Raw genomic sequence first — 83524 nt, 5'->3', positions numbered from 1 at the left:
GAAGCTGTTATTGATATTTATATTGGGGTTAATCCTAATATAATTTAGTTAATAATACTGGTAAAATCTTTTGGCCAAGGGTTTACATATAGTTTTGAATAATTTACAATATAAAGAAGTGGTATCGAATTTTTCATCTAACTTCTGGAGGTTAATTATGTCAAGTAAAAAAATCAACTTTTTTATGATAATATTATTAGTTGTATTAAATATGCTATGGTTATGTTCTTTTGTCTATTTTATCATCTTTAATAATATGTATAATATAATTATTATTTATATTATGGGTTTTGTAGTTATCTTAAAAAATAATATACGTGCATATAATAATTTTCTGAATGAAAAATGAGTTACTACAATAGCAACTCATTTTTTTAATATCCTGTTTTATAAATATTCAAAATTTCTTCTCTAGAAATTTCTCTATAGTTATTAGATAGCAATCTCTGTTGATTTTCTATAACACTATCCGTAAAATCTACAATATCACTTTCTTTCATTCCATATTCTCGTAGTGATTTTTTGTGGAATATCTCTTCTAAAAGCTTTCCTAATGCTTCTATAGCAGCTTCATCTTTTACCTTCAAGATATCACCAATAATTTTATTTAAGTCTAATATTTTTCCTAAAGAAGAATTTTCATTATATAACTTCAATACTCCAACCAAAAACTGATAATTTGCTTCTCCATGAGCAACATGATACATACCACCTAATGGATAAGCTAGTGCATGAACTGCTGCAACTCCGGTATTTCCAAAAGCAATACCTGCAAAATTACTTGCAATCACAAAATTATCCATAACCTTTGCTATATTTTCTTTTCCACTGTCCAATAAATTAACATACCCTTTTAATATTAATTTTATCGCCTCTATAGCAAACATATCAGTATACATATTTGATTTAGGTGATAAAAATGATTCTATTGCATGGACTAGAGCATCGATTGAGCTAAAAGCAAAAACTTTATAAGGAAGTTTTTCTAGTAATTCTGGAATTAAAACTGCTTTGTCTGGAAAAATTTCATCAATTCCTACACCCATTTTTGTGTTTTTAGATTTTATCTCTGCTACTGAAAAATTAGTTACCTCACTACCCGTTCCACATGTTGTTGGAATCATTACTAATTCTTTTTCTTTCACAAAGTCTATATTTTTTTCAAATATATCCACAGTATTTGAAATGTTTTTTAGCACTAATAACTTAGCTATATCTAGAATTGCTCCCCCACCAATAGCAATAATTCTGCTATAATCGTACTTTTTGCTTTCTTCAATAACTTTATCTATTACAGAATCACTAGGTTCACCATCACCGTATCTTTTAGGGAATATTACATTCAGCTCTAAATTTAAAGGACTAACATAAGCATTATATATTGATTCACTAACAACTAATAAATCATCTTTGTTTAAAATAAATTCTTCTGTGAAATCCTTAAACTTATTGAATTTATGAATTTCAGGCATTAATCTAAATAATCTCATAGCACTCGACTCCAATTTAATTTAAAATTATTTTGCTACACTCAATATAGCTTCTTCTAATACTGATAATCCATATTCTAGTTGTTCATCTGTCATAACTAAAGGTGGTAAGAATCTAACTACATTTGAAAAAATACCTGCACTAATAAATACTACGCCCTTTTGCAAACAATAATCGCAGATTTTTCCTACAATTTCTTTGTATGGTTCTTTAGACTCTTTGTCTTTAACAAATTCTACTCCAACCATAGCACCTATTCCTCTAACATCTCCTATATAAGCACATTTTTCCATTAATTCATTCATTCTACCTTTAATAATTTCTCCAATTTCATTGGCTCTTTGGCAAAGGTTATCTCTTTCAATTTTTTCTAGAACTTTTAAACCAGCAACACAAGCAACCGGATTACCACTATAAGTTCCTCCTATAGATCCTGGTATAGGTGCTTCCATTATCTCTTCTTTACCAACTACAGCACTTAAAGGCAATCCCGCTGCAATAGATTTTGAAAGAGTTATTATATCTGGTTCTATATCAAAATTTTCACTGGCAAATAACTTCCCTGTTCTTGCAAAACCAGCTTGTATTTCATCCACAATAAATACAATATTATTTTCATTACATATCTTTTGCAGTTCTTGTAAGTATTCTTTTGGAGGAACAATAAAACCGCCTTCTCCTTGTACAGGTTCTACTATCATAGCCGAAACTGTATCTGGGCTTAATTCTCCTTTTAATAAAGTTCTTACCCTTTTAGCACATTTCAAACCACATTCAGGATACTTAGCATCACTAAATTCACATCTATAACAGTTTGCTGAAGGAATTTTAAAAGTATCTGTATTAAATGGAGCAAATCCATCTTTGTATGGTTTAACTTTACTTGTCAAAGTCATAGCCATATAAGTTCTTCCATGAAAAGCATTTTCTAAAGATAATACTATTGGTTTTCCATTATACTTTCTTGCTATTTTAACTGCATTTTCTACAGCTTCTGCTCCACTATTTGCAAAAATTAATTTTTTAGCATAATCTCCCGGAGTTTTTTCAACCAACTTTTCAGCAAGTTCTACATATGGTTCGTACATACAAACATTAAAGGATGGATGAATTAATTTTTCCACTTGTTCCTTAACAGCTGCAACCACTTCATCATCACAATGTCCAACATTTTGAACCCCTATGCCTGCTGCAAAATCAATAAATACATTACCATCAACATCTTTTAATAAGGCTCCCTTTGATTCTTCCACAAATAATTTGCTACTAACACCTATTCCTCTTGCTACATACTTTTGTTTTTTTTCAAATAATTCTAAAGATTTTGGTCCCGGAATTGTTTCTGTAATTATTTTTGCACTTTTCTCATTTATCATAATATATTCCCCCTAATTATTCTGCATCTAAATTAAATTCATGTACTCCAAAATCACTATATGATACTTTTGCCCAAGCATAAAATATTGCCCCCAAAATGCTCCACCCAATAATTATTACCCATTCATATGGCCATACTAAAGCTGCTGGTGCTCCTGGTAAGTATAATATAATTATTAATCCACTTAAGATGACTGCCATAGTACCAACCGCTTTCCCACGCTTTACTTTATATGGTCTTGGCATATTAGGCTCTTTCTTTCTTAAAACTAAGAATGATATAGAAACTATTAAATAAGCTACAACTATTGTAAGTCCGCCTGCATCAACAAGCCAAACTAGCATTTTTCTACCAAATAAAGGTGCTACCATAGATAATACCCCTATTAATAATATTGCATTAGTTGGAGTTTTGTACTTTGGATGTAACTTTGCTAAAAATGATGGTAGCATTTTAGATTCTGCCATACTATAAATAGCTCTACTTCCTCCTACAAAGAAAGAATTCCAACTTGTTATAATTCCACCTATACCACCAATTATAAGTATTTTAGAAGCTAATCCACTACCATTAAATACTGCCTTCATAGCATCAGCAGTTACTAATGATGATGCCTCCATAGCTGCTTTATCTAAAGCTAGTGAAACTCCAATAATTATCATAATGTACCATACAATAGCCATAACTACTGATAAAACAAGAAGTTTTCCTATTTTATTAAATGGCATATTTATTTCTTCTGCTGCTTGTGGGATTACATCAAATCCAACATACATAAATGGAGTCATTACTGCAACTCCCAATATTCCTTTCATTCCATCAGTAAACAAAGGTTTCATATTCGCTACCTCTCCATTTACTAAAGCTCCACTAAAGAAAGAAATTCCAATCAATGCAATCAATATTGTTAAAACCCCTTGTAAAAAAGCTGCAGGTTTTACTCCTAAATAATTAATAACTGTAATAGCTATTGAACTTATTACTCCTACTAAAACCCAAGTAAAATAAACATCATATCCTGCTACAGTATACATTTTTAATTGAATGTAGTTAGGAAATAAATATTCAACTACTGTTGGAAATGCCACTGCTTCAAAAGCAACAACTGAAACATATCCTAATATAATAGCCCATGTGCACACAAAAGACATATTGGCTCCCAATGCTCTATGACTAAATACATGCTCTCCACCACATTCTGGCATTGCTGAAGTTAATTCTGCATAAGTAAGACCTACAAATAAAACCATAATTCCACCAAATAAAAAAGCAACTATTGAACCTAATGTTCCAGCCATATTTACCCAACTTCCTGCTAGAACTACCCATCCCCAACCAATCATAGCCCCAAAAGCTAAAGCAAAAACATCTTTTCTAGACAATACTCTTTCAAAATTACCTTTTGACATAACATCACCCCTTATATGAATTTCTACCCCTTACACTGCATTTTTTTATTAATATATAAGCTATATCTGTATATATTTATTGATTTAATAAAAAATGCACTGTTTTCTTATTGATTTAAAGTTTAGCATACAGTTTCTACTTTTGTATATGGACATATGTACAAATAAAATTGTTTTCTTGTACAACCCCTTTATTTTCTATATAAAATAAATTTTTTTTGTAAAACAAAAAGGAGTTTATAGAAAACCCCTTTTACTTTGTATAATTTATTATTGCTATAATAAATTTCTCACTTTAAAAGCCATATTTAATTTCACACGATGATCCATATTCCCAAAATCACAATGTAGTATTTCTTCAATTTTTTGTAGCCTATATCTAAGAGTGTTTTTGTGTATAAAAAGTTTATTTGAAGCTAAATTTATATTACAATTCATATTGATAAAACATTCTAATGTATCTACTAAATTAAGTTCATTAGATTTATCACTTTCGATTAATGGTCCAATAGTACTGCATAAATACTCTTCCAAGATTTTATTATTGTTTATCCCTAGTAATAAATTATATAAACCTTGTTCTTCATAGAATAATATATTTGAATTATTTTTTTCATATTTTATAATTTGGATTGATTCTTCTGCTTCCCGATAACTATTCCTCATATCTTTTAAATCACTATAAGCTTTTCCTATTCCAGTACTAAAAGAAAGATCCTTAATTTTTTTATTTAATTTTATATTTATTTTATCAATAATTAATTTTATCCAATCTATACTGCCATCCTTTGCTTTAAACATAAATATAATTGAATCATTTTTTTGCATAGTAACAATACTTATACTATTTTCTAAGAAACTATCATATATAATTCTTTGTAACTTGTTTTTTATATCAGTTATTATATTTTCATTCTTAATATTTTTTTCTTTAATATACTCTGCAAAATTATCTATATCTATAATTCCAACTCGATTCTTACCTGATAAATCATGTCCATATTGATTTGCCCTTTCTAATAAGTTATCTTCAGCTTTAATATCACTAAATAAAATATTTTCCAGTAAATTATTTAAAGATTGTCCTTCTATTTTTTTCATTATTATAGAACTGCAAATTTCTCTAGAAATATCTAATAGCTTGACTTTCCAAGGTAGTTCAAATAAAGGTAATTGCAATTTATTTGCAATATCAATAGAGCTCTGGGGAATTGTAGGAATATATTTACCTACATTTATAATAAGTCCTGATATATTTTTTTTATTTATTTTTAATATAAATTCATTTAATAATTCTTCACTACCTTTTAAACCAACACCAGTAATAAAAACAAGTTCTCCTCCATAAAGCCAGTTTGCTGCTTCTCTTGAATCTTCAAAGCATTCAGCTACATACACCCAAGTCATAGTTCTGTCCAGTCCTTCTTCTCCAGCAACTACTTTAAGAACTTTTAATGATGGTAAAGATATAATATCCTTGCATCTTACAAACATAAGTCACCCCACTTTATTCCTTACTTATTAATGCATTATTCATATATTTTTAAAATCAAAAACAAGATGGTATAATTATTATTTCAATAATAATTATACCATCTTGTTGTCAAATTATCAATTTTTAAATGTTTTATTGATGTTTTCTATTATTATACATGCTTATTTTAATAATTAAAGAATTTCATATGATTTTAATACAACTGATATAACAGTATATCTTTCTAAAATTATTAGAAAATCAATAATAATTTTATATTCTCTATATTATAGCTTTTTAACCCTTAACCGCTCCAATCATAGCACCTTTAGCAAAATACTTTTGAATAGAAGGATATACAAGAATTATTGGTATAATAGATACTATGATAGTGGCATAAACCACTGTTTCAACCGAATAACCTTGAGATGTCATCTCAACAGCATTATTAAATTCTTCAACAGCATTCATTTCAACAATCATTTTTCTTAATAAAACCTGTAGTGGTATCTTATTTTCATCTTTTAGAAGAATCATTGACCAAAAGTATCCATTCCATTTACTAACAGCATAAAATAATGATACCGTTGCAATGCCCGGCTTAGCTAGTGGAAGATATATTGACCATAAAATTCTAAAATCGCTACCACCGTCAATTTGTGCTGACTCTTCCAAAGAGTCAGGAATTGATTCAAAATAAGTTTTTAAAAGAATAACATTAAAAGCTACAATTGCAAAACCTATAATAGGCACTGCTCGAGTATTATATAAACCAAGAGATCTAAAATTTAAAAACTCTGGAATTGTTCCTGCCTTAAACCACATTGTTAATGTAACTAAAATAGTAAAGAATTTGCGGCCTACTAGCCTTTTTTTACTAAGCGCATAAGCTCCTGTAATTGAGAAAAACATGCAGGTAGCAGTTCCCACAACAGTATAGTAAATTGTATTAGCATAAGCTATCCACAAATTAGGGAAAGTAAGTACCTTTTTAAATGAATTGAAGTGTATTCCTTTAGGAAATAATACTACTTGCCCTGCGGACACTGCATTTCCTTGACTTAGTGATGCTGATAATACATAAACGAATGGATATAAAGCTATTAATGATATTAATGATAAAACTAGAATATTTATTGTATTAAATATTCTTTCCCCTTTACTACTCTTCATATTACCCCTCCTACCATAATGAATTTTGTGTAAACTTTTTGCTCAATCGATTCGCCCCATATACTAAAACAAAAGCAATTAAAGCTTCAAATAAACCAACTGCTGCTGCAAGATCATATTGAGCATTAACTAAGCCTGTCCTATAGACAAATGTACTAAGAACATCTGCGGTTTCAAATGTTGATGGATTATATAACAAAATAATTTTTTCAAATGAGAGATTCAATAAATTCCCTATAGCAATAATAAGCATAATCATTATTGTTGGAAGAATACCTGGTAATGTAACATGTATCATTTGTTTAAACTTATTACCTCCATCAATTTTTACTGCTTCATATAATTGCGGATCAATAGCAGATAATGCCGCTAAAAATACTATTGAATTAAATCCTGCATCTTGCCAAACATTCATAGAAACAAATACTCCTCTAAAATATTCAGGCTTAATAAGAAAATACACCCTATCGAGTCCAATTTTCTCCATCAAAATGTTTATAATACCTGTGGATGGAGACAAAAAATTAACTACAATACCTGCAATGATAACTGAGGATATGAAATGTGGTAGATAAATTGATGTTTGTATAAATTTCTTAAACCTCATTATTCTTATCTCATTAATTAACAAAGCTAGGATAATTGGAATCGGAAAACTCACTAATAACATAACTCCATTTAATATAACGGTATTACCAAAAGTTCTAAGGAAATAAGGTCCATTAAAAAATGTAATAAAATGTTCGAATCCTACCCACTTACTTGCTTCAATTCCCTTAAAAATATTATAATCCTTAAAAGCAATTTGCAATCCATATAGTGGTTTATATTTAAATAATATAAGCCATATAATCATAGGTGCTAACAAAACATATAATGCCTTATCTTTCTTAACTTGAGTCCAACTTTCATTAAATTTAATCATAACCTTTTCATTCTTAGCTTTAATCTTTCTCATAAATATTGTATCTTTCAAGCATATCAACCTCCTTATAGTTTTCTTTACACCCAAACTATAACACCATAAATACCTATAGTAAATCTACACTATTTTATATTATCTTCAAAAATTAATAAGATTGCTTATACTGTATACTTTATTTAATATAACTATATATTTTTTAAATTTTTGTATATTAATCTCTTAATATCAATAGCTATTAAGTTCTTTTGTAATACTGACGTGCATACTCTCCTGGCGATATTCCCTCATACTTCTTAAACATTCTAATAAATGAATTTGCATTATTAAATCCTAATTCACTGGTTAAATCTTTAATCTTAATATCTGGATCTAACTCTAATCTATACTTAGCTTTTTTTACTCTATATTGATTTAAAAAATTCTTGAAATTTGTGCCTGTAACTTTTTTAAAAATAGTACAAAAATAACCCGAAGAAATATTGAGATAATTAGCTACATGTTCCAATGACAAATCTTCTTGATAATGATTTTCTATATAAGATGTCATCATTACCAAAATTTCTTTATCTTTAGATACTGTTTTTTCATTTGCTAGTTTACCATAACTAATAAAAATATCTCTAACTTCACAAATATGGTCTCTACTAATATCTTTGTTATATAAAAGTAACTTGTTTATATCCACCTTTTCTTTAAACTTATCCTTTAATGTTATCTTTTGTTCTACTCTCCTCAAAGTATTTACTAAACTAATTAATAAACTTGCTTTCTCTCGAACCTCTAAGTTACGTTCATTAAAGTTAACAACAATAATCTCATTAAATAATAGATTTATTTTTTCTAAAACACCGTTAATAGTGGCATTAAATAATTCTTTTTCCATATCTAAAGTATAATAGAATAATTCATGAATATTATTACTAACAACATCCTTTATTGAGAAAATAGCTCTTTTATCATAACTTTGTCTATACTCAAATACAGATTTAATATTTTGATAAGATACTTGTAGTTTATAAATTGTTTCTACCTGTTCACCAATACCCATAACAAGATTAGCTCTTTCATCCAATTCAATAGCATTAAGTATTTTTACTAAATATGCCCTAACTTGATTTTCATCAAGTTCTCCCAATATCATTGCATAAGCGTTAGAATTCAATTCAATGAGTTCAAAAGATAACCCTTCTATAGTCATTAAGTTTTTAATGATATCCTTGACTTTGGCTCGGACATTAGCTCTTGCATCGCTTAAGAAAGTTGCTTTATAATCTTCCATTTCTTCAATAACTATATATACAACCCTGCAAGGTTTCAAAAATGTTTCTAGATTATATTCATCTATCTTAACTTGTATCTGTTTTTTACTAATTATACCCGAAAGACATTCCCTAAAAAATTTAGTTTTTAAGTCCACTTTATTGTTTTTAATCATATCTTTTAGTTCTTTATTTGCTTTAATCATATCATTGGTCATATTCTGTATAAACTTAAATTCATCCATTGATTCTTCTTCGCCTTCACTAAAATTTGATATAACTGCACCAATTGGTTTATATATTGATTTAGTTATAATAATAGCAATTAAAAAACCAACTACTGTGCTAGCTAGAAATATTAATGATGCTAATAAATACTTACTATTTAAAGAAGAATTTTGAATATATGGACTTGTTATTATATACTTAAGATCAGGATATACACTTGAAGTACGTAGCAAATAGAACACATCATCCAATATTACATACTCTTTTTTGGAATCACTTATTTGTTTTGCTATAACTCCAACCTGGTCATTTCTTCCTTCCATATAAAAATTAAAGGATGTGAAATCATCATCAGTTTTGAGCATTTGCGCATTAACACAAGAGAATATAATTAATTTTTGTTCTTTATTCATACGATTTTTCTTTAAAATATGGATTTCTTCGTAGGACTCATTAGCTATAATTATAGTTTCATTAATATTATCTTTTTTATCATAAAATTCGTAAACCTTTGCAATCATTTCTTGTGTAAATCCAATTTCATCAAAATAAGCATCTGTTTTTCTAGTACTTTGATTACTAATAACAAAATCGTCTACTAATTTAGTTATTGCAATTCTTCCACCCATATCACTAAATACAGACATGTCTGTCTGAAGTTTATTATAGACTTTAGTAATGGTATAATAATCTTCATTTGTAACAATATAATCTTTTATATATTCATTAAGAAATAGTGTATCTGTATATTTATTAAGACTCCAAAGTCTTTGGTCTAGATTTTTCACGATTTGATCGGCTTGATTTACTATATAATTGACTTGTTGAGTTTTTAAACTCTTTTTATTTTCATATACAAAATAGCTAGTCATTGTCATGCCATAAACCAGTGTAAATGTAAAAAATATTATAAATAATTTTTTAAAATACTTTCGTTTTATCATAATTTTCACCTACTATTGAAATTGAAATAAGGAGACTAAGTCTCCTTATAAACATTTCATACTTGAATAATAAACATTTTAAATGTATATATTTATTATATCATTTTATTATAATCTATCATATGCAGCTTGATATATTTGTAATAAATCTTGAAAACCAAGATCATCTAGAGTTTTAATATATTTATCCCATCCTTCATCAACAGATTCTGCACCAAGAACCCATTTCTGATGTGCCTCCATCATATATGTTGTAATATTTGTATAAATTTCATCAAATTTCTTTTGTTCTTCTTCATTAAAAGATATATAAGGGAATGGTTCAATAAGATAATCTCCATCCGTATACATATTAACACCTTTTTGAGCTACTTCATTATATGTTTGAAGCTCATATGAAAAATCTTGATAAAATCCTATTGGTACTTGAGCTCCAATTTCCCATAATTGATTTTGAACACTTGACTCACCATTAATAATTTCATCTTTAAATATTGGCTTACCATCTACCATGTCATATTGAACACCTTCGATACCAAAATTCATTAACCTACGGCCTTCTTCACTAAACCAAAAATCAAAATATTTTATAGTTTCAACTTGATGTTCATTTGATGAAGTAATTGCCCATCCATCAGGTTTAACTAAGTCACGGTTAAATTCTTCCCATGATTTTCCATTTATATCAGCTGGTGGTGCAATAGGTTGGAAACTAAACCCTTCAATTTCTGATGCTAAATTATCATTGTATGCTGCTGTTGAACCAAACCAGTCATGAGTAAATCCACCAATATTATTACCTAAAGCTATATCTCTAGCTTTTCCACCACGAGTGTAAATTTCTGGATCAATAAGTCCTTCATCATACCATTTAGCTACATTAGAAATACCTTCTTTAAACTCTTTTGAAACAAGTCCATGCTGTACTTTTCCATTTTCATCAACATAGAAATCTGTTTTTGCACCCCAAAAATGTGCTAATCTTGTTGCTTCATTATCTTTAAAATTTTCACCAACGTGACGTGTAAAATATGGGATCTCGTCTTTAACTCCATTACCATTTGGGTCATTGTTAGCAAATGCAGTTAATACATCATGTAATTCATCTACATTAGTAGGTTGTTGAAGTCCAAGTTTATCCAACCAATCTTGACGAATATAATATCCTTTACTTACTCCTCCATCTGGAATATATGGTACAAAATACATGTGCCCATCCGGACCAGAACAAAACGTTTTCACATATGGGTGCTCATCTAAAAATGCTTGAAGATTTGGTGCATGTTCAGCAATTAAATCTTCTAATGGTACAAAAGCTCCTTCTAATCCGTATTTAATGAAGTTATCTCTAAGATCATTTCCTTCAACAATATCAGGTAAGTCACCAGAAACCATAAGTAAATTAAATACCTCTTTAGTGTCAGTAGCTGATGATGGTGCAACACCTTTTAAAGTAATATTTGTTGCTTTAGCTGCTTCTTTGAATACTGGCCAATCTTCACTATAAACATAAGCATTTCTAAAATGCATATGCATTGTAAGTTCTAATGGTTCTTGCACAGTAGTGGTATCCCCATCTGATTTTGCACCTTCATTAACATTAGCATTGTTTTTAGTTCCACAAGCTGCCAAAAGAAATGTTGTAGCTAGTAATAATGATAAAATTTTCTTTTTCATTGTATTACCCCCTATGTTAAATTTTATTATAAAAAAAATATAATACATTTATGGATACTATAATCAAGTATTTAAAATGATTGCTTGTTATGTGTTGTCCACAAATTAACCTTATCACTCTAACTTAAGATTTTCAATCTTCATAATTTCATCTTAATATGCTTAAATTCATTTCTTACTTTTCATATACATAATTTAATATTATTTTGTAATGTTAAAATAAGTATATAAAGCTTCAACGTAATAGTAATCTCCCCAACTAGTATATTCTCTAGCTCCTTCATCTCTATGATACATACCTTCTCTAAGAATACCCATTCCAACTTTAGGGATATTATTTTGATATCTATTAGCTAGTATTTGTAATAATTTAATTGCACTATTTTTAAATTTAATACTCAATTCTTCACTTACTACATTTGAAAGTTTCAATAAACCAGATGCTGCTGTACTAGCTGCTGAACTATCTCTTATATCTGGATTATCATCTGTAAAGTTGAAATCCCAATAACAAATATCATTTTCAGGCAAATTTTCTATAAATACATTAGCAGATTTAATTGCTGCTTCTAAAAATTTTTCATCCTTTGTATAGTAATAAGATTTATAAAACCCGTATAGACTCCATGCTTGTCCTCTAGCCCATGTAGATTCGTCACTAAATCCTTGATGTGTTGCACCATAAAGAGGTTTTCCTGTTGCTTTATCCATATAATAAGTATGGTAGCTACTTCCATTTTCTCGTAGAAGTGTCTTACTGCTAATTAATGCATGGTTATAAGCTGCATTATAATACTCATCATCGCCTGTTAACTCTGTAGCAAGATACAATAAAGGTAAATTCATCATACAATCTATGATTATTCGAGTGGAAGGTTCATCAGATTCCATTGGCCCCCAAGCTTGTATGTATCCACCGTTTTTACGATATCTTTTCATTAATTTTTTTGCAGCATCTAAAAATAATTTTTTGCTATCTTCATTGTGAGTATATTTATAGTCATAATATGCTGTTAATTCAAACAAAAAACCAATATCATGGGTAGCCATGTGTCCTTCATAGCATCTTTTAGAAAATGAATCTAAAACCCACTTTTTATTTTTAATAAAATATTCATCACCAGTTAATTCATAAGCCAAATATTGTTGTCCCGGATAAAAGCTTGCTGTCCAAAGTTTATTTTCCACTTTTGGATATATTCCATTATCACTAACATGTTGAAATCTATCTTTATAAAACTCAACATTTTCACGTATAACTTTTAGACTATCTTCAAGTGCTATCTTTAAAACACTATCATCATCATATTGATACTTTCCTGCTAAAAATTCATCTCTTTTTTTAGTTTCAAATAGCTTCCAACAGTTTTCTTCATTTCCATATCTAATTTGGTAATAATGTACTCCTATAGATTTAGCTGCATGGTAATCACCAAATGCATCCCCAATCATTAATATTTTATTAGGATCATAACCTTTCTGCATAATCAAACTCAAGCAATGGCTTTTTGAACCAAGCTCTTGACTGGCAATAAATTGAATATTTTCTAATAAAGAAACTTCCTTCCACTCTCTATAAATAGCATTATAATTGGCAGATGATACAACTACTATGTCAGCATAGCTTTTAGCATTCATAATGGCTTCTATTGATTCATTAAATACTTTGTCTGAAATATACTCATCCTTTAGTTTAGCATTTACAGCATTTGACCATTCTAATACTTTTATCATCATTGGATCATGGCTTTCTGTTATAAACTCTAATAAACTTTCGTTTTTATGAATATCTGTTTCAGCTAACCATTTATTAAATAATTTAGTGTCATATCCACAATCAATTGATTCAAAAAGTCTCCCTAATCCTAAGAATCGATTAATCCCTCTACTTGGGTACTCAAGATTAATTTCTTCCCATAGTTTTAGTATTTTTCCATCTTTATTCTCTATTTCAAACACCTTTAATATCAATGGGAAAAAGTAGTGTCTGTGTTTTATTTTCATATTATTAAAAACACAACCATCTGAATCAATTGCAATTAAAAATTCTTTATTTTTTTTATAATCTGATAAATTTTTATACATATTCATTCTCCTTCGTATTTGTTAATGGCCATTGACCTAATGGCTTTTCTCCTTCAATTAAGATTTTTGCAAGAGCATCTAAATTTCGAGGTGTTGTGGCTAATGTTACTATTAAATTTTCACATCCATCATAGCTAGATAATTTATATGGTGTATTTGATACCACAATTATTGGTGTTGACTTTCCTTGCAACTCTTTAACTAAGTTATTATTAGATGTTCTAGATCTAACATAAAAGTTTGTCATAACAACAATGTCATACTCTTCTACTTTGCTCATAACATTTAGTCTATCTTCCTCATTTGCCATATATTCAATTTCTATACAATCAACATTTGCACCTAACTTTAAAAATCTGTTATATAAATAACCATAATGCCAATACTTATCATTAGGTACATTTTTATTTAATTGCTCAACAATAAGTATTTTATCTTTTTTATCTATAGGCAAGGTAATATTAGTTGAATTATAGATCGGAAGGATAGACCTATAAGCAACTTCACTTCCAATATTTGTTTTCTTAACTTTTTCAATAACACTTTCAACGCATATATTATTATTCAACTTCCCATTAAAAAAACCATACTCTTTTTTCATTTTTAATATACGCATTACTTTTTTATCAAGCTCATCTAAAGTAATTCTATTTGTCAATACAAACTGTTTAATCATATCAATAGTATCTTTTACCATTTCATTCTCAGCTTTCATTAGAACCAAATCACAACCGGCCTCAAGTGCCATAGCACATGCATTAGCTACACCATACTTTGTTGCTAGCGCACCCATAGTCATACTATCCGTTGTTATAACTCCTTCATATCCTAGTTCTTCTCTTAATAATCCAGTAACAATTTTTTTAGATACAGTAGCTACATTATCTGGATCTATTGCGGGATATATACTATGAGCAATCATAATTGATGGTAATAAGTCTTCCTTAATTAATTCCACGTATGGTAACAGTTCTCTATTCATAAGAGTTTCCTTATCTACATCAATAACTGGCAATTGATAATGAGCATCTACATCAGAAGCTCCTCTACCTGGAAAATGCTTACCTGTAGCAATCATTCCAACTTCTTTAAGCCCTTTACAAGTTGCTTTTGCATACTCTGTAACTACAGATGCATCGTCTGAATAAGCTCTTGTGTAAATTTCGGGATTTTTAGGTTCTACATTAATATCTAACACTGGTGAATGTACGAAGTTAAATCCAACTGCCATACTTTGTTCTGCCATTGCTTTAGCTACTTCATATGCATATTTCGGGTTGCCTGTTGCACATAATCCCATTGGTTTTGGAAATAACTCAACCCCACCAAAATTGAAATCCGCACTTGTACCACCTTCTTGATCAAAAGAGAAATGTAGTGGTATACCTAAAGGTCTATCTAACGCAATTTGTTGAAGTTCATCTAAAACTTCTTTATAGTCATTTGCATTTAGATAAGCTGGGGAGACATTTTTTATTTTATCTTTACATTCTACATTTACAATAACTTCCCCTGTTATAGGATCTACATAATTACCGAACTTCCTAAAAACTGGAGATAATCTAAGCCCTCCACAATGATATTTTTTTATATAATCATATATATGTTTTCTTGGCAATGTCCCAGCAAATCCAAGAGTTAGTAAGCTACCTACTTTTTGTTCTAAACTCATTTTTTCTATTAACCTTTCTAAATTAAGTTCCATTTTCAATCCTCCTCAAATATTATATTTAAACTATATCAATAAATTTGCCCTATTGAAATCTACAAAAATTTAAATAGATATCCATTTTTTTAAAACTTATTATTCAATTTCAAATGTTGTATAATGTATATATGTTTTCCCTTTGCCAAGATAAAATAATTATTATCATTATCTATAATTAGTATGAGGAGGTCATACAATGAAACCACTTATAAAGTATTTCAAAAAATTTATTTGGCTATTTGTCATAGCTATTTTATTTTTAGGTATTGAAACAATTTCAGATCTGATGCAGCCACTTTTATTATCAAAATTAGTAGATGAGGCAATCTCAACTATGGATATGAATCTAGTCCGTTATTACGGCTTACTCATGTTATTGGCTACAGCCATAGGCCTTATTGGAGCTCTTATGAGAAATTGGATATCTACCTATGTATCTTATTTGTTTGCCAAAGAATTAAGAGAAACTTTATTTGAGAAATTACTCTCCTTATCTATAACTCAAGTTGAAGAAATTGACCGTGGTTCATTAGTAACTAGACTTACCAGTGATATCAACTTTGTTCAGCAGTTCGTAAATGGAACTATGAGAATATTGATGAAAGCCCCTTTGTTGGCTATTGGATCTTTTTTTATGGTGCTGAAACTTGACTCTCGTTTTCTAAAAGTTTACCTTGTAATGGTTCCCATAATCTTTTGTATAACCTTTATTCAAATTAGACTTGGTTTCCCACTTTATTCAAAAATACAAAAATCAGTAGACCAAATTAACCAAAAAACCATGGAGTTTTTAGGTGGAATTACAGCAGTAAGAGCTTTTGATAGATTTGATTATGAACAAGAAACTTTTATCGAACTTAGTGATGATCTAAGAGATGTAAATACTAAAACCTTGCGTATTATGGCTATTTTTAGTCCAATCATTATGCTCATTATTAATATGTCAATTGTGTATGTCATATATTTAGGCAAAGATTGGGTCTTCTCTGGTGAAATTGGAGCTGGACAAATTATAGCTTTTACCAACTATATGACACAATTCTTTTTTGCAATGTCAATGATTTCTAGGGTATTCAATATTTTTGTTCGTGCTAAATCCTCTGCTGAAAGAATAAATGAGATATTTGATATGAAAGCTGATGTACAACTTGGAGAAATCTTAGAAAAAAATATAGCTTTAAAAAGTAGCTTGAGATTTGAAAAAGTTAGTTTTCAATATGGTAATGGACGACCTACGCTATCTAATTTAAATTTTAATATAACAGAAGGTGAGTCTATTGGTATACTAGGTGCTACCGGTGCTGGTAAAACCACATTGATTCAGTTAATGAATAGAATCTTGTTACCAACAAAAGGTGAAATTTATATTGGTGATACACCTATTAAGGACATACAAAAAAAATCTTTAAGTGATTTGATGGGTTATGTACCACAGAAAACTGTTTTGTTTACTGGTAGCATTTTAGAAAATTTGGAGTGGGGAAAAAGAGGTTTGTCGATAGATAATTATAAAAATGCGCTTAATGAAGCAAGTGCTCTTGATTTTGTTGAAGCAATGCCACATAAATTAAATACCAAGCTAGGTAAAAATGGTGTCAATGTATCCGGAGGTCAAAAGCAAAGGCTATCTATAGCACGAGCCTTGGTTCATGAACCTAAAATTTTACTATTAGATCATAGTACTAGTGCTGTGGATGTAATTACAGAAAGATATATCAAAGACCAACTTAAAAAACGAAAAAATATGACATTATTATTAATTGCCCAAAAAGCATCTTCTGTAAGAGACCTAGATAGAATTATGATTCTTGAAAATGGACAAATTACAGCCTTTGATACCCACCAACAATTACTTTCATCATCTGAAATATATAAAGATTTATATGAAGCAGAGATGGGGAAGGAGAAACCTTATGCCTCAACAATATAAACAAAAGAATGATGAAAAAAATATAGGAATCAATAGGGCTGCTGCACGATTTGGTTCCAAAATAAAACCTAGAAATTTAAAGGAAACGGTACTAAGATTATTAAAAACCTTTGGTAACCAAAAATTATTGCTATGTATTGTAATTATTAGTGTTTTTATATCAACAGGTGCTTCTTTATTTGTACCTTTAACCATAGGTAAGCTTATTGATTTTATTTCCTACAAATTGTTAGATAAAATCAATTTATATATATTAATATTATTAGGATTATATATTTTATCAGCATTTTTCAATTGGTTTTCTGAATTCCTTGTGGCAAAAATATCTCAAAATATTGTTAGTAAGTTAAGGCGCGAGCTATTTTACCAACTGGAAAAATTGCCTTTGAAATATTTTGAAGAAAACCCCCATGGCGATATTATGAGCCGTTTCACTAACGATTTAGAAGCTGTGAGTAGTGTGGTAAGTCAATCCACAATTACATTATTTAGCAGCGTTATAACTGTTATTGGATCAATTGTTATAATGATAAATTTAAACTTTATCTTAACAATAGTTGTTATGTTTAGTGTACCTTGTATTGTCCTTTTATCAAAAATCATTGCAAAAAAAACAGTTTCCTTATTTAAAGGTCAGCAAAAATCAATTGGAGCCATAAACAGTATGGTTGAAGAATCTGTTAATGGACTGGATATTATTCAAAGTTATAATCAAGAAGAACATATATTACAACAATTTAAAAAAGCTAATGAAGATGCTTTTATTTATGGAAAGTCAGCTCAAATATGGAGCGGTTTACTTATGCCTTTAATGAATGTAATTAATAATTTTACCTTTGCTATTATTGCATTCTTAGGTGGATACTTAGCCATACAGGGCATTATTACCATAGGTATTATTGCAAGCTTTATTGCTTATTCAAGGCAATTTATTCGTCCATTAAATGAATTAGCCTTTACTTATAATAGCTTGATGGCCGCTATAGCTGGCGCTGAACGTGTATTTGAAATCTTAGATGAAGCTATTGAAAAAAGGAATACTGATGGTTTGGTAAAGCCCTTAAAAGGGTCTGTGTCCTTTGAAAAAGTTTCCTTCGGTTATGATAGTAAACAAAAGGTATTAAAAGATATTTCTTTTAATATATCCAAAGGGCAAAAGATTGCTATAGTAGGGCCTACTGGTGCTGGTAAAACCACCATGGTGAATATTTTGACCAAATTCTATTCACATAATGAAGGTAATATTATTGTGGATGATGTAGATATTAAAGATTATGAATATTCTTCATATCTAAAACAGTTTGGAATTGTACTACAAGATTCATATCTTTTTAGTGGTACTATTTTAGAGAATATCCGTTATGGTCAACCTAAAGCAACAAAAGAAGAAGTATATGAAGCCGCTAAATTTGCTATGGTCCATGAAATTATTATGAAATTGCCAAAGCAATATGATACTAAATTAACTTATGGAGGGCTAAACCTTAGTCATGGTGAACGACAATTAATAACAATTGCCAGAGCTGTTCTAGCAAATCCCTCTATACTCATACTAGATGAAGCAACTAGTAGTGTTGACTTAAAAACTGAAAAACAAATTACTCAAGCTATGCGTAGAATAATGGAAGAACGTACAAGCTTCGTTATTGCCCACAGACTCAGTACTATAAAAGACGCCGATTTGATACTTGTCCTTCAAGATGGACAGATTACAGAACAAGGCAACCACGAAAATCTTATGAAGAAAAATGGTTTTTATGCAAAAATGATTTTATATCAATAGAATAACTAATCAAAAGACCATTTATTCATTTTACTGAATAAGTGGTCTAATTTTAATAATGATTAAATAATCACATCTTATACTTCATATTTTATTGTTTGAATTGTACCATCATCATTATACTTTAATTCCGTGTATTTTACGCTACGTTTGTTGTCAGCGCCACCAGATAATGAACTATCATGATAAAATAAATACCATTTTTCTTCATGTTTAACAATTGAATGATGCGTAGTCCAACCTATTACAGGATTTAATATTCTACCCTTAAATACATAAGGTCCTTTTGGATTTTTACTCATAGCATATACAATATAATGGGTAGATCCAGTAGAATAAGAAAGATAATAATATTCATTATGTTTGTGTACCCACGGCCCTTCAAAATATCTTCTTTCTTCATCCCCAGCAAGTAAAGAATTTCCCTCTTCATCAACAATTACAATTTCTTCAGGTGTTTCTTTAAAAGTAAGCATATCATCACTTAATTCAGCCACTCTTGGGCCTATAGCTGGAGCTGATTCATCTGGACCAATTCCATCAGCATTAAAAGCTCCTGTCTGCCATTTTTCTAATTGTCCTCCCCAAAGCCCTCCAAAGTAAATATATGTCTTATCATCATCATCTACTAGAACAGCAGGATCAATACTATAACTACCTGGAATATAATTTTCTTCAGGTTTGAACGGTCCTGAAGGCGTAGTGCTAGTAGCTACTCCAATTCTAAAAATACCCTCTTTATCTCTTGCTGGAAAATAGAAATAATACATATTATTTTTATAAGCAGCATCAGGTGCCCATAGCTGTTCACTTGCCCATGGAATATCCCTTAGGTTAAGTACTTCGCCATTATCTACACATGGTGAGTTAAAATCATCCATTGATAAAACGTGATAATCCTTCATATTGTATTGGTCTCCATCGTCATTTGAATCTCTTTCTTCATTCAAATCATGAGATGGATATATATAAATTTTGCCCTCAAATACATGTGCTGAAGGATCTGCAGTGTAAATATGGGTTACTAAAGGTTCATTTGGTTTTGCAATATTTTGCATAAAATTTTTCTCCTCAATAAACTTCTATTTTGTGCACTTAATATGTAATTACCATATAAATTATTTTAATTTTTAATACTCTATTTTCTAATTTTACATCATTTTTGAAACCGATACCACTATAATATAATAGTAAAATTAGAGAAAATTAAAGTTATTTATGGGATTAGAGAAAGGGCCCTTAAACTTGTTTTTATCTTGATAGTTTATAATTACTGAGTGTTTTTTACTTTATTTTTCAATTACCCTTTAAATCTATACCCTACCCCCCAAATTGTTTCAATAAACTCTGGATTTGATGGATCACTTTCTATTTTTTCTCTAATCTTTCTTATATGCACAGTTACCGTTGCTATTTCCCCAAGGGAATCATATCCCCATATACTTTCAAATATTCTATCCTTACTAAATACTTTATTAGGATTTGTAGCTAAATGATACAGTATATCAAATTCTTTTGAAGTTAGAATTATTTCATTTTCATTAACAAAAATTCTTCTAGCTTCAACTTCAATTCTCAAACCTTTTATCTCAATCACATTTTCACTTTGAGTATTTTTTTGGGTAAGTCTATTGTATCTTGAAATATGTGCCTTTGCTCTAGCCACCAATTCACTCGGACTAAAAGGTTTGGTAATATAATCATCTGCTCCTAATCCTAAGCCTCTAATTTTATCAATATCTTCTTTCTTAGCAGATACCAATAGAATAGGTATGTCTTTAACTTTTCTAATTTCCTTGCATATTTCAAAACCATCCATACCAGGCAACATTAAATCCAAGATAACTAAATTGTAATCATTTTCTAAGGCCTTTTTAAGTCCCATAAGTCCTGATAATTCCACATGAACCTCATAACCACTAATTTCTAAATAATCACGCTCTAGTTCCCCTATACTAACATCATCCTCAACTATCAATATTTTATCCAAATTTCACCTCACCCTTCCAACTTTCCAACTTTCCAACCTTAAACTTTTTATCTAAGAAACTCCCCAACTACCTTAGGCAAAGTAAACCTTATACAAGTTCCTTCTCCTAATTCACTTTCTGCCCATATTATTCCACCATGTTCTTCTATTATACTTCTACATATTGCAAGTCCAAGGCCACTTCCACCAGTAGTTGTATTTCTAGCTGAATCACCTCTATAAAATCTATCAAAGATATTAGGTAATATTTCTGAGGACATACCTATACCATTATCTGAAATACTTATCTCTACATTATCTTTTTTATCTACTAAAGTAATAACTATTTTAGGCCCTTTATCATTATAGAAATATTTGCTAGCATTAGTTATTATATTCAAAATTACTCTTTTTAACTGCTGTACATCTGCTGAACAAAAAAGTTTTTTTTCTGTGTATTCAAAATCTAAATTTATATTATTTTTATTCAAATCAAAACTAAGTTCCTCTACACAATCCTTTAAGTATTCTGTAACATCTATTTTCTGATAGTTAAAAGGAAACTTTTTTAAATCTAATTTTGAAAATAAAAATAATTCTTCAATTAATTTATCCATATCATCCGCTTTTCCTGCGATTGTATTTATATATTTCTCCATTTTTTCTGGTGAATCTGCTATTCCATCCTTTATTCCTTGAATATAGCCTTTTATTGAAGTAATGGGTGTTCTTAAGTCATGAGATATATTGGAAATTAATTCTTTTCTATTTTCTTCATATTGATTTTGTTGCACAAGAGACTCTTTTAATCTCTTCCTCATTTCTTCAAAAGATTGATATAATTCTCCTACTTCATCTTTACAATTTACGCTTACTTCATAATCTAAATTTCCTTTTCTTATTTCATTAGCAGCATAACTCAATTTATTTAAAGGATTTACAATACTCTTTGATACAATATAAGTTATTACTGCAAGAGTAGTCAATAAAACTACAACTATAAAAATCATTATAAATAGCATCAGTTTATTAATTATACTTATGGCTTCTCTTGTTCTAAAATAAATAAATATACTTCCTTCACTACCATCTTCAAAGTAAAAATCCTTTTGATTTAATTTTACAATTGATTCATCTAAATAAGTTTTATCTACTGCTGAATTATTTTTATCTGGTAGAAAGCCAAAAGGTTCTAATCCATTTTCTATCTGTAAAGTTTTTATTATAGGCGATTTATATGCTATTGTATCATTTTTTCTAATAACAATAGCATAACCATTTTTTTCTATTTCTTCATTGAATTCACTTATAAATTTTGAGTCTTCAAATTTATTTGGTTCTGTTAATGCAGTTACATCTATCTGTCTAACTATATAATTATAATAATTTTCAAATCCATCTGTAATTTTTTCAAAAGCATTAACATTATTAGAATTGTTATATTTCTCAAAAAAGTAAAATCTTAAAGTTAACATAATCATAGCTACTAAAATTATGGGCACTAACATCATAAAAATATGTGAGTGCCTTAATCTAGATTTTATTGTCATAAAATCACTTCCTATTCATATCTAAGTGCATCTATAGGTTTTAAATTAGCTGCTTTTCTAGCTGGATAAATTCCGAAAAATATTCCAATAGCCGAAGAAAATAATATTGTACCTATAACAACTGTAGCAGAAACTTCTGGAACAATATCTACAAATCCTCCAATTATATTTGCCCCACCTATTCCAATAATCATTCCAATAATACCACCAATCAAAGATATTATAGCTGATTCTGTTAAAAATTGAAAAAGAATATTATTTGTTGTGGCTCCTATAGCTTTTCTAATACCTATTTCCCTTGTTCTTTCTGTAACTGATACAAGCATTATGTTCATTACTCCTATCCCACCAACAAGAAGTGAAATAGCCGCTACCGCAGTTATAAAAGTAGTGAAAATACCTAGCACATTATTAATCTGATCTAGAATATCTAACATACTTTGGATACTGTATATTTCTTTGCCTCTATTATTATGTCTAGCTTCTAATATAGATACTGCAGAATTACCCATATCCTCTGCTTGGTCCTTTTCTTTTGATACCAAGGTCATAGTTGCAATATTACTATCCTCTGGATATAAATATTCTATAGTTGTAATAGGGATATATATACTTGCTCTGTCTTCATTGGGAGGACCAAATTGTTGAGATGCTTCTTGTACTCCAATTATTCTAAACTTTTTTTCATTTCCATTGCTACCTATTTTAACATATTCATCTACAATATCTGTTCTACCAAATAAATTATTAGCTGTGGTTTCATCTACTACCGCTACATATTTAATGCTTAAAACATCATTTGCATTAAAAAATCTTCCGTCTACCATAGTAACATTATTTATATCATCATAGAATTCATTTCCTGCTGTAATAGATGCACTAAGCTTAGTTGTATCAGTAACTGCCGTTCCTTGCTTTCCAATTATTGGTGTAGCATATTTCAAGTCTTCTAATTGCTCATTTAATATGTCAATATCCTTTAAGGATATATAATCAGCTTCACTGGCATTAGTTGTATCCACCATAACACTAACTGATGATGCTCCTATTTTTTCAAATTCACCAGTTATTGAAGCTTGACCTCCTGTTCCAAGAGATACAATAGCGATTACTGAACTTATCCCTATGATTATACCTAACATAGTTAAAAAAGATCTCATTTTATTGGCTAATATACTGCTTAAAGCCATTTTTAAACTTTCTAATATTTTCATATAATCACCTTTATTCCATTATTAGTCTATTTTCTACTTCACCATCTTTAACAATTACACCATCTTTAAAAGTCACAATTCTTTTAGTATATTTAGCAACATCTGGCTCATGAGTTACCATAACAATAGTAGCCCCTTCATCATTTAGTTTTTGAAATATACTAATTATATCATTAGTAGATTTACTATCCAAATTACCTGTTGGTTCATCTGCCATAATTACGTTTGGGTTATTTACAATGGCTCTAGCTATAGCTACTCTTTGTTTCTGACCTCCTGATATTTCGTTGGGTCTATGCTGAATTCTATCTAAAAGTCCTACTTTTTCTAATGCTGATAAAGCTTTTTCTCTTCTTTCTTTCATGGATACTCCAGCATAAACCATGGGTAATTCAACATTTTCTAACACTGATATTCTTGGCAATAAATTAAAGGATTGAAAAACAAAACCTATTTCCTTATTTCTAATAGCCGCAAGTTCATTATCATTTAAAGTAGATATATTTTGATTATTTAAGATATATTCGCCACTATCTAATCTATCTAAGCATCCTAGAATATTCATAAAAGTAGATTTACCTGAACCTGAAGGGCCCATAATTGATGTAAATTCTCCTTTTTCTATTTTAAGAGAAACACTATTTAAGGCAGTAAAATCTATTGTTCCTGTTATATATCTTTTTACAATGTTTTTTACTTCGATCATATTACGCCCTCCTAATTAGTAGTATTTTCTGTTTCACTATTTCTAGACTTTCTCATATTAGAAAAAAAAGATCCTTTTTTTACTGTTTCATCTGTAGAAACCATAGTTCCATCTATAATTTCTGAACTTGGATTTAAAATAACCTCTTCTTTATCTAACACTCCAGCTACTATTTCTGCTGTTGTATCTGATTGTATTCCTAAAGTTATATCTTTTTCTACAGCCTTATTATTCTCTATTACATAAAGATAATTTCTACCATCCTTATCTGTTTTAATAGCTTCTACTGGAACTGTTACAACTGCTTGTGTACTCGCAGTAAGTATATCTATATCTGATTCAAAGTTGATTTTCAAATTCTCATCCCCATTTAAAATCTTAACTTCTACTTTTAGTGATGCAGTGCTTCCTGTAGCTCCCTGTGTTTTTTCTGCATTGGGTGCTACAAAACTAACTTCACCTTCGTATTCATTGCTTCCACTAAGAATTATGGCTTTATCTCCTATTTTTACACTATCCGCTTCATATTTATTTACATATACTATAGCCTTTAAATCCTTAGTATCCATAACTTCTACTGCAGCTTTACTGACGTTATCTTGAGCTCCTACAACAGAGTATAATGAAGTAACAACTCCATCTTGTTCTGCAATTATAGAGCTTTCAGATGTATCTCTTCTTTCCTTAGCACTATCCAAATTTATTTTTGCTGAAGAAATAGAATTATCTGCTTGTTTTAGTTTTGAATCAGACACAAAATATATAGCATCTCTTTGCTTTTCCAAAGAATCTTGTGACGTTTCTAACCCAGTTATTTGCTGATCTTTAGCAGTTATCATTGCATCTTTTGAATGGTCCTCATTGGTATTACCTAACTCTTCAATTTCTAAATTCAAATTTTTTATTTGTCTTTTTATATCTTCAATATCTGTATTATAATCATCAACTTTAGCTTGTGCATCTTTATTTTGATCAACTAAGTCTTGTTTAGCTAAAACTGCATTATCATATTGAATTTGATTTAAAGCAACAGTTGATTCTAAATCATCCATATCATATTTTATTAAAACTTGACCTGCTTTTACTTCATCTCCAACTTTAACAGAAATTTCAATTACCTTCCCATTTACAGGTGGGTAGTACGTTTTAGAATAATTTGATTGAATATCAGCTGTGGTTGATAAATAAGAATTTATATCACTAACTTCTGCCTTTGAACTTTTTACTAAAATAATACTTCCATCTTCTGTATTAGCTTTATTATTTATGACAATAGCTCCTAAAACCACTAAAATTATCACAGCGCAAACTATTCTTCTTGCTACTTTTTTATTTCTTTTTTTATTTAACCCCTTGCTTTGAATATTGTTACTATTAATTTCTTGAGTTAAATTTTCTTCTTTTTTAGTTATAATTTCCTTGTCCTTCAATTTTATTTCCTCCCCTAATGTTATTTACTATATAATCTATAATACACTATTAATATAAATTTTTTCTCTTGGAATTATTAAGTTTTTATAAAGAAAAAGACCATTTTATGGTCTTTTTCTTTATAAAGCATACAAATATAGTTTATACATTTTGTAAATTTTTAATTCTATCTAAAAAACTTATAAATCTGTTTAATTCATTTAAATTTTCTAATTCTTTATCTAATAAAATATAATCAACAAAGTCTTCATTCATTTCATATGCTTTTTCTAAGTCTTCCATAGCTTCATCTAGCCTTTTATCAATTGAATAAAAACATGCCCTATTATAGTATAAATAGGATGTATCCGAATTATTATTTATCCCCTCACTGATTATTTTTATAGCCTTTTCCATATCATCATTTTCTTTATAAATAATTGCTAAATTTAAATAACTAAAAGGGTAATCTGATTTTTCATTTATAGCTTTGTTGTAAAATTCTTCTGCTGTATTTTTTCTTCCTAGTTTGTTATAAATAACACCCAAATTAAAAAGTACCATATGATTGTTTGGTTGTATATTCAAAGCTTTTTCAGTTACTTCAACAGCATTTTTGTACATTTTAAACTCTTCATATATAGAACCCAAGTTAAGATAAGCCCAAAAATCATTAACATTCAATTCTATAGCCTTTTTATAACATTCAATAGCTTTTTCTTTTTCTCCCAATGCATCATGAGCGCCTGCTTTAAAAAAGTAAGCCCTTTGATAATACGGATTTAACTCAATAGCTTTATCGTAATATTCTATTGCCTTGTTAAATTCACATAAACTATCTAAAGCAATTGCTATACCATAAAAAGCACGTTCTTCTTCATTATCTATTTTTATAACTTTATCAAAAGTTTCTATTGCTAATTCATATTGCCCCATTTCATCATAAATTAAAGCCATATCTAATATTATTTCTATATTACTGTCCCCTTTAGTAAGTTTCTCAGCCTTTTCTAAAAATTGAATAGCTTTTATGTAATTTTTCTCTTCTTTAAATTTCTGTGCTAAATTTTTATAATTGCTTATCATATAATAGTCTTTCATCATCTTCATCCTATACTTTATTTTATAGTAGTTTTGTTTTTACTATAATATTCTTCTTTAGATTTTTTAAATTAATTAGCGCCATATTCATTATATATGCTACAAAAAAAAATTTAAAGTGAAAAACTCTCAAATAGATAAAAAAAATTCTTGCAAAGCAAGAATTTTAATTAGCTAATATTTCAGTCCATATTTTATCATATAATTTTATTGAATCCCCAATGTCAATTAAAACTTCACAGTTTTCTAAAGTTTTTTCTAAAGGATATGCAGTCTCGTCATTTTTAATTTCATCATCTAACATATCAAAAGTCTTTGTATTTGGAGTTGAATATCCAATATAATCTACATTTTTTAAAGATGTTTCTGCTTTTGTCATAAAATCAATAAACTTTTCTGCTTCTTCTTTATGCTCACTAATTTTAGGAATCACCATATTATCAAACCACTTGTTTGAGCCCTCTTTTGGTACTACATATTTTAAATTTGGATTTTGCTCCATCATAGTAACAGCATCACCAGACCAAACAACAGCTATAGCCGCTTCTTCTGCTACCATCATATCCTTAACTTCATCACCTACGTAAGCTAAAACTAAAGGTTTTTGCTTTAATAACTCTTCTTTTGCCATATTTAATTCGTTCTCATCAGTGCTATTAATAGAATATCCTAATTTTTTCAAAGTAATACCTATAGAATCTCTTTGACTATTAACCATTAAAATCTCATCAGCATATTTTTCATCCCATAAAATATTCCAGCTATCAACTTTTTCATCCACCATAGTTGTATTGTATATAACCCCTAAAGTTCCCCACATATAAGGCACAGAATATTTATTGTCAGCATCGAAATCTAAATTTTTATATTCATCTCCAATTAAATTAAAATTAGTAATATTATTCAAATCTATAGGTTGAAGTAAATCTTCTTTAATCATTTTTGAAATCATATAGTCAGAAGGTATTGCTACATCATAATTTGTACCTCCACTTTTAATTTTTACATACATATCCTCATTTGTAGCAAAGGTTTCATAATTAACTTTTATTCCAGTTTCCTTTTCAAAATCATCTAAAACGGACTCATCAATATAATCTCCCCAATTGTATACATTTAAAACCATCTTATTACTTCCACATCCAACTAAAGTTACTGTCATAATACATACCATTAAAACTAATGAAAATATTTTCTTAATTTTTACCATAAATTTTTGACCTCCTTATTATTTCTATTATTTATTATTAATAATAAAATCAAAACTACCCCAAACATAATTGTAGATAAAGCGTTTATTGTTGGGTTAATTCCGCGTCTAGCCATTGAATATATTACAATAGACAAGTTAGTAACCCCAGACCCAGTTGTGAAAAAGCTAATAACAAAATCATCTATAGACAAAGTAAACGCAATCATAGCTCCTGTTACTATTCCTGGTTTTATTTGTGGAATAATTATTTTTCTCAAAGCATACATAGGTGTGGCTCCTAAGTCCATAGCTGCCTCTGTAATATTATCTGGTAATTGTTTTAATTTAGGTAGTACGGATAATATTACATAAGGTATATTAAAAGTGATATGGGATAAAAGCATGGTTCCATATCCTAATTTAGCTTTTAAAAATATAAATAAACTCATAAAAGCGATTCCTGTAACAATATCTGGATTAAGTACTGGTAAATAATTTATATTTAATATTAATTTTTTTCTAAATCCCTTCATTTTAAAAATACCTATAGCTGCCGCTGTGCCTATAATAGTTGCTATAATAGAAGATAAAAAAGCAATTGTTAGAGTATTATATAAAGCCCCCATTATTTGCCTATCTTTAAAAAGTAATGCATACCACTTTAATGTAAATCCATTCCAACTTCCTCTAAGTTTTGAATCATTAAATGAAAAAACTATTAAAGTGATTATAGGAATATATAAAAACAAAAAAATCAAAAATAAATAAAACCTTTTTAAAAATTTACTTACCATATTGTAACCTCACTTTCTTTTTCATCAACTTTATTCATCAAAGCCATAGATAATAAAATAATTATCATCATGAATATAGAAAGTGCCGAACCAAAACGCCAATCTCCAACAACTAGAAATTGCTGTTCAATCAAATTACCAATTAGCATATATTGTCCACCTCCTAGAAGTCTTGAAATAACAAAGGTACTTACAGCTGGCATAAATACCATGGTAATCCCTGATAAAACTCCTGGAATACTCATTGGAAATATTATTTTCAAAAAAACCTTAGCCTTATTAGCTCCTAAATCTTGTGCTGCCTCTAATAGATTTTTATCCATCTTAGTTAAAACTGTATATATTGGCAAAACCATAAAAGGTAAGAAATTGTACACCATTCCTAAAATTACAGCACTATTATTATATAAAAGTGATAAAGAGCTGAATCCAAAAAAATTTAATATGGAATTTATCAAGCCATTTTTACCAAGAATCCACATCCAAGCATAAGTTCTAAGCAAGAAATTCATCCACATAGGCACTATAAATAATAATATAAGTGTATTTCTTCGTTTTGCTTGTACATTTGCTAAAATCATAGCTACAGGGTAACCCAAGATTAAACATATTAATGTTGAAATAAAAGCTAAAGAAATTGATCTTCCTATAACTTTCAAATAAATTGGTTCTATAGCTCTCTTATAATTTTCTAAAGAAAAGGAAAAAAATCCATTCCCAACACTCAAACTAAAATATAGCACTAACAAAAGAGGAAAAACTATAAAAATTATACTCCAAAAAATATAAGGATATGCAATTGATTTCTTCATATTACACCCCCGATTTTTTCATAATATGAATATTTTCAGGTGAAATGTTTATACCTACAACATTCCCTACTTCAATCCATTTAGTACTGTGAATCTTCCAATGAAAATTATGTTCTTCTACCATAATTTCATAGTGAACCCCCTTAAATACAATGGATTTAACTTCCCCTTTTATCATAAAGTTATCATTTAAACTTATTTCAATATCTTCCGGTCTAACAACTATGTCTACCTCTTCATTCTCATCAAAACCTTTATCCACACATTTAAAATCTTTTTCAGAAAAATTAACCAAAAAATCTTTTTTCATTATTCCTTGAATAATATTACTATCACCTATAAAATTGGCAACAAATCTATTTTGAGGCTCATTATATATTTCTACAGGGGTACCCACTTGTTGAATATATCCTTTATCCATTACAACAATAGTGTCTGACATAGTAAGAGCTTCTTCTTGATCATGTGTAACATATATAAAGGTAATACCTAGTTTTTGTTGCATATTTTTTAACTCTACTTGCATCTCTTTTCTTAATTTTAAGTCAAGTGCTCCTAAAGGTTCATCTAAAAGCAAAACCTTAGGTTCATTTACTAAAGCTCTCGCTATAGCTATTCTTTGTTGCTGTCCACCACTTAAAGAATCTATCTTTCTTCCACCAAAATTACTTAAAGAAACTAAATCCAACATTTTATTAACTTTTAATGTAATCTCATCTTTAGATAATTTTTTAATTTTAAGTCCAAAAGCTATATTATCGAAAACATTCATATGAGGAAATAAAGCATATTTTTGAAATACCGTATTGATATGTCTTTTGTATGCTGGCAAATCATTTATTACTTTTCCTTCAAAATATACTTCTCCTGATGTAGGTGCTTCAAATCCACCTATCATTCTAAGCGTAGTTGTTTTTCCACATCCACTGGGGCCTAATAAGGTTATAAACTCATTCTTTTTTATATTTAAATTCAGATTTTCAATAACACTTTCTCCGTTGTACTCCTTACAAATATACTTTAAATTAATGATTTCATTTGACATTATCATCGCCCCTTAATATTAAAAACTAGGAGGGGTACTTACCCACAACACCTTAGCTTTAGATTTACTTGAATTTTCAATATAATGATTACTTTTAGCTTTAAAATAAAAACATTCACCTTTTTTTGCTTTATACTTTTTATTTGCAACATATAAATTTATATTTCCAGATAAAACGTACCCAAACTCTTCACCTTCATGTGGTTCATGTAAATCATATTTTCCATCTTCCTCTAATGTAACCAAAATAGGCTCCATCATATTTTTTTGAGCATTAGGAATAACCCATTCTAAAACATACTTAAGATTTTCATTTTCTACTTCAAAAATATCTTCTTTAGAAAATAAAATTTTTTCTTCCTCCGGTTCACTAAAAAACTCTTTCAGATTTGTTCCTAAGCTCTCAAGCATATCTGATAAAGTGGCAATAGACGGAGAAGTTAAATTTCTTTCCACTTGAGATATAAATCCTTTTGATAGCTCACACCTATCTGCAAGCTCTTCTTGAGTTAATGCTTTTTCTACTCTTAGTAATTTTATTTTTTCACCTATATTCATATTTCACACCTTCAAATAGTTATATATTAATTTATTTGTTTACAAATACTAAACATTTCATAAATTATTATATATTTCTTTTATCCAAAAATCAATATTCCTTTGTAGAAAATTTTCAAAAATAAAAAAGAAATGGGCATCCCCATTTCTTTTTTATCTTCTATTCTTTTTTATCATTTATTTTTTCTATTTTTTTGTTTGTAATTTTTTTTCTTACCTTAAGCCCTATTATTACTAAAATAGAAATCACAACTAAGTATGGTAATAAAACAACTAAAGTTATTATTAAATATTTACCTAGATTATATAAGGATTTTATTGAATTCTTAAATCCATCTTTTACTTGTTCCAAAAATTTCGTTGATGTTTCTGGTGATAGTTCTTGAACTTCAATTACATCTATATTTATGGTGCTATAATCAACCAAATTATCTAATTTTCTTAGAGTACCCGTCATACTTTCTATTTGATACCTAACATCAGATAATTCTCTTTCTATTTCAATTATATCCTTCAATTCCCCACTTTTCTTTAACAATTCTAAAAGCCTTTCTTCTTGAATTTGTAAAGATTTCAGATGAGCTTCTGTATCAAAATATTGATCTGTAACCTCCTCTGAACTAGTAGTTGATGTTGTAACATTACCTATATCTCCTAAAGTTTTAACAAAAGCATCACTTTTTTCTTTGGGAACTCTTAAAGTATAATATCCACTTCTTTTTTCACTCTCATAATTATAAGATAAAGCCTTCCCATTAATTTGAGAATTTTGAACAAATCCTCCTACCTCAGCAACTCTCTCTAATATTTTTGCATTAGTTTCATCAAACATCTTTGTTTCTAAACTAACATAATAATTCATTATAATTTTTCTATTTGAATTAATTAAAGCATCTGCCTCAGGACTTTCAGTTCCTGCCGTTTCTTCCGTAGAAATTTCATTTGTGAACTCTTTACCAAAGCCTGATCCATCCATCTTTGCTTTATTGTTTGTTTCATAATCCATAGAATTCTGTGTTCCAAAGTTATTTTTAGCCCCACATGCCGATAATATTAAAATTATACTAATTAAAGTAGCAATTATGATAATAATTTTTTTATTGTTTTTCATTTTACTTTCACTCCCTTATAATTTTATATTCATTGTATTGAATTATTACTTTATATACGAAACAAATAAAAGAAAAGTTATAAGTAATAAAAAAAATCAGCAGTTTTATTTCTGCTGATTTCTTTTGAATTGATTCTATTGTTAATTATTTATTACAGACAAATTTCTTAAAACTTCATTTATTATCTGAACCTATATTGATTTTAAATATCTGAACAAAAACTCCCTTTAAAGAAAACTTTCTCCTCCAAATTTTGGGAACATCTGTAAATGAATAATCAAAAGGAATCAATTAAAGTTTAACAATATTAGCAGCTTGAGGTCCTCTAGCTCCATCAGTAATTTCAAATTCAACTTCTTGTCCTTCTTCTAAAGATTTGAATCCTTCTCCAGTGATAGCACTGTAGTGTGCGAATACATCTCCTTCACCTTCAGTTGAAATGAAACCATACCCTTTTTCTGCATTAAACCATTTTACTATTCCTTTTTTCATTTAAAAATCCTCCTAAATAAATATAATAATTAAAAATTAGATTTATTCAATAAAATTACCAAACAAATCTAATAATTCACATTATTTAATAAACTTTATATTATACTTATATTACCATAACTTTGGTTTTATGTCAATTATGTGGTAAATTTTATTTGCTGGTTTTTATTAAGGTTTCTATCCCTTAAACAACTCCATGAGCAATCATTGCTTCTGCAACTTTCATAAATCCTGCTATGTTTGATCCCACTACTAGATTATTCTCAAATCCATATTCCTGTGCAGCATTTTTACTATTTAAGTAAATATTCTGCATAATGCTCTTTAATTTCATATCAACTTCTTCAAAAGACCATGAATATCTCATACTATTTTGAGACATTTCTAGAGCCGAAACTGCTACCCCTCCAGCATTAGCAGCTTTTGCAGGAGCAAATAAAATCCCATTTTCTAAATATACATCAATAGCTTCTAAAGTTGAAGGCATATTGGCACCCTCACCTACTGCAATACATCCATTTTTCACTAAAATTTCTGCTTGCTCTTTATTTATCTCATTTTGAGTTGCACATGGAAGTGCTATATCACATGGAACTTCCCATACACTTTTGCTCTCATGATAAACTGCATTAGGTTTAGCATCTATGTATTCCTTTATTCTTGCTCTTTTTACTTCTTTTATTTCTTGTACCATTGAGTAATCAATACCATCTTCATCATATACATAACCTGAAGAATCACTACAAGCCACAACTTTTCCACCAAGCTCATTTATTTTCTGAATTGCATAAATTGCAACATTTCCTGAACCTGACACAACAACTTTTCTATCTTTAAAACTTAATCCTCTGTCTTTTAACATTTCATCAACAAAGTATACCAAACCATAGCCTGTAGCTTCTGTTCTTGCTAAACTCCCACCATAATTTAAACCTTTACCTGTTAACACACCAGCTGTAGACATTGTTTTAATTCTCTTATATTGTCCAAATAAAAATCCAATTTCTCTAGCTCCTACTCCAATATCTCCTGCCGGAACGTCAATATCATCTCCTATATGCTTACAAAGTTCTGTCATAAAACTTTGACAAAATCTCATAACCTCAGAGTCCGATTTACCTTTAGGGTCAAAATCAGAGCCACCTTTTCCTCCTCCAATAGGAAGTCCAGTTAAAGAATTCTTTAATATTTGTTCGAAACCTAAAAATTTAATAATACTCAAATTAACACTTGGATGAAGTCTCAAACCACCTTTATATGGTCCTATAGAGTTATTAAACTGTACTCTATATCCTCTGTTAACTTTAACAACTCCATTGTCATCAACCCAAGGAACTCTAAACATAATCATTCTATCTGGTTCAATGATTCTTTCTAATATGCCAGCTTTTATAAATTCTGGATGTTTTTCAAATACTGGTTTTAATGAGAATAACACCTCTTTTGCCGCTTGTTGAAATTCTGATTCATTTTGATTTCTGTCTACTAATTCTTGATACACTCTTTCTACGTAACTCATTGTCATAAAATTGTCCCCTTTTTATACATTTATTTGTAAAATTGTATTTCTGTATTTATATTACTACTTTTAAAGGTATTTGTGAATATTTATACGCTAAATTATTTCTTTTAATGCTTGCAACCCCAATTTATATCCATGAAATCCAAATCCACTTATTTGTCCCACACATGCTTCCGCTGTTACTGATTTCTTTCTGTATTCTTCTCTTTTATGAATATTACTAATATGTACTTCTACCGTTGGTAAGTTAATCCCTTTTAATGCATCATAAATTGCTATACTATAATGTGTATAGGCTGCTGGATTAATAAGAATTCCATTAAAATTATTATATGCATTATGTATAAAATCTATTATTCCACCTTCATAATTACTTTGAACAACTTCTATCTCTAAATTTAACTCTTTTGCAGATTCTTTAATATAATCACATAAATCCTCATAATCTTTATCTCCATAAATACCTTTTTCTCTTGTTCCTAACAAATTAAGATTAGGTCCATTAATAACTAATATTTTCATCTACCTCTCCCCTTTCCAAAACTTCTACTTTCCACTTTCCAACTCTTCCAACTCTTCCAACTCTTCCAACTCTTCCAACTCTTCCAACTCTTCCACCTTCCTCAACCTTCTACTTTCCAACCAACTCCAAAATCCCCTCCACTACACCTTCTAAAGAAGATATATTCTTTATTTCATAATCACAATACATTTTATATAAATGGTATCGCTGCTCATAAAGTTTCTCTAAGGCACCAGATTGTTCTTTCAATAGTGGTCTATCTTCTGTATTTATATCACTAATTATTAACTCTAATGGTCTATTTATAAATATTATAATACCATTTTTCTTAAGTTGATTTATATTATCTTCATCCTTAATAACCCCACCCCCAGTTGAAATAACCATTGGTGTCTTTAAGCTTACTTCTTTAACCGCTTGCTTTTCTATTTTACGGAAAATAGCTTCCCCATCTTTAAATATATCTTTTATTTTCTTTTTTTCTTTATTTTCAATATATTGATCAATATCGCAAAAGGGTAAATCTAATTTTTCTGATAATAAATGTCCTATTGTGCTTTTCCCGCAACCTGGCATTCCGATTAATACTAAGTTCTTATTTTCTATCATAAAAATTTTAGCTCCTTTTTCCGTATAAAGATTCTTTTATTTCCTTATAAATTTTATCCACAATTATTTCATCAACTCTTATATTATTCCACAATTCTTCCGCTTTTATAGCCTGACTTACTAACATGTATAATCCATTCACAGCTTTTAAACCTAAAGTTTCAGCTTCTAGTAAAAACTTTGTTTTCTCTGGATTATAAATCAAGTCCACTGCTACTTTAAAATTCTTTAAAAGTTCTTTTTCAATAGGACTTTCATCAACCTTAGGATACATACCTACAGGCGTACAATTAATAACTATATCCCTGTCTTTTAATTCCTTTAGTCCATCATAGTCTATAATCTGCGCATTATTATAATACTCTTCATTCTTACTTTTATTTCTAGACACAATAATTATTTCTTTTGAGCCATGATTTAACAAATAATGATATACTGCTTTAGTTGCTCCCCCTGCCCCAAGAAGAACAGCTGCTTTGCCCTCCAACTCTATATTAAATTTATTAAGCATATGCCCAAAGCCAAAATAATCTGTATTATAGCCAATAGTTTTACCATCTTCTATTGCAATGGTATTAACAGCTCCAATGGCTTCTGCTTCTTCAGATATACGATCTAAATAGTTCATCACATCTAATTTATAAGGTATAGTAACATTTAACCCCTTGATTTTTAAAACTTTCATAGATTTAACAACTTGCCCTAGGTCTTTTTTATCCACTTCAAATAAATGATAATGAGCATCCATATTTATTTTATCAAACAATGAAGAATGAATTTCAGGAGAATAGCTATGTTTTAAAGATTCTCCCAGTAATCCTGATAATGTTTTCATTAAAAATAACCTCCTTTAATTTTAGGCCTTTTAGCTGTTAATGTAGCTTTAATTCCATAATTCTGCTTCTAGTCTTCATATTTTTATTTTCATAGAATTCTAGCTCCATTTTATTAAATTCCCACACCATCAACTCTAAACTATCTACATTAATTTGCAAAGCACGTTTTTTTCCTTCATAAAACAATTCTTTTCCTATGCCTTGTTTTCTATAAGATTCAAGAACACATAAATCCTCCATATAAGCAATATTCCTTGGTATACTCACATTATTATCCGGTATATTTTTAATTGAAATAATACATAAACCTACAACAACAGAATCAATTTGAGCTAAAATTGAAATTATTTTTTCATCATTAACAATTTTGATAAAGTCTTCTTTAGAGATTACTTCATCGGTATCTTTATAAATATCTGGTCTATTTTCTACATGTAAATCATGTACCTCATTCATCAAAATGCTAAAATCAGTAAAGTCATTAATATTAAAATCTCTAATTATTAACTTTGACATATAGCATATCTCCCTTAACTAAATAAATTTTTGATTTCCTATAATATAAATAATCACTTTGCTTTACAAAAGGTTTTTTAAATATTTTACTTCAATTAAAGCTTTCGCATAAGCGAAAGCTATCCTTAACTGTTCACTGTTAACTATTCACTAAGAATGTGCCTCATAGTTTCCCAACACCTTAAAATAACTACTTTCATTTCTCATTTCTTCAACAGCATTTTTCACCAAATTGTCCTTAATATTTCCCTGGAAATCTATATAGAAAAAGTATTCCCATGGCGTATCTTCTATGGGTCTTGATTCTATTTTTAGCATATTTAATTTATGTTTCCAGAATACTTTAAGTACATTATAAAGCGCTCCACTTTCATGCTGTACTGATAAAACAACACTTACTTTATCTGCTTTATTTGAAAGTTCCATATCTTTACTAATAACTACAAACCTAGTATAGTTATTTTCATTATAATTTATATTTGAAGAAAGTATATCTAAATCATAAATTTCTTTAGCATCTATACTTGCTATGGCCGCTTTTTTTATATCATTGCTTTCTTTGATATATTTTGCACTAGCTGCTGTATTTGTATAAGGTATCAATTTTAAATGGGGATAATTATCAAAATATTTTTTACATTGTTGTATTCCTTGTGGATGAGAATATACTTCTTCGATATCTTCAATCTTAGAGCCTTTAATCCCTAAAAGATTATGCTCTACTTTTATTTTTCTTTCACCTATAATGAAAAAGTTATGATTTCTAATCAAATCATATACATCAGAAATTCCTCCAGTAGATGAGTTTTCTAAGGGTAATATTCCATATTTTACTTTTTCGCTTTTTAACGTAACAAATACATCTTCAAAATTTTCCACATTTATTTTATTAATATCTTCTAAATTATATCTTAGAGAAAAAAATTTTCTTAAAGCGTTATAACTATATGAGCCTGGTACCCCCTGATAAACAACACTAGTCTTATTTTGTAACATATCATTGCTTTCAGTTGCTGGTAAGGTATTTTCAACTTGATTTTCTTTTTTCCATGAATTAATCTTTTCACTTTGATAATTCCTACTTATCTTCATAAAGCTTTTATAAAATTCTTCTAAGGAATTATTAAGTTCCTTATTTTCTAATCTATCCTGATTTTTCTTAATAACTTCATTTTCTCTACCTTCATTAAGAATAGGAATTTCATTTTGGATTTTATACTCAGCAATTCCCACAACAACTTTCATTCTTTCCTCAAAAAGCTTTACTATTTCTTCATCTATTTCATCAATTTTATTTCTATAATCATTAAGATCCTTCAAAATTATCCCCCCTATATATGCTCTAAAATCCCCATAGCAGTTACAGCTTCAACAACTGGAATAGCTCTTTGAACAATACATGGGTCGTGTCTACCATGTACTTCAATATTAGCATTTTCTCTTTTAACCATATCCACTGTTCTTTGGGATTTCGCAATAGAAGGTGTTGGTTTTATGGCAACTCTGAATACTAAAGGCATTCCATTAGTTATTCCCCCTAAAACCCCTCCATTATTATTTGTATAAGTATTTATAACATCATCTTCTATATAATACTCATCATTAGCCTTTGAGCCAAATAATTCTGTTATTTCAAAGCCTAATCCAAATTCAACACCCTTTACAGCAGGTATAGAAAATAGAAGATGCGATAATGAACTTTCTATGGAATCAAAATAAGGAGAGCCAATTCCACAAGGTAAATTAATGGCTGCACATTCAATAATTCCACCCACAGAATCCTGTTCTTCTCTTGCCTTTAAAATTTCATCCTTCATATCTGAACTTTTTTCACTACGGATAACTGGAAAATCCATTTGAGTAAGTTCTTTTAAAGAATCTTCCTTTATACTAGCAAGATCAAATTTATCATCTTTTATATTCTTTATACTATAGATATGACTTCCAATGATTATTCCCTTTTTCAATAATGCTTGCTTTGCTACAGCACCTGCGAATACAAGTGGAGCAGTAATTCGTCCAGAAAAATGTCCTCCACCTCTATAATCATTAAAATCATTATACTTTATTCTTCCTGTATAATCTGCATGCCCAGGTCTAATTAAATCTTTTGTCTTACTATAATCCTTAGAATGTTGATTACTATTTCTTATTATGGCACAAAGAGGAGCTCCTGTTGTTTTATCTTGAAAAACTCCACTTAATATTTCAAATTGGTCTTTTTCATTTCTGCTAGTAGATAATTTGTTTTTACCTGGTGCTCGTCTTTCCATCTCTTTTGAGATTGCATCTAAGTCTAGTTCAATTCCAGGTTCTAATCCATCAATTACAATACCTATACCATTTCCGTGAGATTCCCCAAAAATAGAATATTTGATTTTATTCCCCCATACTCCACTCAACTGCTTTTCCCCCTAACATGCTGAAGTCTTCCCAAAAATTTGGGTAAGATTTATTAACGGAACTACTGTCCTCAATAATTACTGGGCCTTCACATCTAATTGATGCAACAGCTAAGGCCATAGCTATTCTATGATCATTCCAACTATTAACTATACCGCCCTTTAAACTGTCACTGCCATGAATAACCAAACCATCTCCTAGTTCTTCAATGTTTGCTCCTAATTTTTTAAGTTCTGTAGTAATAGCTTTCAATCTGTCACTTTCTTTTATTCTAACCCTAGCACCATTTATAATCTCAGTTTTACCTTGACTAAAGCAAGCTAAAACAGCAAGTATTGGTACTAAATCTGGACATTGTGATACGTCAATAACAGTTCCTTTTGTTATAGATGATTTTACCACAACTATTCCATCTTTTATTTCTAAATTCCCCTGCATCTCTTTAATTATATCTATAATAACCTTATCCCCTTGAAGAGATTCTAAATTAAGATCTCCACAATAAATCTCATCACCTATTATTCCAGCTGTAAGCCAAAATGCTGCTTGGGAGAAATCCCCTTCTACTCTATGGTTATTAGCTTTATATTTTTGATTTCCTTTTATAGAAAAACTCTCATAATTATTATTTATAATTTCAATTCCAAACTTTCTTAAAACATCTAAAGTTAAATCTATATATCCAATAGACTCTAGTTTTGTTGTGATCTTTATTTCAGAATTCCCATCTAATAAAGGAAGAGTAAAAAGTAATCCAGTAATAAACTGTGAACTAACATTACCTTTAACATTAAAAATTCCTGGAGAAAGTTTCCCTTTAATTTTTAATGGAAGATTTCCATTATCAGTAGTAAACTCAATGTTTTTTTCATCAAACATACTATAATATACATCTTGTGGCCTAGAAATAAGCTTGCCTTTTCCTATAAACTCCACATCATTGTCAACCGCTAAAGAAAGAGGAATCAAAAATCTAATTGTAGACCCTGATTCTTCACAATCAAAAATCTGTCCAACTTTTTTAACTTCTCCATTACTTTCAATGATAACACTATCATCTTTTTGTATTATTTTAGCACCCAAATTTTCCATGCCTTTTAAAGTTGCAGTAATATCCTTAGAGTAAACTAAGTTAGTTACTTCACTAACTCCATCCGCTAGTGCAGCTGCTATTACCGCTCTATGTGCTAAACTTTTAGATGGAGGTATGTTTATTTTTCCCCTTAAACTTCTTGGTTCAATCTTCATACTTTTCATAACTACAGCCCCTTTATATTGATATTACTTCTTTTAAATAAGCTTTATCAATTTTTTCTATAAATACTTCCCCAATATTTTTTATCATAATTAAGTTTAAAAAGTTTCCCGAACTTTTTTTGTCTAAAGCAATAGTATCAAATATCTCTTCAATGTTATCCACTTTCGCATTATATGGTAATTTATATTTTACTAGCATTGTTTTAAGCTTTTCTAAAGTACCTTTTGAAGTGAGCTCTTTCTCTTCGCTAATCTTTGTTATAGCATACATTCCTATTGCTACCGCTTCTCCATGACTATATTTTTCAAAGTCAAAGTATTTTTCTATAGCGTGACCAATAGTATGACCAAAGTTTAGTATCATTCTTTCCCCAGTATCTTTTTCATCAGCCTCTACAACTTTTCTTTTAATATCACAACATCTATAAATTATTTCTTCAAAATTATCAAATAGTTCCTCTTTTGAATTTAGTTCTAAAAGATAGTCAAATAATCCTTTATCTTTGATACATGCAGTTTTTATAACTTCTGCCATTCCATCATAAAGGAATCTTTCTTCTAATGTTTTTAGCACCTGTGGATCAATAAAAACAGCTTTTGGATGATAAAAGCTACCCACCAAATTTTTCCCTCTTGGCAAATCAACTGCAACTTTACCTCCAATACTACTATCTATTTGTGCTAATAATGAAGTAGGTATTTGCACAAAAGGAATACCTCTAAGAAGAGTGGAAGCAACGAATCCAGTTAAGTCTCCGATTACTCCCCCTCCTAAAGCTATAATTAAATCTCCTCTTGACATTGTAAAATCTAACAACTCATCATAAAGAAAAGTTAGATTTTCTATAGATTTAGTTTTTTCTCCTGGTGGTAAAACAATTTTTTTTACGTTAAATCCTTTATTTTGTAAAGATGCAACTACTGATTCTCCGTAAAAGTTATCCACATTACTATCAGTAATTAAAGAAATTTTTTCTCCAGAGTAAATATTTTTTATCTTATCTCCAATGTTTAATATAAGTCCACTTTCAATAATAATTGGGTAATTATTTTCAGAAATATTTACATTTAAGCTTTTCATGATTTCTCCCTCCAATAACAGATTAAATTTCTCTTTCTTCTACTTCTGCTATTTTCTTTAATTTTGTCATTAAAGCATCAAATTTAGCTGGCTTTATAGACTGTTGTCCATCACATTTCGCATTAGCTGGGTCATTGTGAACTTCTATCATAAGTCCATCTGCTCCTGCTGCTATAGCTGCTTTTGCTAATGGTTCTACCATCCACCACATTCCTGCTGCATGGCTTGGGTCAACAATTATAGGTAAGTGACTTAATTTTTTTATTGCTGGTACAATACTTAAATCAAGAGTATTTCTAGTATAAGTTTCAAAAGTTCTTATACCTCTTTCACATAAAATTACATTTTCATTTCCTTCAGACATTATGTATTCCGCACTCATCAAGAATTCTTCTATTGTTGATGACATACCTCTTTTTAATAAAATAGGAGTCTTACTTTTACCAACTTCTTTTAATAAATCAAAGTTAGACATATTTCTCGCACCTATTTGAATTATATCCACATCTTCAACAAATTTATCTAACCATTCTAAAGACATAAGTTCTGTAACTATAGGTAATCCAGTTTCTTTTCTAACTTGCTTTAATATTTCAAGCCCTTCACTACCCATTCCTTGAAAGCTATATGGAGATGTTCTAGGTTTGAAAGCTCCACCTCTTAGAACTCCTGCTCCTGATGCTTTTATAGATTTTGCAATCTCCAATACTTGTTCATAACTTTCAACAGAACATGGGCCTGCCATTACTGAAAGAGCTTTTCCTCCAATTAAATGATCTTTTACAGAAATAACTGAATTCTCAGGATGGAAAACCTTGTTTGCTTTTTTGAATGGTTCTTGAACATACATTACTTTTTCTACAATTCTATGAGATTGAATCATACTTGGATCTAGTTTAGAAGTATCTCCTACTAAACCTAATATACTTTGAGTATTTCCGATTATAGGATGAACCTCTACCCCTAAGCCTGTTAAATGTGCTATTAATCCTTGAATTTCCTCTTGTTTAACATTATTTTTTAAGATTACTACCATGATTTAGTCCCCCTGTTTTTTAGTTTTTATGTTATTTTTTCTCTTCTTTTTGTAGATTCTCTAAATAATTCTTTAAGCTTTTCTTCATCCCCATTAATTAAATAATCCTTTAATTCTCGAATTTTATTTTCAAATAACTCTATCTGTGGGATCAAATTTTCTTTATTACCCATAAATAATTCACACCATAAATCTTCATTAATTCTTGCAATTCTTGTTAACTCTCTATAACTATCTCCAATGAACAAATCTATTTCCGGTGCCCATTCATCACTATTAATTAATGATACTGCTATAGCATGAGGTAATTGACTTGTATAAGAAATAATTTCATCATGTTTATCTACATCTACCCTAGAAACTCTTTTAAATCCCATAGCTAACACTAATTCTTCAATTAATTTAATGTTTTCTTCTTCATTCCTTTTATTGGGAGTAATTAAGTAATTTGCACCTTGGAACACTTCCCTTGAAGAAAAATCAATTCCTTTTTTCTCTCTACCTGCCATTGGGTGTCCAAAAACAAAATCCACAGATTCAGGTAATATAGGATTGATTGCCTTAATATATCCATTTTTTATACCAGTTACATCTGTTATTATTGAATTATTTTTAAATTTGTTTTTATACATTTGTATAAATTCAATAATTTGCTTAGGATATATACACAATATAATCAAATCAGATTTTTGAATAGGTTCACTTGCATCTTTATATCCCTTATCTATAATTCCCAGTTCTTCTGCTTTTACTAGAGTTTTATCATCAAGGTCTACTGCCCAAACTTTATCCACATTCAATGCTTTTAAAGATTTTGCAAAAGACCCTCCAATAACTCCAAGTCCAACTATGGTTATTTTTAAGTTGGTAAACTTTTCTTTAATCAAGAAAATCCCCCCAGTTATATTTCTCTTCCAACAGCCCCTGCTATTATTTTTAATGATTCCATCATAGTCTCAAATTTTTTAGGTTTTATAGATTGTTGCCCATCACTTAAAGCATTTACTGGATCATTATGAACTTCAATCATAAGACCATCTGCCCCAACTGCTACTGCAGCCTTTGATAAAGAATCTACCATCCACCACATACCTGCCGCATGGGAAGGATCTATAATAACTGGCAAATGACTTAATTTTTTTATTGCTGGAACAACACTTAAATCAAGTGTATTTCTTGTGTAAGTTTCAAAAGTTCTTATACCTCTTTCACATAAAATTACATTTTCATTTCCTTCAGACATTATATACTCTGCACTCATCAAAAATTCTTCTATTGTTGATGATAATCCTCTTTTCAACAAAATAGGTTTTCTTGTTTTTCCGATTTCTTTTAAAAGATGGAAGTTTTGCATATTTCTTGCCCCTATTTGTATTATATCTACATCTTCAACAAACTGCTCAATCATATCAACTGACATAAGCTCACTTACTATAGGAAGTCCAGTTTCTTGTTTTGCTATTTTTAATAAATCTAATCCCTCTGTTCCTAATCCTTGAAAGCTATATGGAGAAGTTCTTGGTTTAAAAGCTCCACCTCTTATAAAAGTAGCTCCTGATTTTTTAATAGATCTAGCAATTTCAAGTATTTGTTCTTCGCTTTCTACTGAACATGGACCCGCCATTACTGCTAATTTCTTACCTCCGATTATATTTCCTAAAACATCAATTTCAGAATTCAATGGATGAAACATTCTATTTGCTTTTTTATATGGTTCTTGAACATGCATTACTTTTTCTACAAACTCATAAGCTTCTACCTGTCTTGGATCAACTTTACTAGTATCTCCTACAAGTCCAATTATTAAATATTCTGTTCCTTGCGATATATGAAGATTTACCCCCTTTTCTTCTAACACTTTAGAAAACTTTGCAATATCCTCTGCTCTAGTACCTGGTTTAACTACAATTATCATATTATTCCCTCCACCTTATTTATAATATTTTTTTTAATATTCTATAAAATAAAAATAGCACTCATCTAATGAGTGCTATTAATCTCTATAACCGAAATTAACTATAAAAATCTATATTGCTCCACAAATCTCATTAGGGTAAAATCTATTAGTTTTTTTGCAGCAAAAATATCCAGCGCTAAAATAAAAGCCCCAGCTAAAATAAAAATAAAAATAATTTTTGCTATATTCTTTACTAATAAATTTTTCCATTTTAATTTCCTCCAATAAGATATTCTTTGTATATATTTACTTTATTTTAAACATATTAGTTTTTATTGTCAACCTATTTTTTTGCTGATTCATAGCTTAATAATTGAATTTTAATTCAGAAACCTTTTATTTGTCACCGCTATTTTAAGAATACCAATGCATTTATATACTTTTTATAGTTTAATTACACATATTATATAGCTAAAATTGAGACAGGAATATCTTCCTGCCTCAATTTTTAAACAATTCCTTCATATCTGAATTTATTGCTTTTTATATTTGTTTTTTTGTATTCTTCATATATTCTATCGTCTATATAACTCTGGGAAACATATTTATTAGAATCAATAATATGCATTATGTGTATGCCCTGTTCACTTAAGGATCTGCCCAGCAACAAACCACGTAAACATATAGATGGATCCTTTTCAAAACTTAAAATTCCAATTTTATGTTTTCTTTTTATTCCATCTACTATCATGTTTATACCTTCATTATATTTTTCACTTTCTAGAAGGAACTCTATATTTTTTTTCTCTTCAATAATTTCATTAATATCTATCCAATTTATGCCTTCCATATTTAATCTTAATTTTAAGTTATGCTTAAAATATTGACATAATTCAGGTTTCAATATCAAAGAATCACTTCTAATATCCATAATACAATCAATATTTAAGCTTTTTATTATCTTTATAAACTCCGTAAAATTTCTATCTGAATGTCCAATTGTGTAACAAATCATTCTCGTCCTCCAAGTTTTATTACTATGCAATTCCTTTATTTATTACATACGTCCCTTTTACTTGAAAAATTTCCTTCAAGGCTTCGTTGGGATTATTGTAAAATTCACTTCCACGTACTAAAATTGTATTCCACCCTAGGCTTTTAAAATATTTTTTAGCTTTGTACCTTTCATTCCATAAATCATTGTAAAAATTTCCATTTCCATCTAATTGTATTATGAATTTTTGTTTATTTTTCTCCACAAAAAAATCAATACAAAAATTATTATCTTCATTTATTTTTACGGAAAACCCATTTTCAATTAATAATTCATATACATCTTTTCTAAAAATAGATGTGTTAATATTCAAATCTTGATTTTGATGTAAAGATTCCCATTTGAACTTAATATAATTGTATTTATCCTCTATTTCTATAAAAGGAAAAATTCTTCTTGAAAAATCGAAGACATTATTATTCATTTTTCTATCATAAATATTTTTTATATCTTCATTATTATTATCACTATTATTAACTATAAGTCCTTTATTTGAATTTAATAGAATTTTAATATCTTTCAAACATATATATTCTGCATCTAGTAATATTACTAAATCAAACTGCATTTTTTCTTCATATTTATAATTACACAGTTCATTAATTGGTACTATACATAAAGGATTTGTATCTTTAAAATTTTTATTATAAATCAATTGACTTTTTATTGCAGTAATTTTTTCTTGATATTTCTCTAATTCACGTTCTAAACTATTTAAATTTTCTTTATCACATTCCGTAATGTATTCATAAAATTTTCTCCAAGTCCATGCTTTACTAAAATTTTTATATCTCTCTAGCATATTTATTCTATCCTCTTCCCACAATATTTTCTTCATCAAAAGTGGACACTTATCTTTAATAGGAATTGTTAATTTTCTGATATCTTTTATTGTATTTTCAATTGCTTTTAGTCTTTCTATTTTTTTATATTCTTCTTTAAAAGCTTCAATATGGTCATTCTTTAGTAGTTCTGCTAGTCTTCTTAAAGAATTATATCTAGACATTATATTAATCAAATTTTCCCTATATATCTTCAAATCTTCAAATTCCCTTATTTCAGTTAAAACTTTATAACTAAGAGATAACTTACTGTAGTATTTATGATTTGTCCAGTTAATTTTTTCTTCACATTTACTTCCTTCTATGTATGGTTTTATATTGTTAATCAGTTTAGTAACCTCTAAAATATCAGACAATTTACTTATATTTTCTTTAATTTTATTCAATGTATCATTATCTAATTCTTTAAACTTTTCATAAGCAAATTCAATTGAATTATTATTCCAAAGTAATAATAATTCATTTTTTAAACATTGATTTTCTAAATATAAATTTAATAATTCAAAATCCTTTTCTTTTTCTATCTTTTTACCATCTACTTCACATTTTTCATCAATATAGCTATATTTAGAATGAGTTATTCTATATAGCTTGTTTATTTTGCCTTTAACTTTAAACTCCCTTAAAACTTTAACAACTTCCTTCAATAAAATTTCTTCTTCAATATTTTTAGGTGTATCAAAAATATGTCCTTTAATTTCTCTTTCTAACTTATTATTTTTAATAGTCAAATAATTTATACTTAAAATAAATTGATTTATTGACTCTCTTATTTTTTCCTTCTCTAAAGTTAATTTTAATAAATTTAGAACCCATTCTTCATTAATATTACTTAAATACTCTCTTATATTTTTTAAGTCATAATTTATTTTTTTATAATCATATGTGATATTTAAATTAATATTCCATTCATTAAAATATAAATCCAAATCTTCAGATGAAGTTTTTAATTCTTCATATCTTTCAATTTTTGTTACTATTTCTTCTTGCCGTGGAAGAACGCCAAGAATTTCTTCACTGTCATAAAAATCAAAATAGTCTTCTCTACTTATATTACTTAACAAATAAATAAGTTTTGAAAATTTAGCATCTGTCAATGGTTGTTCATCCTTCATTCCCACAAAATCTTCAATCCATCCATATTGATTTTTATTATTATTTACCCATTTAGATAATTGCCAAGTCCTTAATTTTTTTCCGTTATATTCAAAAACAGCATTCTCTTTTTTTTCTGTATTAATTATCTTTTCACTAACTTGATAATATTGTCTAAAAGTTTTGCTTAATTCTAACTCTTTAAGATATATATCATTTTCCATAAATTTTTCTTTATTGATAAATAATTTAGGCAAATAGTTTCTAATTTCATTTAAAGTTATTAAATTATTTGATGTTATTAAAATCTTTTTACCTTTCCATAAATATTCAAAAATAATGTTAGTTAAAATTTTATATTTTTCGTCCTTATTATTCCCTTTTAAAGTGAGTATGGATCTTTTATCTAGTACTGCTAGCATATTCAAAATATTACTGCTAATATTACTTACAAATGAATTTTTTCCATTACTCAGCAACTCTTTATTATTAAACCCGCAACTACTTTTTTGAATTAAATTTAAAATCGATTTATAAATATCCATCCCCGCTTCTGGATTTAATATAAATTGCTTGTATTCTAAATCCACTACTTCAATATCTTCCTTATGCATAACCTCCCCCCTAAAGTGTTTGATATAATCCATAATCTATTATACCACATTTTGTAAATAAAGGTAAATATAAAGTTGTTTGTACTTAATTGTATTTTGCTAGAATTGCATTAAATTTTTCATGTAATAAAAAAAGAACTATATTTTTCAATATAATTCTTTTGCTTTAATTATTTCTTTACAGAATTACGCTCAATCATTCTATAATTTAAAACATAATTTTGTTTTTCAAGTTCCTCTTTATTAATAATTTTGATAAGCATTCTTGTTCCAACAGAACCCATATCATATAAAGGTTGTGCAATTGTAGTCAATTTAGGATAAAACACAGAAGAGGCATAAATATTGTCAAAGCCCATAACATCTATTTGTTCTGGAACACTAATTTCTTTTTCTCTAAGTGCATTTATTGCTCCCATAGCTAATTCGTCATTGCTACAAAATAAAGCATCAAAATCTTCACCTTTTTCTAGCATATCATTCATAGCTGCATATCCATTATTAGCTCTAATTCCACCTTCTGTAAATTTAACAATATTTGAATTAAATGAAATATTGTTTTGCTCTAAAGCTTGTTTGTATCCTTCAAACCTCATAGAAGATGCATTTATCTTTTCACTAGAAGTACCAATAAAAGCAATTTTTTTATTTCCTTTTTCAATAAGAAAACTTACTGCTTTATTTGCCGCTTCAATATTATCTATAGTTACACTTGCAAAAGTATTTTCATTATCTGATGTTTCTACTAATACTGTTGGCATTTGCAGTTCATGAATAGTATCTATAACTTCTTTTTCCAAAGAACTACTTATGTATACAACCCCATCCACCATTTTTTCTTTTAAAACATTTAAATATTCCTTTTCTTTTTGAATGTTTAAGTCAGTATTACATAAAATAATATTATAATCATAGATATTAGCTATATCTTCTACTCCTCTAACTACCTCTGGATAAATTTGACTTGCTATATCTGGAATTATTATGCCTAAAGTTTTTGTTCTTTGAGTTTTTAAGCTTCTTGCAACAATATTTGGTCTATAACTTAATTTCTTTATTGCATCTTCAACTTTCTTTTTAGTATCCTCATTAACAACATCTATATTATTTAAAACTCTTGAAACCGTAGCAATTGAAACTCCTGCTTCTCTTGCAACATCTTTAATTGAAGCTGCCATTTTACTCACTCCTATAACCTTATTTTGAACCATTATACTATATTAAACTAATTAATTACAACATAAATAATTATTTTCATTATTTTTACCATAAATACAATAGTTATTTCATCAAATTCTCTATGAAATAATTATTATTACTACTATTATACCACATTTAACAAAAAACTCTGCATATACAGAGTTTTTTGTTAATAAAATTATTTTAAAACTTCAACAGCCATTTTTAAAATTTCACCATTAATTTTATACTCATTATATTCCATAGACTCATTATACTTAATTTCTACAGTTAGTGTTTCTTTCTTAATATGTTCTTCAAATTTTATAATGATATTTAATAGCATTTCATTATCTGCCACAAATAATCTAATTTTATCTGCTACTTCAAAACCACTTTCTTTTCTCAAATTTTGAACCTTACTTAAAATTTCTCTAACATAACCTTCTTCTTTTAATTCTTCACTTATTGTTGTATCAAGAACTACACCTACATCGCCCTCACCAGCAAAAGCAAAGCCTTCTAATCCTTGCATAGTAACTAATAAATTTTCGCTATTAAGTTCTATTTCATTCCCATCCACATTTATATTTTCAGATAAACCATTATTAATCTTTTGAGCTAAACTCATTTGGTTTATTTCACTTATAGCTTTTCTTATTTTTGGTATGATTTTTCCATACTGTTTTCCTAGCACAGGTAAATTAGGTTTGATTTCAAAATTAACATATTGAGATAAATCTGCTCCTGCTTTTACAATCTTAATATTTAATTCTTCTTTAATAATATCTCCATAATAATCAGGTAAAGTTTTAGTACTAACTAACATTTCACTTAGCGGCTGTCTATTTTTTACATTTGCTCCATTTCTAGCACTTCTTCCCAATTTAACTATTTTGTAAGCTAGATCCATTTCTGATTCTAATTCACTATTAATTAATTCTTTATTGTACTCTGGCCAGCTACATAAATGTATACTTTCAACAGCATCTTTATTTAAATTATAAACTAAATTTTGATAGATTTGTTCTGTCATAAAAGGAACAAATGGTGCCGCAACTTTTATTAAAGTAGTTAGTACATTATAAAGTGTAGTATAAGCTCCTATTTTGTCATCTGTTAATTCAGTTGTCCAGAACCTTGATCTATTTCTTCTAACATACCAATTTGATAATTCATCAACGAAATCTTGTAACTCAAGTGCTGATTGAGTTATTCTATAATTGTCTATATGATTTTCTACATTCATTATCAATGTATTAAGTTTTGATAAAATCCATTTATCCATTATATTATCAGAAACAAAATCTGGATATTCCATTGGATTAAATTTATCTAAATCTGCATAAAGCACATAAAATGAATATACGTTCCATAATGTACTTAAGAATTTTCTTTGAGTTTCTGTTACATCTTTTTCTGAGAATCTAGTTGGAAGCCATGGTGCACTAGCTGTATAGAAATGCCATCTAGTAGCGTCAGCTCCTTCATGCTCAAGCACCTCAAAAGGATCTACTACATTTCCTTTATGCTTAGACATTTTTTGTCCTTTACCGTCCAATACATGCCCTAAGACCACACAATTTTCAAAAGAACTTACTCCAAATATTGCTGTAGATATTGCTAAAAGAGTATAGAACCATCCTCTAGTTTGGTCCACTGCCTCAGAAATAAATTGAGCTGGGAAAGTTTTTTCAAAAACTTCTTTGTTTTCAAATGGGTAATGATGTTGCGCAAATGGCATTGATCCTGAATCAAACCAACAATCAATAACTTCTGAAGTTCTTGTCATTTCACCTGAACATTTTGGACAAGTTAGTTTAACTCTATCAATATAAGGTTTATGAAGTTCTAAATTTTCTGGAACATCTAATCCTTTTTCCTTTAATTCTTCTCTGCTTCCAATACATTCTCTGTGTCCACATTCACATTCCCATATTGGAAGTGGTGTACCCCAATATCTGTCTCTACTTATACCCCAATCAATAACGTTTTCCAAGAATTTACCAAATCTTCCTGTTCTCACATTATCAGGGTACCAGTTAACTTTATTATTATTCTCTAATAATTGATCTCTTAGTGTTGTCATTGCAACAAACCAACTATCTTTTGGATAATAAAGCAATGGAGTATCACATCTCCAGCAATGAGGATATGAGTGAGTAAATTTTACTGATTTATACAAAGAACCATTTTCAGCCATAGCTTCTAAAATTTTAGGATCAGCTTTTTTTACAAAAAGTCCTGCCCAAGGCTCTACAGCATCTACAAATTTTCCTTCTAAATCAACCAAATTGATTGATGGAAGATTATATTTTTTACCGATAAGATTATCATCTTCTCCATAAGCAGGAGCGATATGAACTATACCAGTACCATCAGAAAGCGTTACAAAATCACCATGAACAACATAAAATCCTTTTTTATCTGTTTCATGGAATTTAAACAATTGCTCATATTCAAGACCCAATATTTCCTCACCCTTGAATTTCTTAACAATTTCATATTCATCCATAATAACGCTTAAAAGTTGTTCAGCAAGAATTAAATTTTGACCATTAGTTGTTATTTCAACATAATCATAAGTTTTATTAACTGCTAATGCCACATTAGATGGTAATGTCCAAGGAGTAGTGGTCCAAGCTAAAATAAATCTATTTTCTTCTCCTTTAACTTTAAATTTAACCATAGCTGTAGCTTCTTTTACATCCATATATCCTTGAGCAACCTCATGGGAAGATAAAGATGTTCCACATCTTGCGCAATAAGGCATTACTTTATGTCCTTTATAAAGCAATCCTTTATCCCACATTTGTTTTAAAGCCCACCACTCTGATTCTATATAATTGTCATGATAAGTTACATATGGATCATCCATATCAACCCAGAAACCTAATTTTTCCGACATATCTTTCCACATTTTTGAATATGTAAATACACTATCTTTACATTCTTTTATAAATGCTTCTACACCATAATCTTCTATTTGAGGTTTACCCGATATTTTTAATTTTTTCTCCACTTCTAATTCAACAGGAAGACCATGAGTATCCCATCCAGCTTTTCTCAAAACTTTATAGCCTTTCATAACTTTATATCTAGGAATAAAATCTTTCATAACTCTTGTTAACACATGCCCTACATGAGGTTTTCCATTAGCAGTTGGAGGACCATCATAAAAGGTAAAGTATTCACCATCTTCATTTAAATTAAAACTTTTCTTTACGATATCTTTTTCTCCCCATAGCTTTGCTATGTCTTTTTCCATATCTACAAAACTTTTAGTACTATCGATTTTTTTATACATATTTCATTCCCCTTTCTCGTAATTACATTAAATATACTTTTAATTCTTACCTTCTAAGAATTTTTTACTCAAAATGATAATATTTTCTGATTTTATTTGCACAAAAAGGCTGCATCCCTTATAGGACGCAGCCGCATAAACCACCTATTAAAATAATTTCAAGTACAAAAATACTCTATTCTTTAACGCAGAACTACGGAAAAACTTACTGAAAATTTCAGTTTACAGCTCCATGGTGATTTTCTTCTACTCTATGTTATGAGTTTTCACCATCCCTCACTCTCTAAAAACATTCAAATAGAATACTTTTCCATATCTAAGCTTTTATTAATTTTATTTATCAAATTATATTATAATATATCCTTTTTTTGTTGTCAAATTTTAATGCACATTTACTATCTATCGGTGAAACTTTCTTTATATATATTACCAAAATAATCTTCCACAATAACTTCAATAGTCCCTGCTACATTAACATCATTCTCTAATTCAATATTTTCACTATAATCTATTATTTCAAGACCATGATTATTCTCTATTTTAACCCCTTCGATTTCCTCTATACCTTCTTTTAACAATATTTTTTCCAAAACAATCTCATTATTTATATATACTCTATACTTTATATTTTTTATTTTAAATAATTCCTTTGTTTGTTCATTTATTAATAAATCTTTTGATGTAATAGTTCTTAAGTTACTATCATTAACAACATTTAAGTAGACTTCAATAGATTTATCTGTTCTACTTTTAAAATATGTTTGAGTTTCTATTCTTTCTTTAAACATACTTGTAAGTTCTATGCTAGTCAAATTTTCAATTATAGTTTTGGATTTATTTATTACCTCAACCTTAAAATAATAATTTTTATCTGTCTCTAAGGTTAAGGTTTCCTCATAACTGAGAACATCCTTTTGTTCAACTTCAACTAATTCCCATTTATTTATTTCATCTATATTTTCTTTATAACTTCCATAAATCAAATAAACTTTATCACCGGAATTAAGCTCTCTCAAACCCCATTTTAGTTGAATTGTTGCTTGTTTAAGATCATCTGAAATACTCATTATATTTTGTGACTCTATTTTTAACCATTTTTGTTCATCACTAAGCTCTTTAACTGAATCATTAACACTTTTTGATATGGAATCTATATCCTGTCTTAGTTGACCACTTTGTTCTTGCACTGTCATCATTTTGTTATCAACTTGATTCAAAATCTTAAACATTAACATATTTGAAATCAGTAGAATTATAATTAGAACAATAGCAAATTTTTCTTTTTTCTCCATATTGCAATATCTCCCATCTATTCTTATTCCATATTTATATTATCCTAAAATCAAATCCGCCGCAATAGAAATAATAAATAGAATCAATAAAATTATCATATATCTATCAAAAACTTTAACTTTCTTAGTTTCATTTATTCCTTTTTCATTAAATGAGTGAGTTTTCTTTAATGATCTTAATAAAAGGTATATACCGCCTCCACCTAAGCACGCAAGCATACTATAGCTTATGATTGCTAGAAGTATAGTATTTAAAGGAAGGCTATTTAAACCCAGTTCTCCCATTTGTGGAACCTGTTGTCCTGAAGTTTCTCCAAACTTCACAGATAATTCACTTACTTTCACTGCAATTTCAGCCATAGATACTTGAATTCCATTTACAGTAAAGTGAGCTATCATAGATGTAAATATGGAACCAGTAACACGCACCATATAAGCAAATAAAGTTCCTAAAACAAAAGCATATAAAAACTGCTGTCCATTAAGGTGCATTATTCCAAAAATCAATCCATTCATAAGTGATGCCTTCACAATATGTACATCATCGTAACCTTTTAAAGCTACTCCTCTAGCAAAAATCTCCTCACACAAAGCTGGAACTCCTGCTATAATTATCAATTTGTATATAAATGGAATTTCATTCATCATTTTCAATAATTGAGTCACATTATTTGGAAATATTAATTGAGAAAGTAAAGATAGTAATATAGCTATAGGTTGGCTACATATACCTATGCCTACAGCAATCAGAATAGTTTTAAACGGAATTTTTTTTAATCTTAAAGTTGGTAAAATCGGTTCCTTAGTTATTAAAAAATATATAATTGCTGAAACTAAAAATAAAAGAATTTCTGGAAAAACCAAAAGAAATTGTAACGATAAATTTAATCCAGCCATTTGTGGAGCTATAAAATATTTTAGTAATAATGAAGATATTATAACTATTAACACATAAATATTGGACTTTCGAACATTATAATCTAACATTTTTTACTTCCTTTCTCTATATCACTATTTTCTATAACCCATAATATTTATTTTGTTTATAAAAAGGATATGTAAACATTATATAATTTACATATCCTTCAAGTCAATTGTTATTTATATTAGCTAATTAATAGTTTTCATTATACCCGACGCTAAAGATTCTGCACATAATCCTTGAAATATCGAATCTTTAAGCATTAATTCTTTTGTTGGGTTACTTAAAAACTCTAATTCTGTCAAAATAGCTGGCGCATCAGTATATTTATTTACATATAAACTACTACTTTTAACCCCTCTATTTGAAGAATTTATTCCTTTATATAATTCTGTATTAACATTATTTGCAAAAGTTTGTGATCCCGCTTTTGCACTATAATAATAAGTTTCTACCCCTGTAACAGTACTGGAGCTTGTATAACTATTACAATGAATAGATATAAAGTAATTAGCTTTTGCATTATTAGAAATATCACATCTCATCTGTAGCTCAGCGGATTTAGTGCTTGGCCAAGGTACATTATCACTAATTCTAGTAAATACAACATCTACTCCATTTTTAACTAGAATATCTGCTAATTTTAAGCTAACTTCTAACGTAACATTTTTTTCTTGATTTCCTGCATTTCCTATGGCACCTGGATCATATCCTCCATGTCCTGCATCAATAGCAATTAAATAAGGCTTTGTTATACTTGGCCTCACTATTAAAGCCATTGAAAGAGTTTTATTGCTAACCTTAGTTTTTCCCGTTATTATCTTAACACCAGCTATAGAAGTACTTACACTAGAATTATTCCAAATAACACTAGTTCTAACAATATTCCCTTTCGAATTAGTAGCTAGTACATATTTAGGCAATGTAAAACTTGTCCCTACACTAGTTCGAACTGTAAAATCATCTACTTTACTTAAAGAGGTTATATCATCTATAGGTATGTTTGAGTCTGGTTCTCCATTACTTATTTGTTCATTAACTGATAATTTTAAAGTAATTTTCTCACTATACCCACTAATAGTTCCTATGTAGGTATAATTTCCACTTTTACTTGTATCAACACTACTCTTATCCCAAGTAACAGATACAGTTGATTTCGAATTATCACTCATAAGAGTTTCTACCACAGTTGGTAATGAATAATTCTCACCTTTCTCAACAATTACATTTATGTTATCTACTGACTTTATAGTTAATTTACTTCCTTCGCTATAATATTTTGATACAGCCGATGCTATAGACTCTGCTGTTGACTGTTGAAATTCAGATGTAGCCATTGTTTTTTCTTCTATAGGATTAGATATAAATCCAATATTAGTATAAACAGCTACTGCATTCACAGATTTAAGAGTATTTAATTCATTTGCTGAAATACCTCTATTAGTTGAATCACTTCTCAAACTCATTTCATTTTGAATTTGAGTAGCTAATTCTTTTCCTGACGTACTAGAACTCAAGTAATAAGTTTCATATCCTTTAGCTGTAGATGACCAACTATTTGTATGTATGCTAATAAACAAATCTGCATTAGCATCATTTGCTATTTTACTTCTTTCGCTTATACTTGATGAAGAACTCCATGCTACAGAATCTGTAGTTCTTGTATATACAACTTTAAATCCTTGAGCCTCTAATAATTTTCCTGCCTTTAATGCAACAGCTAAGTTTATATCTTTTCCTAAAACCCCTGATTGTCCTACTTCATTTCCTATATCATTAGCTGCTCTTCCAGGATCTAGACAAATTGTATATTTACTCGCGCTACTACTTGTCCCGTTATTAGCTGAAGAATTACTTGAGTTAGATGTCCCACTTGTAGTAAAATTCATTCTTATTTCATTTGAAAGATTAATTCCTGTTGAAGACTTAACTGTATTTCTAACAATCAAAGTATATGTTTTCCCACTTTCATAACCATAAGTGGGTGATATTTCCACAGTTGTACTATTAATTAATTTTCTTTGAATACTTATATATGTGTTATTTTGATCTAAAACCAAAATATCACTATTATTATTAATTACAGCTGGATCTATATCAAAACTAAATGTAATATTCCATTTTTTATTTATATCCACGTTACTTTTTGCCGGCATTTCTGTATAAGAAGTTGCTGCATAGCTTTTATTAACTGTGAATACTACAAACATATACATAATTATGATTGCAAATACAAATACTCTTTTTTTATTCAAAATATCCCCCCTCTAATTTTGCATACTTATATTCTATTTTAATTCTTCTTTTTTTTCAACCTTTATAAAACAATTCCCCTATTAATTTTTAGTTTAATCTTTAATATAAATAAATTTTTACTTATACCTTGCTTATTATTAAGATTTTCCTCCTTTTATTTGATAATCAATGAAATATATGGATATATTTCTTATAGTGAGTTAAAATATTACTATTGTGAATTTTTAATAAAAAAATTATTTAGGAGGGTTTTTTATGAAAATAACTTTAATTGCTCATTCTTGCTTTTTACTTGAAGATTCAAAAAATAGGAAAGTAATTACTGATCCTTACGATAACACCATTGGCCATAAAGTATATAATCAAGATGCTAACTCAATTACCATCAGCCATAATCATTTCGATCACTGTTATACAAAACAAATACAAAATTCTCCCAAAATTTTAAATAAGGTAGGATTATTTAATTTGTGTGATATAGATATAGAAGGACTACCCTCTTTTCACGATAATGATAATGGTGCAAAAAGAGGTACTAATGTAATATATATAATAAATATGGATGGCTATAGAATTTGTCATCTTGGCGATTTAGGTCATTCTCTATCCACTGAAATAATAGAAAAAATCGGTGCTATAGATGTGCTTTTAATTCCAGTTGGAGGGAACTTTACAATAGATGCAAAAGAAGCTGCCACTCTCTGCAAAAAGATAAAAAGTCACATAGTCATTCCCATGCACTATAAAACTCCTAAAATAGATTTTCCCATAGACGGTGTAGAAAATTTTATAATTGAAATGAAAAATGCTAAGAAAATAGATTCCTGTACACTTGAGCTTAAAGAATCATTATATGGAGAAAACAATGTTATTATTTTAAACTATAGAAACTAAGTTAAGTAAATGATAAATAACTGGTTAAATCTTCATATTAAATTAAGCTGGGTATCTTAACCCCAGCTTTCATGTAGTATATTTTTTTCTATAATCTCCGGGTGTTATATTCTCCCATTGCTTAAATCGTCGTATAAAGCTAGTTACATTACTATATCCAACCGCTTCTGATAATTCGCTTAAAGGTATATCAGTTGTTATTAGTAGTTCCTTAGCTTTTTCCATTTTCATTTCTGTAATATAGCTTAATATTGTTTTATCTGTTTTATCCTTAAAATACATACTTAGACTTGATTGAGACATATTAAAAAAATCTGCCATACCAAGTAGCGAAAAATTGCATTCTGTGTAATTATTTTTTATATATGCAATCATCTCATGAATTATTGATAACTCTTCTTTTTCTTTTTGTTTTATAATCTGACTACATAAATCCCGGCTTAAATCTTTCACTATTCCTACTAATTCATCCACTGTATCAAACTGTGCTAAAGTAAAAACATCTGGAATTTCCAAATCATTATTATGAAACTCGCTAACCATCCCTTTACTTGTTTGAAAAATCAAATTAATGATATCAAAACAAAGTCCTCTTGCAATAAAAATTGGCGTATTATTATTTTTAATATAGTTGCTTATATTATCAAGTTCCTCTTCAATTGCTTTCATAGAACCATTCTTTAATAACATTGCAATATTCATAAGATTATTTTGAGGATAGTTCTCTAACACTCCCTGCTGTTCAATAATCTTACTAAACGAGATAACGCATCCATGTCCTTTAACAAGACGATAATCCACTGCCGTAGAAGCTTCAATGTAAGCCTTAGGCACAAATTGTTTATCATGATAGCAATTTCCAATACCAATTACTGTTGATACGTTCCATTTCTCTCTAATAGATTTTTGAACAAATTTAAATTTGTCTTGTAATGTTACATATTGTTGTTCTTTAAATGATAAAATCATAATAATTTTTCTATAATCAACATTCTCGCAGGTATAAATCGTAATTCCATCTAAAAAATCTTTTTTCAACTCATCTATAATTTCTTTACGTGTTAGAGCATACTCTATTTTACTATCAATATATATAATGGCTACAGTACAACTTGCTTCTATATATACGCCATATTTTCGGGCCTTCTCTTCTAATTTCTTATCAGTCGTCATTGAACCTCTTAGAAATTGCATAGTAATATATTGCTTATTTGCTTCATTGGAGTGTTCAACTTCATCTGAAAGCAATGCATTCTGATGAGATAAAAAGTCAATAGTTTTTTTAACCAAATCCAACTCTCCAGTAGATTCCTTAAAATCACTAATAATACTTTGAGAATACTTTTTTAATTGCTTAATTGGATTATAGTTAATATGCATAGATATAAATATCGCTAAAAATCCAATAAAAATCACTAGTATTATTCCTATAAAAAAACCTATTCTTACTTCTTTTATTTTTTCTGAAATATTTATTTTTGGTGTTAAAGTTATATATTTCCAACCAGTATCTTCAGATTGAACGTATGCAGCTATATACTTCTCATTGTCAAGTTCAACAACTTTTCTATTTAAAGAATGCGGTGACTCAACTAACTTTAAAAAATCATTTGTTTTGAGAAATGTTTCATCTCTAGAGGATACAATTATTTCATTATTATCATTAATAATTATAGTGATTTTAGAATGGTTATCGATTACAGTATTTATCTTTGAATCAAAAAAATCTTTTGAAATAACAAAAAGAAGCATTGCATATGGCTCCCTAGAATTACTACTCAATGGATAAATTATTGTGGAATATTGATTTTTACTACCATCTCCTAGAGTAACTGACTCCACAGGACGAACCATAGTTATCTGATTATTATTTATAGTATCCAAAAAATCTTCATTATCCCACTTTTCATAGTTAAAAAGTCCATCCATAAACATTTTAATAGGAGCGGTTCCTGTTGAAGTTACTATATATTCATCTCCACAATAATATAAAAAAATATCCTTTAAATATGGATTTGTTGTTTTATAATTTTTTAATTCCCTTATGCGCTCCACTATTTCAAGTGGATCATCTTTAAAATAACCATGTTTTTTTATTTGTATTTAAATAAACTTCTTCTTTTATTCTCTTCATCTGAATAAGATATGATTCTATTCCATTTTTAACTTGATATAAAGAATTAACTTCGTTTGTAATAACCTCTTGTTCTAAAGTTTTGAAAATACTCATATTAACATAAGAGGCTATAAAAAATATAGGAATTATAAATATAATAATATATGAAATCAAATATTTGTAGTAATAACTTACGTTTTTTCTTTTCATATCCAAGCTCTCTCCCCTATTATTTGTTATTAAACATCTTATAATTGCTAATTAAGTATTTCAAATTCAATTAACTTCTCTAGATACTATATTTTATCATGATTTATTAACTTTAAAAAGAAAATGAAAAAAATCCAAATACACTAAAATACTATTCTGTAAAGTATTTTAGTGTATTGTTTTTTTATTCTAAAAATTTCTTATTGTTTTTACTTAAAATCATCATATCTAGCTTGATAAATTCCTATTAATTCTTCTACGTTCATTTGTTTTAATTTTTCAACATATGAATCCCACTCTTCATCTATACCACCTTTTAAAAGCCATTTTGATGTGTTTTCATCAACGAATGAAGTAATGTCTGCTCTTATCTCTGAAATCCTTGTTGAATCTTCTGGACTCATTGAAAATGGTGGTAGCGGACTATTAGTTGCAAATTTTTCATAAACTTTTTCATAACTTTGTTTTTCTGCAATAGACGTACTAGGAATTACATTTTCTAAATATTTAGCTGTTATCATATGGAAACTATTTGCTCCTGCAGCATCTTGATGCCTAAATTCAGCTTGATTCATTCCTTCTGGAATTGGAAGTGCTTCTAATTTTCCATCTGCATTTTTTTGGTATGTACCACCGATCATACCTTGTGATGCTTGGAAACTTACGTCAGGGTCACACATGTAATCAGCTAATCTCATAGCCACTTCTGGATTCTCACACTTGCTTGTTATTAAAAATGATCCTTTACCACTTAAAGTTGCAGATGATCTATAAAAATAACTTTGATCTCCATTAGGTCCTTTTAATGGTGGCATAAATACATATCCTGAATCTTGATAGTTTTCACCAAACCATGATGAAAGAGACCATCCGTTTACAACCCCTACATCTCCCTTAGAAACTTTTGCATTATATACTTCTCTTGTTTGTGAGAATGATTCTAAATCAATAAGACCTTCATTAAATAGTTTATTAAAATACTTAACTGCTTCCTTATATTCAGGTTGCATTGCAGTAAATACAACTTTATCATCTACAACAGTTATTTTTGAATTGTCGTCTGCTAATCCAAATGAACCAAACATTCCACCTATTCCGTAAGTGTTATTTCCATACATAAAACTAAATGGTGTTTGACCATCTTTAGCATTTGCTTTAAAAGCTTTCAATACTTCATAAAACTCATCAGTTGTTGTTGGTATTTCTAGTCCTAACTCATCTAACCATTTTTTATTAATAAATTGAGCACTTGGTGCTGGACTTTGATATGCATTAATAGTTGGTAATGAATAAATATGTCCATCTGGTGCTGTTATATAATCTTTAAAATCTGGATACTCTTCAAATACTTTTTGAACATTTGGAGCATATTTTTCAATTAAATCTTCTAATGGAATAAATATACCATCAGCAGCAAGTTTAACTACTTCTTCATCTTCAAGAATATAATTACCATAAAACACATCTGGCCAATCTCCACTAGCAATAATTAAATTTTTCTTCTCCGGCCATGTTTCTTGTGGAGTTTCTTCCCACTCAATATTTACATTGGTAGCTTCTTTTATTTGTTTCATTGTTTCTAATTCTTCAAAAGGTTTCTTAATATTAGCTACTTTTTTAACTGCCACCTTTAAAGTAATTGGTTCAGTTACAATTGGTAATCCTGTGCTATTAAACCCTTCTATCTTTGTTTTTCTGCTACATTTGATTCATTATTCTTATTCTTACCACATCCACTTAAAGCTGCTGTGAACAATAAAACAAATGCTAACAATAACAAGGCTACTTTTTTCTTTTTCATTTTCTTATTCTCCCTTTTTATTATAATTTATTGTTTTTATGTAATTAAGAACTATCAATTTTTATTATCCTTTGACAGACCCTATCATTACCCCTTGAACAAAGTACTTTTGTAAAAATGGATATACCATTAAAACAGGCAAACTTGAAACGATTATAACTCCATATTTTATTAATTCTCCTATATTTTGTTCTTTAAGAGCGTTAACGTCATTTACCATATTACTTTCCATTTGATTCTGTATTAAGATTGATCTTAAAATCAATTGAAGGGGGTATAATTTTTCATTTCTCAAATATATCAATCCTGTAAAGAAATCATTCCAGTTTGCAACTCCATAATAAAGTAATAAAACCGCAACAATTGGTTTTGATAAAGGTAACACAATCCTCCATAAAAAAGTTATATGCGAACATCCGTCAAGAGTAGCTGCCTCATAAAGTTCCTCTGGTATATTACCTCTTAAGAATGATACTGCAATAATAACATTAAACACACTTACTGCGTTAACTATAACCATAACCCACCAGTTATCTATTAAGTTTAATTGCTTAACTATTAAATACCTAGGAATAAGTCCACCATTAAAATACATAGTGATTAGTAAGAATATCATAATAAATTTCCCAAACTTAAAATCTTTTCTTGCAAGTGGATAAGCAAGAGTTATTGTTAAAAATAAATTAATAGCTGTTCCTACTACTGTATATAAAATAGTATTCCTGTACCCAATCCAAATCGTACTATCTTGTAGAATTCTTTTATATCCTTCTAAAGTAAAACCTATTGGCTTAAACCATACTTGTCCTGTATTAATTGCATCTGGACTAGATATAGAAGCTATTATAACAAACCATAAAGGATACATTACTAATAATAAAGCAATTGTTAATACCACATATTTTATAATATCAAATATCATATCCTCTTTTGAATTTTTTATTTTTTTCATTACTTTACATCCCCTCCTTTACCACAAGCTATTCTCAGTAAATTTCTTGGATAATCGATTTGCTGATACCAATAATATTATGTTAATAAGTGTATTAAATAAACTTATTGCCGTAGAATATTCAAACTGCATTTGTAACAAACCTATTTTATACATATATGTTTGTATGATTTCAGAAGCTCCCGCATTTAATGAATTCTGCAATAAAAATGCCTTTTGAAATCCTAGATTCATAATTTGCCCTAAATTCATAATTAACAATATAATAATAGTAGGCATAATACTAGGTATATCCACATTTTTAATAATCTGAAGTTTTGTTGCTCCATCAACTTTTGCCGCTTCGTATAACTCTGGACTAACACCCGCTAATGCTGCTAAATAAATAATAGATCCCCAACCTGCATTTTGCCAAACACCTGAAAATACAAATATACTCTTAAAATATTCAGGTACTCCTAAAAAATAAATTGGATCTTTGCCCAAAAGATGAAGTAAATTATTTACTAAACCTGTGGTTGGTGATAAGAAAACATTTAACATTCCAACTAATACAACCACAGATATGAAATGTGGAATATATGTAACTGTTTGTACCAACTTTTTGAAATGCTTTTGTTTTACTTGATTCAATAACAAAGCAAGTATAATTGGAATTGGAAACCCTGCTACTAATTGAAATACGCTAATTCCTAAAGTATTTTTTAAAAGTATCCAAAATTGATATGAATTAAAAAATCTTTCGAAATATTTAAATCCTACCCATGGACTTCCTGTTATTCCTTTTACCGGAGAAAAATCTTTAAATGCAATCTGAATTCCATACATTGGTGCATAATGAAATATGAGAAAATAAATAACCGCCGGTAAAATAAGTAAATATAATTGATAATCTTTTTTTAGTGCCTTTAAAAATTTATTGTTTTCATATTTAAGTGCCATTCCCCTAGACTCTTTCATCTTTATTATCCTATCCTTTCTTTTTTTTATATTCATGCTACTTTTTGATTCTTGTCTTTTAAATCACTCATTAATAAAGTTTTTTAAAATAGATTTTCCCGTACCTATTTTTTATTGCTATGCTTATATACGTTTACAAAAACAATAAATTAGCATATATTCATGATACATATTATTTAGTTATAAAGTAAATATACATTTTTTTTAATGAGCTTACATTTTTTCAATCTCTATTAGCCCTTTATCCATGGTCTTTTATAGCTTTTTTTAATCTTAATTATTTATTTATACTTGATTTTATAGTATTATTTTAAAATTGTATCTTGTTTTTTATATGATATCGCATATCTTTTATATATTATTTTTTATAAAATACTTACTTTTTTATTAATTAAGATTAAAAAACATAAAAAAAATCACCAAGTAAATTATTATTTACTGGTGATTTTCTTTACGGTTGATGATTTTCTTCTACTATTTATAGATTTGCAAATGAATTTATACCACAAATACTTTCTGCATTCTTAATAGCATTAACAACTGCTTTTTCCATTATATTAGCAGATATCATACCAATAGTATTTACATCTACTATAATTTTTCCTGAGGCCATTGTAAAAATTGTATCTCCATCAAACATCGTATGAACAGGACGTATACTTCTTGCAAAACCATTATGAGCCATTGAAGCTACTTTATTAGCTTCTGATTTAGTTAATTTGCCATTAGTTATTATAGCCCCTATTGTTGTGTTTCCATTAAAAAGATTTGTTTTATCATCATATTTTGAAACCATTATGCTTTCTGTATTTAGTAGATTTTTCTTTTCACTATCTAAAACTCCAGCTATTATTTTATTTTCTTCGCTATCGAATACATCTCCTAAAGCATTAACGGCAACTACAGCTCCTATCATTAGTTCCCCAATTTTAACAGCATAAGTTCCAAGCCCACCTTTCATAGAATTTTGTGGTCCTAAAATTTTGCCAATAGTTGCTCCTAATCCCGCTCCATAATTTCCTTCTTTTATATTTCTTTTTTCTGAATCAACACATGCTTCATATCCAAGTTTTTTATCAGGTCTAATCTTGTAATTACCAATAGCTAAATCAAATAAAGCCGCTGCACAAACTATAGGTACTTTAGTAACCCCAACATCAAAACCTATTTCTCTTTCTTCTAAATACTCCATAACTCCCGAAGCTGCATCCAATCCAAAAGCACTACCTCCAGTAAGTAAAATTCCATGTATTTTATCTACCATATTTACAGGATTTAATAAATCTGTTTCTCTGGTTCCAGGCGCTCCTCCTTTTACCTCAATACCTGCGGTAGCTCCTTCTTCACAAATAATAACTGTGCATCCTGTAACCCCTTCATTATACTCTGAATTTCCAATTCTAAAATCTTTTATTTCCTCTATATTGATTTTTTCCATAATTTAACCTTCTTTTTTGTATATAATTAAAGTAGTAAAAACAAACTGTTTTTACTACTTTTATATTTTTTTATTTTCTAACTTTTTTAACTGCTACCACAATTGAAACAGTAATTATTACTGATACAATAGCCTCTGGTATTCCATTAGTAAGTGCTAATCCATAAATAAATTTTCCTGCTGATGAAGGTTCAATATTTATAGCTTTTGCAAATCTAGCTGCATATAATACATAAATCATTGTTAAAACACCAAAAGTATTTATTAGTGATCCTATTGCTGCTGCAAAGCCTATTTTAATACTTTCTTTTTTAGTTGGTATTAACCTATAAACATAATAACTTCCAATTCCAATAAGTATTCTTGGAAGTACCGCTACCAATGGATTTAAAAATAAAAATGATGTTGGTGTTGGAGTAACAATAGCTTGGTACATACTAAACATTCCAAAAATCAATCCAATTATGGCTCCTACCAATGGCCCCTCTATTATTGCCCCAATGATAACCGGAACGTGTAATATAGTAGCTTTAACTAGTGGCAATGGAATAAATCCCAATCCTGTAAGACCTAGAAAAATTGAAATTGCAGACAACATACCTATAACAGTAATTTGTCTAGTCCCAAGTTTTCTTCCTGCTTTTACATTAATTTCTCTTTGCATTTTACCTACCTCCGTTCTTATTCCTTTAAGGATATAAGTCGAATGAGCAAATTTGCCCTATTCTCTTTTTAAAGTTCGGTTTCTTAATTTAGATAAACACCTTCTAATATTAAATTTAAATAATGTTTAATCTATTGAATACCGACTAAAATCATTTTAGCACAACTTAGTATTTTTTTAAAGTCACTTTTAATATGTTATATTCAAATATTTGTAAAATACTATTTAGCTAATCTGTATATTGCCTCAGCATATATTTTTGCATTTAAAACTAAATCATCTATAAAAATATATTCATCTACTTGATGTGCCAATTCTTCTCTTCCTGGAAATAAAGGTCCAAAAGCAACTGTATTAGGCATTTCTTTAGCATAAGTACCTCCCCCTATAGAAAAAGGTTTAGCTTCTACTCCTGTAGCTTCTGAATAAATTTTTGATAAAGTTTCAACAAGAGGGTGATCTTCTGGAAAATAAAGAGGTTCCTGATGTATCATATTTTGTATTCTCATTCCCGTTCCATCTAATGTTTTGTCAATTCCCTCCATCATTTCCTCAAAAGTATGAGTAACTGGATATCTTAAATTTAGCTCTAGTTTTACAGTTTCTTCATTCATATCTATTAGTCCTACATTAAAAGAAAGTTCTCCGGACACTTCATCTTTCATATAAACACCAAAAGATTCTCCATCTGTTTCAAGTCCAATATGTATATTCATAAATTCAATAAATCTTGTAGCATCACATTTGTCTAGCTCTAATTCCCCAGCAAAAGCAAGAAGTTGCATAATTGCATTTACTCCAACTTCTGGAGTACTCCCGTGTGCTGACTTACCTTTGGATACAACAATAACCAAATCACCTTTAATTTCAGCTTCAATATCAAAACCAATCATTTCTTTAAAAGTATTTGCATATTCTACTATAATATCTTCTCTATCCGTTTTTATTGCCATTTCACAGTAGTCAGGAACCATATTAGCTTTACTTCCGCCTTTTATATAAATAATCTTTTCCTTATTACTTTTCACTTCAAAATCTTTGTGAAGTTGAAAAAATGTTATCCCTTTTTCTCCATTAATAACTGGATAATCTGCATCTGGGGTAAATGCTGCTACTGGAGCTTTTTCTTTATCTAAATAGTATTGAATTTCACCACAACCACTTTCTTCGTTTGTTCCGAAAATAATTCTAATTTTCTTTGATATCTTTATTCCAGAGTCTTTAATAGCTTTTAATCCATATAATGCTGCCATTATAGGCCCTTTATCATCAATAGTTCCTCTTCCATAAATTTTATCATCATGTATTTCAGCTCCATAAGGATTATACTTCCATCCACTTCCCTCTGGAACTACATCTACGTGCCCAAGTACAGCAATATACTCTTCACCTTGCCCATACTCAACAAAACCTACATAATTATCCATGTTAACAGTTTTAAATCCCATACTATCTGCCGTATTTAGTGCATATTGAAGTGCTAGTGCAGGTCCTTCTCCAAAAGGCATTCCATCTTTTTCTTCTTCTTCTATACTTTTAATTCTAACTAATCCTTTAGTTGATTCTATTAAATCTTCTTTGTAATCGTCAATATACTCATTAAATTGCATAATACACCATCCTTTTTTATCAAATCATATTAAAATTCACGCTATCTTAAAGATAATTATTGGTTCTTGACCCTACATTTTATATTAATACACTCTTTAGATTAGTGCAATACTTTCCATTTCAAACTCAATAAGCTTATCCTTTTTCCTTTTTAGTTCTTATCCTCCATAAGTATACCCAATATTGTTTTTAATATTTGTTCTTTAACTGTTTTTGATAAAATACTATTTTTTCTTATAAAGTTGGGAATCTTATTTTTTAGATTTAAATCAGATTCTTTGTATTTATTTATAATTTCCTTTAAAAAATCATTGACTTGATAAACTTGAAATCTATTCATTTCTAATTCCATGGCAATTATTTCACATAATTCTATACATATATCTTCATAATCTTTTTCCTTTGAAATATTCATTAATTCAACTATCCTAGGAATTATAAATTCGAAAAGCATTCTTTTATGAGGAATTCCTTCAAATCCCATTAAAATACCAATATTTTCACATTTTTCTTTTGATAAATTCATTAAAATATTATGAAATAATTCTTCATTCCCTTTAATATTGATATAATACTTATTTCCTCTTAAATTATCTAAAACCTTTAAAGTATCATAATATCCTAGAAGTAGATTTTTTCTAGCAGTTTCTAAATTAAAATCCAATGTTGACCCTAAATCTTCAGTTGGATTTATATAAATAATATCAATATCCTCAACTTCCACTTTTCGTTGTCTTCCAATTCCAAAAGTTCTAACCGCAATAATATTTTTATATCCCTTAGATAGCATTAATTTCACAGGAAAATTATCATATACACCTCCATCTATGAAAACTTTACCATCTAATTTTTCTATTTTAAAGGCCGGAAAATTTGCACTAGCCATTACGTAATCATTTAGTTTTCCTTCTGGTATTTCATCTATAAAAATCTCCAACGGTTTCATATCTGTCAATGACACAGTTACAATACCAAAATCTATTTCAGATTTTCTTATTTTTTCTTCATCAATATTATTTGCTATTATACTTCTTATGGTTTTGGTATCTAATCCCTTATTTCTAATTATTTGTTTAGATTTTCTAAAAAGATATGCTATATTTGATTGATTTAATTCATACTTTCTAATTTGACCTAGCATTTCATCATCTACATCAAATATTTGTGAATTACTTATGTTATACCATAAATCATATACTCTTTCAAAATCGCCTTGACATAACATAGCTCCATTTAATGCTCCTATAGATGTTCCTGTTATAGCACTTACTTTAATATTTTTTTCTATCAAAGCTTTATATGCCCCTATATGGTAAGATCCTTTTGCTCCGCCACCTTCTAATACTAGTCCGTACATAACACCCCTCCATTCTGCTATATTATGTTAATTATACATCATTTTCGAATTAAAATATTATTATTGAATATAATTTTATTTTAAAGGATATAATTTTAATTAATAATGAATATACCAGGAGGTGTGCTTATGAACAAATCAAAAACACAAGACTTTGATGTAGATAATATAGTTAATTCTTACTTAAGCGAAGGTCAAAGTTATTTAGAGAAAGGTCATATTGAATTCGCTTTTAATTTTTTTAACAAAGCTTTATTATTAGCTCCCTATAACTCTAAAATTTATTTGGTTATAGGTGAATCATATATGGCTTTATTCGATTTTGGAAATGCAATAGAATATTTAAGTAAATACATAAGTTTTAATCCAAAGGATATCCGTCCTTACATAGATTTAGTTGAAGTGTTTTCTTTGAATGGTGATTATAAGAAAGCCTTTGATTGTTGCAATTCTGCAATTATTATAGAAAGTAAAAACTTTGCTTTGTATTATAAAAAAGCAAGAATTCAACATAAACTTAATAGAAATATAGATGCAATTCGCTCTTACAAAAAATGTATTAGTTTAAAAAAAGATCACTATGATGCTTATTTGGAAATGGCTGATTTACTAATTTATGAAATGAAATATATTGATTCAATAAAAAACTACAAAATTGCTATTAGCATCAATTCAAATAGAGTAGAAGCATATTTAGGTTGTTCTCTAGCTTACATAAAATTAGCAAAATATTCAGAAGCTTACCTTTATTCAAAAAAAGCTTATAGATTAGATCCCTATGATAATAAAAATAAATATAATTATCTTTTATTAAAAGGTATGATTAAAGATAGTTATAAAAACAACAAACTTTTTATTTTAGATGAAAATTCGTAAAAAAAACCCTTTTAAAAGGGTTTTTTTATTGGTTCTTACTTCTTACTTTGTTTTCTCTCTCTTTATCTTTTCCAAGCTTTCTAGCCTCACTAGAATAACCTATTTCGTTAGAAGTTTCAAATTTCATTTTATTCAATTCTTTTTTAGTTTTCTGCCCTGATTTTTTGTTGTCTTTGCTATTTTTATTATCCTTATGTGACATAAGAACACCTCCACCAATAGTTAATATAAACCTTAATTAAATTAGTTTACTTAATATAGTGTTCCTAATCATTATAATTTTATTAATATTTTAATTTTCTAAAAATTCTTTCTACTTAATCTTTTCTTAACAATTTAGTTATTGTAATTTTATTACAATAATGATATAATTTCTTTAAACTTATTTTTAAAGTTTGTATCTTAATTGTTAAAAGGAGGTGTTAAAATGAAAGTACTTAAAAATAAAACAAAATCTGACTGTGATAAATCCGTTTCTACTCAAAAAACTACTGATAGTAAAACGAAAAAAATCAACAAACATGAAATTCCTAAATCTGTAATAGAAGAATGTTTATCAACTATAGGGTAAATGAAAATCCCCCTCATCAAAGGAAGGCTCCATATTTGTTAATATTGAGAAATTTTTTATAGTTTTTCAATTTCCTTTCTTTCTGCTTTCTTATTACCCAATTTCTTTCTTCTTTCTGATAGTTCGCTAAATACCATTTCCATGGTAACATTATTTTCAGCCATTAGAACCAAAAGATGATACATTAGATCACAGATTTCACTAGTCACTTCTTCTGGATTAGAGTCTTTTGCAGCAATAATCACTTCAATACTCTCTTCCCCAAATTTTTTGAGGATTTTATCTAATCCTTTTTCAAATAAGTAATTAGTATAAGATCCCTCTATAGGGTTTATTTTTCTGTCAAGAATTACATCATATAAATCAAAAAGTACACCTTCATTATTCATTTGAATTCTCCTCAAAATTTATTTTTCTATAAAAACAAGTTATATTTCCTGTGTGACAAGCTGGTCCTTTAGGAACAACTTCAACAAGCAAAGTATCTCCATCACAATCTACGGAAATATTCTTTACTATTTGAACATTTCCTGAAGTAGCCCCTTTGTTCCAAAATTCATTCCTAGATCTACTCCAAAACCATGTTGTTCCATCTTGAAGAGTCTTTTTTAAAGATTCTTCATTCATATATGCCATCATCAATACTTCTTTACTATTAAAATCTTGTATAATGGTAGGCACTAAGCCTCCACCTTTTTTAAAATCAACAGTTTTTATAAGTTCTTCATTATTCATAAAACCACTCCATAAATTTTCTATTAACTATTTTTAAGTCTTACATCAATGTTATTTTTACTTAAATATTCCTTAACCTGATCAATACTTAATTCTCTAAAGTGAAATAAAGAGGCAGCTAATGCCGCATCAGCACCTGTTTCTTCAAAAACCTCACAAAAATCTTCTAGTTTTCCACATCCACCTGATGCAATTACAGGGATATTAACAGTTTTAGTAACAGCATCTGTTAATTCAATATCAAATCCTTGTTTAGTACCATCAGCATCCATACTAGTAAGTAAAATTTCTCCGGCTCCTAAATCTTCCACTTTTTTTGCCCATTCTAAAGCATCTAATCCAGTATCTATTCTTCCACCATTTATAACTACATTCCAGCCGGTATTATCTTCTCTTTTTCTCCCATCAATAGCTACAACAACGCATTGGCTTCCAAATCTATCTGCTGCTTGTGATATTAATTCTGGATTTCTTATAGCCGCTGAATTCACAGAAATCTTGTCAGCTCCTGCTCTTAGAATTTCTTTAAAATCTTCTACAGTTCTTATTCCTCCCCCTACTGTTAAAGGAATAAACACTTTTTCTGCTGTTCTTTTAACCACGTCAATCATGGTACTTCTTCCTTCATGGGTTGCAGTTATATCTAAAAAAACTAATTCATCCGCACCTTCTGCATTATAAAATTCTGCAATTTTAACTGGATCCCCTACATCCTGTAAATCAACAAAATTTACTCCTTTAACTACTCTTCCCATATCTACATCTAAACAAGGAATTATTCTTTTAGTTAACATAATTCTCCCCCTAACTAAATTTTACTCAATTCAACAGCTTCCTCTAAATCTAAAGTTCCACTATAAATTGATTTTCCAGCAATTACCCCATATAAATCCATATCTTTTACATCTTTAATATGCCCTATATCTCTAATTCCACCTGAAGCAATAATATTACAAGATACATTTTGTTTCAACGCTTGAAGTTGTTCTAAATTTGGTCCTTGTAACGTTCCATCCTTACTAATATCAGTAAAAATAATTGTCTTAACTCCTATTTTCTCCATTTGTTTTGCAAAATCTATATAATCTACCTTACTTACATCCATCCAACCTTCTATAGCTACAAATCCATCCTTTGCATCAATACCTACTGCAATTTTTTCACCGTATTTATTTACGGCTTCTTCCACAAGCTCTGGATTTTTTAATGCCGCTGTGCCCAAAATCACTCTGCTTATACCTTTTTCAATTAATAAATCTATTTTACCCATATCTCTAATACCCCCACCTAACTCGATAGGAATATCTACTTCTTTAATTACTTGGGAAACTACATCAATGTTTTTTAAACTTCCTTCAAGTGCTCCGTCTAAATCAACCATATGAAGATATTCTGCACCCTGTTCTTTAAAGGATGTTGCTACTTCTACTGCACTTTCTGCTACTACTTCTGTTTTATCAAAATTTCCTTGATATAATCTAACACATATACCATCCTTTAAATCTATAGCTGGTAATATAATCATTTAATCATCTCCCCAAAATTCTTTAACATTTGTAATCCTATATCGCCACTTTTTTCTGGATGAAATTGAAGCCCAAATACATTTCCTTTACTAACAATACCAGGCACTTTAACTTCATAATCCGCATAAGCATTTAATATGCCTTCTTCTTCTATTTCAGCATAATATGAATGAACAAAATAAACAAAAGAACCTTCTTTTACATCTTTAAGTATAGGAGATTTTTTATCATAGTTAAGACTATTCCACCCCATATGAGGAACTTTATAATCAATATCTAATTTAACTATTTTACCCTTTAAAAATCCTAGTCCATCACATTCTTTTACTTCATATCCTTTTTCAAATAATAACTGCATACCTAAACAAATTCCTAATAGTGGTTTCCCTTCATCTACAGCTTTTCTTAAAACTTTATCCATCCCAATAGATTTAATATGTTCTATAGCATCTGGAAATGCTCCTACACCAGGAAGGATAATTCCATCACTATTTAATATCACATCTTCATCATTAGTAATTACAGATTCTATTTTCAAAAAATCAAGTGCATTTTGCACACTCATCAAATTACCCATTCCATAATCAATTATTGCAATCATTTATTAGTCCCCCTTTATTTATAAAGAGCCTTTTGTAGACATAACCCCTTTAATCCTACTATCTTTTTCAAAAGCTTCTCTTAATGCTCTTCCTAATGCTTTAAATATAGCTTCTATTTTATGGTGATCATTTTTCCCGTGAAGAATTTTTACATGTAAAGTTATCCCTGCATTAAAAGCCACTGCTCTTAAGAATTCTTCTACCATTTGAGTATCCATTGTTCCTACTTGATCACTACTAAACTCAGCATCAAATACCAAGAAAGGCCTTCCGCTTATATCTAATGATACCAATGCTAAGGTTTCATCCATTGGAACATAGGAGGTTCCATATCTTTTTATTGAAGCTTTATCCCCTAAAGCTTCTTTTATGCAACTTCCTAAGGCTATTCCCACATCTTCTATGGTATGGTGACAATCAATATAAAGATCTCCAACCGCTTTAATATCCAAGTTTATAAGACCATGTTTTGTCATAAGTATTAGCATGTGATCAAAGAATCCTATTCCTGTATCGATATTTGAAGTTCCATTTCCATCTAAATCTATAGAAACCACTATATCTGTTTCACTTGTTTTTCTTTTTACACTAGCATTTCTATTATCCATCAAATTCACACCCTTTACTCATATCTAACTTTTATAGAATTTGCATGAGCTGTAAGACCCTCTGTTTCTGCCAAAACAACTATATCGTCTTTTATTTCCTTTAGAGCTTCATCAGTATAATAAATATAACTTGATTTCTTTATATAATCATCTACTGAAAGAGGTGAATAAAATTTTGCAGTTCCATTAGTAGGTAATACGTGATTAGGTCCTGCTGCATAATCCCCTAATGGTTCTGGAGCATATTTTCCTAAGAAAATAGAGCCTGCATTTTTAATATTTCCAAGATATAAGAAAGGATCTTTAACCATAACCTCTAAATGTTCTGGTGCTAATTCATTTGACATTTCAATAGCAGTTTTCATATCCTCTACCACAATTATTGCACCATAATCTTTTAATGACTGAGCTATAATATCTTTTCTAGATAAGTATTGTATTTGTCTTTCTAATTCCTCATCAACTTTTTTGGCAATTTCCATAGAAGTTGTTATAAGAATTGATGAAGCAAGCACATCATGTTCAGCTTGAGACATTAAATCCGCTGCTATAAATTTAGCATCTGCTGTTTCATCAGCTAAAATTAAGATTTCTGAAGGACCTGCTATCATATCTATATCCACATTTCCATAAACGCTTTTTTTAGCCATAGCCACATATATATTTCCTGGTCCTGCTATCTTATCTACCTTTGGAATACTTTCAGTTCCATAAGCTAAAGCCGCCACAGCTTGTGCTCCACCAACCTTATATATTTCATCCACTTGTGATATATGTGCCGCTACTAAAATATTAGGATTTATAGTTCCATCTTTAGAAGGAGGAGTAACCATTATAATTTTTTCAACCCCCGCAACTTTTGCTGGTATAGTATTCATTAATACAGAGGAAGGATAAGATGCTGTTCCCCCTGGTACATAAATACCAACTTTTTCTAAAGGTACAACTTTTTGACCAAGTATTACTCCCTTATCCTTATTAGTCATCCAAGAATTTTGTTTTTGTTTTTCATGAAAAAATTCAATATTACTTTTAGCAAGTTTCAATGCTTTTATAAATTTTTTATCTACTAATTCATAAGCATTAGAAATTTCTTCTTCACTAACTTTAATATTATCTTTATTTATTTTGTCACTATCAAATTTATTAGTATATTTAATAACAGCTTCATCGCCTATTGATTTGACTTGCTCTAATATTTCATCAACTGCTAAAATAACACTGTCCTGAACGGTTTCTGATCTTTCCTTAAGACTTTTCAAATACAAATCTTTAGTATTTATATTTAGTTTTTCAATATTAATCATTGTTTTACCCTCCTTCTAATAATTATTTTTTATCTACCACTTCACTTATAGCATTAATTAATTTTAAAATTTCGTCTTTTTTCGTCTTCATACTAGCACGATTTACAATCATTCTAGCACTTATATCACAAATTGTATCCACTATAACAAGCCCATTTTCCTTTAAAGTTGTTCCCGTTTCCACTATATCAACAATTGCATCTGCAAGACCTAAAATAGGTGCTAACTCAACAGATCCTTCGATTTTAATTATTTCAACATCCTGCCCTTGTTTCCTAAAGTACTCTTTTGCTACGTTTGGATATTTCGTTGCTATTAATTTTCTATTAAACCCTTTATCAACTTTAAATTCTGGTAAAGCTGCTAAAGCAAAAGTACATTTTCCTACGTTTAAGTCTAGTACTTCGTAATAACTTCTTCCTTTTTCCATCATAGTATCTTTACCTACTATCCCTATGTCAGCTGCCCCATACTCTACATAAGTTGTTACATCCGGAGATTTTACTAAAAAGAATTCTAAATTGTAATTTTCATTTTTCCCTTTAAATACAAGCTTTCTGCCTTTATCTTCAAGTTCACTAACATCAGCACCTATTTGTCTCAAAATTTCAACTGCTTTTTTTTCAAGTCTACCTTTAGTTAAAGCTATCTTAATTTTTTTCACCGAATTCACCCCATTTTATATTCAATTTTCTTTACATTTCCTTTAAAATATCATTTGATTGTAGAATTTTCTTTTCTCTATTAAATACATTGTATATTTCAATTTTATCATCATTCTTTAAAGTTATAATTTTGCTAGCAGAAATTTTTTCTGCATATTTAATAGTTTTCTCTTCTTCATCGAATAAGCTAAGTTGACACACAATTCCTTTTTCTTGAATCTGATTTAATAAATCCATAGCTTTTCCAAATAACCCATCTTCATAATTAATTATTATTTTTTCATAATTTGTCTCATAATCGTAATTTAAATTCTTTAAAGCTAAAATTACATTATCAACATTTATTGCAAACCCTGTAGCCGGATAATCTTTTCCAAAGTGTTTAATTAAATTATCGTATCTTCCTCCGCTTACAATATATTCACCAACATTTTCAGCATATCCCCTAAATATAATTCCAGTATAATAATTTATGTGGTGAACCATACCTAAGTCTACATTTATATATTCTTCCAGACCTGCTTCTTTTACCAAATCATAAACTCTTTGAATATTATTTAAAGCCTCTAAAGCTTTATTATTTGTAGTCATTTCTTTTGCTTGCTCTAGAATTTCTATTGCTCCAAATAATTGAGGCAATTTTTCAATTAACTTAATTTTATCATATTGATCATTATCTTTCATACAATTCACAAAATCGCTAAGAGCTGAAAAATTTTTATTCTCAATATAATTTCTTATGTCTTCTATGACATCTTCATCTATGTTTAGTTCTTCAATTAAAGCCTTGAAAAAATTTGCTTGCCCTAATTCAATTTTAAAGTTTTTCAAACCTAAGTCTATCAAGGCTTTTATAACTGTTATTATTATCTCAACATCTGCTTTATAATCGCTGATACCTATAATTTCACCACCACTTTGAGTGATTTCACTGGTTTTTCCACCATAATCTTCATTTATTCTAAATATATTAGAGGTATAACATAATTTTATTGGCAATACCCCATTATTTATTTTAGTTGAAGCAATTCTTGCTATTGGAGTAGTCACGTCTGGTTTTAAAACTAAAATTCTTCCTTTATTATCAAATAATTTATACATTTTTTGTTGTTCGATAGGCTGATTCTCTATATTAAATACATCATAAAATTCTAAAGTAGGTGAAATAACTTCAGAAAATCCATTCATCTGGTATACTTTTCTTAACTTTTCTTCTACTTTTAATTTCATTTCACATTCTGTAAATATTGTATCCTTCATACCATCTGGAATATATCTTCTTAAATTTTTCAATTGGCACCTCCACTTTATCGCTTTATCGCATTAAATTAATAAAACATTTATTATATATTATCATTTTTATATCAATATTGTCAAATATTTATTTTCATTACAATTATATATCGAAATTAATTGGTACTTAAATTTATTTATCTTTAATAATACAGCTATTTATAAGCAATTACCATAACTATATTTTTAATAAAAAGCCTAAGTTTGAAAGAATACTTTTCTTAAACTTAGGCTTAAATATTATGTTTTATTCACTTTCTGTAATTGCTAAAGCTGCCGCACCTATCATCCCTGCATCAGTTCCAAGTCCTGCTGGAACAATTCTACATCCTGCTGCCATTTCCTTAAAACATCTTTCTTTAACTACTTCATTTATTTTATTAAAAACAATCTCTCCTGCCATAGAAACTCCACCACCTATAACGATCATCTCTGGGTCGAATGTTACTATAAGGTTAGAAATACAAATACCTAAATAATTTAAGCTAAAATCCAATACTTCATTTGCTACGTTGTCTCCTGATTTTGCTTCAATAAATACTTCTTTAGCTGTTACTGTTTTATACTTAGTTAAGGATGTTTCTTTACCTTCTAATATAGCTTCGTTTGCTATTCTACCAATAGCTGTCCCAGATGAGTAAACTTCTACACATCCTCTATTTCCACACTTACACATTGGACCATCTTTATCTACCGATGCATGACCAACTTCCAATGCATTAAAAGTATTTCCTCTAAATATTTTGCCATTAATTATTGCCCCTGCGCCAACACCAGTACTAACAGTAACAAAAATCATGTTCTTTGTTCCTATACCTGCTCCAAACAAATGCTCCCCAATTGTTGCAACGTTTGCATCGTTATCTAAGAAAGTTGGTATATCAAATTTTTCTTGTATAGGTTTTATTAATTGAAAATTTTCAAACGGTAGATTTGGTGTTTGTAATATTTCACCCTTTTTAGGATCAAGTGGTCCTGGAGAACCAACCCCTATAGCTTTTACATCTTCTATACTATGTCCGCTTTCTTTAATTACTTCTTTAATAACAGTTATAATCCTATCAAGTACAGCTTTTTCTCCTTCAAATGCATTAGTAGGTATAGTATGCTTGTACAACACGTTACCTTCTAAATCTGTAAAAGCTCCACTTATTTTCGTTCCCCCTAAGTCTATACCCACCACAAAATTTTTAGTCATTTAATTCACTCCTAACCTTATGTTCTTTAAAATGATCAATGAAATAATAAAAAAGCACTCTCATTTAACACTAATCATTAACTTAATGTTTATTTTAGCATACTTCCTTAAAATTTAATATTGATAATTAATCTTTTATAACAAAATCAGTAATTTTCCCAAAAAATCTATTAACTATTGCTAATAGTTAATAGATTACAAGTACTAAAACAAATTTTCACTTTTTAAAATATCTTTAATTTTTTCATTTTTATCATATCCATCAGCTACTGAATGAAGATTAGGTATATAACCTGTGTATCCTGAAAGATTATTTAGTTCATAATTTAATCCTGTAGCTGAAGTATTATCAATTTCATGATAGTGAGGTACACTTACTGAATTAGTGTTTATTTTTTGATGCTTTGATGAATATTCTGTCATCATAATTTCCTCCCTTCTCTTTAATATGGAAATCACTATTTTGCAACATATTACAAATAATATCTAAATCTTCTTTACTTTCTTTATTTAAGTTAATAGTAAAGGTGTCAGAATCATTTACTATGGCAAAATAATCATTTATTGTACTATATTCGCTTAATCCTATATGCCCTTTTATATCTAGTCTATAAACTGACATCTTCTTCTCTCCTTAAGTTATTTAATATTATTTTTTGTATTTTTCGAAAAATTATACATCTTGATTAAAAGAAGTTACTTATTACTTTAAATTTTAATATTATTTGTATTGCGAATCTTTATTATATAAAAATTTATAAATAAATCTGGAGGTCATATAGTGACATTATTTAATCAATATAGTAAACTAAATTAGTCACATATCCATAATTCATAATAAAAATTTACTTTTTAAAAATGTTTTATAGTTTAATTGGAGGAATACTAATGAAAAATAATGCTTATTTGCCTTATATATCGGCTGCTACAACATCTTTAATTTTTGGTTTAAGTTTTTTATTTTCAAAATTAGCATTAGAGATTGTAGACCCTATTACCTTAATTAGTTTTAGATTCTTAACAGCTTTTTTAGTAATGACCTTTTTAATAATAACTAAAGTTATCAAAGTTAATTATAGAAATAAACCACTTCGTCTTCTATTTTTATTAGCTTTATCACAACCCGTAACTTATTTCCTTTTTGAAACCTATGGAATTAAATTATCCTCTTCCTCAGAAGCTGGGTTAATGATTTCCTTAATTCCTATAGTAGTAACACTTTTTGCCGCAGTTTTTTTAAAAGAAAAACCTAGTTTATATCAAGGTCTTTCTATTTTGATTTCTATATGCGGAGTTTTTATTATTATATTAATGAATAATGTTTCATCTGAAACCTCATCATTTTGGGGAACCATACTTCTTTTCGGCGCTGTTATTTCTGCAAGTGTTTTTAACATTCTATCAAGAAAGCTTTCATATAAATTTACTCCCTTAGAGTTAACTTATTTTATGATGTTCATGGGAGCCTTATTTTTTAATGTTATATCAATATTTAATCATGTTATAAATAATACATTGGACACTTACTTTCAACCTTTAAAGAATATTAACTTTATAACTTCAATATTATATTTAGGAATACTCTCCTCTATAATTGCATTTTTTCTTATAAATTTTACTTTATCTAAAATAGAAGCTTCTAAATCAGCAATTTTTGCTAATTTATCCACAATTGTATCTGTTTTTGCTGGCGTCCTTATATTAAAAGAAAACTTTTATTTTTACCACTTAATAGGTTCTTTTTTAATATTAGCTGGTGTCTGGGGTACAAATTTTTTCGGAAGAAAAAAAATAAAACTTACTTAAATATTAATTTTCTTAAAATAAAAAAGAGTAATGTTTATTCAAACATTACTCTTTTTGTTATTAAAATTGTCTATCTTTACTCTTCAACGTTACTTTCTTCAATAATTTTATCCAAAATATTTTGTGGTACTTCTTCATATCGTGCAAATTCCATGTCAAAATTTCCTCTAGCACCAGTCATTGATTTCAAATCTGTAGCATACTTAAACATTTCTGCCATTGGTACTTCAGCAATTATCATCTGTGTTCCCTTTGTAGCTTCCATTCCAAGTACACGACCTCTTTTTTTATTGATATCACCCATAATATCACCCATATAACTATCAGGAACTATTACCTCAACGTGCATTATTGGTTCTAAAATGATTGGCTGTGCTAATTTAACTCCTTTTTTATAAGCTAATGATGCTGCCACTTTAAATGCCATTTCAGAAGAATCTACCGGATGATAAGATCCATCATGTAAAGTTGCTTTTATTCCTATAATAGGATATCCTGCTAAAACTCCTTTTTTCATGGACTCTCTCAATCCTTTTTCAACAGCTGGTATATACTGTCTTGGTACTACACCACCTACAACTTTATCTACAAATAATAAATCTTCTTCTCCATCATCTCTTGGTTCAAAAGTAATCACAACATCCCCATATTGTCCATGTCCGCCTGATTGCTTTTTGTGTTTTCCTTGAACATCTGCAGATTTCTTTATAGTTTCTCTATAAGGTATTCTAGGGAAATCTAATTTAACTTCCGCACCAAACTTATTTTTTAATTTGCTAGCTAAAACATCCAAATGAGTAGCTCCAACTCCTGAAATTATGGTATCTGCATTTTCTACATCTCTACTAATAGTAAATGTGGGATCTTCATCTAGCAATTTGTGTAGCCCTGAAGATATCTTATCTTCATCACCTTTTGATAATGGTTTTACTGCCATTGACATTTTAGGTTTCGGAAAAACTATATTATTATAAACTATATTGCAAGTTTCATCTGCCAAAGTATCTCCAGTCATAGTATATTGTAGTTTTGCAACTGCACCTATATCACCTGCAACTATTTTGTCTGTTTTAATTTGGTTTTTACCTTTTAAAAAGTACAGCGTCCCAACCTTCTCTTGTTTATCTTTATTTACATTATGAACAATAGAATCTGATTTTGCTGAACCAGTCATAACTCTAAACATTGATAATTTACCTACAAAAGGATCTGCAATTGTTTTAAAAACAAAAGCGGAAAAAGGTTTTTCTTCATCAATATTTACTTTAATTTCTTTATCGCTAATCGTATCTTTTGCATTTATAGGTGTAGAATCTTTAGGTGAAGGAAAACACTCAACTATATCTTCTAATAAAGTGTTTATACCAATACCATTCAATGCCGATCCACAAGTAACAGGTGCTACCTCACCTTTTGCTGCTCCAGCAATTAAACCATGATAAATTTCTTCATCACTTAATTCTCCTTCTTCAAAATATTTATCTAAAAGAACTTCATCTGTTTCTGCAACTGCTTCCATAATCATAACTCTACATTCTTCAACTTTACTCATCAATTCTTCTGGTATATCATTATCTTCCATTTCACCAGTTTTAGGATTAAAAATTCTAGCTCTCTTTGAAATCACATTTACAACACCTTTAAATTCATTTTCTTTACCAATAGGATATTGAATTGGTACAACTGATATTCCAAAAGCTTCCTTTAACTGAGTCAATACTTTTTCAAAATTACTGTTTTCTCTATCTAATTTATTTATAAAAAACGCTCGCGGCATATTGTTTTCGTTTACATATTCCCATGACTTTTCAGTCCCTACTTTTATTCCTGAAACTCCTGACACTGTGATTAAAGCTAAATCAACTGCTCTTAACCCTTGCATCATTTCTCCTACAAAGTCGAAATATCCAGGAATATCCATGAAATTGATTTTAACATCTTCCCATTCACAATGTGCTACTGAAGCTGAGATTGAAATTTTTCTTTTCTTTTCTTCTGAATCATAATCACTTACGGTATTCTCTTCTTCAACCTTTCCAAATCTATCAATCATTTTAGTGTGAAATAAAATTGCTTCTGTCAATGTGGTTTTACCTGAACCACTATGACCTATCAAACCAACATTCCTTAAGTTTTGGGTTTTATAAACCTTCATAGTAACTCCCCCTTCATTTTGCAAAATTTTTAGCTTAATATATTTTATATTCTATGTTTATCAAAAAAATCCTTTTAAAATAAAACAAAATTTTCAAACTATTTTGAAATTTAAAGAAATTAATTGTATGACCTAATTCTATTATACTCATTTATATTGAAATTATACAAATATAGAATTTATTTCTATAATATTTAATTTTATTACAAACTAAAAAACTCTACTTAGTTAAAAGTAGAGTTTTTATTTACCTGGCAACGACTTACTCTCCCACACAGTCACCCATGCAGTACCATCAGCGTGTTGAAGCTTAACCATCGTGTTCGGAATGGGAACGGGTGTTGCCTTCAAGCTATAATCACCAGATTACTATTAAGTTTTAAAATGGCTCCGCGAAGAGGACTCGAACCTCCAACCTATCGGTTAACAGCCGAGTGCTCCACCATTGAGCTATCGCGGATCATTAAAGGTTAGAAAGAATCGTTATTCTTTCAAAATTGCATAGTGAATTAATTAAAT

At 28.8% G+C, this 83524-nt stretch carries 73 protein-coding genes, 1 tRNA gene, 1 rRNA gene and 1 other annotated feature; of the genes, 6 read left to right on the top strand and 69 right to left on the bottom strand.

Annotation, left to right across the window (positions count from 1 at the left end):
* Positions 1-374: 374 nt before the first annotated feature.
* The 10 genes from BUB83_RS14745 to BUB83_RS14695 all read right to left on the bottom strand — a co-directional run bounded on the left by BUB83_RS14745 (position 375) and on the right by BUB83_RS14695 (position 15748).
* Positions 375-1490, bottom strand: coding sequence for a 4-hydroxybutyrate dehydrogenase (locus BUB83_RS14745; RefSeq protein WP_073339257.1), 1116 nt, complete (start codon positions 1488-1490; stop codon positions 375-377).
* A 27-nt stretch (positions 1491-1517) separates the two neighbouring features.
* Positions 1518-2867: a 4-aminobutyrate--2-oxoglutarate transaminase gene (gene gabT / locus BUB83_RS14740; RefSeq protein ID WP_073339255.1), complete on the bottom strand. Its 1350-nt coding sequence runs from the start codon at positions 2865-2867 to the stop codon at positions 1518-1520.
* A gap of 16 nt (positions 2868-2883) precedes the next feature.
* On the bottom strand, positions 2884-4278 hold the full coding sequence (locus BUB83_RS14735) for an APC family permease (RefSeq protein ID WP_073339254.1): 1395 nt from the start codon (positions 4276-4278) through the stop codon (positions 2884-2886).
* Positions 4279-4554: 276 nt separating this feature from the next.
* On the bottom strand, positions 4555-5772 hold the full coding sequence (locus BUB83_RS14730; protein ID WP_073339252.1) for a PucR family transcriptional regulator: 1218 nt from the start codon (positions 5770-5772) through the stop codon (positions 4555-4557).
* A 277-nt stretch (positions 5773-6049) separates the two neighbouring features.
* Positions 6050-6925, bottom strand: a complete 876-nt coding sequence (locus BUB83_RS14725; protein WP_073339250.1) for a carbohydrate ABC transporter permease — start codon at positions 6923-6925, stop codon at positions 6050-6052.
* A 10-nt stretch (positions 6926-6935) separates the two neighbouring features.
* Positions 6936-7901: an ABC transporter permease gene (locus BUB83_RS14720; RefSeq protein ID WP_242950689.1), complete on the bottom strand. Its 966-nt coding sequence runs from the start codon at positions 7899-7901 to the stop codon at positions 6936-6938.
* 184 nt (positions 7902-8085) lie between these two features.
* A complete protein-coding gene (locus BUB83_RS14715; protein WP_073339248.1) occupies positions 8086-10281 on the bottom strand; it encodes a helix-turn-helix domain-containing protein in 2196 nt (731 codons plus the stop codon).
* A gap of 108 nt (positions 10282-10389) precedes the next feature.
* On the bottom strand, positions 10390-11958 hold the full coding sequence (locus BUB83_RS14710) for an extracellular solute-binding protein (protein WP_084133588.1): 1569 nt from the start codon (positions 11956-11958) through the stop codon (positions 10390-10392).
* A gap of 201 nt (positions 11959-12159) precedes the next feature.
* Positions 12160-14043: a glycoside hydrolase family 88 protein gene (locus tag BUB83_RS21330; RefSeq protein WP_159434095.1), complete on the bottom strand. Its 1884-nt coding sequence runs from the start codon at positions 14041-14043 to the stop codon at positions 12160-12162.
* Positions 14036-15748: a glycoside hydrolase family 3 protein gene (locus tag BUB83_RS14695; protein ID WP_073339247.1), complete on the bottom strand. Its 1713-nt coding sequence runs from the start codon at positions 15746-15748 to the stop codon at positions 14036-14038. Before BUB83_RS14695 ends, BUB83_RS21330 begins: the two co-directional genes overlap by 8 nt.
* A 199-nt stretch (positions 15749-15947) precedes the next feature.
* On the opposite strand from BUB83_RS14695, the gene BUB83_RS14690 reads away from it, so the two are divergent.
* Together BUB83_RS14690 and BUB83_RS14685 are read left to right on the top strand one after the other, a co-directional pair.
* On the top strand, positions 15948-17681 hold the full coding sequence (locus BUB83_RS14690; RefSeq protein ID WP_073339245.1) for an ABC transporter ATP-binding protein: 1734 nt from the start codon (positions 15948-15950) through the stop codon (positions 17679-17681).
* Complete coding sequence (locus BUB83_RS14685; protein WP_073339244.1) at positions 17665-19464, top strand: ABC transporter ATP-binding protein; 1800 nt, start codon at positions 17665-17667, stop codon at positions 19462-19464. Before BUB83_RS14690 ends, BUB83_RS14685 begins: the two co-directional genes overlap by 17 nt.
* A 77-nt stretch (positions 19465-19541) precedes the next feature.
* Here BUB83_RS14685 and BUB83_RS14680 read toward each other — a convergent pair whose 3' ends face one another.
* From BUB83_RS14680 to BUB83_RS14520, 34 genes are all read right to left on the bottom strand, one after another.
* Complete coding sequence (locus BUB83_RS14680; protein ID WP_073339242.1) at positions 19542-20522, bottom strand: glycoside hydrolase family 43 protein; 981 nt, start codon at positions 20520-20522, stop codon at positions 19542-19544.
* Between the two features lie 242 nt (positions 20523-20764).
* Positions 20765-21454: a response regulator transcription factor gene (locus BUB83_RS14675; protein ID WP_073339240.1), complete on the bottom strand. Its 690-nt coding sequence runs from the start codon at positions 21452-21454 to the stop codon at positions 20765-20767.
* Between the two features lie 47 nt (positions 21455-21501).
* Positions 21502-22983: a sensor histidine kinase gene (locus BUB83_RS14670; RefSeq protein WP_073339238.1), complete on the bottom strand. Its 1482-nt coding sequence runs from the start codon at positions 22981-22983 to the stop codon at positions 21502-21504.
* Positions 22984-22994: 11 nt separating this feature from the next.
* Positions 22995-24197 carry an ABC transporter permease gene (locus tag BUB83_RS14665; protein WP_073339236.1) on the bottom strand — a complete coding sequence of 401 codons (1203 nt, stop codon included), beginning with the start codon at positions 24195-24197 and terminating at the stop codon, positions 22995-22997.
* Positions 24198-24207: 10 nt separating this feature from the next.
* Positions 24208-24903, bottom strand: a complete 696-nt coding sequence (locus BUB83_RS14660) for an ABC transporter ATP-binding protein (RefSeq protein WP_073339235.1) — start codon at positions 24901-24903, stop codon at positions 24208-24210.
* 11 nt (positions 24904-24914) lie between these two features.
* Entirely contained in the window at positions 24915-26333 is a 1419-nt protein-coding gene (locus BUB83_RS14655) for an efflux RND transporter periplasmic adaptor subunit (RefSeq protein WP_073339233.1), read from the bottom strand.
* A gap of 142 nt (positions 26334-26475) precedes the next feature.
* Entirely contained in the window at positions 26476-27414 is a 939-nt protein-coding gene (locus BUB83_RS14650) for a tetratricopeptide repeat protein (RefSeq protein ID WP_143160559.1), read from the bottom strand.
* A gap of 166 nt (positions 27415-27580) precedes the next feature.
* Entirely contained in the window at positions 27581-28624 is a 1044-nt protein-coding gene (locus BUB83_RS14645; RefSeq protein WP_073339230.1) for an ABC transporter substrate-binding protein, read from the bottom strand.
* A complete protein-coding gene (locus tag BUB83_RS14640; RefSeq protein ID WP_073339228.1) occupies positions 28618-29400 on the bottom strand; it encodes an ABC transporter permease in 783 nt (260 codons plus the stop codon). The genes BUB83_RS14645 and BUB83_RS14640 overlap by 7 nt, the downstream gene beginning before the upstream one ends.
* Positions 29394-30212, bottom strand: a complete 819-nt coding sequence (locus tag BUB83_RS14635) for an ABC transporter permease (protein ID WP_073339226.1) — start codon at positions 30210-30212, stop codon at positions 29394-29396. Before BUB83_RS14635 ends, BUB83_RS14640 begins: the two co-directional genes overlap by 7 nt.
* A 1-nt stretch (position 30213) precedes the next feature.
* Positions 30214-31257: a spermidine/putrescine ABC transporter ATP-binding protein gene (gene potA / locus BUB83_RS14630; protein ID WP_073339225.1), complete on the bottom strand. Its 1044-nt coding sequence runs from the start codon at positions 31255-31257 to the stop codon at positions 30214-30216.
* A gap of 18 nt (positions 31258-31275) precedes the next feature.
* Entirely contained in the window at positions 31276-31815 is a 540-nt protein-coding gene (locus BUB83_RS14625) for a helix-turn-helix domain-containing protein (protein WP_073339224.1), read from the bottom strand.
* 160 nt (positions 31816-31975) lie between these two features.
* Complete coding sequence (locus BUB83_RS14620) at positions 31976-32926, bottom strand: DUF4349 domain-containing protein (protein WP_073339222.1); 951 nt, start codon at positions 32924-32926, stop codon at positions 31976-31978.
* A gap of 292 nt (positions 32927-33218) precedes the next feature.
* Positions 33219-33419 carry a cold-shock protein gene (locus BUB83_RS14615; RefSeq protein WP_073339220.1) on the bottom strand — a complete coding sequence of 67 codons (201 nt, stop codon included), beginning with the start codon at positions 33417-33419 and terminating at the stop codon, positions 33219-33221.
* Positions 33420-33603: 184 nt separating this feature from the next.
* Positions 33604-34938 (bottom strand): NADP-specific glutamate dehydrogenase, encoded by a 1335-nt coding sequence (gdhA, locus tag BUB83_RS14610; protein ID WP_073339261.1) that lies wholly within the window; start codon positions 34936-34938, stop codon positions 33604-33606.
* A gap of 96 nt (positions 34939-35034) precedes the next feature.
* On the bottom strand, positions 35035-35463 hold the full coding sequence (aroQ, locus tag BUB83_RS14605) for a type II 3-dehydroquinate dehydratase (protein WP_073339218.1): 429 nt from the start codon (positions 35461-35463) through the stop codon (positions 35035-35037).
* 109 nt (positions 35464-35572) lie between these two features.
* Positions 35573-36073 carry a shikimate kinase gene (locus tag BUB83_RS14600; protein WP_073339217.1) on the bottom strand — a complete coding sequence of 167 codons (501 nt, stop codon included), beginning with the start codon at positions 36071-36073 and terminating at the stop codon, positions 35573-35575.
* Positions 36074-36080: 7 nt separating this feature from the next.
* On the bottom strand, positions 36081-36908 hold the full coding sequence (gene aroE, locus BUB83_RS14595) for a shikimate dehydrogenase (protein WP_073339215.1): 828 nt from the start codon (positions 36906-36908) through the stop codon (positions 36081-36083).
* Between the two features lie 37 nt (positions 36909-36945).
* Positions 36946-37425: a GNAT family N-acetyltransferase gene (locus BUB83_RS14590; protein WP_073339213.1), complete on the bottom strand. Its 480-nt coding sequence runs from the start codon at positions 37423-37425 to the stop codon at positions 36946-36948.
* Positions 37426-37575: 150 nt separating this feature from the next.
* Positions 37576-38745 (bottom strand): prephenate dehydratase, encoded by a 1170-nt coding sequence (pheA, locus tag BUB83_RS14585; protein ID WP_073339211.1) that lies wholly within the window; start codon positions 38743-38745, stop codon positions 37576-37578.
* A gap of 11 nt (positions 38746-38756) precedes the next feature.
* Complete coding sequence (gene aroC / locus BUB83_RS14580; protein ID WP_073339209.1) at positions 38757-39827, bottom strand: chorismate synthase; 1071 nt, start codon at positions 39825-39827, stop codon at positions 38757-38759.
* On the bottom strand, positions 39805-41085 hold the full coding sequence (gene aroA / locus BUB83_RS14575) for a 3-phosphoshikimate 1-carboxyvinyltransferase (RefSeq protein ID WP_073339207.1): 1281 nt from the start codon (positions 41083-41085) through the stop codon (positions 39805-39807). Before aroA ends, aroC begins: the two co-directional genes overlap by 23 nt.
* Before the next feature lie 13 nt (positions 41086-41098).
* Entirely contained in the window at positions 41099-42166 is a 1068-nt protein-coding gene (gene aroB, locus BUB83_RS14570; protein ID WP_073339205.1) for a 3-dehydroquinate synthase, read from the bottom strand.
* A gap of 22 nt (positions 42167-42188) precedes the next feature.
* Positions 42189-43202, bottom strand: a complete 1014-nt coding sequence (gene aroF / locus BUB83_RS14565; RefSeq protein WP_073339203.1) for a 3-deoxy-7-phosphoheptulonate synthase — start codon at positions 43200-43202, stop codon at positions 42189-42191.
* A 26-nt stretch (positions 43203-43228) separates the two neighbouring features.
* Positions 43229-44089: a prephenate dehydrogenase gene (locus BUB83_RS14560; protein ID WP_242950688.1), complete on the bottom strand. Its 861-nt coding sequence runs from the start codon at positions 44087-44089 to the stop codon at positions 43229-43231.
* 14 nt (positions 44090-44103) lie between these two features.
* Complete coding sequence (aroF, locus tag BUB83_RS14555; protein WP_073339202.1) at positions 44104-45117, bottom strand: 3-deoxy-7-phosphoheptulonate synthase; 1014 nt, start codon at positions 45115-45117, stop codon at positions 44104-44106.
* A 111-nt stretch (positions 45118-45228) separates the two neighbouring features.
* On the bottom strand, positions 45229-45369 hold the full coding sequence (locus BUB83_RS22225; RefSeq protein WP_200801482.1) for a hypothetical protein: 141 nt from the start codon (positions 45367-45369) through the stop codon (positions 45229-45231).
* A 238-nt stretch (positions 45370-45607) separates the two neighbouring features.
* The gene (locus tag BUB83_RS14550) at positions 45608-46114 is read right to left on the bottom strand and encodes a hypothetical protein (RefSeq protein ID WP_073339200.1); all 507 of its coding nucleotides are present in this window, start codon (positions 46112-46114) and stop codon (positions 45608-45610) included.
* A gap of 22 nt (positions 46115-46136) precedes the next feature.
* A complete protein-coding gene (locus tag BUB83_RS14545; protein ID WP_073339199.1) occupies positions 46137-48704 on the bottom strand; it encodes a hypothetical protein in 2568 nt (855 codons plus the stop codon).
* A gap of 170 nt (positions 48705-48874) precedes the next feature.
* Positions 48875-49882, bottom strand: coding sequence for a LacI family DNA-binding transcriptional regulator (locus BUB83_RS14540; RefSeq protein ID WP_073339197.1), 1008 nt, complete (start codon positions 49880-49882; stop codon positions 48875-48877).
* A 200-nt stretch (positions 49883-50082) separates the two neighbouring features.
* Positions 50083-53190 carry an isoleucine--tRNA ligase gene (gene ileS, locus BUB83_RS14535; protein WP_073339195.1) on the bottom strand — a complete coding sequence of 1036 codons (3108 nt, stop codon included), beginning with the start codon at positions 53188-53190 and terminating at the stop codon, positions 50083-50085.
* 118 nt (positions 53191-53308) lie between these two features.
* Positions 53309-53518, bottom strand: a binding site (T-box leader).
* Between the two features lie 67 nt (positions 53519-53585).
* Positions 53586-54482: a hypothetical protein gene (locus tag BUB83_RS14530; protein WP_073339193.1), complete on the bottom strand. Its 897-nt coding sequence runs from the start codon at positions 54480-54482 to the stop codon at positions 53586-53588.
* 39 nt (positions 54483-54521) lie between these two features.
* Positions 54522-55469: a CPBP family intramembrane glutamic endopeptidase gene (locus tag BUB83_RS14525; protein WP_073339191.1), complete on the bottom strand. Its 948-nt coding sequence runs from the start codon at positions 55467-55469 to the stop codon at positions 54522-54524.
* A 123-nt stretch (positions 55470-55592) separates the two neighbouring features.
* Positions 55593-57659, bottom strand: a complete 2067-nt coding sequence (locus tag BUB83_RS14520; protein WP_073339189.1) for an N-acetylmuramoyl-L-alanine amidase — start codon at positions 57657-57659, stop codon at positions 55593-55595.
* Positions 57660-57915: 256 nt separating this feature from the next.
* On the opposite strand from BUB83_RS14520, the gene BUB83_RS14515 reads away from it, so the two are divergent.
* Positions 57916-58554, top strand: a complete 639-nt coding sequence (locus BUB83_RS14515; RefSeq protein ID WP_073339188.1) for an MBL fold metallo-hydrolase — start codon at positions 57916-57918, stop codon at positions 58552-58554.
* 69 nt (positions 58555-58623) lie between these two features.
* On the opposite strand, the gene BUB83_RS14510 is transcribed toward BUB83_RS14515, so the two are convergent.
* The 9 genes from BUB83_RS14510 to BUB83_RS14470 form a co-directional block, all read right to left on the bottom strand.
* On the bottom strand, positions 58624-60609 hold the full coding sequence (locus BUB83_RS14510; protein ID WP_073339186.1) for a helix-turn-helix domain-containing protein: 1986 nt from the start codon (positions 60607-60609) through the stop codon (positions 58624-58626).
* Between the two features lie 19 nt (positions 60610-60628).
* Entirely contained in the window at positions 60629-60880 is a 252-nt protein-coding gene (locus BUB83_RS14505; protein WP_143160557.1) for a hypothetical protein, read from the bottom strand.
* Positions 60881-61089: 209 nt separating this feature from the next.
* A complete protein-coding gene (locus BUB83_RS14500) occupies positions 61090-62508 on the bottom strand; it encodes an extracellular solute-binding protein (RefSeq protein WP_073339183.1) in 1419 nt (472 codons plus the stop codon).
* A 237-nt stretch (positions 62509-62745) separates the two neighbouring features.
* Positions 62746-63633 (bottom strand): carbohydrate ABC transporter permease, encoded by an 888-nt coding sequence (locus BUB83_RS14495; RefSeq protein ID WP_073339181.1) that lies wholly within the window; start codon positions 63631-63633, stop codon positions 62746-62748.
* A gap of 18 nt (positions 63634-63651) precedes the next feature.
* Entirely contained in the window at positions 63652-64593 is a 942-nt protein-coding gene (locus tag BUB83_RS14490; protein ID WP_073339179.1) for an ABC transporter permease, read from the bottom strand.
* 478 nt (positions 64594-65071) lie between these two features.
* Positions 65072-66031, bottom strand: a complete 960-nt coding sequence (locus BUB83_RS14485; protein WP_073339178.1) for a P1 family peptidase — start codon at positions 66029-66031, stop codon at positions 65072-65074.
* A gap of 70 nt (positions 66032-66101) precedes the next feature.
* Complete coding sequence (locus BUB83_RS14480; RefSeq protein WP_073339176.1) at positions 66102-66695, bottom strand: ECF transporter S component; 594 nt, start codon at positions 66693-66695, stop codon at positions 66102-66104.
* Positions 66696-66916: 221 nt separating this feature from the next.
* Positions 66917-68305 (bottom strand): dipeptidase PepV, encoded by a 1389-nt coding sequence (gene pepV, locus BUB83_RS14475; protein WP_073339175.1) that lies wholly within the window; start codon positions 68303-68305, stop codon positions 66917-66919.
* A gap of 152 nt (positions 68306-68457) precedes the next feature.
* Positions 68458-69663 carry a patatin-like phospholipase family protein gene (locus BUB83_RS14470; protein WP_073339174.1) on the bottom strand — a complete coding sequence of 402 codons (1206 nt, stop codon included), beginning with the start codon at positions 69661-69663 and terminating at the stop codon, positions 68458-68460.
* A 129-nt stretch (positions 69664-69792) separates the two neighbouring features.
* Between BUB83_RS14470 and BUB83_RS14465 the strand changes: the two genes are divergently transcribed.
* Positions 69793-70539, top strand: coding sequence for a tetratricopeptide repeat protein (locus BUB83_RS14465; protein ID WP_073339173.1), 747 nt, complete (start codon positions 69793-69795; stop codon positions 70537-70539).
* 25 nt (positions 70540-70564) lie between these two features.
* On the opposite strand, the gene BUB83_RS14460 is transcribed toward BUB83_RS14465, so the two are convergent.
* Positions 70565-70741, bottom strand: coding sequence for a small, acid-soluble spore protein, alpha/beta type (locus BUB83_RS14460; RefSeq protein WP_073339172.1), 177 nt, complete (start codon positions 70739-70741; stop codon positions 70565-70567).
* A 225-nt stretch (positions 70742-70966) separates the two neighbouring features.
* Here BUB83_RS14460 and BUB83_RS22005 point away from each other — a divergent pair, with 225 nt between their 5' ends.
* Positions 70967-71110 carry a hypothetical protein gene (locus tag BUB83_RS22005; protein ID WP_159434094.1) on the top strand — a complete coding sequence of 48 codons (144 nt, stop codon included), beginning with the start codon at positions 70967-70969 and terminating at the stop codon, positions 71108-71110.
* A gap of 56 nt (positions 71111-71166) precedes the next feature.
* Here BUB83_RS22005 and hisE read toward each other — a convergent pair whose 3' ends face one another.
* From hisE to BUB83_RS14400, 12 genes are all read right to left on the bottom strand, one after another.
* On the bottom strand, positions 71167-71499 hold the full coding sequence (hisE, locus tag BUB83_RS14455; protein ID WP_073339171.1) for a phosphoribosyl-ATP diphosphatase: 333 nt from the start codon (positions 71497-71499) through the stop codon (positions 71167-71169).
* Positions 71492-71845: a phosphoribosyl-AMP cyclohydrolase gene (hisI, locus tag BUB83_RS14450; protein WP_073339170.1), complete on the bottom strand. Its 354-nt coding sequence runs from the start codon at positions 71843-71845 to the stop codon at positions 71492-71494. The genes hisE and hisI overlap by 8 nt, the downstream gene beginning before the upstream one ends.
* Before the next feature lie 23 nt (positions 71846-71868).
* The gene (gene hisF / locus BUB83_RS14445; protein WP_073339169.1) at positions 71869-72639 is read right to left on the bottom strand and encodes an imidazole glycerol phosphate synthase subunit HisF; all 771 of its coding nucleotides are present in this window, start codon (positions 72637-72639) and stop codon (positions 71869-71871) included.
* A 14-nt stretch (positions 72640-72653) separates the two neighbouring features.
* Positions 72654-73370 carry a 1-(5-phosphoribosyl)-5-[(5-phosphoribosylamino)methylideneamino]imidazole-4-carboxamide isomerase gene (hisA, locus tag BUB83_RS14440; RefSeq protein ID WP_073339168.1) on the bottom strand — a complete coding sequence of 239 codons (717 nt, stop codon included), beginning with the start codon at positions 73368-73370 and terminating at the stop codon, positions 72654-72656.
* Positions 73367-73972, bottom strand: coding sequence for an imidazole glycerol phosphate synthase subunit HisH (gene hisH / locus BUB83_RS14435; protein WP_073339167.1), 606 nt, complete (start codon positions 73970-73972; stop codon positions 73367-73369). The genes hisA and hisH overlap by 4 nt, the downstream gene beginning before the upstream one ends.
* Positions 73973-73990: 18 nt before the next feature.
* Positions 73991-74581, bottom strand: coding sequence for an imidazoleglycerol-phosphate dehydratase HisB (gene hisB, locus BUB83_RS14430; RefSeq protein WP_073339166.1), 591 nt, complete (start codon positions 74579-74581; stop codon positions 73991-73993).
* 14 nt (positions 74582-74595) lie between these two features.
* The gene (gene hisD / locus BUB83_RS14425) at positions 74596-75888 is read right to left on the bottom strand and encodes a histidinol dehydrogenase (RefSeq protein WP_073339165.1); all 1293 of its coding nucleotides are present in this window, start codon (positions 75886-75888) and stop codon (positions 74596-74598) included.
* 22 nt (positions 75889-75910) lie between these two features.
* Positions 75911-76561, bottom strand: coding sequence for an ATP phosphoribosyltransferase (gene hisG, locus BUB83_RS14420; RefSeq protein ID WP_073339164.1), 651 nt, complete (start codon positions 76559-76561; stop codon positions 75911-75913).
* Positions 76562-76583: 22 nt separating this feature from the next.
* Positions 76584-77846 carry an ATP phosphoribosyltransferase regulatory subunit gene (locus BUB83_RS14415; protein ID WP_073339163.1) on the bottom strand — a complete coding sequence of 421 codons (1263 nt, stop codon included), beginning with the start codon at positions 77844-77846 and terminating at the stop codon, positions 76584-76586.
* Positions 77847-78093: 247 nt separating this feature from the next.
* Positions 78094-79044 carry an ROK family protein gene (locus BUB83_RS14410; RefSeq protein ID WP_073339162.1) on the bottom strand — a complete coding sequence of 317 codons (951 nt, stop codon included), beginning with the start codon at positions 79042-79044 and terminating at the stop codon, positions 78094-78096.
* Positions 79045-79248: 204 nt separating this feature from the next.
* Positions 79249-79467 carry a hypothetical protein gene (locus BUB83_RS14405; protein ID WP_073339161.1) on the bottom strand — a complete coding sequence of 73 codons (219 nt, stop codon included), beginning with the start codon at positions 79465-79467 and terminating at the stop codon, positions 79249-79251.
* Positions 79427-79666, bottom strand: coding sequence for a hypothetical protein (locus BUB83_RS14400; RefSeq protein WP_073339160.1), 240 nt, complete (start codon positions 79664-79666; stop codon positions 79427-79429). The genes BUB83_RS14405 and BUB83_RS14400 overlap by 41 nt, the downstream gene beginning before the upstream one ends.
* Before the next feature lie 266 nt (positions 79667-79932).
* On the opposite strand from BUB83_RS14400, the gene BUB83_RS14395 reads away from it, so the two are divergent.
* Positions 79933-80850 (top strand): DMT family transporter, encoded by a 918-nt coding sequence (locus BUB83_RS14395; RefSeq protein ID WP_073339159.1) that lies wholly within the window; start codon positions 79933-79935, stop codon positions 80848-80850.
* A 76-nt stretch (positions 80851-80926) separates the two neighbouring features.
* Here BUB83_RS14395 and fusA read toward each other — a convergent pair whose 3' ends face one another.
* The 3 genes from fusA to BUB83_RS14380 form a co-directional block, all read right to left on the bottom strand.
* Positions 80927-83005: an elongation factor G gene (gene fusA / locus BUB83_RS14390; RefSeq protein ID WP_073339158.1), complete on the bottom strand. Its 2079-nt coding sequence runs from the start codon at positions 83003-83005 to the stop codon at positions 80927-80929.
* Positions 83006-83254: 249 nt separating this feature from the next.
* A 5S ribosomal RNA gene (gene rrf, locus BUB83_RS14385) occupies positions 83255-83371 on the bottom strand.
* A gap of 19 nt (positions 83372-83390) precedes the next feature.
* Positions 83391-83465 (bottom strand) — tRNA-Asn (locus BUB83_RS14380).
* Positions 83466-83524: the final 59 nt, after the last annotated feature.

Origin of the sequence: Clostridium grantii DSM 8605 (assembly GCF_900129965.1) — a bacterium.
In the GTDB taxonomy this organism is placed as follows: Bacteria; Bacillota; Clostridia; order Clostridiales; family Clostridiaceae; genus Clostridium_AF; species Clostridium_AF grantii.
The sequence above is the reverse complement of the archived record's forward strand: the minus strand, read 5'-3'. Positions and strand labels throughout refer to the sequence as shown.

Excerpts from the sequence above, each read along its gene's own strand:
- BUB83_RS14395 (WP_073339159.1), top strand. The coding sequence starts at position 79,933 with ATGAAAAATAATGCTTATTTGCCTTATATATCGGCTGCTACAACATCT.
- BUB83_RS14490 (WP_073339179.1), bottom strand. The coding sequence starts at position 64,593 with ATGAAAGAGTCTAGGGGAATGGCACTTAAATATGAAAACAATAAATTT.
- hisB (WP_073339166.1), bottom strand. The coding sequence starts at position 74,581 with ATGGATAATAGAAATGCTAGTGTAAAAAGAAAAACAAGTGAAACAGAT.
- ileS (WP_073339195.1), bottom strand. The coding sequence starts at position 53,190 with ATGTATAAAAAAATCGATAGTACTAAAAGTTTTGTAGATATGGAAAAA.
- BUB83_RS14615 (WP_073339220.1), bottom strand. The coding sequence starts at position 33,419 with ATGAAAAAAGGAATAGTAAAATGGTTTAATGCAGAAAAAGGGTATGGT.
- BUB83_RS22225 (WP_200801482.1), bottom strand. The coding sequence starts at position 45,369 with ATGGAAAAATTTATTAGTAAAGAATATAGCAAAAATTATTTTTATTTT.
- BUB83_RS14695 (WP_073339247.1), bottom strand. The coding sequence starts at position 15,748 with ATGGAACTTAATTTAGAAAGGTTAATAGAAAAAATGAGTTTAGAACAA.
- BUB83_RS14735 (WP_073339254.1), bottom strand. The coding sequence starts at position 4,278 with ATGTCAAAAGGTAATTTTGAAAGAGTATTGTCTAGAAAAGATGTTTTT.
- BUB83_RS14710 (WP_084133588.1), bottom strand. The coding sequence starts at position 11,958 with ATGAAAAAGAAAATTTTATCATTATTACTAGCTACAACATTTCTTTTG.
- BUB83_RS14650 (WP_143160559.1), bottom strand. The coding sequence starts at position 27,414 with ATGAAAGACTATTATATGATAAGCAATTATAAAAATTTAGCACAGAAA.
- BUB83_RS14600 (WP_073339217.1), bottom strand. The coding sequence starts at position 36,073 with ATGATAGAAAATAAGAACTTAGTATTAATCGGAATGCCAGGTTGCGGG.
- potA (WP_073339225.1), bottom strand. The coding sequence starts at position 31,257 with ATGTCAAATGAAATCATTAATTTAAAGTATATTTGTAAGGAGTACAAC.
- BUB83_RS14505 (WP_143160557.1), bottom strand. The coding sequence starts at position 60,880 with ATGAAAAGAAAAAACGTAAGTTATTACTACAAATATTTGATTTCATAT.
- BUB83_RS14645 (WP_073339230.1), bottom strand. The coding sequence starts at position 28,624 with ATGGTAAAAATTAAGAAAATATTTTCATTAGTTTTAATGGTATGTATT.
- BUB83_RS14620 (WP_073339222.1), bottom strand. The coding sequence starts at position 32,926 with ATGAAAAACAATAAAAAAATTATTATCATAATTGCTACTTTAATTAGT.
- BUB83_RS14405 (WP_073339161.1), bottom strand. The coding sequence starts at position 79,467 with ATGACAGAATATTCATCAAAGCATCAAAAAATAAACACTAATTCAGTA.
- aroA (WP_073339207.1), bottom strand. The coding sequence starts at position 41,085 with ATGAAAAGTATGAAGATTGAACCAAGAAGTTTAAGGGGAAAAATAAAC.
- BUB83_RS14625 (WP_073339224.1), bottom strand. The coding sequence starts at position 31,815 with ATGAATATAGGTGAAAAAATAAAATTACTAAGAGTAGAAAAAGCATTA.
- BUB83_RS14665 (WP_073339236.1), bottom strand. The coding sequence starts at position 24,197 with ATGAAAATATTAGAAAGTTTAAAAATGGCTTTAAGCAGTATATTAGCC.
- BUB83_RS14410 (WP_073339162.1), bottom strand. The coding sequence starts at position 79,044 with ATGACTAAAAATTTTGTGGTGGGTATAGACTTAGGGGGAACGAAAATA.
- BUB83_RS14635 (WP_073339226.1), bottom strand. The coding sequence starts at position 30,212 with ATGAAGAAATCAATTGCATATCCTTATATTTTTTGGAGTATAATTTTT.
- BUB83_RS14730 (WP_073339252.1), bottom strand. The coding sequence starts at position 5,772 with ATGTTTGTAAGATGCAAGGATATTATATCTTTACCATCATTAAAAGTT.
- hisF (WP_073339169.1), bottom strand. The coding sequence starts at position 72,639 with ATGTTAACTAAAAGAATAATTCCTTGTTTAGATGTAGATATGGGAAGA.
- BUB83_RS14725 (WP_073339250.1), bottom strand. The coding sequence starts at position 6,925 with ATGAAGAGTAGTAAAGGGGAAAGAATATTTAATACAATAAATATTCTA.
- BUB83_RS14485 (WP_073339178.1), bottom strand. The coding sequence starts at position 66,031 with ATGGAAAAAATCAATATAGAGGAAATAAAAGATTTTAGAATTGGAAAT.
- BUB83_RS14465 (WP_073339173.1), top strand. The coding sequence starts at position 69,793 with ATGAACAAATCAAAAACACAAGACTTTGATGTAGATAATATAGTTAAT.
- BUB83_RS14460 (WP_073339172.1), bottom strand. The coding sequence starts at position 70,741 with ATGTCACATAAGGATAATAAAAATAGCAAAGACAACAAAAAATCAGGG.
- BUB83_RS14400 (WP_073339160.1), bottom strand. The coding sequence starts at position 79,666 with ATGTCAGTTTATAGACTAGATATAAAAGGGCATATAGGATTAAGCGAA.
- BUB83_RS14540 (WP_073339197.1), bottom strand. The coding sequence starts at position 49,882 with ATGGCAGCTTCAATTAAAGATGTTGCAAGAGAAGCAGGAGTTTCAATT.
- hisA (WP_073339168.1), bottom strand. The coding sequence starts at position 73,370 with ATGATTATATTACCAGCTATAGATTTAAAGGATGGTATATGTGTTAGA.
- BUB83_RS14660 (WP_073339235.1), bottom strand. The coding sequence starts at position 24,903 with ATGATCGAAGTAAAAAACATTGTAAAAAGATATATAACAGGAACAATA.
- aroQ (WP_073339218.1), bottom strand. The coding sequence starts at position 35,463 with ATGAAAATATTAGTTATTAATGGACCTAATCTTAATTTGTTAGGAACA.
- BUB83_RS21330 (WP_159434095.1), bottom strand. The coding sequence starts at position 14,043 with ATGTATAAAAATTTATCAGATTATAAAAAAAATAAAGAATTTTTAATT.
- fusA (WP_073339158.1), bottom strand. The coding sequence starts at position 83,005 with ATGAAGGTTTATAAAACCCAAAACTTAAGGAATGTTGGTTTGATAGGT.
- BUB83_RS14685 (WP_073339244.1), top strand. The coding sequence starts at position 17,665 with ATGCCTCAACAATATAAACAAAAGAATGATGAAAAAAATATAGGAATC.
- aroF (WP_073339203.1), bottom strand. The coding sequence starts at position 43,202 with ATGGTAGTAATCTTAAAAAATAATGTTAAACAAGAGGAAATTCAAGGA.
- BUB83_RS14470 (WP_073339174.1), bottom strand. The coding sequence starts at position 69,663 with ATGTACGGACTAGTATTAGAAGGTGGCGGAGCAAAAGGATCTTACCAT.
- BUB83_RS14550 (WP_073339200.1), bottom strand. The coding sequence starts at position 46,114 with ATGATTTGTTACACAATTGGACATTCAGATAGAAATTTTACGGAGTTT.
- hisE (WP_073339171.1), bottom strand. The coding sequence starts at position 71,499 with ATGAATAATGAAGGTGTACTTTTTGATTTATATGATGTAATTCTTGAC.
- aroF (WP_073339202.1), bottom strand. The coding sequence starts at position 45,117 with ATGATAATTGTAGTTAAACCAGGTACTAGAGCAGAGGATATTGCAAAG.
- pepV (WP_073339175.1), bottom strand. The coding sequence starts at position 68,305 with ATGCAATTTAATGAGTATATTGACGATTACAAAGAAGATTTAATAGAA.
- gabT (WP_073339255.1), bottom strand. The coding sequence starts at position 2,867 with ATGATAAATGAGAAAAGTGCAAAAATAATTACAGAAACAATTCCGGGA.
- aroB (WP_073339205.1), bottom strand. The coding sequence starts at position 42,166 with ATGAAAAGCTTAAATGTAAATATTTCTGAAAATAATTACCCAATTATT.
- BUB83_RS14670 (WP_073339238.1), bottom strand. The coding sequence starts at position 22,983 with ATGACAATAAAATCTAGATTAAGGCACTCACATATTTTTATGATGTTA.
- BUB83_RS14525 (WP_073339191.1), bottom strand. The coding sequence starts at position 55,469 with ATGTTAGATTATAATGTTCGAAAGTCCAATATTTATGTGTTAATAGTT.
- aroE (WP_073339215.1), bottom strand. The coding sequence starts at position 36,908 with ATGAAAACATTATCAGGATTACTGGGAGAATCTTTAAAACATAGCTAT.
- BUB83_RS14495 (WP_073339181.1), bottom strand. The coding sequence starts at position 63,633 with ATGAAAAAAATAAAAAATTCAAAAGAGGATATGATATTTGATATTATA.
- BUB83_RS14590 (WP_073339213.1), bottom strand. The coding sequence starts at position 37,425 with ATGTCAAAGTTAATAATTAGAGATTTTAATATTAATGACTTTACTGAT.
- hisH (WP_073339167.1), bottom strand. The coding sequence starts at position 73,972 with ATGATTGCAATAATTGATTATGGAATGGGTAATTTGATGAGTGTGCAA.
- BUB83_RS14715 (WP_073339248.1), bottom strand. The coding sequence starts at position 10,281 with ATGATAAAACGAAAGTATTTTAAAAAATTATTTATAATATTTTTTACA.
- BUB83_RS14680 (WP_073339242.1), bottom strand. The coding sequence starts at position 20,522 with ATGCAAAATATTGCAAAACCAAATGAACCTTTAGTAACCCATATTTAC.
- BUB83_RS14745 (WP_073339257.1), bottom strand. The coding sequence starts at position 1,490 with ATGAGATTATTTAGATTAATGCCTGAAATTCATAAATTCAATAAGTTT.
- BUB83_RS14480 (WP_073339176.1), bottom strand. The coding sequence starts at position 66,695 with ATGCAAAGAGAAATTAATGTAAAAGCAGGAAGAAAACTTGGGACTAGA.
- hisI (WP_073339170.1), bottom strand. The coding sequence starts at position 71,845 with ATGAATAATGAAGAACTTATAAAAACTGTTGATTTTAAAAAAGGTGGA.
- BUB83_RS14640 (WP_073339228.1), bottom strand. The coding sequence starts at position 29,400 with ATGGTAAGTAAATTTTTAAAAAGGTTTTATTTATTTTTGATTTTTTTG.
- BUB83_RS14515 (WP_073339188.1), top strand. The coding sequence starts at position 57,916 with ATGAAAATAACTTTAATTGCTCATTCTTGCTTTTTACTTGAAGATTCA.
- hisD (WP_073339165.1), bottom strand. The coding sequence starts at position 75,888 with ATGATTAATATTGAAAAACTAAATATAAATACTAAAGATTTGTATTTG.
- BUB83_RS14530 (WP_073339193.1), bottom strand. The coding sequence starts at position 54,482 with ATGGAGAAAAAAGAAAAATTTGCTATTGTTCTAATTATAATTCTACTG.
- BUB83_RS22005 (WP_159434094.1), top strand. The coding sequence starts at position 70,967 with ATGAAAGTACTTAAAAATAAAACAAAATCTGACTGTGATAAATCCGTT.
- gdhA (WP_073339261.1), bottom strand. The coding sequence starts at position 34,938 with ATGAGTTACGTAGAAAGAGTGTATCAAGAATTAGTAGACAGAAATCAA.
- BUB83_RS14545 (WP_073339199.1), bottom strand. The coding sequence starts at position 48,704 with ATGCATAAGGAAGATATTGAAGTAGTGGATTTAGAATACAAGCAATTT.
- BUB83_RS14690 (WP_073339245.1), top strand. The coding sequence starts at position 15,948 with ATGAAACCACTTATAAAGTATTTCAAAAAATTTATTTGGCTATTTGTC.